The organism is Natronomonas gomsonensis (genome assembly GCF_013391635.1).
GTDB classification, from domain to species: Archaea; Halobacteriota; Halobacteria; order Halobacteriales; family Haloarculaceae; genus Natronomonas; species Natronomonas gomsonensis_A.
In genome coordinates this window covers 269187-376603 of record NZ_JACAWU010000001.1, presented here as the reverse complement: position 1 = coordinate 376603, position 107417 = coordinate 269187, and the positions used below count along the sequence as shown (strand labels likewise).

General features: G+C 63.0%; 128 protein-coding genes, 3 tRNA genes and 1 pseudogene (2 of these 132 cut by a window edge). 67 read left to right on the top strand and 65 right to left on the bottom strand.

Annotation, left to right across the window (positions count from 1 at the left end; all coding sequences use genetic code 11):
- The 6 genes and pseudogenes from HWX69_RS02230 to HWX69_RS02190 form a co-directional block, all read left to right on the top strand.
- Positions 1-18: the 3' end of a copper-translocating P-type ATPase gene (locus HWX69_RS02230; RefSeq protein ID WP_348642968.1), read on the top strand. The gene continues 1998 nt to the left of window position 1, outside the view; the window shows 18 of its 2016 coding nt (coding positions 1999-2016); its start codon lies off the left edge, out of view; it ends in the stop codon at positions 16-18.
- A 174-nt stretch (positions 19-192) separates the two neighbouring features.
- Complete coding sequence (locus tag HWX69_RS02225; RefSeq protein WP_178915437.1) at positions 193-549, top strand: hypothetical protein; 357 nt, start codon at positions 193-195, stop codon at positions 547-549.
- A gap of 54 nt (positions 550-603) precedes the next feature.
- The gene (locus HWX69_RS02220) at positions 604-873 is read left to right on the top strand and encodes a hypothetical protein (protein WP_178915436.1); all 270 of its coding nucleotides are present in this window, start codon (positions 604-606) and stop codon (positions 871-873) included.
- A gap of 43 nt (positions 874-916) precedes the next feature.
- Positions 917-1882 (top strand): annotated as a pseudogene (locus HWX69_RS18455) (ADP-ribosylglycohydrolase family protein).
- Between the two features lie 72 nt (positions 1883-1954).
- Positions 1955-2803 carry a hypothetical protein gene (locus HWX69_RS02195; protein ID WP_178915432.1) on the top strand — a complete coding sequence of 283 codons (849 nt, stop codon included), beginning with the start codon at positions 1955-1957 and terminating at the stop codon, positions 2801-2803.
- 378 nt (positions 2804-3181) lie between these two features.
- Positions 3182-4015, top strand: a complete 834-nt coding sequence (locus HWX69_RS02190) for a type IV toxin-antitoxin system AbiEi family antitoxin domain-containing protein (protein ID WP_178915430.1) — start codon at positions 3182-3184, stop codon at positions 4013-4015.
- A gap of 35 nt (positions 4016-4050) precedes the next feature.
- Here HWX69_RS02190 and HWX69_RS02185 read toward each other — a convergent pair whose 3' ends face one another.
- The 4 genes from HWX69_RS02185 to HWX69_RS02170 form a co-directional block, all read right to left on the bottom strand.
- Positions 4051-5094: an HNH endonuclease gene (locus HWX69_RS02185; RefSeq protein ID WP_178915429.1), complete on the bottom strand. Its 1044-nt coding sequence runs from the start codon at positions 5092-5094 to the stop codon at positions 4051-4053.
- Positions 5095-5144: 50 nt separating this feature from the next.
- Positions 5145-5414 carry a hypothetical protein gene (locus tag HWX69_RS02180; protein WP_178915428.1) on the bottom strand — a complete coding sequence of 90 codons (270 nt, stop codon included), beginning with the start codon at positions 5412-5414 and terminating at the stop codon, positions 5145-5147.
- Between the two features lie 380 nt (positions 5415-5794).
- The gene (locus tag HWX69_RS02175) at positions 5795-6832 is read right to left on the bottom strand and encodes a hypothetical protein (protein ID WP_178915427.1); all 1038 of its coding nucleotides are present in this window, start codon (positions 6830-6832) and stop codon (positions 5795-5797) included.
- Positions 6832-7302 (bottom strand): PDDEXK family nuclease, encoded by a 471-nt coding sequence (locus HWX69_RS02170; RefSeq protein WP_218644653.1) that lies wholly within the window; start codon positions 7300-7302, stop codon positions 6832-6834. The genes HWX69_RS02175 and HWX69_RS02170 overlap by 1 nt, the downstream gene beginning before the upstream one ends.
- Positions 7303-7428: 126 nt before the next feature.
- Between HWX69_RS02170 and HWX69_RS02165 the strand changes: the two genes are divergently transcribed.
- Positions 7429-7770 (top strand): hypothetical protein, encoded by a 342-nt coding sequence (locus HWX69_RS02165; RefSeq protein WP_178915426.1) that lies wholly within the window; start codon positions 7429-7431, stop codon positions 7768-7770.
- A gap of 576 nt (positions 7771-8346) precedes the next feature.
- On the opposite strand, the gene HWX69_RS02160 is transcribed toward HWX69_RS02165, so the two are convergent.
- Together HWX69_RS02160 and HWX69_RS02155 are read right to left on the bottom strand one after the other, a co-directional pair.
- Positions 8347-9135 carry a site-specific integrase gene (locus HWX69_RS02160; RefSeq protein ID WP_246286438.1) on the bottom strand — a complete coding sequence of 263 codons (789 nt, stop codon included), beginning with the start codon at positions 9133-9135 and terminating at the stop codon, positions 8347-8349.
- Between the two features lie 2 nt (positions 9136-9137).
- The gene (locus tag HWX69_RS02155; RefSeq protein ID WP_178915424.1) at positions 9138-9344 is read right to left on the bottom strand and encodes a hypothetical protein; all 207 of its coding nucleotides are present in this window, start codon (positions 9342-9344) and stop codon (positions 9138-9140) included.
- A 239-nt stretch (positions 9345-9583) separates the two neighbouring features.
- Here HWX69_RS02155 and HWX69_RS02150 point away from each other — a divergent pair, with 239 nt between their 5' ends.
- Together HWX69_RS02150 and HWX69_RS02145 are read left to right on the top strand one after the other, a co-directional pair.
- Positions 9584-9985: a hypothetical protein gene (locus HWX69_RS02150; RefSeq protein WP_178915423.1), complete on the top strand. Its 402-nt coding sequence runs from the start codon at positions 9584-9586 to the stop codon at positions 9983-9985.
- Between the two features lie 157 nt (positions 9986-10142).
- A complete protein-coding gene (locus tag HWX69_RS02145; RefSeq protein ID WP_178915422.1) occupies positions 10143-10826 on the top strand; it encodes a tyrosine-type recombinase/integrase in 684 nt (227 codons plus the stop codon).
- 107 nt (positions 10827-10933) lie between these two features.
- On the opposite strand, the gene HWX69_RS02140 is transcribed toward HWX69_RS02145, so the two are convergent.
- From HWX69_RS02140 to HWX69_RS02090, 11 genes are all read right to left on the bottom strand, one after another.
- Positions 10934-12232, bottom strand: a complete 1299-nt coding sequence (locus HWX69_RS02140) for a tyrosine-type recombinase/integrase (protein ID WP_178915421.1) — start codon at positions 12230-12232, stop codon at positions 10934-10936.
- Between the two features lie 63 nt (positions 12233-12295).
- The gene (locus tag HWX69_RS02135) at positions 12296-13231 is read right to left on the bottom strand and encodes a hypothetical protein (protein ID WP_178915420.1); all 936 of its coding nucleotides are present in this window, start codon (positions 13229-13231) and stop codon (positions 12296-12298) included.
- Between the two features lie 91 nt (positions 13232-13322).
- Positions 13323-14096 (bottom strand): ABC transporter ATP-binding protein, encoded by a 774-nt coding sequence (locus HWX69_RS02130; RefSeq protein WP_178915419.1) that lies wholly within the window; start codon positions 14094-14096, stop codon positions 13323-13325.
- A complete protein-coding gene (locus HWX69_RS02125) occupies positions 14093-14881 on the bottom strand; it encodes an ABC transporter ATP-binding protein (protein ID WP_178915418.1) in 789 nt (262 codons plus the stop codon). The genes HWX69_RS02130 and HWX69_RS02125 overlap by 4 nt, the downstream gene beginning before the upstream one ends.
- Positions 14878-16104 carry a branched-chain amino acid ABC transporter permease gene (locus HWX69_RS02120; protein ID WP_178915417.1) on the bottom strand — a complete coding sequence of 409 codons (1227 nt, stop codon included), beginning with the start codon at positions 16102-16104 and terminating at the stop codon, positions 14878-14880. The genes HWX69_RS02125 and HWX69_RS02120 overlap by 4 nt, the downstream gene beginning before the upstream one ends.
- 2 nt (positions 16105-16106) lie before the next feature.
- The gene (locus HWX69_RS02115) at positions 16107-16979 is read right to left on the bottom strand and encodes a branched-chain amino acid ABC transporter permease (RefSeq protein WP_178915416.1); all 873 of its coding nucleotides are present in this window, start codon (positions 16977-16979) and stop codon (positions 16107-16109) included.
- Positions 16979-18439, bottom strand: coding sequence for an ABC transporter substrate-binding protein (locus HWX69_RS02110; RefSeq protein ID WP_178915415.1), 1461 nt, complete (start codon positions 18437-18439; stop codon positions 16979-16981). Before HWX69_RS02110 ends, HWX69_RS02115 begins: the two co-directional genes overlap by 1 nt.
- A 170-nt stretch (positions 18440-18609) precedes the next feature.
- Complete coding sequence (locus HWX69_RS02105; RefSeq protein WP_178915414.1) at positions 18610-19689, bottom strand: PGF-CTERM sorting domain-containing protein; 1080 nt, start codon at positions 19687-19689, stop codon at positions 18610-18612.
- A 129-nt stretch (positions 19690-19818) separates the two neighbouring features.
- Positions 19819-20949, bottom strand: a complete 1131-nt coding sequence (locus HWX69_RS18090) for a PGF-CTERM sorting domain-containing protein (RefSeq protein ID WP_178915413.1) — start codon at positions 20947-20949, stop codon at positions 19819-19821.
- A gap of 119 nt (positions 20950-21068) precedes the next feature.
- On the bottom strand, positions 21069-22166 hold the full coding sequence (locus HWX69_RS18085; protein WP_178915412.1) for a PGF-CTERM sorting domain-containing protein: 1098 nt from the start codon (positions 22164-22166) through the stop codon (positions 21069-21071).
- A 104-nt stretch (positions 22167-22270) separates the two neighbouring features.
- The gene (locus tag HWX69_RS02090; RefSeq protein ID WP_178915411.1) at positions 22271-23365 is read right to left on the bottom strand and encodes a PGF-CTERM sorting domain-containing protein; all 1095 of its coding nucleotides are present in this window, start codon (positions 23363-23365) and stop codon (positions 22271-22273) included.
- Between the two features lie 178 nt (positions 23366-23543).
- On the opposite strand from HWX69_RS02090, the gene HWX69_RS02085 reads away from it, so the two are divergent.
- The 3 genes from HWX69_RS02085 (at position 23544) to HWX69_RS02075 (ending at position 25798) form a co-directional block, all read left to right on the top strand.
- Positions 23544-24338, top strand: a complete 795-nt coding sequence (locus tag HWX69_RS02085) for a hypothetical protein (protein ID WP_178915410.1) — start codon at positions 23544-23546, stop codon at positions 24336-24338.
- Positions 24339-24445: 107 nt separating this feature from the next.
- A complete protein-coding gene (locus HWX69_RS02080) occupies positions 24446-24979 on the top strand; it encodes a 50S ribosomal protein L16 (protein ID WP_178915409.1) in 534 nt (177 codons plus the stop codon).
- 93 nt (positions 24980-25072) lie between these two features.
- Positions 25073-25798, top strand: a complete 726-nt coding sequence (locus tag HWX69_RS02075) for a creatininase family protein (RefSeq protein WP_178915408.1) — start codon at positions 25073-25075, stop codon at positions 25796-25798.
- Here the strand turns inward: HWX69_RS02075 and HWX69_RS02070 are convergent, their stop codons facing one another.
- Both HWX69_RS02070 and HWX69_RS02065 read right to left on the bottom strand, forming a co-directional pair.
- Positions 25799-26212 (bottom strand): DUF5790 family protein, encoded by a 414-nt coding sequence (locus tag HWX69_RS02070; protein ID WP_178915407.1) that lies wholly within the window; start codon positions 26210-26212, stop codon positions 25799-25801.
- 83 nt (positions 26213-26295) lie between these two features.
- Positions 26296-27279: a DUF7544 domain-containing protein gene (locus HWX69_RS02065; RefSeq protein ID WP_178915406.1), complete on the bottom strand. Its 984-nt coding sequence runs from the start codon at positions 27277-27279 to the stop codon at positions 26296-26298.
- A 125-nt stretch (positions 27280-27404) separates the two neighbouring features.
- Between HWX69_RS02065 and HWX69_RS02060 the strand changes: the two genes are divergently transcribed.
- Together HWX69_RS02060 and HWX69_RS02055 are read left to right on the top strand one after the other, a co-directional pair.
- The gene (locus tag HWX69_RS02060) at positions 27405-29633 is read left to right on the top strand and encodes an LVIVD repeat-containing protein (RefSeq protein ID WP_178915405.1); all 2229 of its coding nucleotides are present in this window, start codon (positions 27405-27407) and stop codon (positions 29631-29633) included.
- A 56-nt stretch (positions 29634-29689) separates the two neighbouring features.
- Positions 29690-30772 (top strand): iron transporter, encoded by a 1083-nt coding sequence (locus tag HWX69_RS02055; RefSeq protein ID WP_178915404.1) that lies wholly within the window; start codon positions 29690-29692, stop codon positions 30770-30772.
- Between the two features lie 3 nt (positions 30773-30775).
- Here the strand turns inward: HWX69_RS02055 and HWX69_RS02050 are convergent, their stop codons facing one another.
- Positions 30776-31123 carry a dihydroneopterin aldolase family protein gene (locus HWX69_RS02050; protein WP_178915403.1) on the bottom strand — a complete coding sequence of 116 codons (348 nt, stop codon included), beginning with the start codon at positions 31121-31123 and terminating at the stop codon, positions 30776-30778.
- Positions 31124-31200: 77 nt separating this feature from the next.
- Between HWX69_RS02050 and HWX69_RS02045 the strand changes: the two genes are divergently transcribed.
- The 3 genes from HWX69_RS02045 (at position 31201) to rimI (ending at position 34753) form a co-directional block, all read left to right on the top strand.
- A complete protein-coding gene (locus HWX69_RS02045) occupies positions 31201-31812 on the top strand; it encodes a translation initiation factor IF-2 subunit beta (protein ID WP_178915402.1) in 612 nt (203 codons plus the stop codon).
- Positions 31813-31992: 180 nt separating this feature from the next.
- Positions 31993-33978, top strand: coding sequence for an aconitate hydratase (locus tag HWX69_RS02040; protein ID WP_178915401.1), 1986 nt, complete (start codon positions 31993-31995; stop codon positions 33976-33978).
- Between the two features lie 286 nt (positions 33979-34264).
- Entirely contained in the window at positions 34265-34753 is a 489-nt protein-coding gene (rimI, locus tag HWX69_RS02035) for a ribosomal protein S18-alanine N-acetyltransferase (RefSeq protein ID WP_178915400.1), read from the top strand.
- A gap of 4 nt (positions 34754-34757) precedes the next feature.
- Here rimI and HWX69_RS02030 read toward each other — a convergent pair whose 3' ends face one another.
- Positions 34758-35183 (bottom strand): hypothetical protein, encoded by a 426-nt coding sequence (locus tag HWX69_RS02030; protein WP_178915399.1) that lies wholly within the window; start codon positions 35181-35183, stop codon positions 34758-34760.
- Between the two features lie 79 nt (positions 35184-35262).
- Here HWX69_RS02030 and HWX69_RS02025 point away from each other — a divergent pair, with 79 nt between their 5' ends.
- From HWX69_RS02025 to HWX69_RS02005, 5 genes are read left to right on the top strand one after another with little or no spacing between them, the layout of a single operon-like run.
- Entirely contained in the window at positions 35263-35715 is a 453-nt protein-coding gene (locus HWX69_RS02025) for a DUF5810 domain-containing protein (RefSeq protein WP_178915398.1), read from the top strand.
- A gap of 24 nt (positions 35716-35739) precedes the next feature.
- Positions 35740-36159, top strand: coding sequence for a DUF5809 family protein (locus tag HWX69_RS02020; protein WP_178915397.1), 420 nt, complete (start codon positions 35740-35742; stop codon positions 36157-36159).
- Entirely contained in the window at positions 36147-36575 is a 429-nt protein-coding gene (locus HWX69_RS02015) for a hypothetical protein (protein WP_178915396.1), read from the top strand. Before HWX69_RS02020 ends, HWX69_RS02015 begins: the two co-directional genes overlap by 13 nt.
- Entirely contained in the window at positions 36576-37157 is a 582-nt protein-coding gene (locus HWX69_RS02010; RefSeq protein ID WP_178915395.1) for an NUDIX hydrolase, read from the top strand. It abuts the gene before it with no gap.
- 47 nt (positions 37158-37204) lie between these two features.
- Positions 37205-37573: a rhodanese-like domain-containing protein gene (locus HWX69_RS02005; protein ID WP_178915394.1), complete on the top strand. Its 369-nt coding sequence runs from the start codon at positions 37205-37207 to the stop codon at positions 37571-37573.
- 71 nt (positions 37574-37644) lie between these two features.
- Here HWX69_RS02005 and yciH read toward each other — a convergent pair whose 3' ends face one another.
- Genes yciH through HWX69_RS01985 form a run of 4 tightly spaced genes read right to left on the bottom strand, consistent with a single transcriptional unit; the run spans position 37645 to position 42142 of the window.
- Complete coding sequence (gene yciH / locus HWX69_RS02000) at positions 37645-37938, bottom strand: stress response translation initiation inhibitor YciH (protein ID WP_156710340.1); 294 nt, start codon at positions 37936-37938, stop codon at positions 37645-37647.
- A 35-nt stretch (positions 37939-37973) separates the two neighbouring features.
- Positions 37974-40169 (bottom strand): transglutaminaseTgpA domain-containing protein, encoded by a 2196-nt coding sequence (locus HWX69_RS01995; RefSeq protein WP_178915393.1) that lies wholly within the window; start codon positions 40167-40169, stop codon positions 37974-37976.
- Positions 40166-41161, bottom strand: a complete 996-nt coding sequence (locus HWX69_RS01990) for a DUF58 domain-containing protein (protein WP_178915392.1) — start codon at positions 41159-41161, stop codon at positions 40166-40168. The genes HWX69_RS01995 and HWX69_RS01990 overlap by 4 nt, the downstream gene beginning before the upstream one ends.
- 9 nt (positions 41162-41170) lie before the next feature.
- Entirely contained in the window at positions 41171-42142 is a 972-nt protein-coding gene (locus tag HWX69_RS01985) for an AAA family ATPase (protein WP_178915391.1), read from the bottom strand.
- 464 nt (positions 42143-42606) lie between these two features.
- Here HWX69_RS01985 and HWX69_RS01980 point away from each other — a divergent pair, with 464 nt between their 5' ends.
- From HWX69_RS01980 to HWX69_RS01965, 4 genes are all read left to right on the top strand, one after another.
- A complete protein-coding gene (locus HWX69_RS01980) occupies positions 42607-44142 on the top strand; it encodes an AAA family ATPase (protein WP_178915390.1) in 1536 nt (511 codons plus the stop codon).
- Complete coding sequence (locus HWX69_RS01975) at positions 44135-45481, top strand: hypothetical protein (RefSeq protein WP_178915389.1); 1347 nt, start codon at positions 44135-44137, stop codon at positions 45479-45481. The genes HWX69_RS01980 and HWX69_RS01975 overlap by 8 nt, the downstream gene beginning before the upstream one ends.
- Positions 45482-45545: 64 nt before the next feature.
- Positions 45546-45830 (top strand): ribbon-helix-helix domain-containing protein, encoded by a 285-nt coding sequence (locus tag HWX69_RS01970; protein ID WP_178915388.1) that lies wholly within the window; start codon positions 45546-45548, stop codon positions 45828-45830.
- Positions 45823-46062, top strand: coding sequence for a type II toxin-antitoxin system RelE family toxin (locus tag HWX69_RS01965; protein WP_178915387.1), 240 nt, complete (start codon positions 45823-45825; stop codon positions 46060-46062). Before HWX69_RS01970 ends, HWX69_RS01965 begins: the two co-directional genes overlap by 8 nt.
- Positions 46063-46146: 84 nt before the next feature.
- On the opposite strand, the gene HWX69_RS01960 is transcribed toward HWX69_RS01965, so the two are convergent.
- The 3 genes from HWX69_RS01960 to HWX69_RS01950 all read right to left on the bottom strand — a co-directional run bounded on the left by HWX69_RS01960 (position 46147) and on the right by HWX69_RS01950 (position 47057).
- On the bottom strand, positions 46147-46341 hold the full coding sequence (locus HWX69_RS01960) for a cold-shock protein (RefSeq protein WP_178915386.1): 195 nt from the start codon (positions 46339-46341) through the stop codon (positions 46147-46149).
- 187 nt (positions 46342-46528) lie between these two features.
- Entirely contained in the window at positions 46529-46723 is a 195-nt protein-coding gene (locus HWX69_RS01955) for a cold-shock protein (RefSeq protein WP_178915385.1), read from the bottom strand.
- 64 nt (positions 46724-46787) lie between these two features.
- Positions 46788-47057 (bottom strand): DUF7573 domain-containing protein, encoded by a 270-nt coding sequence (locus tag HWX69_RS01950; RefSeq protein WP_178915384.1) that lies wholly within the window; start codon positions 47055-47057, stop codon positions 46788-46790.
- A gap of 78 nt (positions 47058-47135) precedes the next feature.
- Here HWX69_RS01950 and HWX69_RS01945 point away from each other — a divergent pair, with 78 nt between their 5' ends.
- Complete coding sequence (locus tag HWX69_RS01945) at positions 47136-47360, top strand: hypothetical protein (RefSeq protein WP_178915383.1); 225 nt, start codon at positions 47136-47138, stop codon at positions 47358-47360.
- On the opposite strand, the gene HWX69_RS01940 is transcribed toward HWX69_RS01945, so the two are convergent.
- The 3 genes from HWX69_RS01940 to HWX69_RS01930 all read right to left on the bottom strand — a co-directional run bounded on the left by HWX69_RS01940 (position 47311) and on the right by HWX69_RS01930 (position 49665).
- On the bottom strand, positions 47311-48300 hold the full coding sequence (locus HWX69_RS01940; protein ID WP_178915382.1) for a 5,10-methylenetetrahydromethanopterin reductase: 990 nt from the start codon (positions 48298-48300) through the stop codon (positions 47311-47313). The two genes, HWX69_RS01945 and HWX69_RS01940, sit on opposite strands and share 50 nt — an antisense overlap.
- 45 nt (positions 48301-48345) lie before the next feature.
- Positions 48346-49098 carry a coenzyme F420-0:L-glutamate ligase gene (locus HWX69_RS01935; RefSeq protein WP_178915381.1) on the bottom strand — a complete coding sequence of 251 codons (753 nt, stop codon included), beginning with the start codon at positions 49096-49098 and terminating at the stop codon, positions 48346-48348.
- Between the two features lie 72 nt (positions 49099-49170).
- The gene (locus HWX69_RS01930; RefSeq protein ID WP_178915380.1) at positions 49171-49665 is read right to left on the bottom strand and encodes a metallophosphoesterase family protein; all 495 of its coding nucleotides are present in this window, start codon (positions 49663-49665) and stop codon (positions 49171-49173) included.
- A 52-nt stretch (positions 49666-49717) separates the two neighbouring features.
- Here HWX69_RS01930 and HWX69_RS01925 point away from each other — a divergent pair, with 52 nt between their 5' ends.
- Entirely contained in the window at positions 49718-50956 is a 1239-nt protein-coding gene (locus HWX69_RS01925) for an eIF2B alpha/beta/delta subunit family protein (protein WP_178915379.1), read from the top strand.
- A 7-nt stretch (positions 50957-50963) separates the two neighbouring features.
- On the opposite strand, the gene HWX69_RS01920 is transcribed toward HWX69_RS01925, so the two are convergent.
- Positions 50964-51386: a MoaD/ThiS family protein gene (locus HWX69_RS01920; protein WP_178915378.1), complete on the bottom strand. Its 423-nt coding sequence runs from the start codon at positions 51384-51386 to the stop codon at positions 50964-50966.
- Between the two features lie 103 nt (positions 51387-51489).
- On the opposite strand from HWX69_RS01920, the gene HWX69_RS18245 reads away from it, so the two are divergent.
- Entirely contained in the window at positions 51490-51594 is a 105-nt protein-coding gene (locus HWX69_RS18245) for a zinc ribbon domain-containing protein (RefSeq protein WP_281361533.1), read from the top strand.
- Here the strand turns inward: HWX69_RS18245 and HWX69_RS01915 are convergent.
- Positions 51591-52100: an HPP family protein gene (locus tag HWX69_RS01915; RefSeq protein WP_178915377.1), complete on the bottom strand. Its 510-nt coding sequence runs from the start codon at positions 52098-52100 to the stop codon at positions 51591-51593. The two genes, HWX69_RS18245 and HWX69_RS01915, sit on opposite strands and share 4 nt — an antisense overlap.
- A 251-nt stretch (positions 52101-52351) precedes the next feature.
- Between HWX69_RS01915 and HWX69_RS01910 the strand changes: the two genes are divergently transcribed.
- A complete protein-coding gene (locus tag HWX69_RS01910; RefSeq protein WP_178915376.1) occupies positions 52352-52771 on the top strand; it encodes a hypothetical protein in 420 nt (139 codons plus the stop codon).
- A 284-nt stretch (positions 52772-53055) separates the two neighbouring features.
- Here HWX69_RS01910 and HWX69_RS01905 read toward each other — a convergent pair whose 3' ends face one another.
- Both HWX69_RS01905 and HWX69_RS01900 read right to left on the bottom strand, forming a co-directional pair.
- Positions 53056-53298, bottom strand: a complete 243-nt coding sequence (locus tag HWX69_RS01905) for an amphi-Trp domain-containing protein (protein ID WP_178915375.1) — start codon at positions 53296-53298, stop codon at positions 53056-53058.
- A 103-nt stretch (positions 53299-53401) separates the two neighbouring features.
- Positions 53402-53986 carry a DUF7504 family protein gene (locus HWX69_RS01900; RefSeq protein ID WP_178915374.1) on the bottom strand — a complete coding sequence of 195 codons (585 nt, stop codon included), beginning with the start codon at positions 53984-53986 and terminating at the stop codon, positions 53402-53404.
- A gap of 700 nt (positions 53987-54686) precedes the next feature.
- Here HWX69_RS01900 and HWX69_RS01895 point away from each other — a divergent pair.
- The 4 genes from HWX69_RS01895 (at position 54687) to HWX69_RS01880 (ending at position 58470) form a co-directional block, all read left to right on the top strand.
- Positions 54687-56027, top strand: coding sequence for a ribonuclease J (locus tag HWX69_RS01895; RefSeq protein WP_178915373.1), 1341 nt, complete (start codon positions 54687-54689; stop codon positions 56025-56027).
- Between the two features lie 64 nt (positions 56028-56091).
- A complete protein-coding gene (locus HWX69_RS01890) occupies positions 56092-56607 on the top strand; it encodes a DUF7342 family protein (protein ID WP_218644652.1) in 516 nt (171 codons plus the stop codon).
- A gap of 5 nt (positions 56608-56612) precedes the next feature.
- Positions 56613-57059, top strand: a complete 447-nt coding sequence (locus HWX69_RS01885; protein WP_178915372.1) for a hypothetical protein — start codon at positions 56613-56615, stop codon at positions 57057-57059.
- Between the two features lie 187 nt (positions 57060-57246).
- Positions 57247-58470, top strand: coding sequence for an outer membrane protein assembly factor BamB family protein (locus tag HWX69_RS01880; protein ID WP_178915371.1), 1224 nt, complete (start codon positions 57247-57249; stop codon positions 58468-58470).
- A gap of 432 nt (positions 58471-58902) precedes the next feature.
- Here HWX69_RS01880 and engB read toward each other — a convergent pair whose 3' ends face one another.
- Together engB and HWX69_RS01870 are read right to left on the bottom strand one after the other, a co-directional pair.
- Positions 58903-59523 carry a GTP-binding protein EngB gene (engB, locus tag HWX69_RS01875; protein WP_178915370.1) on the bottom strand — a complete coding sequence of 207 codons (621 nt, stop codon included), beginning with the start codon at positions 59521-59523 and terminating at the stop codon, positions 58903-58905.
- A 45-nt stretch (positions 59524-59568) separates the two neighbouring features.
- Positions 59569-60042: a redoxin domain-containing protein gene (locus HWX69_RS01870; protein WP_178915369.1), complete on the bottom strand. Its 474-nt coding sequence runs from the start codon at positions 60040-60042 to the stop codon at positions 59569-59571.
- 96 nt (positions 60043-60138) lie between these two features.
- Between HWX69_RS01870 and HWX69_RS01865 the strand changes: the two genes are divergently transcribed.
- From HWX69_RS01865 to HWX69_RS01855, 3 genes are all read left to right on the top strand, one after another.
- Positions 60139-61434 (top strand): TIGR00341 family protein, encoded by a 1296-nt coding sequence (locus HWX69_RS01865; RefSeq protein ID WP_178915368.1) that lies wholly within the window; start codon positions 60139-60141, stop codon positions 61432-61434.
- Positions 61435-61498: 64 nt separating this feature from the next.
- The gene (locus tag HWX69_RS01860; RefSeq protein ID WP_178915367.1) at positions 61499-62242 is read left to right on the top strand and encodes an SIMPL domain-containing protein; all 744 of its coding nucleotides are present in this window, start codon (positions 61499-61501) and stop codon (positions 62240-62242) included.
- Between the two features lie 78 nt (positions 62243-62320).
- Positions 62321-62770, top strand: a complete 450-nt coding sequence (locus HWX69_RS01855; protein ID WP_178915366.1) for a hypothetical protein — start codon at positions 62321-62323, stop codon at positions 62768-62770.
- A gap of 155 nt (positions 62771-62925) precedes the next feature.
- Here the strand turns inward: HWX69_RS01855 and HWX69_RS01850 are convergent, their stop codons facing one another.
- On the bottom strand, positions 62926-63903 hold the full coding sequence (locus HWX69_RS01850; RefSeq protein ID WP_178915365.1) for an NOG1 family protein: 978 nt from the start codon (positions 63901-63903) through the stop codon (positions 62926-62928).
- A 113-nt stretch (positions 63904-64016) separates the two neighbouring features.
- Here HWX69_RS01850 and HWX69_RS01845 point away from each other — a divergent pair, with 113 nt between their 5' ends.
- The 3 genes from HWX69_RS01845 to HWX69_RS01835 are packed head-to-tail and all read left to right on the top strand — an operon-like array spanning position 64017 to position 64997.
- Positions 64017-64379, top strand: coding sequence for a DUF5518 domain-containing protein (locus HWX69_RS01845; protein ID WP_178915364.1), 363 nt, complete (start codon positions 64017-64019; stop codon positions 64377-64379).
- 24 nt (positions 64380-64403) lie between these two features.
- Positions 64404-64724 (top strand): ASCH domain-containing protein, encoded by a 321-nt coding sequence (locus HWX69_RS01840; protein ID WP_178915363.1) that lies wholly within the window; start codon positions 64404-64406, stop codon positions 64722-64724.
- Positions 64725-64781: 57 nt separating this feature from the next.
- Positions 64782-64997, top strand: a complete 216-nt coding sequence (locus tag HWX69_RS01835) for a hypothetical protein (protein WP_178915362.1) — start codon at positions 64782-64784, stop codon at positions 64995-64997.
- Here the strand turns inward: HWX69_RS01835 and hisE are convergent.
- Genes hisE through HWX69_RS01815 form a run of 4 tightly spaced genes read right to left on the bottom strand, consistent with a single transcriptional unit; the run spans position 64994 to position 67380 of the window.
- Positions 64994-65287, bottom strand: coding sequence for a phosphoribosyl-ATP diphosphatase (gene hisE / locus HWX69_RS01830; protein WP_178915361.1), 294 nt, complete (start codon positions 65285-65287; stop codon positions 64994-64996). The genes HWX69_RS01835 and hisE overlap by 4 nt on opposite strands.
- A complete protein-coding gene (locus HWX69_RS01825; protein ID WP_178915360.1) occupies positions 65287-65730 on the bottom strand; it encodes a bifunctional nuclease family protein in 444 nt (147 codons plus the stop codon). The genes hisE and HWX69_RS01825 overlap by 1 nt, the downstream gene beginning before the upstream one ends.
- Positions 65731-65789: 59 nt before the next feature.
- Positions 65790-66368, bottom strand: coding sequence for a pyridoxal 5'-phosphate synthase glutaminase subunit PdxT (gene pdxT, locus HWX69_RS01820; protein WP_178915359.1), 579 nt, complete (start codon positions 66366-66368; stop codon positions 65790-65792).
- A 49-nt stretch (positions 66369-66417) separates the two neighbouring features.
- Positions 66418-67380: a cation diffusion facilitator family transporter gene (locus HWX69_RS01815; RefSeq protein WP_178915358.1), complete on the bottom strand. Its 963-nt coding sequence runs from the start codon at positions 67378-67380 to the stop codon at positions 66418-66420.
- A gap of 65 nt (positions 67381-67445) precedes the next feature.
- On the opposite strand from HWX69_RS01815, the gene HWX69_RS01810 reads away from it, so the two are divergent.
- Complete coding sequence (locus HWX69_RS01810; protein ID WP_178915357.1) at positions 67446-67967, top strand: metallophosphoesterase; 522 nt, start codon at positions 67446-67448, stop codon at positions 67965-67967.
- 173 nt (positions 67968-68140) lie between these two features.
- Here HWX69_RS01810 and HWX69_RS01805 read toward each other — a convergent pair whose 3' ends face one another.
- Positions 68141-68998 carry an ArsR/SmtB family transcription factor gene (locus tag HWX69_RS01805; RefSeq protein ID WP_178915356.1) on the bottom strand — a complete coding sequence of 286 codons (858 nt, stop codon included), beginning with the start codon at positions 68996-68998 and terminating at the stop codon, positions 68141-68143.
- A gap of 102 nt (positions 68999-69100) precedes the next feature.
- On the opposite strand from HWX69_RS01805, the gene HWX69_RS01800 reads away from it, so the two are divergent.
- The gene (locus tag HWX69_RS01800) at positions 69101-69244 is read left to right on the top strand and encodes a DUF7859 family protein (RefSeq protein ID WP_178915355.1); all 144 of its coding nucleotides are present in this window, start codon (positions 69101-69103) and stop codon (positions 69242-69244) included.
- 6 nt (positions 69245-69250) lie between these two features.
- Here HWX69_RS01800 and HWX69_RS01795 read toward each other — a convergent pair whose 3' ends face one another.
- Positions 69251-70258 carry a threonine aldolase family protein gene (locus HWX69_RS01795; protein ID WP_178915354.1) on the bottom strand — a complete coding sequence of 336 codons (1008 nt, stop codon included), beginning with the start codon at positions 70256-70258 and terminating at the stop codon, positions 69251-69253.
- 125 nt (positions 70259-70383) lie between these two features.
- Between HWX69_RS01795 and HWX69_RS01790 the strand changes: the two genes are divergently transcribed.
- On the top strand, positions 70384-70863 hold the full coding sequence (locus HWX69_RS01790; protein WP_178915353.1) for an RNA-binding protein: 480 nt from the start codon (positions 70384-70386) through the stop codon (positions 70861-70863).
- On the opposite strand, the gene HWX69_RS01785 is transcribed toward HWX69_RS01790, so the two are convergent.
- Positions 70860-71633: a PHP domain-containing protein gene (locus HWX69_RS01785; RefSeq protein ID WP_348642967.1), complete on the bottom strand. Its 774-nt coding sequence runs from the start codon at positions 71631-71633 to the stop codon at positions 70860-70862. The genes HWX69_RS01790 and HWX69_RS01785 overlap by 4 nt on opposite strands.
- A gap of 54 nt (positions 71634-71687) precedes the next feature.
- Here HWX69_RS01785 and HWX69_RS01780 point away from each other — a divergent pair, with 54 nt between their 5' ends.
- Positions 71688-72599 carry an ABC transporter substrate-binding protein gene (locus HWX69_RS01780; RefSeq protein WP_178915352.1) on the top strand — a complete coding sequence of 304 codons (912 nt, stop codon included), beginning with the start codon at positions 71688-71690 and terminating at the stop codon, positions 72597-72599.
- The gene (locus HWX69_RS01775; RefSeq protein ID WP_178915351.1) at positions 72596-73006 is read left to right on the top strand and encodes a desampylase; all 411 of its coding nucleotides are present in this window, start codon (positions 72596-72598) and stop codon (positions 73004-73006) included. Before HWX69_RS01780 ends, HWX69_RS01775 begins: the two co-directional genes overlap by 4 nt.
- Before the next feature lie 6 nt (positions 73007-73012).
- Here HWX69_RS01775 and ubaA read toward each other — a convergent pair whose 3' ends face one another.
- Positions 73013-73831: an SAMP-activating enzyme E1 gene (gene ubaA / locus HWX69_RS01770; RefSeq protein WP_178915350.1), complete on the bottom strand. Its 819-nt coding sequence runs from the start codon at positions 73829-73831 to the stop codon at positions 73013-73015.
- 168 nt (positions 73832-73999) lie between these two features.
- Between ubaA and HWX69_RS01765 the strand changes: the two genes are divergently transcribed.
- Complete coding sequence (locus HWX69_RS01765; RefSeq protein ID WP_178915349.1) at positions 74000-76984, top strand: S8 family serine peptidase; 2985 nt, start codon at positions 74000-74002, stop codon at positions 76982-76984.
- A 93-nt stretch (positions 76985-77077) separates the two neighbouring features.
- Here HWX69_RS01765 and HWX69_RS01760 read toward each other — a convergent pair whose 3' ends face one another.
- Positions 77078-77848 (bottom strand): halocyanin domain-containing protein, encoded by a 771-nt coding sequence (locus HWX69_RS01760; protein ID WP_178915348.1) that lies wholly within the window; start codon positions 77846-77848, stop codon positions 77078-77080.
- Between the two features lie 62 nt (positions 77849-77910).
- On the bottom strand, positions 77911-78303 hold the full coding sequence (gene msrB / locus HWX69_RS01755) for a peptide-methionine (R)-S-oxide reductase MsrB (protein WP_178915347.1): 393 nt from the start codon (positions 78301-78303) through the stop codon (positions 77911-77913).
- An 89-nt stretch (positions 78304-78392) separates the two neighbouring features.
- Here msrB and HWX69_RS01750 point away from each other — a divergent pair, with 89 nt between their 5' ends.
- From HWX69_RS01750 to HWX69_RS01725, 6 genes are all read left to right on the top strand, one after another.
- The gene (locus HWX69_RS01750) at positions 78393-78572 is read left to right on the top strand and encodes a hypothetical protein (protein ID WP_178915346.1); all 180 of its coding nucleotides are present in this window, start codon (positions 78393-78395) and stop codon (positions 78570-78572) included.
- A 43-nt stretch (positions 78573-78615) separates the two neighbouring features.
- Positions 78616-79032, top strand: a complete 417-nt coding sequence (locus tag HWX69_RS01745; RefSeq protein WP_178915345.1) for a universal stress protein — start codon at positions 78616-78618, stop codon at positions 79030-79032.
- Positions 79033-79041: 9 nt separating this feature from the next.
- Positions 79042-79905, top strand: coding sequence for a universal stress protein (locus HWX69_RS01740; RefSeq protein ID WP_348642966.1), 864 nt, complete (start codon positions 79042-79044; stop codon positions 79903-79905).
- Between the two features lie 78 nt (positions 79906-79983).
- Positions 79984-81450: an APC family permease gene (locus tag HWX69_RS01735; protein WP_178915344.1), complete on the top strand. Its 1467-nt coding sequence runs from the start codon at positions 79984-79986 to the stop codon at positions 81448-81450.
- Between the two features lie 48 nt (positions 81451-81498).
- On the top strand, positions 81499-82026 hold the full coding sequence (gene msrA, locus HWX69_RS01730; protein ID WP_178915343.1) for a peptide-methionine (S)-S-oxide reductase MsrA: 528 nt from the start codon (positions 81499-81501) through the stop codon (positions 82024-82026).
- Positions 82027-82077: 51 nt separating this feature from the next.
- On the top strand, positions 82078-82509 hold the full coding sequence (locus HWX69_RS01725; RefSeq protein ID WP_178915342.1) for a universal stress protein: 432 nt from the start codon (positions 82078-82080) through the stop codon (positions 82507-82509).
- Between the two features lie 2 nt (positions 82510-82511).
- Here the strand turns inward: HWX69_RS01725 and HWX69_RS01720 are convergent, their stop codons facing one another.
- Positions 82512-82769: a hypothetical protein gene (locus HWX69_RS01720; protein WP_178915341.1), complete on the bottom strand. Its 258-nt coding sequence runs from the start codon at positions 82767-82769 to the stop codon at positions 82512-82514.
- 81 nt (positions 82770-82850) lie between these two features.
- On the opposite strand from HWX69_RS01720, the gene HWX69_RS01715 reads away from it, so the two are divergent.
- The 3 genes from HWX69_RS01715 (at position 82851) to azf (ending at position 85520) form a co-directional block, all read left to right on the top strand.
- Positions 82851-83618 (top strand): enoyl-CoA hydratase/isomerase family protein, encoded by a 768-nt coding sequence (locus tag HWX69_RS01715; protein WP_178915340.1) that lies wholly within the window; start codon positions 82851-82853, stop codon positions 83616-83618.
- A 111-nt stretch (positions 83619-83729) separates the two neighbouring features.
- Complete coding sequence (locus tag HWX69_RS01710) at positions 83730-84677, top strand: ferritin family protein (protein ID WP_246286393.1); 948 nt, start codon at positions 83730-83732, stop codon at positions 84675-84677.
- A 69-nt stretch (positions 84678-84746) separates the two neighbouring features.
- The gene (gene azf / locus HWX69_RS01705) at positions 84747-85520 is read left to right on the top strand and encodes an NAD-dependent glucose-6-phosphate dehydrogenase Azf (protein ID WP_178915339.1); all 774 of its coding nucleotides are present in this window, start codon (positions 84747-84749) and stop codon (positions 85518-85520) included.
- A 6-nt stretch (positions 85521-85526) separates the two neighbouring features.
- Here azf and HWX69_RS01700 read toward each other — a convergent pair whose 3' ends face one another.
- The 4 genes from HWX69_RS01700 to HWX69_RS01685 all read right to left on the bottom strand — a co-directional run bounded on the left by HWX69_RS01700 (position 85527) and on the right by HWX69_RS01685 (position 88143).
- Complete coding sequence (locus tag HWX69_RS01700) at positions 85527-86051, bottom strand: nicotinamide-nucleotide adenylyltransferase (protein ID WP_178915338.1); 525 nt, start codon at positions 86049-86051, stop codon at positions 85527-85529.
- A 42-nt stretch (positions 86052-86093) separates the two neighbouring features.
- Positions 86094-86672 (bottom strand): DUF309 domain-containing protein, encoded by a 579-nt coding sequence (locus tag HWX69_RS01695; RefSeq protein WP_178915337.1) that lies wholly within the window; start codon positions 86670-86672, stop codon positions 86094-86096.
- 93 nt (positions 86673-86765) lie between these two features.
- A complete protein-coding gene (locus HWX69_RS01690) occupies positions 86766-88019 on the bottom strand; it encodes an RNA-guided endonuclease TnpB family protein (protein WP_178915336.1) in 1254 nt (417 codons plus the stop codon).
- 51 nt (positions 88020-88070) lie between these two features.
- Positions 88071-88143: transfer RNA gene (locus tag HWX69_RS01685), tRNA-Arg, on the bottom strand.
- Positions 88144-88271: 128 nt separating this feature from the next.
- Here HWX69_RS01685 and HWX69_RS01680 point away from each other — a divergent pair.
- The 4 genes from HWX69_RS01680 to HWX69_RS01665 all read left to right on the top strand — a co-directional run bounded on the left by HWX69_RS01680 (position 88272) and on the right by HWX69_RS01665 (position 91913).
- On the top strand, positions 88272-88904 hold the full coding sequence (locus HWX69_RS01680) for a DUF7504 family protein (protein ID WP_178915335.1): 633 nt from the start codon (positions 88272-88274) through the stop codon (positions 88902-88904).
- A gap of 124 nt (positions 88905-89028) precedes the next feature.
- Positions 89029-90423 carry a single-stranded DNA binding protein gene (locus tag HWX69_RS01675; protein WP_178915334.1) on the top strand — a complete coding sequence of 465 codons (1395 nt, stop codon included), beginning with the start codon at positions 89029-89031 and terminating at the stop codon, positions 90421-90423.
- Positions 90424-90474: 51 nt separating this feature from the next.
- The gene (locus tag HWX69_RS01670; protein ID WP_178915333.1) at positions 90475-90912 is read left to right on the top strand and encodes a histone; all 438 of its coding nucleotides are present in this window, start codon (positions 90475-90477) and stop codon (positions 90910-90912) included.
- Positions 90909-91913: a histone deacetylase family protein gene (locus HWX69_RS01665; RefSeq protein ID WP_178915332.1), complete on the top strand. Its 1005-nt coding sequence runs from the start codon at positions 90909-90911 to the stop codon at positions 91911-91913. Before HWX69_RS01670 ends, HWX69_RS01665 begins: the two co-directional genes overlap by 4 nt.
- Positions 91914-91928: 15 nt before the next feature.
- On the opposite strand, the gene cca is transcribed toward HWX69_RS01665, so the two are convergent.
- Complete coding sequence (cca, locus tag HWX69_RS01660; RefSeq protein ID WP_178915331.1) at positions 91929-93275, bottom strand: CCA tRNA nucleotidyltransferase; 1347 nt, start codon at positions 93273-93275, stop codon at positions 91929-91931.
- A 94-nt stretch (positions 93276-93369) separates the two neighbouring features.
- Between cca and HWX69_RS01655 the strand changes: the two genes are divergently transcribed.
- A tRNA-Asn gene (locus HWX69_RS01655) sits at positions 93370-93442 on the top strand.
- A 44-nt stretch (positions 93443-93486) separates the two neighbouring features.
- On the opposite strand, the gene HWX69_RS01650 is transcribed toward HWX69_RS01655, so the two are convergent.
- Positions 93487-94668 carry an iron-containing alcohol dehydrogenase family protein gene (locus tag HWX69_RS01650; RefSeq protein ID WP_178915330.1) on the bottom strand — a complete coding sequence of 394 codons (1182 nt, stop codon included), beginning with the start codon at positions 94666-94668 and terminating at the stop codon, positions 93487-93489.
- Positions 94669-94764: 96 nt separating this feature from the next.
- Between HWX69_RS01650 and HWX69_RS01645 the strand changes: the two genes are divergently transcribed.
- Positions 94765-94877: transfer RNA gene (locus HWX69_RS01645), tRNA-Ile, on the top strand.
- 114 nt (positions 94878-94991) lie between these two features.
- Here the strand turns inward: HWX69_RS01645 and HWX69_RS18420 are convergent.
- From HWX69_RS18420 to HWX69_RS01630, 4 genes are all read right to left on the bottom strand, one after another.
- On the bottom strand, positions 94992-95069 hold the full coding sequence (locus tag HWX69_RS18420; protein WP_394353431.1) for an integrase core domain-containing protein: 78 nt from the start codon (positions 95067-95069) through the stop codon (positions 94992-94994).
- A gap of 388 nt (positions 95070-95457) precedes the next feature.
- Complete coding sequence (locus tag HWX69_RS01640) at positions 95458-96453, bottom strand: hypothetical protein (protein ID WP_178915329.1); 996 nt, start codon at positions 96451-96453, stop codon at positions 95458-95460.
- Positions 96446-96643, bottom strand: coding sequence for a DUF4177 domain-containing protein (locus HWX69_RS01635; RefSeq protein ID WP_348642965.1), 198 nt, complete (start codon positions 96641-96643; stop codon positions 96446-96448). The genes HWX69_RS01640 and HWX69_RS01635 overlap by 8 nt, the downstream gene beginning before the upstream one ends.
- Positions 96644-97002: 359 nt before the next feature.
- A complete protein-coding gene (locus tag HWX69_RS01630; RefSeq protein ID WP_178915328.1) occupies positions 97003-97521 on the bottom strand; it encodes a glycoside hydrolase family 68 protein in 519 nt (172 codons plus the stop codon).
- Between the two features lie 185 nt (positions 97522-97706).
- Here HWX69_RS01630 and HWX69_RS01625 point away from each other — a divergent pair, with 185 nt between their 5' ends.
- Positions 97707-98063 (top strand): four-helix bundle copper-binding protein, encoded by a 357-nt coding sequence (locus tag HWX69_RS01625; protein WP_178916579.1) that lies wholly within the window; start codon positions 97707-97709, stop codon positions 98061-98063.
- A gap of 151 nt (positions 98064-98214) precedes the next feature.
- Here the strand turns inward: HWX69_RS01625 and HWX69_RS01620 are convergent, their stop codons facing one another.
- The 4 genes from HWX69_RS01620 to HWX69_RS01605 form a co-directional block, all read right to left on the bottom strand.
- Positions 98215-99315 carry a glutamate-cysteine ligase family protein gene (locus HWX69_RS01620; protein WP_178915327.1) on the bottom strand — a complete coding sequence of 367 codons (1101 nt, stop codon included), beginning with the start codon at positions 99313-99315 and terminating at the stop codon, positions 98215-98217.
- A 3-nt stretch (positions 99316-99318) separates the two neighbouring features.
- Positions 99319-99474 carry a hypothetical protein gene (locus tag HWX69_RS01615; protein ID WP_178915326.1) on the bottom strand — a complete coding sequence of 52 codons (156 nt, stop codon included), beginning with the start codon at positions 99472-99474 and terminating at the stop codon, positions 99319-99321.
- A 418-nt stretch (positions 99475-99892) separates the two neighbouring features.
- Positions 99893-100105 (bottom strand): dodecin family protein, encoded by a 213-nt coding sequence (locus tag HWX69_RS01610; RefSeq protein ID WP_178915325.1) that lies wholly within the window; start codon positions 100103-100105, stop codon positions 99893-99895.
- A 237-nt stretch (positions 100106-100342) separates the two neighbouring features.
- Positions 100343-100642: a DUF7130 family rubredoxin-like protein gene (locus tag HWX69_RS01605; RefSeq protein ID WP_178915324.1), complete on the bottom strand. Its 300-nt coding sequence runs from the start codon at positions 100640-100642 to the stop codon at positions 100343-100345.
- Between the two features lie 222 nt (positions 100643-100864).
- On the opposite strand from HWX69_RS01605, the gene HWX69_RS01600 reads away from it, so the two are divergent.
- From HWX69_RS01600 to HWX69_RS01590, 3 genes are all read left to right on the top strand, one after another.
- Entirely contained in the window at positions 100865-101614 is a 750-nt protein-coding gene (locus tag HWX69_RS01600; RefSeq protein WP_178915323.1) for a GNAT family N-acetyltransferase, read from the top strand.
- Between the two features lie 12 nt (positions 101615-101626).
- Positions 101627-102934 carry a zinc metalloprotease gene (locus HWX69_RS01595; RefSeq protein WP_178915322.1) on the top strand — a complete coding sequence of 436 codons (1308 nt, stop codon included), beginning with the start codon at positions 101627-101629 and terminating at the stop codon, positions 102932-102934.
- A 181-nt stretch (positions 102935-103115) separates the two neighbouring features.
- Positions 103116-104114, top strand: a complete 999-nt coding sequence (locus HWX69_RS01590; protein WP_218644651.1) for a hypothetical protein — start codon at positions 103116-103118, stop codon at positions 104112-104114.
- Positions 104115-104186: 72 nt separating this feature from the next.
- Here HWX69_RS01590 and HWX69_RS01585 read toward each other — a convergent pair whose 3' ends face one another.
- The gene (locus HWX69_RS01585; RefSeq protein ID WP_178915321.1) at positions 104187-104720 is read right to left on the bottom strand and encodes a hypothetical protein; all 534 of its coding nucleotides are present in this window, start codon (positions 104718-104720) and stop codon (positions 104187-104189) included.
- 193 nt (positions 104721-104913) lie between these two features.
- Here HWX69_RS01585 and HWX69_RS01580 point away from each other — a divergent pair, with 193 nt between their 5' ends.
- Together HWX69_RS01580 and HWX69_RS01575 are read left to right on the top strand one after the other, a co-directional pair.
- Positions 104914-105267 (top strand): hypothetical protein, encoded by a 354-nt coding sequence (locus tag HWX69_RS01580; RefSeq protein WP_178915320.1) that lies wholly within the window; start codon positions 104914-104916, stop codon positions 105265-105267.
- Positions 105268-105280: 13 nt separating this feature from the next.
- Positions 105281-105457, top strand: a complete 177-nt coding sequence (locus HWX69_RS01575) for a hypothetical protein (RefSeq protein WP_178915319.1) — start codon at positions 105281-105283, stop codon at positions 105455-105457.
- 894 nt (positions 105458-106351) lie between these two features.
- Here HWX69_RS01575 and HWX69_RS01570 read toward each other — a convergent pair.
- Positions 106352-107417 carry the 3' portion of a pyridoxamine 5'-phosphate oxidase family protein gene (locus HWX69_RS01570; protein ID WP_178915318.1) on the bottom strand. Its footprint extends 44 nt past the window's final position, so only the last 1066 of its 1110 coding nucleotides appear in the window; its start codon lies beyond the right edge, outside the window; its stop codon occupies positions 106352-106354.

Genomic DNA, 107417 nt, shown 5'->3' with positions numbered 1-107417 from the left:
ACCCGTCCGACTGGTTGATTTTCCGCGAGTGTCTTTCCCGACCCTAGTCCCGGCGAATACTGTCAATCGGGCTATCTTCTTAATAATCAGTCCGACCACCAAAACCCGTCACCGTGTGCGGGTTTCAACAAAGCCGGATTATGGTACCTACCACAAGATTAATGCGTAATAAGCATATATCTATATGTAATTATGCTCAACGGGCATTTCAAGTCGGCGGGGGCGAGTATCGAGTACGGTGCTGCTGGCTGTCTCTTCCCCGTCGATGAACTGGATGCGACGGTGTTCCAGTACCGAGATGCCCAAGTCGCGCTTGACGACGTCGATGGATCGAACGTCATCGTCGTCGCCCCGACGAGCCTTGCAACCAGTTACTTCCTCACCCAGCACGCGCTCACCGCGATCCGCGTCGACAGTCTCTCCACCGCAGTCCAGACACAGATCGCCGCTGCGCTCGACGCTCGCATCGACACGTTCGAGCTCATTCAAATCGGCAAGTGGAACAGTACCAGCGCGAATCACTCGCTCGCCGAATTCACGGAAGCCTGAGCCCCAACGCTTGGACGTACGGACTCAGAAAACCCCAGCAGGACACGACTACCAATGACCGAGACACTCTCCGATGAGTACCCGGAGGCCGCCCCGTACATCCAGCAAGCCATCGATGAGCACGGTGAAGACTGGGTGCTTGAACACTACTATGAGCAACTCTATCCGCTGGGACGGGTTATGGAGATGCCTGAAAAGGACGAGCTCCCTTTCTACGATCCGGACGAGCACGACACGATGACGGAGGAAGAACGAGTGGAGATGTACCAAGCGTGGGCTGAATACCGGGAGAATCTTCGTACCGGAACGAAACCTGACGAGTAACTACCTCCCTACATTTTTCTCAGCGGTAGTTCTTGAGTGACGTATGGATTTGGATCGGGCGCGTGGTGTCCTCCTTGGGCTAGCGTGCGGGGACGCGCTTGGCTGGCCAGTCGAGTTTGCGTCTACCTCAGCAATCAGTGCTGAACACGGTCGGCTCAACTTCGATGACCTGATGTACGACATCTGGCAGGAGTACCTCGCATGACGATTCGCGCTGAAATCATCGGGAGCGACCTCGCACCCGCGGGATGGGTGGAAGTTGACCCCATCGACTACGAGTACACGGGTGCAGACCCGGACGGCGAGGTCGTAGCCTACCTTGAACGGGTGAAGAACGGCACGCGGTCGTTTGATTGGCCGGTCGAGGACGACGTGAACTACGACGACGAGTATCCACCTGACCTGATTCTCGTCGCCATCAAGTCCGAGATCCAGGCACTCGACCCGGTGTGGTATCTCGACTTGCCGTCAGATTTCGAGGTTACGAGTATCGAGTATGGCGCAGAGTAATCCAGCAATCGAGGCGCTCATCAACGCCCACGGTGAGGGGGCGATTCGTAAGGCGTTCTGGCTGCAACGGAAAATCAAGCGTGATGGCATCGACGGTATCCACTACATGGGGCGCGCCGAGGAGAAGGTCAATCAGATGAGTGGGCGTGGATGAAACAGCGCATTCAGTCCAATATGAGACACGAGTACTGAAATGAATCCCGACGAGATGCTGCAATAACTGGCGATCACCCTCGCCGAGAACCTCACGGTGGCTGGTTTGCTTGAAGATGCGGACACGCCGTTACAGGACGCGCTTGACTACGTCGGTTCGGGCGCGCCTGATGAGCTTGTGACGGCAGTGAATCGCGGCGGTGATACGGACACGATTGGCGCGATTGCGGGCGCAGTCGCTGGGGCGCGGTTCGGGGCCTCACAGCTTCCGGATCGATGGCTGGGTGCTATCGACGAGGTCAACGAGCTCGAAAAACTGGCAACCCAGCTTACCGACGTAGGGTAATTCAGGGGATGTGTGTTGGCCAAGCTTTGGATGTAGTGTGTTTTAATTCGGTCTGTCGCCTACGCTGATGGGATGACTGCCTGTGTCTATTACCATCATCCCGAGGATTCTCAGTATTCTCTCGCGTACGTTACTCAGGACAGGGATGAGATAACGACGTCCGGGCAAGATGCAATTATTGAGCAGTACGATCTGGATGAGGAATTCTTCGTACTGTATACAAATCGCGGGGCGAGCGGTACGGTCGAGGACCTTGATGACGAGTTTGAAGATGTACTCGATGAGATGTCGCCACAGAACCGGACGATTACGGTGCGGTTGCTTCAGATCTTCGAGGAGATCATCGAGGAAAAGGAACTGGAGGAGGAAACGAAGCTCGAAATTTACAAGCAGATCGAATTAGAGCGGATCCCCGACGCTCTCGCACGCGTGGATTGGACCGGTACCGCCATCGATGTCGCAGGGCAGCTTATGTCTACACTCATTCTGAAACACGCGCTGCCCAACGCGAATCACCGGACATCGATCAGTATGGCTCAATGGTACCTGGAGAGTATTGAAACCGGATTCTCCTTCCCTGACTTTGCGACCGAAGAGTACGACTGGAAGACGTGGGTCAACGAGTACATTACCGAGTCGAAGCGGCTTCTCACGGTTCGGCGGAATACGACGGCGTTCTCGTTACTCTCTGAGTGGGGATGTGACACTGTTATGCGGAAGAATGGCATCGAGATCGTTCTGGCAGAGTATGACCTTGATTTCACTCGTTCAGAGGCCTACGCGTACTATGGTGACGTGCATACAGAGCTCTGTACGGACTTCCTCATTGAATCTGTTACCCGTGCTGGACACGATGAGCTCATCACTACCGAGGGTATTGGCAAAGCAGAATTCGTCTCGTTCCTCGATGAGGCAGAATAACCGCGTTAGTCCTGGAGGTCCGCGACAGTACGTCCGAGCTCCCGGGCGTGTTCGCTCTGGCTTACGTCGTACCGCTCTTCGATTGAGCGGAGTCGTTCTTGGAACGTCATTGTTGGGCCTCCAGTTGCGTCTACTGTAAGTAAAGCAGTTACCGCATAAGAACCTTTTCCCAGTCGTTCAAGCGAGAACGAGTCGTCGCTCGGTTGTGTTAAGAAAGAGCGTCCAGAGTCCGCTTCCCCACTCGACGAAGTAGTGGAGGTTGTATTCAGATTTAGATTTTGTGTACGTCCACTGACCTATGACCCGCTTTTCTCAAACTATGTTTCAAGACGTCATTTATTACTGATGCGATTTAGGATCTATGTACGGTAAGCGGCTATGGAGTCAACAAACGGCGTAGAGATTCAACGAAAGAGCTTGTCGACGCGCGAGGCGCAGGCGCTGTCACGGCTCGCAAGCGAGAACCGGGAGATCATCAGCATTAGTGACCTCGCGGATGTTCTGGATATCCCGCGAAAGTCGGCGAAGGATATGGCGTATGCGCTCAAGGAGAAAGGCTGGCTTGAGCGAGTCGCGCACGGGAAGTACCTGATTCTGCCACTTGCTGCGGGCGAGAACGCCGTGTATACAGCGCACGAGTTCGTGATCGCGTCCGCCCTGGTGGAGCCGATGTACGTTGGGTACTGGAGTGCGCTGAACCATCACGGACTGACGGAGCAGGTGCCCCGAACGGTGTACATCGTGACGACAACGCGCGCTCAAGAGCACGAAATCCACGGGGTGACGTATCGACCCGTGACCGTCACTGAGCAGAAATTCTTCGGCTATCAACCGACTGCAGTCGGGTCGAACCAGGCGAACATTTCGAGTATCGAGAAGACCCTGGTCGATTGCGCCGACCACCCGGAGTTCTGCGGCGGTATCAGCGAGCTTGCAAAGGCACTGAAGAACGCTGTCGACACGCAATGTTCGTGGGAACGAGTCGTCGAGTGCCTGCGACGAGTCGGGAATGGAGCCGCAACGAAACGAATCGTCTACCTCGCCGACCAGTTGGACATTACCCTGCCAGAGTACGAGGACCTCGTCGAGAACTTCACGACTGGATATCCACTACTGGATCCGACGCGAGAAACGACAGGGACCAGGGACAGTACGTACCAACTTCGCCTGAACGGGCCTCCCAAATCGGTGCTCCCGGATGAGTTCTCATAATTTCATCCATAGTTACAGAATCGAGTCATACTGTACTAGAGCCACGAGAGCCCGGTGTTCAGTTCCTCCAGGAACGACGGTTGGACTTGTGCGCCGGGTGGGAATGCGAGTTGTTCGCCGTCCCGGTCAAGGATTGTTTCCCGCAGGAACGGGTGCGCTGGATCGAATGACGGGCTGGTACGGATCCGGTAGTCCCTATCGATAGTGAACAGCGCAGCGTCGAACGCGCGGTGGTGCAGTGAGTTCAACACGAAGACGTTCTCTGGGTGTTCTGCGAGATCGGGATGTTGACTCCGTGGGAGGATGTGCGCGAGATCCAGCAACTCGTCTTCTCGAATGCCAGTCAGGGTGCACGCGTGGTCGTAGCGGTCGAGTGTATCTGCACGGAAGGCGTCGCTCACGGTGATTTCGGACGTTTCGTAGCGGCGGATCCGGCCGCTCGAATCGAGGAGTTCGCCGGTCGGCCACTGGGCAACCTCCCCGGTCTGGACCCAGTGTTGCCAGACGTCAGGTGCCGCGCTGTCGTCGTTCTGCTGGGCGCGTTCGTGCAGCCACGTGACGGGGACGGCGTTGGTGTTGAGTATCGAGAAGTGGAACTGGTAGTTCGGGACCTGCGTCCCGTCCTTAGAACGGTACGCGCGGACTTCGAAGTGGTCGGGAACGCAGAGCCCGCAGAACTCGACGACTCCTGATTCGGGTTTGCGGAAAACGAGGACGGGCGGAACGTCCTCGCGCCGCCTAGCCGCGGCGTTGTCGAAGGCGGTCTTGATTTTCTGGTTCTGCGTGGACTCGTCGTAGGGGTTCGATGCCTTTGCGTCGCCCCAGTAGCTGATGTAGCCGGCGTTGACGGCGAGCGTGTCCTCCCACGGGTCGTCGTGCTGGGAGATGCCGCTGTCGTTGGAGACGAGCACGAGCGCTGCAGGCGTATCCGACCGATCAGCACCGAGATCACGGATCCCGCCCGTGTTTTTGATACCGCTGTCAAGTGGGCCGCGGATCCACCGCAGAAACTGGTCCTCCGAGTTGCGGTAACTCCCAGTATCACGATAGTGTTTCCCGACCCGAAACGCGTGTTGCATGATACCACGGCATTACGTCTGTCAGTCCATAAATGCCTACGTGATACGCGCTACTCGTCCGTTTCAGCCTGCGGTTCGAGCGGTTCGAACGTTCTGACCTCGTCACCCAGTTGCTCTCGGAAGTCATCAATTGATGTCACTCGGATGCTTCCTGGCATCGGGCCGTAGTCATCCCAGTCTGGGGTATATCGAACGACGCGCGAGTGAAGCTCTCCGCTTCCGGTTTCGAGGTCGTACTCGTTGAAGACGTGGTGAACGTCGATGACGAGCACCGCTCCGTGTTCGTCGTGTTCGTAGATCGTGTTCCCGGTGACTCTCATCGTTTCTCGTGTTCGGATTGATGCTCTATACCTCTGGATACCAGTAATCAGTTTCCCTGGCCCGAGTCGTATTCGGCTTGACAGCGTTCTATAGAACGCACACCTCGTTTCCGCACTGGGCAACTACTCGGTCCAGCATGCTTCGATTCGTGCGTCGAGACGAGTGAGTACAGCGGCAAGTACGTCCCGCCATTCGTCAAGGTAGTCCTCGTCTTCACCTGGTGTCGGTGTATCCGATGCTGGGCGGGATTGCTCGGGTTGTCAGGCATCGATGTGATCGGGAGTGCGACCAGAGACTGGATGGTCACGCCGCACGGCGTCGAGGAGGGTGCTCTGCGTTCGAGCGTTCCCGTTCGACCCCGTAGGGTCACATCGCCTCTTCAATACGTTGCGTCGAGAATGGTGAGATCCCGTTCCAGTTGCGGTTCGATTTTCGGGCTTCGACAGTCGAGGTCGAGTTGTTCGTGTTGCCAGTGACGACCGTCTTTCCCGTTCCAAACGCCGTAGACGGTGACCTTCGGGAGTTGAATCACACCGAAGATGATTGCGAGATAGTGGAGTAGTTCAGCCGCTTGCGTCCACGATCCCGTAGACTTCCGCGGAATATCGACAGGGTACTTAACGTGGTGTGCCGGCACGCTGGCATCGATGCTCCTTTCGACGAATCCGTAATCGTTGCTGAATAGCAGCGCTTGCTTCCGGCTGGTCTGATTGAATTCCTGGTACGCAGAAATGATCGCCTCATCACCGGTGTCACACTCGATGACATCGACTGTTCGGTCGGTCCGTAGGCGACGATACTCGTAGAGCCCGAGGAACCCTTCCCGATTGGAGCCGGCTGGCTGGTTATCGAGACGAGCGAATTCCTCCCCGAACGCCTCGGTCAGTTCGTGCGTGTTGTACTGCTTGTAATGCCAATCCAGTTCTTCCTTGACGCCGGTGGCGAGTGCGTACCCGTTCGTTGGTCGTCGATTTCGTTCATCAGTGTCGCCTGTCTCACTGTCGATTCCCAGTACTTCTGGTAGCCGCCACGGCATAATATTCGCATCGAGTCCGACGACGACAGGGTCGTTGCCGGCTTCGAGATCTGCATACCCGTACCGCTGAATGAAGTCTTGAACCTCGTCGTGATTAGCGAGCGTTACGTGACCGCTGGCGACGGCCGCGCGGGTGTACGTCTCGGCATCTGGCAGGTCATCGAAGGCAGGTTCACCGTACTTCGCAGGGATCGTATCACGGTTGTCTTGGTACGTCATCGTGCCTTGCGTGAACCTGACCGTGGCTTGCCCATCATCCGCTAAGGAGATCTGCACTAACTCACCGATGTCTGCGCACGGATGCTTCACTGAGATCGATTCGACGCCCTGGTCGTACAGTGCGTTCAACAGCACCACTAATCGGCGGCGTTCAATCTGCATCACAGGATCTCCTTGAAATCGATCAAATCAGTCGCCGTCCGCGGGATTTCGGCATAGTACTGTCCGTAATACCCCCCTGCTTTCCGGTGGAAGTAGAAGACGTGGTCGGCGTTGAATTTGAACCCGGCTTGAAAGGCTATCGCGGACATGAACTTCCGACCCGGGGTCACGTCCACAGCAACCGTGTCTCCCTGATCCCGAGCAGCTTCGATAGTAGACCGGTAAAACCCGATGATACCGTGAAAGTCAGTCTCGTGCTCTAGATCGTGTACCGAGACATCCGCATCCCCGTCATATGCATCGATGATTGTCTCAAACCTGTCTGTGGCCTCGACGACATAATCAGCGACTCCGGGATTCGACAGAATCCAGACCTCGTCCGGCACGTATCCCTGATCGCAGGCAGCCGTCAACGGGTTCAAAATCCCGGGCATCGTGGGGGTCCCGTTAGTCACCCAAATGTTGACCATTACTCTACGCGAGTCACGCTAGTTTCAATAGTGTTCTCCCATTTTAGAGGATACTCTTGATTGTGCTTCCCTCCATCCACCTTAGTCTCTTAACGGTTTTTGGCGTTCAACAATCTAATGACGTGCATGTTCTCGCACGATATCGAACCAGGGTGGACAGTAGAGTGGGCAACACCCTCACCGAACGGTGACGAATATCTCGACAACTTGGTCTTGAGCCGTGACCAAGCCATCGAATACGGCGACGAACTAGTGATGTCGCTTCGGGTGGATGGTAGAATGCTGCGAGAACGTGAACTTGACCCTAGAGAACCGTTCATCTGGAAGATCGAAGACGGGAAGCTATTGACAGAACAGATCTCTCGCAGAATATTCGAAGAGGTAGCTAACAGCGACCGAGATGACGCCCTCTATGCACAACACGTGCTGGTCTCTCGGGCTGAAAAACGGCTGAACCGACCACAGTAACAACCATACACTTCACTCAAAAAGATAACAAATCGCAGCTATTGAAACCACTCTATTATGATGTGTGGCTGACCACTTCCACCGTTGTGTACAAGAGGAAATAATGAATAATTCCGGAGACGGTACTCTCATCGCTGTTCATAATTTGATAATATAGACGAATGCAAAACCAGATTGGCCCGCTCTCGTCGGGCGTTTTTCGTAGATCTCTATATTATCGATGACTGCATAACCACACCGTTTCAGCCACTATCAAGATGTGACAGCTGAATTTCTGTTATTCTATTATTTCATCTTCTACTACGTCATTCGCGTTGGGCTGTGAGTGATCCTGAGTAGAACGCTACTCTTCCTCTTCTATAGAACAGACTGATGGAGACTACTATCAGAGTACATCATTAGGTTGGTAGTGTCGCTCCAGCCGTTCTATTCTTATTTCCAGCAGGTTGGGTCAAAACCTACCGAGGCAAATCTCCCGACGTCTCGTCTTGTTCAGAACTCTACGGCCATTTCTAACCCTATGAATCTCCTCGTCGGTAGTGGGCTGCAGTTGACGTTATCTTCGAAAAGAAGGAGTCACAAGAACTCATCAAACGAGTGATGGTCGTCGCTTTCTCCGGTCTCTGGTTCTTCAGATTCCTGCTCCTCAGTGTCTTCCGCAATGATTCGTTCGAGGGTATCAATACGGTCCCCAAGTTGGTCCATCTTGCTGAGTACTTTCTCGAAGTCGGACTGGTGGTCGGTTTCAATATCGAGGACTCCTTTCTGGGCCAGGTGTCGTTCGATGACGTCATCGAAGTAGGGGTCCAGATACTCTTCTTTCATGTAATCTGGATCTTCCCACCCGCCGAGGGCCGCGATGAATTCGATTTTGACTCGCTCTCTGTAGAATAGATTGGTTGCGAAATATCGCCGGAAGTCGTGGAACGTCACTTCGAGGAAATCATCGTCACCGGTTTTGTCAGCTGCTCGTTCCCGTGCGTCCACGATATCGTTCTGAAGAGTTCCCTTGGACTTCGGATAGAGAGGGGATGAAGGCCTGATGTTCTTCCGTTTGCTGTACCGTTCGAGTTCCTCAAGTAACGAGATGGGAACCCAGGGTTTCCGGGGCTTCTTACTATTCTCTTTCCGTGTTTCCTTCCCCCACACGCGCATAAAGAAAATCTCTACATCGGGGCTTCGAGATTTCTGAATCTTATCGAGGGTTACCTCAAGTACCTCCTTTTTTCTCAGGGAGCATTCCCCACCGAGCCGGAACGCAATCTCCGCTCGATCACGTGATGCGCATTCGAGCATCGTCTCGTATTCGTGCGGCTCCATGAAGACCCGGTAGCCGTCTGAGTTGGAGTGAGGGACCAGACGCATCCTCACCGAACCTCTTCCAACTCCTTGATCCGCTCCAGGTCTTTCGTGATCGATTCTACTGATGCGTCGTCCCCATACTCGACGAATGCTGCTATCGCCAACGCTCGAACGAAGTCGTTGTTGCTGTGTTTGATCAGCCGTTCGAGTTGCTCTTTGTTTTCCCGCACGTACTCCCTCGGCGGGAGATTTCCATCCTCGTATTCGACCATACCCGAATTAGAACAGAGAGGGTAAACTACGCGACTAGAATATAATGACTTCACCAGGGAAAATTATTTATAGACGACTCAGAGTCGCAGCAGATATGTTCTCTAACCTTCGAACTCAACATTATAATCTCACGATATATTCTACCATTTTCCAATAATCATTAGAAGAATATCCCCGGATTTCAGAGTTCCACCCTTGGCTATCTTATTTACCTATGGACCAGGAAAGCTGTCTTGTAATGGACGAAACTGAGTTCGAACGACTACTGAAAAAGAAATACGCACAGATTGTGCTGAATGAGTTGCTGGACGCACCAGAGAATAGTTACGCGTTTACTGCGCTTCGAGAGAAGGTCAATACTATCGTTGCAGACGACTCCGTGGGGGCCAAGGAATTGGGTCGAGATGAAGAGTACTCTCCTGCCACCCTAAGTTTGACACTTTCACAGGCAGAGGAGGCTGGCATCGTCACTCACTACCTCAATGATAACGGGGAGAAACGATGGCGACTGCATCCTACACGACTGTCACAATCTCAGATAGACGAGATCCGATCCAAGAACAGTTCAAACACCATCCACATGGATACACCACACCATGATGGCTACGGACAGCGTCACACCGATTCTACGTTCTCCTAAAGTTCCGTCGCCTGTTGAATAACTTGCTCCTGGCAATCCTCCGGATTTCTGACAAACACCATACGACCGATTGATTTGAGGTATAAATTTTTCGGCGTTGAAGTGGCTTCGCCCACGATTCGCCGATTATCCCCTGGGTCGAACGATGGGATGCGTCATGCTAGAACCGAACGACGACCAGTGGAAGATACTCCGCTGGGAAGACCACATCGTACCGATCCTCGAACATCCGAACATCCACATTCGAGACAAGGCCCTCATCGCCGTGCAGTGGGAGTTGCACGCACGATCATCTGAACTTCACCGGCTCAGCTTCGGTGATTTGGAAGACAGGGGCGACCACATGAACATACTGCTCACTCGTCCAAATGACCGGAAACGATTACTCCCCCTCTGCGGATCGATGCCGTACTTGAAGAAGTGGGTACAAGCAGAACACCCAGTAGCTGAACTGCTCACTGAGGACGCGGACCCGCTGGAGGAAGCTGCCCCGGAGACGCCAATCTGGACAACGATCCATTCGAACAAGGATCTCTCCATGGCTCAGTTACGGTCGATCATAAGGCGAGCCTGCAAGTCCGCTGATGTCCCGAGGGAAATCACGCTGCACGACATCCGCCGATCACGAGCGAAACGCCTGGCCGTCCAACTCGGACTGAGAACTCCCGCCCTTCGGGAGAGATTCGGATGGGAGCCGCATAAGCACAAGCAGTTCGTCGAAACATTCCAAGACGAAGACCTCAACGGAGGCGTTAGACCACGACCACCAATCAAATGTCCAGAGTGTGGGGCGTGGACGCCACCACATCAACCGTGCCTCTGGTGCGGGGCCGATCACTGATACCCCACGCTCTGTAGCGAACCGGCGAACCAACTTCTAATTGCTCCTTTTTTAACAGATGGGAAGCAGTAGGTGATTACTCCAGTACACAGAGGGACCGTCGTCGGTCACTCAGTCGCTTCGACGAACTCCCGAGCTGTATCCATGACCTTTGCATCGCCACCGAGGGTTTCGATCAGCGGTTCGATCTCCTCGACTGCGTCCAACAGCTCCGGGTTCTCCTTCGCAAGCCGGAGTAGCTCTCGCCGTTTCTTGGATTCCTCTTTTTCGAGTTCGTCGACGGCGTCAGGTTCCATCGCCTGGTGACACCAGACGCAGAACGGTTCGTCGCGCGGGGTCTCTTTGTCGCACCGGGGACACGTGACCGGCGTCCGATCTTCCGTTTTCTCCGTCTCCACGTCGAGACCCTGAAGTTCTGCGTACTGGTTGTTCTCGTTCTCGGGGCCGAACGCCGCGATGTACCGTCGCGCGTGGTCGGATGTGGGCTTCCTGCCTTGGCGGTCGTTAATGAACGATTCATTCGCCCCCTGTTTGGCGAGCCAGTACGTGTTCGACTTTCTGAAGTTGGTCGGCGTGACCGGCTTGTCGATGCCAGCTCGCCGTCCTGCTTTCTTGAAGCGACCGAGGAACGTCTGGTAGCTAGCATTGTCGTATGCGTCATCCAGGTTGCACCAGAGGTACGCCTCGTCATCGTCCGGTGCTGGATGCTCGCTGAGCCACTGCTGTAGGTAGGGAACACTGTTGATCAGTGTGACGGAGTGTTCCCCTTGTTTCCCGTCGAGACTGATCTGTATCCCATGATCGGCATCGTTGACTTGTCCCATCCGGACCTCGTGCATTTCCTCTCCTCGGGGTCCGAGCTCGTGGGCGACCGTGATGAGTGCCTTATCACGTTTATTGGTCGTTCCTTCGTCGGCCATCCGTTTGGCCTCCTTCCAGTCCAGCATGTCCGCTCGACTTGGTGAGGGATCGTAGGAGTTGCTCGTGCCCGTTGGGATCCACGCTAGCGAGTCTGGCACCTCGTCGTCAGCCATCTTGAGGACCCGCTTGCCGAACACTCGGAGTGCGACCCGGTAATCCTGGTTCGTCTCTTCGCTGAACTCTGGGGTGTTCCGTTCTCGGTTGATCCACACGACGACCTCTTCGGCGGCGTCTCGACTTTCGAGCGCGTCCGCGAGCCCACCAACTTGCTCTGCCAGGATGACGCAGTGACGGAGGAGCTTGAGATGCCGGTAGTCGGTGTACTTCGAACTGAGAAGGTCGAGTTGTCGGCTGAATTCGAGAAGCACCTCTGCGTCGTCCTCCGAGATCGACGGTGCGTCATCGTCGTCAGGCGGCTCGTCGGACAGACCTGACCGTTTCTTGATGCGTTTTTGGAGGTTCTCGATTTGATCTCTCGTTCCCATCTCTGCTTATATATTTTATCCGCTGGGCTTTAACCCTTAGCCCTAAAGCCGGCCCTTGGCTTTTCATAACCGTCGAGCGCCGAGCGCCGCGAGTGCGATGGAGACGACGGCGACGGCACCGACGACTGCGAGCGGGTCCACGCCGAAGACGGTCGACGCCGACGGCGGGTCACTGTTCGGTCCGCTCTCGGCTTCGGTCGGCGTCGGTGTCCGTGTGGCCTCGGGTGTCGCAGTGTCCGTCGGCTGCGCCGTCGTCGTCGGTTGTGCGGTGGCTGTGGCGGTCGGCTCCGGTGTCGCTGTCGGAGCGGCTGTCGGCTCCGGTGTCGGTGTGTCGGTCGGTTCCGGCGTTGCCGTCGGCGTTGGCTCCGGAGTCGGCGTCGGGTCCGACGGCGCAGGTCCGAGTTCCTGCCGTGCGTCGTCGTCGCTCTCACACCCCTCACAGAGCCCGAAGTAGTGTGACTGGTCGGTGAAACTGACGTTCCGGTCGCCTCGGGATTTCCCCTCCACGAGCACGGCCGACTGGTACCACCCCTCCGAGTCGGCGTTCCCAACACAGCCCTGCAGTTCGAGTTCCAGTTTGTCACCCTGTCCGTAATTCGGTTGGTCTTCGGTGTCGAACTGGAACTCGACGGCGCTGCCGTCCCACGTGGCGTCTTGGACCTCGTACGCCTGGAACTGATAACCGCTCTCCGTCGATTTGTTCACGCCGAGTTCGTAACTTCCTCCTCCGACGAACCCGCCTTCGCAGTCGTTCAGGTTCGCGCCCTCGATTTGGAACACGATTCGGTCGGGGTACGCGAGGGCGGGGGAACTATCGAACTTCTCGGCCAACTCCGCCGACAGTAGATAGCTCGTTCCGTTAGCACTGGGCGTACGGTCGCTCGGCGTCGTGGTGAAATCCGTCGGACTGCCGCCGTGGTTGGCGCCGACGCCGGCGGGCAGCAGCCAGAGGGAACACACGACGACGAGAAGGAGGGTGAGTGTCGTTTCGTGCTTCATTAGCGTACCCTGTCAACGGAACGAATAAAACGTTTCGACAGTTGTCGGTTTATTTTCGCTGGAGCGCTCTCGGCCCGAGCCGAAGGCGGGATTACCCGCCGAGGTAGGACTCGCGGATGTAGTCGTCGCCTTTCAGTTCGCCGGGTGTCCCTTCACGGACCACGTCACCGTTCTCCAGCAGGTAGATGCGGTCGGCGTGTTTCAGCGCGAACGTCACGTTCTGCTCGGTGAGCATGATGGTGACGCCCTGTTCCTGGATGGGGTCGAACGCCTCGGCGATGTCCTTCAGGATGACGGGCGCGAGGCCGAGCGTCGGCTCGTCGAGGATGAGGAGGTCAGGGTCGCCCATCAGTGCTCGTCCGATGGCGAGCATCTGCTGTTCGCCGCCGGACATCGAGCGGGCGTTCTGCTCGCGACGTTCGTCGAGACGCGGGAACAGGTCGTAAACGAACTCCTTGCGCTCTTCGATGACGGCGTCGTCCTGCAGGTAGCCGCCCAACTCGAGGTTGTCCTCGACGTCCATGTACCCGAAGAGGTCCCGTTTCTCGGTGCAGTGAATCATCCCCTGCTCGACCAGCGCGGTCTGGCCGACGTTCGAGACCTCTTGGTCCCGGTAGCGGACGCTACCGTCGTACGGCAGGAATCCGGAGGCAGTGTTGGCGAACGTGGTCTTGCCGGCACCGTTGGGGCCGATGAGCGAGACGATTTCGCCCTCCCGAACGGTGAGGTCCAACCCGCGTAGTGCCTGGACCTTCCCGTAGGACACCGAGAGGTCTTCGGCCTCGAGCACCGGGTCGGGCGTCGGTTGGGTGTCCGTGGCGGGCTGGAATTCGCTTTCGAAGTCGTCCGTGCTATCCGCACTCATATCTCATCACCACCCAGGTAAGCCTCTTGAACCTTCGGGTCGTTCTTGATTTCGTCCGGGTCTCCCTCGGCGATTTTCGACCCGAACTGGATGACGAACGCCCGGTCGATGAGGTTCAGCAGGCCACGCATGTTGTGGTCGACGACGATGAGCGTCATGCCGTGCTGTCGGAGCGACTCCATCACCTCCGAGAGCTCCTGAACCTCCTTCCCGGAGAGACCGGCGAAGGGCTCGTCGACCAACATCACGTCGGGTTGAGTTGCAATCGCCCGACCCAACTCCAATTTCAACATCCCGGCGTGCGGGAGTTCCGAGGGCGTCTGGTCGAGGACGTCACCCAACCCGACGCGTTTTGCGATTTCGGTAGCGAGGGCTTCGCTCTCGCCGCCGACGCCCGCGAGGGTGAACAGTTCGTCGGGCGCGAGTGCCAACTCGATGTTCTTGACGACGGTGCGGTCTTCGAGGGGTGCGAACTCCTGGAACGTTCGGGCCATCCCCTTTTTGACCATCTCGTGGGCGGGGATGCCGGTCACGTCTTCGCCTTTGAAGTAGACGGTGCCGTCGGTCGGCGGATACGTCCCCGTGACGGAGTTGAACGTCGTTGACTTCCCGGCGCCGTTCGGCCCGATGAAGCCGAGGATTTCGCCCTCCTGAACCGCAAAGGAGAGGTCGTCAACGGCGACCAGTCCACCGAACTCCTTCCGCAGGTCGTTGGCGACGAGGATGCCGTCGTCGGGGCCGTACGAGCGGTTTTCGACGTCGGCTCGTTCGCTGTCAGTGCTCATTTGTTATCACGTCCGATGATGTCGTTGATTTCCTCGCGGTACTTCTGGATGGTACTCTGGACGGGTGAGTTCCCGCCGGTCGGTTCCGGTTCGGGAACCTCCTCGCCGCGGTAGCGTGCCCGCATCCGACGGCCGCGCCGAATCGCTTCGGGCACGACACCGTCGGGGAGATACACCAACACCAGCATGGCGAGCAGGAACGTCGGAAGCGGATCCAGCGCGGCGAACTCGATGCCGAGAATCGGAATCGTGAACGTGAGCGCGTTGACGATTTCAGTCGTCAGTGCGAACAACAACGCACCGGCGACCGCGCCGACGATGGTCCCCATGCCGCCGATAATCGCCATGATGATGACCTGGATACTGAGGTCGATTCGGCCGGGGCCGAGCAGGTTCTCGGTGTTCGGGAAGCCGCCGGCGTGGACGAACATCGCGCCGGCGAAGCCGCCCACTGCGCCCGCGAGGACGAACGCGAAGATTTTGAACTTCGCGGGGTTGAGTCCCGAGGAGCGCACCGCGTTCTCGTCTTCACGAATCGCGGTGAACACCGTTCCGGCGGAGGAACGAGTCACGGCGTAACAGACGGACAACACGATGAGGAACGCGGCGAAGGCGGTGTAGTACCGCCCGAGCGCCCACGACATGTTGCCGCTCACTGTCACCATCGCGTCCTGTGCGAAGCCGACGATTTGAGGTGGCTGGGTCGGAAGCCCGCCGGTCCCACCGAGGCCCTGCGGGGCGAACAGCGGCAGGTTCTCGCTGAACAGGATGAACGTCTGGTACAGCAACAGCGGCGCGATGAGTGTGACGAGCGAGAGGTACGGCCCCTCGAGTCGCAGTGCGGGGATGCCGATGAGCAGTCCGCCGAGCGCCGCAACCACGGTCGCCAGCACGATGCCGACGATGACGGGAAGGCCGTGCTGTGTCGTCACCACTGCGCTCCCGTAGCCGCCGATGGCGAAGAAGAACGCGTGACCGAAGCTGAGTTGGCCGGTGTACCCGGAGACGACGTCCCAACTCATCGCGAACATCATGAAGAACAACACGGGTCGGAAGGCGTCGAGTTCCAACGGTGTCAGGAACACCGGGAACAGCCCCAGTAGCACAATCGCGTACACACCGATTCGGTGTCGGAGCGTCAGCTCGCTGAACTGGAGTTTCTCTTTGACCGCCTCGCGACGCCGTTCCTTGGTGTTGCCTTCGAAAGGTGTTTTCGTAGCCATTGTTATTCTCCAGCCTCCCGTCCGAACAGTCCTTCGGGCTTCACGAGCAGGAACACGAGCAGCAAGACGAGCGAGGAGATGCCCGCGAGCTGTGAGCCGCCCGGTGCGAACGTGACGGTGAACGTCTCGAAGAAGCCGATGATGTAGGCGCCGACGACGCTACCCTTGATGGAACCGAGGCCGCCCAAAATGACGATCGCGAACGACAGCACGAGCGGTGCCGGCGGTTCGATGGACATGAGCCACGACCCGCCGCCGAGACTGCCCGCGAGCAACACGCCGGCGTAGCCGGCGAAGGCGCCCGCCAGCACCCACGTAATCAGGTTGATGCGCTCGGAGTCGATGCCGACGAGCGAGGCGCCCTTGTCGCTCATGCTGACCGCGATGATGGCGCGCCCGGTCCGCGTGTAGTTGACGAAGTAGAACAGCGCGCCGATGAGCAGCCACGACGTGGCGAAGATGAACACGTCGTTGGCGAAACTGCTCGAACCGATGACGGGGTCGACCGGAATGTTGAGCGGGTCGATGTTCAGGATCTCACGGCCGAACACCCGGACGAAGTACATCATGAAGAAGCCGATGACGAACGTGAGAATCAGAATCGTCACCGGGCGCGTCCGGACGTAGCGGATGACGCCCATGTACGTCGCGCCGCCGATGGCAGCACCGACGACGGTGCCGGCCAAGAGGCCGACGAAGATGGGTAATCCGAAGTATCCGGAGGCGATGTACGCGCTGAACGCACCGAGCGTGATGAACCCGCCGTGGGCGAAGTTCAGGATGCCGCCGACGCCGAAGATGAGCGTAAAGCCGATGGCGATGACGGCGTACAGTGCGCTGATGAACGTTGCTGCGAGTATCGTGTCGAGAACCATTAGTTACTCACCCATCCTGGAACCGTTTTGTCCGCGCTCTTGTTCTGTGGCGGTGCAAAGGAGTGCATCGTCCCGTAATCCTCGCGGACTTCGGGGTCCATCTGCCACTGCTGGAAGACGGGGACGCCGGTCTCCTCGATTGAGGTCCACTGTGGTTCGTGGGCGTAGGTTGCGTCCGCGGGCGTGAACTGGAACTCGTTGAGAACCGTACTCCCCGAGAACGTGCCGTCTTCGAGGTACGGAATCAGCGTGTCGCTGTCCGGAATCTCTTCGAGTTCTTCGCCCTCGACCGCGGCCGTAATCGCCTGTTCGGCGAGGGTAATCACGTCGTAGGTGAGCGCTCCGCTGTAGATGGGAACTGAGTCCCACTTCTCGCGATAGGCCTCGACGAACGGCTGGGTCTCTTCGGTGTTCGAGGTCTGGGGCGTCATCGCGTTCATGCTGAACACGTGTTCGACGTTGCCGCCAGTGGATTCCCAGTAGCTGAACGCCTGACTGGGGACGTGGATGCCGCCGAACTCGAAGTCGCGTTCTTGCTGGGCCCATTGGTTGACGGCGGTGGTCCCGATGAGCGCCATCCCGACGATTGCCACGTCGCAGTCGTTGTCCTCGATTTCGTTGAACAGCGGCGACCAGTCGCTGACGCCGCCCGGTCGTTCCGAGACCGGAACCTCGATGACGTCACTGAGGCGCTCTTGGAGTCGGTCGGCGTACGGCGTGAACTCGCCGAGGTTCTCGGTCAGAAGCGCGGCCTTCTCCCAACCGTACTCGTCTTTGTTCCCCTCGACGAACTCCAACATCGCGTCGGCGAGGTCGAGCAAGTGCAGCGGTCCGGCGCGGAAGTGGTACTTGAACCGTTCGTACTCGGCTTCCCCGCCCTCGCCGGTGATGTCGTCGTTGGTCTTCGAGACCAACTTCCCGGCGCGGGGGTCGGCCGAGGCGCTGGTGATGTGGATGGTCTCTTGGTTGGCGATAGACGGGAGCGTCTGCAGCAGCGCCGATCCGAGGAAGATGCCACAGGTCATATCGCAGTTCTCCTGTTGGACGAGCCGTCGGTGCTCGGATTGGGCCTTCCCCGGCGACACTTCCGTGTTGCCGAGTTCGACGTTGACCGTGGCACCGAGGATGCCACCGTTGTTGTTCAGTTCCTCCGCCGCCTGTCGGGCACCGTTCCACATCGAGCGCCCGAGCGGGAGGTTCATCGGTGCGAGAACGCCGACGTTCAGGGTCTGTCCCGAGAGAACGCCGTCGCCACCTCCCTCGCCGTTACCGTTGCCATTACCGGGTGGGACATCGTCGCTCTGTCCGCGGAGAGGGAACCCGGGTGCGGGGTTCTCCGGCGACTGACAGCCGGCGAGACCGGCGGTCAGCGCACCGGCCCCTCCGTACTTCAGTATCGAACGCCTGTCGAGCCGCCCGTCTTCTTCATCACTCTGTTCGTTAGCTGGCAGGTCTGCCATGTGTGTCCTCAATATTTAACAGGTGCAAATGTGTGTTGTGCTGGTGTTGTCCGGCCGTTTAAGACGGATACGGCGAATCGACGGTCCATTCATCAGGGAAGAACTGTCAGATTCGGTGGAAAAAGCCGGTACAGACGGTGCGTCCACTCGACTGTAGCTGTCGAACGAAGCTACGTCCGCCTGCTAACGAGGAGTGCGCTGGCAAGCAACGCGAGGACGGCGACGGCGGGGCTGAAGCCGGGGCCGGCACCGGCGGTCGGCGTCATGTTCGTATCGCCGTTGCCCCCACCGCCGGTGTCGGCCTCGGTCGCCGTCGGCGCTGTGGTGTCCTTCGGCGGGGCTGTCGACTGTGGCGTGTCTTCGGGTGGGTCCGTCGGTTCGGGAGTGTCTTCGGACGCTTCGGTGGGCTCGGGGGCGGCGGTGGCGTCGGGGGCCTCCGTCGGCGTTGGCGTGGATTCCGGCGTCGTGGTCGGTTCCGGCGTGGCGGTGTTTTTCGGCTCCTCTCCCGGCGGTGGGCCGAGTTGTTCGCGGGCCTGCTGTTCGTTGTCGCACTCACAGACGTAGAGGTAGTTCGAGTTCACCTTCACGCCCGCGGTGCGTGCGCCCGATGACGGCTGTTCGCCGGGACCGTTGTCGGCGACGGTGCCGTTGAGGAACCCTTGGACCTGATACCAGCCGGGTTCGCTCGTCACCGTCAGGCAGGTACCGTCCTGAGAGCCGGCGCCCTGTGCGGCGACGATGGCGTCTTCGGGGGCCATATACGGCGGGTCACCGGCGAAGTCGCTGAAGTCGTACAGTTCGATGGTGATGCCGTCGTCACGGAAATCGACGTTCTTCTGTCGTTGGACCAAATCCTCGTCGACTTGGGTTCCGTCGTTGTTGCCCCCGCGGTCGATGCCGAACGCCTTCGTGTTCGGGATGTCGCAGTTGGAGTAATCTATCCACTGGGCGTCGATGATGACGTAATCGAGGAAGACGCCCTCCTCGGCGTTGAGTTCCTCGAAGGCCTCCGCGCCCGAGGCGAAGTACTCGATGCTGCCGTTGGCCTCGTTTTGGTCGCCTGGGTAGTGGTCAGTCGCATACGGGAAATTCACCGTGAGATTCGCCTCTCCGTCGAAGTTCGCTGCCTGGTCTTTGGTGTGTTCGTCCGCAGCGGCGGGTCCCGCTGCGACAGTGAGAACCGAAACGCCCGCGAGCGTCCCCGCGATGACGAGGATGGCGAGCGACGTGGCACGTCTCTGTCTACGCATTCGTCGGAACGCTGTATTGACTCGACGCTAACCGTACTGCAGTGTATTCGAGGCAGTTTATATCCCCGCGGCGGGAGAACCGGGCGCTTGACCCGAATATACGGCGCGATAAAACAGGTAATGGTCGGGTTATCGCCGTCGATTCGCGAGTAGCGCGCTGCCGAGAAGTGCGAGGATTGCGACGGCGGGGCCAAAGCCGGGGCCTTCGCCGGATGTGGGCGTCATACCGGTGTTGCCACCGCCGCCGTCGTTGCCACCGCCGCCGCCGTTGTTGGACTGGGTTGCAGTGGGTGCTGTCGTCTCCTCGGGCGGATCTGTGGGCTGTGGCGTATCGTCCGGTGGGTCGGTTGGTTCGGGTGTAGATTCCGGTGGTTCGGTCGGTTCGGGTGTTGCGGTGTTGTCGGGGGCCTCTGTGGGCGTCGGCGTCGAGTCGCTGCTCTCCGTCGGGGTCGGCGTCGAGTCGCTGCTCTCCGTCGGGGTCGGCGTCGGGTCGGGGTCCTCGTTCGGCGGCGGGCCGAGCTGTTCGCGGGCTTCCTCTTCGTTGTCACACTCACAGACGTAGAGGTAGTTCGACTGCAGCCGGAGTCCCTTCTCCTCGGCGTCCTCGGAGGGTTCCTCGTCGGGGCCGTTGTCGGCGACGGTGCCGTTGAGGAACGCCTGCAGGCGGTACCAGCCGGGTTCGCTGGTCATCGTCAGGCAGGTGCCGTCCTGTGAGCCGGCGCCCTGTGCAGCGACGACCTGGTCTTCGGGGGCCATGTACGGCGGGTCACCGGAGAAGTCGCTGAAGTCGTAGAACTTGATTTCGATGCCGTCGTCGAGGAAGTTCGTGTTCCGCTGTTTCTGAACGAGGTCCTCGTCGAATTGGGTACCACTCAGACTGCTGTCCCGGTCGATGCCGAAGGCCTTCGTGTTCGGGATGTCGCAGGCCGAGTAGTCGATCCACTGGGCGTCGATGATGATATAGTTGAACCAGACGCCCTCCTCGGCACCGACCTCGTTGAACGCCTCCGAGCCGACGGCGTAGTACTCGATACTACCGTTTTCTTCGTTCTGGTCGCCGGGGTAGTGGTCGGTCGCGAAGGGGAGATTGACCGTGAAGTTCGCGGCATCCGTCTTGTCCGGTGCCTCGTCTCTCGTGACGCTGTCCTGTGCCGCAGCCGGCCCGGCGGCCGCGGCCAATAGCGTGACCCCGGCGACCATCGACGTAATCAGTGCGATGGACAACAGGGTCGCGATTCGTTGTCGATTAGCGGGTCCCATCGAAGGCAACGGCGGACACTACTTTCTTATCCCTAATGCCAGCTATATTCGGGTGTTTATACCACGCACGACAGTAGTGAACGAACTGCTTAATAAACAGAAGAAAACGGATAGAGGAGTTATCGCTGCCGATTAGCGAGCAGCGCGCTGGCGAGCAACGCGAGGATAGCGACGGCCGGTCCGAAGCCGGGGCCACCGCCGGAGGTCGGCGTCATGCCGGTGTTTCCACCGCCGCCACTGTTGCCGCCACCGCCTCCGCCGCCGTTGTTGGCCTGGGTTGCGGTGGGTGCAGTGGTGCTTTCGGGCGGGTCAGTGGGCTGTGGCGTATCGTCCGGTGGGTCGGTTGGTTCCGGGGTGTCCTCAGGTGGGTCAGTGGGCTGTGGCGTGTCGCCGGGAGCCTCGGTTGGGTCGGGGGTGGATTCGGGCGTCGCGGTCGGTTCCGGCGTCGGCGTGGGTTCGGAACCGCCCGGCGGCGGGCCGAGCTGTTCTTCGGCTTCGGCGCGGCTGTCACACTCACAGACGTAGACGTAGTTCGAGTTGACGTTCACACCGACGAACTCCTTGTCTTCTGGCTCACAGTCGGGATTGCCTTCTTCATTACAGCCGGTCGCGATACTGCCGTTGGTGAACGCTTGAATCTGATACCAGCCGGGTTCGTTGGTGACGGTGAGACACGGGCCGGAGTTCGACCCGGCACCCTGTGCCGCGACGACGGCGTCCTCGGGGGCGAGATACGGTGGGTCGTTCGCGAACTCACTCCAGTCGTACATATCGATGGTGATGCCATCGTCCCGGAAGTCGGTCTTTATTTGGTGTTCGACGAGGTCCTCGTCGATGTTCGTCCCCGTGTTGTTGTTGCCACGGTCGATACCGAAGGCCTTCGTGTTATCCGTCGTACACGCGGAGTAGTCGATCCAGTCGGCGTCGACGATGACGTAGTCCACCCAGATGCCCTCCTCTGCGCCTTGGTCGTTGAACGCGTCAGCACCGGCGGCGAAGTACTCGATGCTGCCGTTTTCGGTGTTCTGGTCGCCGGGGTAATGGTCGGTCTTGAACGGGAGGTTCACCGTAAAGTTCATTTCCTCGTCGAAGTTCGGTGATTCATCTCTGGTGTGTCCGTCGGCGGCGACGGCGCCGGCGGTCGCACCGATTGCGACCATCGACACGACGACGAACGTCGCCAGCACCGTCGCGGCTGTCTGCCTTGCGCTGTGCATGTAGGTACGACTGCAGAATCACCGCTCCTAACGCTGTTGCTGGCTATTCGCTGGGGTTTATAATAATTGTTAACGCCCGGTAGGAACCGGAAAACGAGTGGCGTTTATCTGCGGCGGATGACGACGAGGGCGCTGGCGAGCAGTGCGAGGATGGCGACGGCGGGGCCGAAGCCGGGACCTTCGCCGGCGGTCGGCGTCATGCCCGACGAGTCGTCGTCCGACTGGGCCTCGGTGGTCTGTGGCGCGTCGGTGGACTGCGGCGTGTTCTCGGGTGCGTCGGTCGGTTCGGGTGTGTCTTCAGCGTCCGAAGTATCGTCAGGCGTCGGTGTTGGCTCGGGCGTCGCGGTCGGTTCCGGCGTCGCCGTCGATTCGGTCGTGTCCTCGGGCGTCGGCGTAGGTTCCGGGGTTGCGGTCGGTTCCGGCGTGGCGGTGGACTGAGTGTCCTCGTTCGGCGGCGGGCCGAGTTGTTCGCGGGCTTCTTCCTCGTTGTCACACTCACAGACGTAGAGGTAGTTCGAGTTCAGTCTGAAGCCGGCCTCCTCGGCGTTCTCGGAGGGCTCTTCGTCGGGGCCGTTGTCGGCGACGGTGCCGTTGAGGAACCCTTGGACCTGATACCAGCCGGGTTCGCTGGTGACGGTGAGACAGGGGCCGTCCTGGGAGCCGGCACCTTGAGCGGCGACGATGGCGTCTTCGGGAGCCATGTAGGGCGGGTCGTTCGAGAAATCACTGAAGTCGTATATTTCGATGGTGATGCCGTCGTCCCGGAAGTCGACGTTCTTCTGCCGCTGGACGAGGTCCTCGTCGGTCTGTGTGCCTTCGTTGTTGTTGCCGCGGTCGATTCCGAAGGATTTCGTGTTCGGCGTACTGCACTCGGAGTAGTCGATCCAGGGTGCATCGATGATGACGAAGTCGGGATACAGTCCCTCCGCGGCACCGACCTCTTCGAAGGCGTCGGCGCCGGAGGCGAAGTACTCGATGCTGCCGTTGGCTTCGTTCTGGTCACCCGGATAGTGGTCGGTCGGCGCCGGGAGCACGACCTCGAAGTCGGACTGTTCGGTGAGGTCTTCGGCTTCGTCTTTCGTGTGGTCGCTCGCAGCAGCCGGCGCGACGGCCGCGCCGAACAGCACGACGCCTCCGACCATCGTCGCGACGACTGCGATGGAGAGTAACGTCGCACTCAGTTGTCGTCTCTGGCTCATCGTGTGACGTTCTCGTGAGCCAACATATACAGTTGGCGATATGAGCCACTCATGTGTGGTCTCTTATACCGTGACTCGCTCTGTCACGGCCCCGGGTACCCGCTGGTCGAACCGATTCGAACGAGGTGGATGAGAAGAGTTAGTAACGCCTATACGCGGGGCTTTCGTCCCTCCGCGTATGCAACGACGATGGGCGGCGATATACATCGCCTTCTTCCTCGTCATGGCCGCCAGCTCCTATTCGGTGATGGCGGTGGCCGAGGAACCGACTATCGATGTCGAAGGGGACACCTTCCAGCAGGGAGACACCGTCGAATTTGGCGGCACGACCTACACGTTCACCGAAGTGTCGAACGGGAGTGCGACCGCCGAATACAACCAAACGAACCAACAGGAGACGACGTTCGGCAACAACACCGTCGTCGAGTACGACGGCGACGAGTACAACGTCACGACGGCCGCGGGCGAGCAGTCGTTCACGCTCGTCGAGGAGTTCGACGTGCCGACGCTGCTCGAAAACGACCCCGAGGTGGACAACAGCACCTACACGGACGACGACGGCACCGAGTTCGTCCGCTACCGCAACGGGACGACCCAGCCGGTCGACGAGTACCTCCCCGAACCGAACCGCGAGAGCTTCGCCGTTGGCGACACGATACAACACGACAACACGTCGAAAACCGTCGACAACGTCACCGCCTCGGAGGCGGTCCTCACGTGGGAGGAGACGTCCACGGAGTCGATCGAGTTCGCCGAGGGCGACACCACGGAACTCGATGGAACGCAGTACGTCTCGACGTTCGACGGCGGTGACACGCTCGTGTTGTCGACCGACGTCGAGGGGTACGAGGCCGGCCTCGACAACCAGGACTACTTCCAGGAGCGCATGTCGAGTCTCACGTACATCATCGTTTACGCGCTCGGCGCCGCGTTCCTCCTCGGTGCGGTCGCGTTCCTCCCGCATCGCGGCTGACTGACGACACCCGTTTTCGCCGCTCGTCCGTATCACTACGACACACCGTCCCACGTCGGGTCGGCTTCGAAGCCTTTATCCACGGACTCAACCACATCTGACGTACTATGAGTGACAAGCCCGCCTCTATGTACCGGGACATCGACAAGCCCGCGTACACGCGACGGGAGTACATCACGGGCATCCCGGGGTCGAAGGTCGCCCAGTACAAGATGGGTCGAATCGACGCCGAGCCCGACGACTACCCGGTCCAGATTAGCCTCCTCGTCGACGAGGAAGTTCAGATTCGACACGGCTCGCTCGAGGCCGCGCGCCTCTCGGCGAACCGCCGAATGCTGAAGGAACTCGGTGAGGGCGGCGACTACAAGATGATTCTCCGGAAGTTCCCCCACCAGGTCATCCGGGAGAACAAGCAGGCGACCGGCGCCGGCGCGGACCGTGTTTCCGACGGGATGCGACAGGCGTTCGGGAAAATCGTCGGCACGGCCGCCCGGATTCCGAAGGGCGAACGGCTCTTCACCGTCTGGTGTAACGCCGAAGACGCCGCCGTGGCGAAGGACGCCTTCCGTCGCGCGTACAACAAGATCTCCCCGCCGTGCACCATCCGAGTCGAGCGCGGCGAGGAACTCCTCATCGCGTAAGGCGGGCTTTCTTACGTTCTCCCTCCTCGGCGAGCGACCGCGTTTTCCCAGTCAAACCACCGCTTACAAGCGCCAGCGCCGCTTTGGGTCGGTATGAACCTCCCCGAATCGACGTGGACCGATATCCGGGACGCAGACACCGACCTCGCGGTGCTCCCGGTCGGAAGCACCGAACAGCACGGCCCTCACGCACCGCTAGGCGTCGATTACATGACTGCCGAAGCGATTGCGGAGGCGGGCGTCGAGCGCTACGTCGCCGACTTCGACGGCGAGGCCGTCGTCGGGCCGACCATCCCCGTCGGCATCGCCGAGGAGCACCGCGATTTCGACGGCACGCTGTGGGTCAGCGAGGACACCTTCCGCGCGTACGTCCGCGAGACGATGGAGAGCCTCGCTCACCACGGCTTCGACCGAATCGTCGTCGTCAACGGCCACGGCGGCAACGTCGACGCCTTACGGGAGTGCTGCGGCCGAATCAGCCGCGACGGCGACGCCTACGCGGTGGCCTACACGTGGTTCGACGCCGTCGACACGGAGGAGTTGGGCCACGGCGGCCCCGCGGAAACGTCGTTCATGCGGCACCTGCGGCCAGAGTTGGTACACGAAGGGCGAACCGAGGAGGCTGCCGAGGGCGCCGCCGAGCAGTGGGGCGAGTGGCTCAACGGGACGAACCTCGCTTATGACTCCGCTGAGTTCACCCAATCGGGCGTCGTCGGCGACCCCCGGAACGGTTCCGAGGAACTGGGCGAGGAACTGCTCGAAGAAGCCGCAGGGGCGCTTTCGGAGTTGCTCGATGCGGTCGCGATGCGAGCGGTCTGATTACTCGTCGTCTTCGTCGTCTTCGCTTTCGGCGTCTTCGAGCGCGCCGCGGAGTTCCGGCACCGTTGAGGCGAGTTCGCTCACCTGCTCGTGAGCCGTGACGATGTCTTCGAGGAGTTCCTCCAGTTCCGCGATGTTGGCTTCGAGGTCGTCGGCATCCTCGAAGGCGTCGGCCTTCTTGCCCATCGCGAACCACTTCTTGGCGTCCCGGAGGTGGTCTTCGGCGTCGCCGGTGTCGAGTGCGCCTTTCAAGGCGTTCAATACGCCGAGGGTGTTGTCGGCGTCGGTGTCCCAGACGGCGTCGGCTTCGGGGAGCGCCTCGCGGGCCTCGGCGAGACTGGATTCCACGTCCTCGCGCATCTCGCTCGCCGCCTCGTCGAACAGTTCGTCGTCGTCGAGCGTTGCCTGACTCATACGTCACCTTTCGCCCCGTGTGGGTTAAAAACACGCCGCAAAGCGAAAGTGAAACACGCGAGCAGACGGCGTGACGCCTTCGATTATTCCGATGGCGCGGCCGTCTCAGCGTCGGTCCCGTCGAGGGCCGCCCGCCGGTCGGCCAGAACGTCAAGTTCGTGGTCCACCGCCCCCAACACGAACAGGGCGTAGTATCGGAGGAACACCTGTAGAATCGCGTAGACGACTGCTCCGACGAGTATCGCACCGAGTGCGCCGACGGCCAACGCGACGAGCACGCCGGAGACGCCGACCGCGCTCGCCGCCACGGCGAATCCGACGAGGCCACCGACGATAGCCGCCGCGATGAACCCGACCACCGCCGCGATGGAGACGAGGATGCCACCGACGGTCGCGAGCAGCGCGACGCCGACCGCGTACGCGAGGAACTGTTTGGGTGCGTCCGAAAGCGTCGACCAGAAGCGTCGCCACCCGCCGAGGACGCCGCAGTCGGTCAGCAGCATCGTCGGGACGACGAACGCCGTCGTGAACGCGGCGACGATGCCGGTCGGAATCCCGACCAGTGAGAGGACGATTCCGTACTCGCTCACCGCGAAGAGGTAGTCCGTCAGGGTCGGGTCCGCCCCCGTCGCGGTCGTGATTAACGCGCCGAGGGCGGCAAACCCCACCAGCGAGAGGACGACCCTGAACGCCGCGAGCCCGAGCGCCTGCTTCCAGTGGGTGGCCATCCCCGCTATCGTCGCTCGCTCGCCGTCTCGGAGCCACCGGAGGAATGGAAACTCCAGGAGCGCGCCGAGAACGACGAAGCCGAGCCAGACGACGGCGAGTACGGCGACTGCGAGCGGCACCCACTCGGGGAGCGTCGCCGGGAGTGCCTCCTCGATTGCGCCGCGCTGTTCGGGCGTCACACCGCCGCCACCGGTTCCGCCGGTCGGGATGCTGATGCCCGGAGTGGCGACGAGTGCGGCGACGACGGTCACCCAGACCCACTCGAATAGGCCGCGTGGCCGGAACCGTCGCGTGGCGGTCAGTGCGTTGTCTATCGCGTCGAGGGCGTGGAGGGCCATGGGGATGGATCCACGCGACTGGAGATTAAATACCTGGGTGCGTTGTCCTCCGACGGCACGCGTCTCGACGTTTGGACGGATTTGTCAGAACTCTTCTTAGGACGGATTTGACACTGTGTGGTATAATGAGACGCAACATCGACGAACTCGGCGCGACGACGAGGCGGTCGGTGCTGAAGGCCATCGGCGCGACGCTCGGCGTCGGTGCGATGGGACAGGCGGCGGGCCACCGTTGGGGCGGGTCGAACACCACCACCGAGGGACCGCAGGCTGACACCACCGACGACGGGATTCCGGAGAACGTGGGACTATCGAAGAACAGCGAGGTGTTCGGCTATCACAGCCTCGGCGACGAGGGACCGGCCGGAACGGGCGGCCGTGCCCGGTCGCCGCACTTCGGCGGCATCACCGAAATCGACGTTCGCGGCGACTACGCCTACGTGAGCATGTTCTCCGCGCGGGGCTCCAGCAGCGGTCGGGGCCTCGCAGTCGTCAACATCGCGCAGTTCAACCGGGCGAAGACCTCCGAGGAACTCGACCAGGCCGAACTCGTCGTCGAGTCGTTCTTCCGCAACCAGAACCCGGCGACGGCGATGATGGACGTGAAGACCGACGACACGGGCGATTACGTCTTCGTCGGCACCCAACCCATCACCGCGCTGTTCGGCGAACTGGGCCAAAACCAGGAACTGAACGACCGGGATTCCTCGTCAAGCGGTCCGAACACCGGCAGCCTGCTCGCAATCGACGTTTCCGACAAGCGCCGTCCCGAAATCGTCGACGTGGCGGAGGGGTTCTCGACGGGCATCCACAACTGCTTCCACCACCGCATCGACGGACAGGACTACGTCTTCGCCTGCAAGGACATCAACGAGGGCGAGGCCGGCCTGTACGTCTTCCGCTTCGACCGGCAGGAACTCGGGTTGACGCTCGTCAATCGCTGGACGCCGTCGGGCGACGACGCCCAGGGCGACACCGGCTTCGGCGGACTCAACTTCTACTGTCACGACGTTCACGTCCAGAACGACCCGAAGAACGGCACCCCGACGATTTACCTCTCCTATTGGGACGGCGGCACCGTCATCCTCGATGGTTCGGACCCGATGGACCTCGAACAGATAGGCATCTTCCCGATGCTGCAGGGCCACTACGCGGTGCCGGCTCCCGATACGGTCACCGTCGACGGCGAGGAGCGACGCGTTGCCTTCGCCAGCCACGAGGAACCGAGCGTCGACGCCGAAACCCCCCGCGATGGCAAGCCCAACCCCGGCAGCACGGGGACCATCTACCTCGTCGACACCGACGACATCTACGAGGCCGACGGCGTCGTCGAGTGCGGGGAACTCGCCAACTACACGTGGCAGGACGAGGTGACCTTCGAGGGCTTCGAGCTGAGCCCGCACAACTCCGACCCCGCGTTCCACGACGGCGAGTTGTGGCTCCACGTCGGTCACTACCACGGCGGAACGCGCTTCCTCAAAGTGACTCCGGGCTCCGACCGCGGAACGACCATCAGCGACGACCCAGAACTCGGCGCCGGCGTCTACGTCGGGACCAACGGCCGCGGCAACACCGCCGGAGCCACGGCACCCGAGAGCGCCGGGTCGTGGCAGGTCATCGACGGTGTTCCGACCGACCGCGCTAACGACGCCACCGACTGGGACCTCTCGGAGCCGAACGGCGCGGACTTCGCCCGTCCCGTCGAGGACGTCCCCGAGGAGTCGAAGATGACGGGCCTTTCCAGCGCCCAACCGAACGTCTGGGGTGCCATCAGCCATCGGGGTATCACGTACTCGGCGGATATCAATCAGGGCGTCTTCGCCATCAAACACGACGACATCGGCGCACGGGGAGCCATCCCCTTCGTCGACATCGAGCGCGACGCCGACCGGTCCGTCTACACCGCCGACCAGGCCGGCCGCATCCGCCTCACCGTCGCCGACGCCGACGAGGACGTCTACATTCGCGACCGCATCCCCAGCGGGTGGGAGGTCGTGGCGGGCGACGACAGCGAGACGTACGCCCTCGGCGGACAGGTGGCTGTCGAGTTCGAGGCGACGGCCGCGCCCGGTGATACGGTGGCGTACTTCGCGGAGTCGCCCGACGACGGCGTCGACGACACGGGAACGCAAATCTTCGGCCCCGTCGAGTTCAGCGACGACGGCGGCGAGACGTGGCAGGCCCTCTCCGGGACGATGAGTTCGCCGGTGCTGGCGGGTATCGACCAGAACGACCCGACCGCAGCAGTCAGCGGGCTGACGGCCGGCACCGCGGCCGGTCTCACCGGGTTCACCTACGCCCAACGCGAACGGCTCCGGGAGCGCACCGCGGAGTTCTTCGACCGCGAGGAGTAATCGCCGTCGTCGACTGAACCAGAACCCACATCTCGGATGTATTCGAATCTCGACCGATGAACCGGCGGACGTTCCTGACGGCCAGCGCCGCCGTCTTCGGGTCGTTGGCGGGCTGTGCCGGTGGTAAGTCGCCGCCGGAGTCGACGCCTCGGCAGACACCGTCGCCGCGGCCGACCGGGACGCCGCCGTACTACGAGGGCGTCGACCTCCCCCACGGCGTGTACGTCCAGCCCTTCGAGAACGCGATGTCGATGCAGGGGCGGGCCGAAGCGGGGCCGTATCGCGTCGCGCTGATGTACGCCGCCCCGCATCGCTTCTGGCTCGTCGAGGGCGACCGCGCCAGCGAGCGGCCCATCCGCCCGGCCGACGACCTCCATCTCATGGCCGCCGTCTGGGATCCCGAAACCGGCGTGGTGGTCCCCGAGACGGGACTGTCGGTCGAGATATCACGAGACGGCGAGACGGTCAGCGAGGAAGTCATCTATCCGATGCTCTCCCAGAGCATGGGCTTTCACTACGGCGGGAACTTCATCCTCGACGGCGACGGCACCTACGAGGTCGAGGTGACCGTCGGCGGCCTCCCGATTCGGGCGACGGGCGCGTTCGAGGGGCGGTTCGAGTCGCCGCAGTCGGCCACCCTTCCGCTATCTTTCACCGAGGCTGAACGAGAGGCCGTCGCCGTCGAGCGTCTGGAGGAGTACGGCGAGCGCGGCGCGGCGTCCCCTTCGCGGATGGACGCCCTTCCCTCCCCGTTGACCGTCGAGGACGTTCCGGGCGAGGGACTCGGAACCGCCTCGACGCACGACGCCGAGGTCGTCCCGACGATACTCGATGGCGACGCCGCGCCGGTCGGGGACCAGTATCTCGCCGCGTACCTCCGGACGCCGTACAATCGGATGGCGATTCCCGGGGCAGCGTGGTCGGCGACGGTTCGCCGCGGCGGTGAGATGTTCACAGAACTGGACCTCCGGCGGACGTTCGACCCCGAGGTGGGGTATCACTACGGCGCCGAACTGTCGACGGCGTTGCGGGCGGGCGACGAGATCGTTCTCACGCCGGTGACGCCGCCGCAGGTCGCCCGCCACGAGGGCTACGAGCGGGCGTTTATGGAAGTCGAGCCGGTGTCGTTCGTCGTCTGAGACTCACGACTCGACACTGTCTACGCGCATGCGCGGGTAGTCGCCGTCCATCGCCATCGACGCGCGGACGCGACAGCCCTCGTAGTCGATGTCCATCTCGACGTCCATGAACCGGCCGGTCAGTTCCGTGTAGTCGGCCGATTGTCCGTCGAGTTCGGCCGCCAGCGCGTCGTCGAGGATGTCGACGGTGACCGACGCACAGAACGGCTGGTTCTCGATTGCCTCCTCGATTGCGGTTTCGAGGCTCGCGCTGCTGGTCGGCGAGACGGGCGTGCCCGCGAACTGGTGATACAGCGTGCCGAACTTGATACCGGCCTCGAAGCAGGCCTCCTGTGGTGTCGTCGGGTCCATGTTTCGGGGTCGTCGGGCGGCGAAAAGAGCGTTTCCCGTCTCGGAACCCATTTAGGTCGGCACCGCTTCGAAAGGGTATGGAGTACGAAGCCAGCCTCGACCGAGCGCTGGACGCCGTCCCCGACATCCAGTCGGGTGGCGACCGGCTCTCGGTCCCCGACCCCCAGGCGCAAGCCGACGGCGCCTTCACCCGGTTCAACAACCTCGATGCGGTCGCCGACGCGCTGGCCCGCGAGACGGACCACCTCCACCGGTTCGTCCAGCGCGCCCTCGCGACCTCCGGCAAACTGGAGGAGGGCGTCGGCCGCTACAACGGCAACTTCGACGAACGGGACTTCGAGGCCGCCGTCGAGGACTACACCGAAGAGTACGTCCGCTGTAGCGAGTGTGGCCTCCCCGACACCCGACTCGTCCAGGAGGATCGGACGATGATGCTTCGCTGTGACGCCTGCGGTGCGTTCCGACCGGTGAAGAAGGGCGGCGGCTCTTCGAACACCCGACAGCAGCGCGACGAGGTAAAGACCGGCGAGACGTACACGGTCGAAGTGACCGACACCGGCCGGAAGGGCGACGGCGTCGCCCACCGCGGCGATTACACGATTTTCGTCCCCGGCGCCAGCGAGGGCGACGTGGTCGAGGTGTACATCGAGAACACGAGCGGCAATCTCGCCTTCTCCCGAATCGCCTGACAGGTCGACTTTTCTCCCCGCGACGGCGCCCGAATCAATCGTTCGTCAAAAAACGTTAACGAATATTAGTCGAAAAGCCACAACTGTTAGGTGCGAATATTGCCAAATCGGCCGATGGCGGCCGCAATACGTGGCGAACACGCCGGATTTATATCTTGTGAGGGACCACCTACGGACGTTATGGGACAGACGATTGCAGAAAAAATCCTCGACGACCACCTCGTCGAGGGCGAACTCGAGACCGGTGAGGAAATCGGAATCGAGATCGACCAGGTTCTGACACAGGACACGACGGGTACGTTCGTGTGGCTGCAGTTCGAGGCGCTCGGAATGGACGAAGTCCAGACGGAACTCGCCGCGCAGTACTGCGACCACCAGACGTATCAGTTCGACTTCAAGAACACGGACGACCACCGCTTCCTTCGCTCGGCGGCCGGCAAGTACGGCGCGTACTTCAGCCGCCCCGGCAACGGCATTTGTCACAACGTCCACAAGGAGAACTTCGCCGCGCCCGGCAAGACGCTCCTCGGTTCGGACAGCCACACGCCGACGCCCGGCGGGCTCGGCCAGCTCGCCATCGGTGCCGGCGGTATCGACATCTCCGTCGCCATGGGTGGCGGCGCCTACTACATCGAGATGCCCGAAGTCGTCAACGTTCGCCTCGAGGGCGAACTCCCCGAGTGGGCGACCGCAAAGGACATCGCGCTGCACCTGCTCGGCGAGCTGTCCGTGAAAGGCGGCGTCGGCAAAATCTTCGAGTACACCGGCCCCGGTGTCGAGAACCTCACCGTCCCCGAGCGGACGACGATTACGAACCTCGGGACGGAACTCGGCGCGACCACGTCCATCTTCCCGACCGACGAGAAGACCAAGGAGTGGCTCTCGCTGTTCGGCCGCGAAGACGAGTACGTCGACCTCGAACCCGACGACGACGCCGAGTACGCCGACCAGATTACGGTCGACCTCTCGGAGCTCGAACCGCTCATCGCGTGTCCGAGCATGCCCGACAAGGTCGTGCCCGTCCGCGAGGTCGCCGGCACGGACGTCGACCAGGTCATCATCGGCTCCTGTACGAACGGTGCCTACGAGGACATCCTCCCCGGCGCGAAGATGCTCGAAGGCCGCACCACGGACAAGAAGACCGAGATGATCGTCGCGCCCGGTTCGAAGCAGGCCTCCGAGATGCTCGCCCGTGAAGGCTGGACCGCGGAGATGATGGCGGCCGGCGTCAACTTCTCCGAGGCGACGTGTGGTGCCTGTATCGGCATCGGCCACGTTCCCGCTTCCGACTCCGTCTCGCTGCGGACGTTCAACCGCAACTTCGAGGGTCGCTCCGGCATCGAGAACGACAACGTCTACCTCTGCTCGCCGGAGGTCGCCACCGCGGCCGCCATCGCCGGCGAAATCGTCGACCCGCGTGACCTCGCCGACGAACTCGGCGACCTCGAGGACCCCGGCTTCGAGATGGGCGACAAGTACGGCCCCGGCATGGCCCAGGACGACCCCGACCTCATCGCGCCCGACGAGGCCGTCGACGACGAGCTCATCAAGGGCCCCAACATCGGCGACGTGCCGCTGAAGGACGAACTCGACGCCGAACTGAAGGGTCCGGCCCTCCTCAAGATGGAGGACAACATCACGACCGACCACATCATCCCTGCGACGCAGGACATCCTGATGTACCGGTCGAACATCCCGAAGCTCTCGGAGTTCACGCTCTCGCGTGTCGACGACACGTTCGCACAGCGTGCTCTCGACAGCGACGGCGGCTTCCTCGTCGCCGGCGAGAACTACGGACAGGGCTCCTCGCGTGAGCACGCGGCGCTGTGTCCGATGTACCTCGGCATCGAGGGCGTCCTCGCACAGAGCTTCGCCCGCATCCACAAGGCGAACCTGTTCAACTTCGGTCTCATCCCGCTGGAAATCGACGCGGCCGACTACGAGAACATCGAGCAGGGCGACGACATCGAAATCGTCGACGACGTCGCAGAGGCCGTCCGCTCCGGTCAGGAAGAGTTCACGGTCCGCGTCAACGACGACTGGGAACTCACCGCGACGCTGGACGCCTCCGAGCGCGAGCGCGAAATCCTCGCCAACGGCGGCAAGCTCCCCCACGTCAAGAAACAGCACGACGAGAGCTCCGGCGCCGCGCCCGCGGACGACTGAAGCCTCGGTTCACAACACTCGTTCATTTTTTCGACGCTACACGGCCAGCCGCAGCTCCGAGCCGCTGGCTCGCTTACAGCGACCGACATAAACCGAACTGGACAGTGCAGCGGCTATCTGTCGTGTAAAAGCGGGGTGGGGGGTGGGGATGCACCCAAACGGGTGCATCCGACTCTAACTCCCGAGGGTAAATGAATCTTCTGGCCAGCCCTTAGATTCCAAGCACTGTATTTATATATGGTGTCGCGGCCGGTAGGCATATGCCGCCGTCCACGTAAGTGAAAACGTGACTACGACGGCGCCGCGCGCCGACGTGGGGGTTCGGCAGGCCACTCGTGGGGACCTCCTGTCGGTGTTCCGCATCGAGAAGCGGTCGTTCCCGCAGGCGTGGCCCTACGCGGCGTTCGAGCGATTTCTGGACGAACCCGGGTTTCTGGTCGCGGAGGCGGATGGGGGAGCCGACGACGTGGAGGCGGGCGAAATCGTCGGCTACGTCGTCGCCGACAGCATTCCGAACCACGGCGTCTCCATCGGCCACGTCAAGGACCTCGCGGTCGCCCCCGAGCGTCGCGGCGAGGGCATCGGCGGACTGCTGCTCTCGCGTGCGCTCGCAACGCTTGCGACTCAGAGTGTCGGCCGCGTGAAACTGGAGGTCCGAGAGAGTAACGACGCGGCGCTGTCGCTGTATCGGGAGTTCGGCTTCGAAATTCACCACGCCGTGCCGGGGTATTACGACGACGGCGAGGACGCGTACGTGATGGTTCGAGAGCTGTGACCTGTCACCCCGCCGAGTCGTAGACCCGCCGAACGATAGCGAGGCCTCGCTCGAGGAGACACGTCACCGAGAGGAGCACGCCGAGGAGCATCGGTGGCAAACCGGCGAAGAACACCCCGCCGCTGGCCTGGTTCAACACCAGAACCGCATACCCAGCCGTGAACACGACGAGCGATGCGAGGGCCACTTTCGCGAGCTGGGGAATTCCCACGGAGCCGCTCCGCCGGTAACTGCCGACGGCGACTGCGAGGACGACGGCCGCGAGCGGCACCGGGTACAGCGACATCGGTGGCAGCGTCGTGGGGCCGAGTTCCCACCAGGAGGGAAGCAGGTTCGTTTCGAGACTCACGACCGTCGACAGGAGTGCGGCCGCGGCCAGCGGGGGTTCGAACCGCTGGAGTCGTTCGTCGCGACCGGGAGGGGCGGTCATAGCCGAGTATCTCCCCGGCGGGAAATAAAACGTCGACCGTAGGCGCAGGCGTTTTGCCGCTGGAACGCCGATTCGGGGTATGGGATACGCCTGCCCCGTCTGTTCGGACCCACAAGCCGACGCGGGTCACCTCGCGAACCACCTCGCCTTCACCGCCATCCTCGGCGACGCCGACCACGAGACGTGGCTCGACGAGCACGTTCCCGACTGGAACGAGATGGGTGAGTCGGAGCTCGCGGAGGTCGTCACCGACGACGTCGAGGAGACGGAGTTCCCGCAGGTGTTCGAGGACACCGTCGGCTCACCCGAAGACCCGGATGACCCACTCGAAGAACGGTCCGGGGCGCTGTTCGAGGAGTCGGGCCACGGTCACGACCACGACCACGGCCACGGCGCCCACGGCGACCCCGCCGCCAGCACCTCGGAGCCAGCCGACGCCGAGACCGAAGCCATTCTCGAAGAGGCACGGGAGATGACCCGCGAGATGCTGCGGGATGGCGATGCCGGCGACGAAGAAGCCGAAAACGAGTAACGGCAGCGGCTCTTTTCTGCCGGTATGGACACCGAAGGGACGTTCGCCCCGGAGTCGTGGGCCGACGCCCGGAACCGGTACGAGGCGCTCGGACCGACGGCACAGACCGTCGTTCGCGAGGTCACCAAAGCGATGGCGTTCGACCGCGAGGAGTACGACGACCGCGTGACCAGCGAGGTCGTCGAGACGGCCCGGCAGGCCACGTTCGCCGAGACGCTTGCGGTCACCGTCGGGTCCACTGAGGAGTTCGACGCCTGGCGGGAGAGCTTCGACGGCGACGTACACGTCGTCGGCAGCGACAACGTCGAGCGGGTGGCCTGGCACGCCGGCCCCGATGGTGCCGCCGTCGCGGCGACGTTCCAGAACGAACCCGAGGCGGCGGTTGCGACGCTCCGACGGGTCGCGTTCAACCGCATCTACCGGGAGGAGCTATGCGACGGATAACGCGCAACCTCGTCGTCTTCCTGTTGGCGCTGGTGGTCGTCCTGCTGGCGTTGGGTGCCCTTCCCAGTTACATCCAGACCGGCGACCCATACTACGTCGAGGCGACGGCCGTCGAGGAACCGGGGCCGACGGTCGACGCGAACAACCTCACCGACCGGCGGTTCCCCTACAGCGTCGCCGCGATAGAGGCCGCCGAAGCCGGCGAGACGCCGGCCCGGTCGGAGGCCTACTACACCGGCCCGGTCGGGTTCAAAGAGGCGTTCACCCACACGCCATTCGACGAGTTCGGCGAGTTCCGGACCAGAAACGCGACTGCGGTCGAACGTGGTGCCGAGTCGCCGGTCGGTGATACGGCGTACGTCGAGTTGGGTGGCCAGCGCTACCGCCTCGAAATCGTCCGCGTGGGGGCCGAGTAGATGGCCGACCCGAGTCCATCCGACCACGACTGGCACGTCGTCGAGTCCGTCACCGAGTACGAGACGGGGTGGTACACCGGCGGCTACGACCTCGTCGAGTTACCGGACGGCCGCGAGAAGCGCTACTACTGGGCGGAGTTGCCACCGGCGGTCGTCATCGTCGCAATCGTCGACGACCCGGCATCGCTTGGGCTTCCCGGTGAGGGCCGGTCGGTCGCGATGGTCGAGCAGTTCCGACCCACTATCCGGGAACTGTGTTACGAACTCCCCGCGGGCATCGTCGAGGACGGCGAAAGCTACGCCGAGGCAGGCGCCCGAGAACTGGAAGAGGAGGTCGGTCTTATCGCGGAGTCGGTCGAACTCATCGAGGACTTCTGGTGTTCGACGGGCGTGTTGCGCCACGAACGCGGCATCGCGTGGGCCGAGGGGTTCTCGGTCGGCGCCCGGGAACTCGACGGCAACGAGTTCCTCGACGTGAGGACGGTCCCCGTCGAATCCGCACTCGACCTCGCGCGGTCGGGGCCGGCAAACGACGCCACCATCGAAGGCCTGCTGTTGGCCGAGGCCGACGGGCTGTTGTGAGGGCGTCCAGTCCTGCCGTTTAATACGTTCGTCGCCTACCCACCAGTATGGACGGCGAGATTTCTGCGGCAGAACTGCAGGCGCTACTCGACGACGGCGAGGACGTTCGCATCGTCGACATTCGGTCACCCACCGCCTTCACCCGCGGGCACATCCCCGGCAGCGAGAACGTCCCGTTTGGGGAACTGACGACGCGAATCGAGGAGTTCGCCGACGCCGACCGCGTCGTGACGGTGTGTCCCCACGGGCAGGCGAGCCAGCAGGCTGCCCGACTCATCGGGTCCTTCGAGGGGTTCTCGGGGCGAGTCGACTCGCTCGCGCCCGGAATCGAGGGCTGGGAGTACGAACTGGCGTCTGGCGAGGAGACGGAGTCGGGAATCGCGGCCGGCGACGACGGCCCGGACGCGCCGTTCTGAAGGGCACTCCGTGGCTGCCGCTGGTGGAGTGGGCGCTCGAAAAACGGACTCGACGTGCGGTTCAGAGGGTGTTACGCAACGTTGAACCCTTTCTCCTGAAGGAAATCCTCGATGCGTCCGAGGTGATTACCCTGTAGTTCGATGACGCCGTCCTCGACGGTGCCGCCGCAAGCGAACTTCGATTTCAGGTCGCTCGACAGCGAGTCGAGATCGACGTCTCGGGGGTCGAACCCCTCGATGACCGTTACCTCCTTACCGTATCGGCGCTCGTCGATGCGGATGTTGATCTCCTGGGACTCCTTGGCGACGTCTTCACAGACGCAGAGTTCCTCGGGGAGACCGCACGTCGAGCAGACTTCCGACATTACAATCCGGGTGTACACGACGGCCGTATTAAACACTATCGGGACCGTGTATTCCGCTTTTCGACCAGATGGGGGAGCCGAGACCGTTCTTCGAGCAGTTCAGCGAGGTCGGCTCTGGCCGCCGCAGCGTCGGAAGCATCGACGCCGTGGCCGTAGCGGGCCTGCTCGTACAGTCGGCCGACGCGCTCGATTCGATCGTCGCCGACGAGGTACTGCCGGGGGGTCTCGCCGGGGGCTTTCCGGCGCCCGTCGCGCTCTTCGAGGTGGACGACGCGGTGATAGACGCCGGCGACGACGGCCTCGGGGTCGTCGGCCGGGAGGCGTCTGAGCCACAACTCCCGGTAGAGGCGTCGGTCGGTGCCGGTGCGTCTGAGGCCGGCGACGACGCCGGCGAAGATGAGCAACCCGAAGCCGGCCTGTTCGGGCGTCGGAATCGGTATCGTCGGCAGCGAGAACCCGCCGTCACCGTCGGTTCCCGGCGGACCGTCGGTGGGCGTCGTCTCGGTGCCGTTCGGTTCGGTGGCCGTCCCGTTCGGCCCCTCGGGTGTCGTCGGGTCGGGCGTCCCTTGGTCGAAATCGGAGTCGAGTGAGTCGTTGGTGTCGATGTCGCTGTCGTTGTCCGAGCGTGCGTCGGCGAGGATCTCTCGCTCCTCGGCGATGCGGGGGTCCGAGGGCGTGGGGTCGAACTTCACCCAGCCGTGTTCGGGGAAGTACACCTCGACCCAGGCGTGGGAGTTGTACCCTCTGACGACCCACTCGCCGTCCTCGACCTGTTGGCCGGGGGTGTAGCCGACGACGAACCGCGCCGGGATATCCTGGGTGCGGAGCATCGTCACCATCGTCGTCGCGAAGTACGTACAGTAGCCCGCGTCCATCTCGAAGAGGAACTCGTCGGCGACGTTCCCGCGTGGCCGTTCGACGTCCAGCGAGTAGTCGTAGTTGTTCTGGAGCCACTGTTCGAGGACGCGAGCGGTGTCGTAGGGGTTCTCGGCGTTGGCAGTGAGTCGGTCAGTCCGCTCGGTCACGCGGGCGGGCGTACTGGACGGCAACTGGGTGTACCGCTCGGTGACGGCGTCGGGGTAGTCGGTCCCGGCGGTCCGGAGGTCCGCCGGCGGGGCGACGGGTACCTCGCTCGTGGCGGTGTAGGACTCGCCGGCCTGCAGCGGGCTGGCGGGCTGGAACGCGCCGCTGTCGGTCACTTGGACGGGAACGGGAACGTCGTCGATGTCGACGGGCGTGTTCGCCGCCGGGAGCGTTGCGATGTCGGTTTCGGCGGTGTAACGCTGTTCGAGCGTCCGTGTCTCGCCGGGCGGCGGCGGCAGCGACCCGCCGTAGTTGCGCATCTCGCCGCTTTGGACCCATCCCCCGCCGGTGTAGCGGTCGTAGGTACCGACCCGCCAGTACGCCTCGGCGTCGGCTTCGACGGTGTAGCGCACCTCCGGGGAGAGTTCGACGGGGCCGGTGACGGCGAGGCTGTCGCCGGCGTGGACGAGACTCGACTCCATCGTCGAGGTCTGGGTGCCGACGCCCTCCGAGGAGATGAACGACCCGGCGGCGCCGGGGACGACGCCGACGAACAGCGTCAACACGACCATCGTCGCCAGCAAGACGACGACGCCGTCGGCGTTTCTGAGTGACTCGCCGCGGCGGTCGCAGTCGCCGAAGGCCAACGCGAGGGTGACGCCGACGACGCCGACGAGCGTGGTCGGCGTGGTCGCGTCGCCGGTCAACACGACCACGCCGAGGGCGCCGCCGGCGACGGCGCTGGCGGCGACGTAGTTGCGACGCAACGCGAGGTAGGTAGCCAGGAAAACCGGCCCCGGGGCGGCCGAAAGCGCCCACACGTCGGCGTTGACGATACGGAGCACCGAGAGACCGCCCATCAGCGCGAACACGTCGCTCAGCATCGGCCCAACCAACACCAGGAAGCCGAACCCGCCGGGGAGCGACTGGATGTAGAGGTAGGTCCCGACGACGACGGCCGCCGCGCCGATTCCGATGGCGGTTCGCGGGCGGATGAGCCACGCCAGTACGCCGCCGGCGAGTGCGGCCCCACCGACGACGTAGTACAGGAGCGTCGCGTCGCCGGTGATAACGAGTATCTGATAGAGGACGTAACAGAACGCGCCGAGGGTGGTCGCAACGCCGCCGAGCGCGAGAAGTCGGGCTGGGTCGACCGGGGCCTCGATGGCGCCGAGCGCGTCGCGAACCGACCGGTCGGTCGTGCTCACGCCAGCACCTCCCGACTCCGGTGGGCACCCGACAGTCCTTCGAAGTCGACTTCGCGGTTCGCGAACGTGACGGTCGCGCTGCCCCCCTTTCCGAGGACGGACACGTCGGCGCTCCGCCGGCGTTCGGGGTCGACCCACCCGTCGCCGGTGCGTGCGAGCAGCCGAAGCACCGAGATGACGTCGCCGGGGTGGGCGACGGTACTCCCGTCGGGGACCGTCACGGCGACGGTGACGCCGAGATCGTGGAGGTGGGCCACGAGGGAGGCGACGCTCTCGGCCATCGCGTCGGCGCTGCCCAGCGCCGACTCCCCGACCACGTCGAGTTGGGTCGCCTCCGAACGACTCTCGTATTCGGCGACGACGAACTCCTCGTCCGTTCGCTTCGCGCTCGCCCGCCAGTGGATGTCCCGCATCGTGTCGCCGGGGCCGTACTCACGGAGGCGGTCGAACGACGAGCGGTCGTCGCCGAGGACGCGACTGGTGAGCGACCCCAGCGTGTCGTCTTCGAGGCCGTACACGTCGGGATAAACGAGCGCCGTCGTCGTCCCTTCCGTCTCCACGTCGGTTCTGAACAGGCCGAGTGAGTCGGTCACTCGGCAGGTCGCCGGCCCGAGGGCGTGTTCGCCGCGGCGGCGCAACTCGATGTCGTACTCGAAGGTCCCGCCGTGTCCGACGGTCGCCTCGGTCGTCTCGGCGTCGAGGCCATCCCCGAGCGACTCGGTGACCGTACAGGGAACGTCGGCGTCGACGCTGAGGGTGACGGTTCGAGACTCGCCGGGAAAGCCTGCCTCGGGTGTCGAGCGCTCGACGGTCGGCGGGTCGGCTCGGAGGAGTTGGACGGCACCCGCGAAGAGGCCGACCAAGGCGGGGACGACGACGGCGTTCAGCGACCGCGCGCCCGCGCCGGCGCCCAAGAGGAACGCCAACAGCGCCACCGTGAGGATGGCGTAGCCCCGACGCGTCGGCCGCAGGTTTCGGACGTTCGTGAGCATCGCCCGCTCTCACTCCTCGACGGCGACCGATTCCAGCGCCGCCTCGACGACGGCCTCGCTATCATCGTCGCCGGGGCTGGTCCGCATCCGGTGAGGAAAGACGACCGGAGCGGCGGCCTGTACGTCGTCGGGAATCACGTAGTCGCGGGAGTCGAGTACGGCACGGCCCTGTGCGGCCCGAACCAGGGCGATAGAGCCGCGGGGGCTGACGCCCAACTCCGCGTGCTCGCGTGTGTAGTTCGCCAGCCGCGTGACGTACTGCCGGAGCGGGTCCCGAACCTCGACGTTCCCGGTCACTTCGCGGGCCTCCCGGAGCGCTTCGTCGGTCGCGACCGCCGAGATGTCGTCGATGGCGTGGCCGCCGACGGCGCGGTCGATGACCTCCGACTCGTCGTCGGGGTCGGGGTAGCCGAGATGCAACTTCAGCATGAAACGGTCCAACTCCGCGGCCGGCAGCTCGTAGGTGCGCTCGCGCTCGATAGAGTTCTGCGTGGCGATGACGACGAAGGGGTCCGGTACCGGATGGCTCTCGCCGTCGACGGTTACCTGTCCCTCCTCCATCGCTTCGAGCAGGGCGGCCTGTGTCTTCGGCGGCGCGCGGTTGATTTCGTCCCCCAAGACGACGTTGGCGAAGACGGGCCCCGCGCGGAACTCGAAGGTACTCGTCTGTTGGTTGTAGACGTTCGCGCCGGTGATGTCGGCCGGCAGGAGGTCCGGGGTGAACTGGACGCGCTTGAACGAGCAGTCGAAGGATTCGGCGACCGCACGCGCGAGCATCGTCTTGCCGACGCCGGGGACGTCCTCTAGGAGGACGTGGCCGCCGCCCAACAGCGCGGTGACCAGATGCTCGATGCTGTCGTCGTTGCCGACGATGACCCGCTGGACGTTGTCGATGACGTCCCGGGCGGTCTCGCCGGCACGCTGTACGTCGACCGCCCGCTCGGCCGGCGGCGCGGCCGATGACTCGGTCGTGTCAGTCATGGAGGGCGTACCGGATACCCGGAGAAACACGCCATACGTCTTGTGGTCGCGGTACGACTGTCATTACCTGTCGATGGGGCCGAAGCGACGTAAGCACTATGGAGGTTGGGGTATGGACCGCACAGGAGATTTCTTCGAGTATGGACGACCGAGGAGGATTCAGTAGAGTACCGTTCCAAGGCGCTCGGCCTGACGGTGTGCTTCGTCGGGCCCGCTCACTGAAGAGCGGTCGATTCGACCGGGCGTGAACTCCCGTCCACAGCCCTCTGGACGTACACAGTCGTAGTTAATCTTCCATCCCGTCGCTTCCGCTTTGAGGCCGTACCACAGCGTTGATCCACACCTCGGACAACGAGCGTCGGGGTGTTTTCGAAGAAGCATGCGATTCATCGGCCTGTTATCGTTCATAAACGCTTGCCGACCGCTCGCATACTTTTATTTCGACGACGGAACACAGACGGACGATGACGTACGATGGGCCGGAGGTATTTCTCGCTCCCTACGGCAACGCCGCCGCCCAAGAGAACTTCCAACGAACCGCTCTCGACGGCCTTTCCGAAGCACAAATCGCCGAACACTCCGAGAAGTACCCCTCCAGCAGTCCAGTTCGGCTGTGGGGTACCAAGGAATCCGTCGAGGGGAGTTGGAAGCACATTGAGGCCGGGGATTACCTCTTCTTCTATCAGAACGGTAGCTACGACCACGTCGCTCGGGTTCTCGGGACCGAAAAGAACGAACCGCTCGGACGGGCCGTCTGGCCGAACCACGAGAAGGACAGTCCGTGGGTCTGTATCATTTACCTCGAAGAGCCGGTCGAGACGGACATAGACTCTGCGGAGATTCACGACCTCGCCGGCTACGACATCACGTATCCGATGGGATTCAGCCCGCTCAACGAGATGGGACTCGGCGGTATCAGAGGCCGGTACGGCTCCATCGAGAACCTCGTCTACGGTGAACGCTCCGAAGAGACGACGACGCCGAACGTGACTGACGTTCCTGCGGTCGATATCCCGGATTCAGTTCTCGACGACCTACACTTTCCGGACGGTCAGGCGACCGAAATTCTCGACCAAGTCAACGCTGCGCTGAACGCAGGAAAACACCTCATCTTCACCGGTCCACCGGGGACCGGAAAGACGGAAATCGCCCGACTGCTCTGTGAGTATCTAACCAACTCGTATCCTGACATTTACACCGGCCACCAACTCACCACGGCGACAGCAGACTGGTCGACGTTCGAAACCGTCGGCGGCTATATGCCCGACGAGACCGACGGCGACGACCTGACGTTCGAACCCGGACAGGTTCTCCGACGGTTCAAGCGAAACGACACACAGCGGAACGAACTGCTGGTCATCGACGAAATCAACCGCGCAGATATCGACAAGTCGTTCGGCCAGTTGTTCACACTGCTTTCGGGACAGGCAGTCCAGTTGCCCTACAAGCGTGGTGGCGAGGAAATCGAGATTCTTCCCGCGGATGACTTCGATGGCGACTTACTTGCCCACAGATACGTCGTCCCGTCATCGTGGCGCATCTTCGCGACGATGAACAGTTACGACAAAACGTCGCTGTACGAACTCTCGTATGCGTTCATGCGCCGGTTCGCGTTCGTCCACGTCGGCGCACCGACGGTTCCGGAGGCTCCCGACGAACAGGCTGACCTCGTCGAGTCGTACGCCGACGTGTGGAACATCGATGCCGACGAGGAGACGCTACGGGATGTCGGTGACCTGTGGTTCAGGATTAACGCACTGGACGACGGCCGTGAAATCGGTCCTGCCATCATCAAGGACATCCTCTCACACGTCACGGCCCACGACATCGACCGGCAGGTCGCGTTGACGCAAGCGGTGTCGAACTACGTGTTCCCGCAGTTGGAGGGCGTTCCGAACCGGAAGCGAATCGTCTCTCGAATCGCCGCCTCGGACGCTATCGACCGGTCTCGTCTCGACCGCTTGGCGGCCGATGTGCTGGGAGTAACTGCCGATGGATAGGGAGGCGCTCGTCTCGGGGCTGTCACAGGACATCCTCACCTACGTGATGCACGGGACGTTCCCCGAAGCACACATCGCACGGGAACTGAAACCGACGGGCCTCGACGAGCGTTTCGACGACTACGAGTCGCTCGTCCGACTCCACTTCCTGTTGAAACCGGAGGTCGTCCAGTTCGTCGAACGACTTCCCGAGCGACTTCGGAACGTCAAAACCCAAACCGAGAACGTCAGGACGGTCTCCCGAGGAGAGGTCGGCGGTCGAATCAACTGGCCAGCGACGGTGAAGAAGCGGTATTCGACGAACCCGCGTGACGCGTCACTGTTCGTCTGTGACAATCGCTCGGAGAGCTACGACATCGCCGAGAACGTCGTTCTCAAGCGTCTGCTGGCGATACTCTACGAGACGCTTCAGGACTGCTCGAAGTACCTTCGCGCCGACTACGAGTGGGTGACCGAGCGGTGGCGGGAGAACCTCGAACTCGTCGACGTGATGGAACGCGTCTTCGAGCGGAACGTCCACGTCACCCGTATCCGCGACCCTGAGGAGTACGAACCGACCGAGCGAATGCTCCAGCGGGCCGAAGAGGCACGAACCCCGGTTTACACCGAAGCGGCGGGTCTGCTTCGCTCGTATCGAGCCAGTCTCGACGGTGATACTGATGCGATTGCGGACCTCCTCGAAGAAACCGCCATCACTCCGGATGACGAAGAGACGCTGCTGGAGTTGTACGTCCTCTTTCGATACGTCTCGACCATCGAATCGCTCCGGGGGGAGTCGTTCACGCTGTCGACCATCGAAACGGACTCCCAAGAAGTCGCCCGAATGGAGGACGGTGACACCGAAATCGCGCTGTATCACGACAACTCCGCGTCCGGACGCGGCCTGTCGTTCGTCCCGGAGAACTTCGAGAAGGCCCGTGAAAAGCTCACCCGAACGGAGATGATACAGCGGGAAACACGGGAGGTGATGTCGACGTACTTCCGAGAGGAGGAGTTCAGGCAAACGACCGGTCGGCCGGACGTTATCGTCCTCGAAGTCGACACCGAAGAGCGACACGAGTACCTCATCACAGAAATCAAGAACTCGACGCGCCCGGATACGGTTCGTACGGGCATCAAGGAGACAATCGAGTATCTCGCCTTCCTGCGACGGGAAGACGAATTCGTCTACGAGAGCGACACCGAGTACGTCGGCTCAGGATGGAACGGGTTGCTGGTCGTACAGGACATCGAAGAGACGGACACTGCTCCATTGAATGAACAGCGGTCGATTCGCATCCTACAGGCGTCGGAAGTCGAAGCGAAGTTGCAAGACGTACTGGAGAGCGTGATTCTCTGATACGCTACATCGTTCACCCATTCGCCCGATAGCTTTTGTATATACAAACGTAAAGCAGACGTATATGTCAGATGGTGAAGACCCGAACGACGAGGACCCGAAGATGGTTCAGATTAACCTCCGATTGAGCGAGTCGTTCCTCGAAGATATCGACGCGACGTGGCGCGAACAGGGGTTCAACTCCCGGAGCGAGTTTCTGCGGTACGTGGCCCGTGATGCGGTGAAAAACCCCGATTTCTCGCGGGCTGGCTGGAAACAGATTGCCGCGGGTGAACACGGACTGCGGAGCGGCGACGAGGCGTTGGTCTCACGCGAGGAGGTGCTGGCGATGATGGGTGACGATGAGTGAGGGGTGGACGTGGGCGTTCACCGAACGCGCGGCCGGACAGTTCGAGAATCTCGACGAAGTGGTTGGTTCGGAGTGGCGCGAGCCGGCGGCGTTTCTCGAACCCTTGACCGGTGGACCGTTCTCGAAGCTCCGAATCGGTCAGTATCGCCTCGCCTGTACGCTGGACAACGAGGAGGCAGTGTTCGAATCGTATCGAACACCGAAGCGGGGCTACACGGCGGACGACGATTGAGTGACGGAGATAGCAGTAGCTGTCTATCGAAAAATACGGAAAAGTCAGTTCAGTCGCTCGAAGCGAGTGTGGAAAGCGGGAGCCTTACAGGCGCGTGACGTTCGTCGCGCGCGGGCCCTTCTCGGCTTCCTCGATATCGAATTCGATTTCCTGACCCTCTTCGAGGTCGGGGCCGCCAACGTCCTCCATGTGGAAGAAAACGTCCTCGTCCGCGTCGTCAGTCTCGATAAATCCGTAGCCGCCAGTGTCGTTGAAGAAGTCAACCTTACCGTTTGCCATTGCGAATACAGAGAGATGGTGGGCACGTATAAGCCTCTCGTATTCGTTTTCTTCGTGACAACTCAGACACGCGAGAATTTTCCCCCTCCGTTTCCGGTCGAGAGCACTACCGAAACGCGTCGCTGTCCGGTGAAAAATACTCGATATTGTGGTAGTTCCGTCGCTCGTTGCGACGTATCGCTCGGATTTACAGTCGGGTCAGGTTCGTCGCGCGGGGGCCCTTCTCGGCCTCCTCGATGTCGAACTCGACCTCCTGCCCCTCTTCGAGGTCGTCGCCGCCGACGTCTTCCATGTGGAAGAACACGTCCTCGTCTGCGTCGTCAGTTTCGATGAATCCGTAGCCGCCAGTGTCGTTGAAGAAGTCAACCGTGCCAGTCGCCATTACGAATGAACTGAACGGACAATCGGGGATAAGGGTTCCGACCGAGCGTCCCCCTCGTGAGCGTTCACCACGCTTTGCAGTCGAAACAGACGAGTTCGCCGTCGCCGTCGTCGCTTCCGTCCCGCCAGCGGCGCTCGACGACGGCGTCACAGCTCGCACACGTCGCGCCCGTCGGGGTCCAGTCGTACGTCGAAACGGCGGGGCTGACGCTGCCCGAGGCGTCCGTGTCCGGGTCGGTGTCGGCGTCGTTGGCTGCGTCGTCGTCGACATCGCCGCCGGCGTCGGTCTCACTGTCGTCGCCCTCGAGAAAATCCTCCAGCGAGCTATCGCGCATACGTTCCGTGGGGACGCGGCGGGCTTATACTCGGCGGCGGACGGACACACACAAGTAGGAGGCGTCGAACGGTAGTGTATGGTTGACATTCAGACCGGTGTATCGGACAACACGGTCGGTCTCATCGAACGGTTCGCAGAGGTCGCCGCGACGGACCCCCTTGTCGCCGCGATGATGCTGTCAGGCGCCGTCTTCGTCACTCTCGCTGCGGGCGTCTTCGGCGTGTTGACGCTCGGTGGGGTTCTCGCCTCTATCAAGCGTCTGCTTCCGAGCGGTCAAGGACCGCCCCGGCAAGCTCGATAGCGTCTTCGAGGTCCGGGCCGAGCGGCGCCCCCGCAACGAAACTGTCGGCGTACTCCAACACGCCCGCGATTTTCTCCTCGACGGATTCCGGTCGCCCAGCGATGCAGAAGGCGTCTATCATCTCCTCGCTCACCGCCTCGAACGCCTCGGTGAACTCCCCCGCCGAGATGCGAGTGCCGATGCGGTCGGCGCGGTCGCCGTCGAGACCGTGACGGTCCAACACCGGCGGCGCCGCCCCGGCGGCGATGAACGCCACCGGCGGCCGTGCGGCCTCGCGTGCGGCCTCGGCGTCTTCGGACACCGACACCGCGGCGTAGGCGGCGAAATCGAACCCGCCGCGCTCGGCCGGCCGCTCGTCGAGTCCCTGTTCGACCTGCTCGGCCGCCCACGCGAAGTCCCGCGGGTGTGAGCCGTTCAACAGGACGCCGTCGGCGTGTTTCGCGGCCATCCGAATCATGTGGGGCCCCTGTGCGCCGACGTAGGTCGGAACCTCGCCGACGGCATCGGCGTAGTTGAGACCGGCGTCTTTCGCGAGGAACGTGCCGTCGTGGTCGACGCGCTCGCCGGCGTAGAGGTCGCTGGCGACTTTGAACGTCTCCAGAACGCGCCGGAGCGGACGGTCGCGGTCGTAGCCGAGGTTCGACAGCGTCGATTTGTCGCCCGCGCCGACGCCGAAGACGGCCCGGCCGCCGGAGGCTTCATCGAGCGTCGCCACGCGGGAGGCGAGCGTCACCGGATGCGTCTCGTAGGGGTTGGCGACGCCGGGACCGATTCGGACCGATTCGGTGCGACGGGCGATTCTATCCAGCGCGACGAAGGGGTCGCGGTTGTTGTAGTGACACGTCGTGAAGACGGTGCCGAAGCCGTTGGCTTCGGCCGCTTCGCCGAGGTCGGCGATGCGGCTGACTGGGTGTTCGGGGGTGAGTTCGATTCCTATCATGGTTCGAAGTCGGTCGCGGGGGACTGTTCGACGGCGAACATCGCGCTATCGCTCGAACTCCCACTCGCGAAGGGCGTCTCGGACGAGGTCGTCCTCGTCTGCTCGAAACAGTTCGTCGCTGCCGGCGTGGTCGCCGAACTCCCAGCCGCGGATTACGACTGCGGGTGTGCCGCCGCCGCCCTCGCCGGCGACGAGGTTCGCTGCGGCGGCGAGTTCGTCGACGACGGCCTGGACGGTCACGTCGAGTTCCCGGCCGTCGCGGTCGGATTCGCCGCGCCAGTCGCGGGCGGCGGGGAGTCCGGCCCATCCGATGGCGACGCCGCGTTGGCCGTAGCGGAACGGCCGCCCCGAGGTGTCGGTGACGACGACGGGGACGCCGAGCGCTTCCGAAAGCCGTTCGGCCGATGCGGTGGGGTCTTCGGGCAACAGCAGCAACTCCGCGCCGGGGACGTTCGAGCGGTCGATGCCGGCGTTGACCGTCACGTGGCCGAAGCGGGTGACGGCGAGGAGAAACGGCGCCTCGATGACCAGCTCCTCGCTTTCCGCCAAGACGGCCTGCGCGAAGCGGGGGTCTTTCGTCTCGCCAGTGACGGATTCGAGGCGCTCGGCGATGGCCTCTGCACGGCTACTCGCGGGGAAATCCGCGAGGTCGGCCTTCCGGCCTTCGGCCTTCGAGACGACCGTGCTGGCGAGACACAGCACGTCGCCCGCCTCGAAGTCGACGTGCTCGTCGATGAGCGTGGCGAGGTCGTCGCCCGCGCGTATCTCCGGCAATCCCTCGACGGCGAAGGCCTCCATACCTCCGAATGGACCCGTCCGGACAAAAAGGGGCGAGATACCGGAGATGTCCGCCACCCCATCGCCGTCGTCTCACTCCCGTCGGAGGTCGACCGAACAATCGCCGCCGTCTACCTCGGCGACCATCAGGGTCGCCTCCTGTGCGGGAAAGGCACCGGTCGCACTCCCGGGGTTCAGCAGGCGATAGCCGTCGACTTCCTCGTCGACGACGCGGTGGGTGTGTCCCGAAACGCCGAGGGTCGGGACGCCCTCTGAGGCGTTGTCCTCGACGACGTCGAGTACGCGCTCGCGGTAGCCGTCGTCGGGGCCAGTCCCGTGGGTGACGACGAACCGGACGCCGCCCAATTCGACGGTCGCCACCTCGGGCAACCCCAGCGCGCGGTCCATGTTGCCCGCGACGGCGGTCAACTCGTCGGCGAGGTCGGCTACCTCCTCGTATGCCGGCCGGGAGTCGAAGTCGCCGGCGTGGATAGTGTGCTCGGCACTCCGGAGCGTCGATTTCACCCACTCCGGAAGCGCAGCAGCGCGGGACTTGACGTGCGTATCGCTCATCAGGACGACGCGCATATCGGGGCTACTCCGACCGGACGTATAAGCACTCGGCGACCGATTGGTCGGTATGGACGAACGGTCCGTCGTCACCTGTTTTCTGCGCCACGGCACCGAAATCCTCCTCGTCCGCCGGAGCGATTCGGTCGGGACCTACGCTGGTCGGTGGGGCGGCGTCTCCGGGTACGCCGAAGGGACGCCCGACGACGCCGCACGGTGGGAAATCGACGAGGAGACCGGCCTGCTCGAATCCACCACGCTCGTCCGAAGCACCGACCCCGTCGCCGTCGTAGACGACGACCACGGGGTTCGGTGGCTCGTTCACCCGTATCTCTTCGATTGTGAATCGACCGACGTGACGCCGAACGAGGAACTCGCCGACTACGAGTGGGTCCAACCGCCGGCCATTCTCGACCGCGAGACGGTGCCGAAGTTGTGGGAGACGTATGCGGCCGTCGCGCCGACGGTCGACTCCGTCGCGGCGGATACCGACCACGGGGCGGCGTACATCTCGGTTCGCGCACTCGAAGCCCTTCGTGACCGAGCGGCCGTCGCGGCCCAGAACGGCGACGGATACGAGTCGGTCGCTGACGTGGCCCGACGACTGCGAGACGCTCGCCCGAGCATGGGCGTCGTGTCGAATCGCATCAATCGCGTGATGGCGACGGCAGGTCCCTCCGCCGCCGCGGTTCGCGACCGAGCCATCGAGGGCTGTCGGTCGGCCGTCGACGCCGACGCCGGGGCGGCCGTCGAGGCGTCGGACCTGCTCGGCGACCGAGTGCTCACGCTATCACGGTCCGGAACCGTCCTCGATACGCTGCTGACGGCGACTCCGGAGGCGGTGTTCGTCGCCGAATCCCGTCCGACCCGTGAGGGCGTCGGCGTCGCCGAACGGCTGGCAGACGCAGGTATCGACGCGACGCTGTGTGTCGACGCCGCCATCGGGGACGTTGTGTCTCGGGACATCGATACGGTGTTGGTCGGTGCGGATTCGGTGTTGGCCGACGGAACCGTCGTCAACAAAATCGGAACGCGACTGGCGGCGCTGGCGGCGGTGGACGCCGACGCCGACTGTTATGCGGTCTGTGCCCGCGACAAAATCGTACCGGGGACGGATGTCGACACCGCTGTCGGTTCCTCCGACGCGGTTTACGACGGCGAGGCCGATGTCTCCGTGTACAATCCGACCTTCGAGGCGACGCCCGGCGGCCTGTTCACCGCCGCCGTCACCGAATCCGGCGTCCTCGAGACGACCGACATCGAACGGGTCGCCGCCGAACACGCAGACCTCGCGGCGTGGGACGACTGACCCCGAGTTAACAGCAGAACATGAACGGGTACATCAGCGAGACCCGGTCGTCGTCCTCGAGTTCCGTGTCGAGACCGTCGAGGTGTTCGTTGAAACGGCCGTTGACCGCGACCCGGGCGAACGCGCGGGTCTGTTCGCCCTCGGGGTTCTTCTCCCACGACCCCGGCGGGTCGCCGTCCGAGCGCACCCACCCGTGGGCCGCGGCCTCGTCTTCGGTCTCGGCGATGAGCAACTCCGCCACGTCGTACTCCTCGAAGAACGACTCGAGGAACGCACGGAGCGTCGACCCCTCGAAGGTGTACTCCAACTTCGGCTGCCCGACGGCGCCGCGGACGTGTCCCGTACAGTGAACTCTGACGGTCGTCGTCTCCGATTGCTCGGTCGTACTCGTCTCCGACTCCTCGCCCGTGAGGACCCCTGTATCGCTCATGTCCGAATGTAGGGGCTCCGTACCCAAACGAGCGGTCCCGAACATGTTCGGAACAACCGACGCCGCCCCGAGGGCTTATTCCGCGTCCGTTCTACATCGGGACATGGGCGATAGAGCCTGCAAGCGCCGATTCTGTCCCGCCTGTGACGCGCCGGCGACGGACCTCGACGAGGAGTGTCCGGAGTGTGGCGAACCGCTGGACGGTTAGCGGTAGGTGGGGTGGCTCTCGCCGACGACGCGCTCGAAGAGCCACAGTACCGACAGGTGGACGGCAACCAACCCGACGACGCTCGCGACGATGATGGTCGCCTGCAACGGCGTCGACAGTAGTCCGAGCGAGACGATGAGCGTCGTCGCACACGCCGGCGCGTGATTGGTGTCTGTCGCTATCATCGCCCAACTGGTCGCGACGATGGAGACGACGCCGCTTGCCGCCAGTCGCAAGCCGTCGGCCGACAGCGCGGGCGGCAGCGCCGTCAGCGTGACGCCCGGCGCGACGAGCCAGTACGCGCCCAACCCCGCGACGGCACCGATGACGTGGCTCCCGACGACGCGATAGGCGTGGGTCCGCTCGCCGCGACGGTCGAAGGCGAGAATGTACGCCGAGGGGCCGAGACTCGGGAAGACGAACGGCTGGCCGCTCGCCCACGCGACGGCACCCAACACCGTAAACAGCAGTCCGGCGTAGAGGCTCGTCCCGACTCGGCGTCTCATACCTCGCCGTCCGTCGCCGAGGTTCAAAACCCTACGATTATCGCCCGGAAAACTGCCCGATTCTGAACATCGACTGCTGTACTCTTCGGTCGGGCCTTCTCGACGACGCCATCGTCCGGTCGGTACTGGAGGCGACGGCAGGGTATCCCCGGTCTGGTGGGGTGTGGACCAGTGGCGCGGATTCGGTTTCGATCGCACAATCCCATTGACAAATTTTATGAATGATGCGTGGAAGGATGCACAGTGTACGCATGACGCGCGCACTCAATGGCTCCGGGTTTCTGGGGCTCGCAGTGATGATGGCGGTGGGGTTGCATCAGTTCGTAATTCTGTCAGGTGGGGACGCCGTCCCGGGGTGGATGATTGGCGGCCACGCACACCTCGGTGTGCTCTCCATTCTGGCGATCGTGATGGGGTTCGCCGTCCCTGCACTCGGGGTTACTGGAAACCTCCGGACGGCCGTAACTGGACTGTTCATCGCAGGACAGTGGGGTATCCCCGGCATCGTCTGGCTGGGTGAGGGCTTCGGACTCACGTTCCTCATGCCGACGGGGTTCATCTGGGGCGGTGCGCTCATCGTCTCGATGCTCATCATGCTTTACAAATCCGTCACACAGCCCGGTGACTTCGCGGGTGGTGGGGCGTCGAGTGTGACTCCCTCGGACGACTGACGGCGCTCGGAGAGTGGTCTCCGACGCCAACACCGACCGCGCCGTTCTTCGACTCGTTGTTCGTGGCCGGTAGAGACACCTCTACACCGGAGACACATCGGTGGTATCGATTTTCCCACCGAGGTAGACGAGACTCGCCACCAGCAGCGCGACGCCGAGGGGGAGCAGCCACGCGAATAGCGACACGAGCAGGCCGCTGGCTTGACTCCCTACGGAGTTCGACCAGTCCTTCAAGCCCAACCATCGAAACCTCTGAAAATGGGGTTCGATTAGTAGAGTACAGCCTACTTCGTCCACCGAATCTCGTATTCGAGTTCGTACCGTTCCTCTCCGGTCTCCGAATCGGTGAGTCGCTCGAGTTCGACTTCGAGTCGAGGCGTCTCGGGGACGGCAACGTCCTGTGTTTCCGTGTCACTCTCTAACTGGACGGTCCCGGATTCGATTTGTTCGGCCGCTGAAACGAGCGCCTCGGCGATTTCCGACCGCGTATGCTGCTGCTCGGTTTTGAATAGTACTTCTTCTGGCATCAGCTATCGGTTTGTTCCCGATTCGCATATAATCTCGAGTCGAGTATCACGGTCCGGGAACCGACACCCTCATTCATACCAAACTCGCTCTCGGCTCGTTCGTCTAACACCCGATTGGGTCCGTTTGGTTCGTCCCTTCGTACGTAAATCGAACTCCATCTTCATCCTGTTCGACCCACACGACACCATCTGCAACTGCGTTCAATCTGTCTAACGTCTCTCCATCGTGGTCGGCGTAGTCTATGCTCAGAAAGACTTGCCCGGAGATGCTGCCTTCTCGCTTTGCCGTCTGACCGAAAAGTTTGAGAACGCGTTCGAGGTTCGTGTCGTCCAGGATATCCGACACGGAGTGGACGAGCAGGTGAACGGGACGATGGCCCTCGGATAGCTGATCGCTTAGCTCCACGAGCGCCATCCCAGTTCGCTCCAAATCAGTTGGTGCCGGCGTGAACGCCGTCGGAACCGCGCCATAGGTGGCGGGGAGATTCTGTTCCGTCGAGGTCGTATCGATGATCGCAATATCGGGTTTTTGCGAACCATCGACCGCTGCGTAGTCCTCGATCGTCGTTTTTGCGTCTGGTCTGGTCGTCACCACGACGGCACCATCACCAACGGCACCGTATCGAACGAGGAGTTGCAGACCAACTCGGTCCAGTGCGGTCCTATCGGTTCCAGCGATGAGGGTCACACCGTTTTGGGGGCGGGTTTCGGGAAGCGATTCGATAGCGCCGCGGGGTTTCAATTCAGGCATCGTCGTTACTCGGCTGGAGGGTCGTCTTCGGCGTTGTCCGCGCATTTCGCTGCTGTGTGTGGCGACTGGTAGTCGTGGGAATCGTCGAGGGGAGGTCAGTGTCGTGTGTCATAGTCAGTAAACGGGCGCGCACGGCTCTCATCGGTGCTATCCACCGACTGCCGGGAGGCGAGAGGAGTTCTCTTCACCCACCAACAAACAATCCGGCGAACGGCTCGAAGTGAGAATGGACGGGGCGAAGCCCAGTTACGCTACCTTTTGTACTCAACTGATAAAAGAATTCTGATAAATTGTCGAAGGGGTCAGTGGCTATTCTGTAGCGGAGAACTCTCAGCTCGTTCGTTGTACGGCGTTCGCCTCCGATGCTTCGACAAACGAATCGCTAGAGCAACTCGGCGTGGACAGAGACGAATCGGGTGTCCGGTGTCTCCGTTTCGGCTCTGTTACGTGCTCGGATAGAGATTCAGCGTCATCAGCGGGTATTTACCGCTCGGGCCGAAAGTACCTACTAACCGAAATACGCGCTGTCCATTTAGGGGAGTCGTCGATCTGGATTTGTCGAGACGACGCGATGCGGTACCTCTCTCCTGATTTCTCGGTTCTCTCGGGATTCGGGCTGCTATGATCGGATCGAATAATGGAAATTGAAATTGCTACTATCGGCGGCTACGAGGAAGTCGGACGACAGATGACTGCGGTTCGGGCGGGCGAGGACATCGTCATCTTCGATATGGGACTGAACCTGTCGAAGGTGCTCATCCACGACAACGTTCGAACCGAGAAGATGCACAGCCTCGACCTCATCGATATGGGGGCGATTCCCGACGACCGCGTGATGAGCGACCTCGATGGAGACGTACAGGCCATCGTCCCGACGCACGGCCACCTCGACCACATCGGCGCCATCTCGAAGCTCGCCCACCGCTACGACGCACCCATCGTCGCCACGCCGTTCACGATTGAACTGGTCCGAGAGGAAATCCGCGATGACGACAAGTTCGACGTTCAGAACGAACTCGTGAAGATGGACCCCGGCGGCACGATGTCTATCGGTGACGACTGTGAGTTGGAGTTCGTCAACGTCACGCACTCGATTATCGACGCCATCAACCCCGTCCTCCACACGCCGGAGGGCGCCGTCGTTTACGGCCTCGACAAGCGAATCGACCACACGCCGGTCATCGGTGACCCCATCGACATGAAGCGGTTCCGGGAAATCGGTCGCGAGGGCGTCCTCTGCTACATCGAGGATTGTACCAACGCGAACAAGAAGGGCAAAACGCCCTCCGAATCCGTGGCTCGAGCCCAACTGAAAGACGTGATGCACTCCCTGGAGGACTACGACGGTGGAATCGTCGCAACGACGTTCTCCAGCCACATCGCCCGCGTGAGTTCGCTCGTCGAGTTCGCCGAGGACATCGGTCGACAGCCGATTCTGCTGGGCCGCTCGATGGAGCAGTACAGCGGCACCGCCGACCGACTGGGTATCACCGACTACCCGGACGACTTGGAGATGTACGGCCGCCGTAACGGGATTGACAATGCGTTCAAGCGTATCATGAACGAGGGCAAGGAGAACTACCTTCCCGTCGTCACCGGCCATCAAGGTGAACCCCGGGCGATGCTCACCCGCATGGGGCGCGGCGAAACGTCGTACGAACTCGACGAGGGCGACAAGGTTCTCTTCTCGGCTCGGGTTATCCCCGAACCCACGAACGAGGGCCAGCGATACCAGGCTGAAACGCTGTTGAAGATGCAAGGTGCTCGTATCTACGATGATATCCACGTCTCCGGGCACCTCTCTCAGGAAGGCCACTACCAGATGCTGGACGCCCTCCAGCCGGAGCACCTCATCCCCGCCCACCAGAACCTGAAGGGCCTCTCCGGATACGTCGAGCTAGCGAGTAGCGAGGGCTACAAAATCGGTCGTGACCTCCACCCGACCGCCAACGGCAACACGATTCAGCTCGTGGAGTGATACTCGGGCTGTAAATATATTTTAGTACCTTGGATATATGTTCCAGCAGCGTGTATTCGTGAGTATGACCACTGACGCAACTGACAATGCTCGCGGGTCGATGACCCGTGGCGAACGGATTCGGGCCGCGGCCCGAACGCTTCGGAGTCCGCGAACTGCTTCCTGGGTCGCCGATGAAACCGAGGTGTCGGTAAAAACCGCCCAGAAGTACCTCGACCAGCTCGTCGAAGACAACGTCCTCCGACGCATCGAGCAGGGTGGACAAACCCTCTACTGCGTCGACCAGTTGATGGCAACCTACCGGGAGATAGCGACCCTCCAGCGGGAACACGACCGCGAATCACTCACCGATGCACTCGAATCGATGCGCGGCAAAATCACGGAACGGAAGGCCACTTACGGCGTCGAGACACCGGGAGAACTTCGCGGCAGTATCGCCGACCTCGAAGATGCCGACGAGATTGCAGAACGGCGGGAGATAGCCAGCGAGTGGGAACATCTCGCCGACCGCATTCCCGTCGTGCAGGCGGCCCTCAACGAATACGACTGGGTCGACGAACGCGATAGCCTCCTCGCCTAACGTAAATGGGCCTTTCAGGAACGACCGACAGTTCGGTCTACGAAGGGCTTCGAGATGTGCTGAAACGACATCCGGTCACCACGAACGTCGTCTACCAACCGGATAGTATCGTCAAACGGTACTTGCAGGCCGAAATCGACCCCGACCGTGTCGTTCCGCCAACCGGGCCTGAGACACCGACGCTGGATGTCGAATGGCGATTCCGTGATGATGAGTCGTTCTATCGGATTCACTACGCCGACCCGAATACGGGGTTCAATTGTGGGTGGCACCGAGACGACGACCACCCCGAACTCGGCCCGCTCCATTTCCAATACGAGATTCCAGAGCGTGGTGAAGACGGCTACGAACGGGCGCGATTCAGCAAGATGGTGCCGACTGAAATCCTCTGGACGGCACTCGAGAGGCTGTTCGAGGAGCGGATTCCAACCCTTGCCGCCGATGAATCCTAAGTAAATAGGACGGGGGCTGGTTCAAATAACTCAGAATACCACCCCCGCGACGACCTCTGACGAAATCGAACGTCTCTACGCCTGAAAGTGCAGTATTGGGTGCTATTCGGGCATATATCAGCGACTATCAATAGGTAGAACAGCGAAGACCCAAACATTAAATTAGGTGACAAGACTCTGAACGTTCATGCCGTCGGTCACTCGCCGACAGTTCGTCCTTGGGGCGACAGTTGGCTCCACAGTGGGACAGCAGCACTCGCTCGGTCTCTCGTCGGACGGCGACACCACCAACTCGTGGAGCTTTGAGGACGATATCGAGTTCACAACCGTGCCCAGTGTAGGCAGTGAGTTGGTGTACGGTGCAAGCAGGCAGGGGGCAGACTCCGCTAGCGAGCTCTATGCGCTCGATGTTGACACCGGTAGCGAACGCTGGCGTTTCACCCCAGAGGAGTTCATTACGTCACCAGCGACCGAAGCGTCAGAGTTCGTTTATGTCGGCGGGATGAGTGGCCTATACGCAGTTGATAGTGAGAGCGGCGAAGAGCAGTGGCACTTCGAAATTGAACGGATTCGCTCGATTCCAACAGTCGCCAATGGCATGGTCTATGCGGGAACCGATGATGGCAAACTGTACGCACTTGATGCCGAAAGTGGTGACGAGCAGTGGAACTTTGAGGTCGGTAGTGACGTCTATACGCAGGTCGTCTCGAACGGACGACTCTATGTCGCAGGGAAGAACAACGTGTACTCGCTTGATGCCGAAACCGGTGACCAGCGGTGGCACAACGGCGATGTCGGCACGGAAGTCCCGCTAACAGTCCACGAGAACTGGATTTACGTACAACAGGATGACGAGTCTATCACCGCGCTCGATGACTCGGGTGACGAGCAGTGGCAGTTCGCCCCACCTGAGCAATTGAGTACTGACGCCCCAGCGATACTGGGAGGAGTGGCTTATATCGGGACGGCAGAGGTCGTCGATAACTTCGTGTACGGTGTCGATGCGAAGACGGGTGAGGAGGTGTGGCGGTACACACCGCAAGATGGGAGCAATTTGTACGTGGCTGCGGGGTCTGATAGCCTGTTTGTCGCCGGAGAGAAATTGTATGCGGTCAATCCGACCCGTCGCCGAGAGCGCTGGGTCTTTCATCCGGAGTTTCGCACTAGGGCACTGCCAGTTATCGGCACAGAACGGGTGTATCTCCTAACAGGGAGATGGGAGCCGACAACACTTCATGCGAGAAGTATTGCGGATGGAGGCAGCGGAATCGGTAGACAACTCCGGAGAGGCGCTGAATCAGCAGTGCTCGGGATTTTAGGGATTGCTCCGGCACTCCTGCTTGCGCTGTTGGCGTGGAATCGGTACCGTCGCAATCAAAACTCGAAGTCAGAAATGGACGAATGGCGGTGAACCGTGGGTTTCGAAGGTAAGCTCGGGAGCCAGCCACTGGAGCGCAAACCCCGGGTATTCAAACCGCTCGGGCCCGAAAACACGACCCGGTGGCGGTGACGAAAGTTACCCCCTCTGAGCCCCTTGTGATGAGGGACTTTCTCTGAGCCACCGTTCCAGTTCTGGGTGGGTACTTCGCCAGTCTACGAACTGTTAGCATCCGACGAGCGGGGCGTTCGGAGAACGCCTCCGAGGCGGTTCGCCGGACGCGAACGGAGTGAGCGTCCGGTAGCGCCGACCGACTAACGCGGCGCGACCGTAGGGAGCGCCGCGGCTGGAGGGAGCGGGTTGCGGGCGGAGCCCGCAACCGCATGGTCGTGGCGGCGAAGCCGAAACGCAACCGGTGTCGCGCCCCGTAGCGGGCGCTACCCGCGTTCTCGTGCAAAAAGTGGATTAGAAAAACTTGAACAAATCGTCCCGCTGCTGTTCGTGGAGATGGTGGCGAACGGCGTCTTTGAGCGCTTCGATGTTGCCGCGCTTCGCGGAGATGGGCGCGAGGATGTCGTCGAACTGCTGCCAGGGGGTGTAGAGGCCGAGGCGTTCGGCGAGGTCGTCGAGTCGCTGGTCTCGGTCGTCGACTTTGTCCATCTTGTTGACGGCGACGACCGTCGGGATGCCGAGTTCCTGCAGGAAGCCGAACATCTCGACGTCGTGGGGAATCTCGTCGGGGCCGGAGTGGCGGTCGATGATGTCGACGACGGCTTTTCCGTCGACGACCAACACGGCGACGAGAATGTTGTCGGCGTACTCTTCGACGTACTGGACCACGTCGCGTTTGATGTCCTCGCGGACTTCCTCGGGGACGCCGGACATGAAGCCGAAGCCGGGCAGGTCGGTGATGACGAAGTCCTCGGCGGCCCAGTCGTAGTGGTTGGGCTTCTTGGTGACGCCGGGGCTGCCGCCGGTGGCGAACTTCGAGTGGCCGGTGAGTTCCCGCATCAACGTCGACTTCCCGACGTTGGAGCGCCCGACGAGGACGACCTCGGACTCGCGGCTCGGGCGTGTATCGAACATACCGACGATTGACGGTTCGACCGGATAAGGAGCGCGGTCCTGGGTTCAGGCCGACTCGACGGCGTCGAGGACTTCCCTGTAGTCCGGTTCGTTCGTGGGGTCCTCGGCGACCCACTCGTAGACGACCGTTCCGTCACCGTTGAGGACGAAGACGGCGCGGTTGGCGATGTCGAACAGTCCGAGGTCGGGGATGTCGATTTCGAGGCCGTAGGCGCCGATGGCGTCGCCGGCCATGTCGCTGATGAGGTCGAACTCGATGCCGTGTTCCTCGCGGAACGCGCCCTGTGAGAACGGCGAGTCGGCGCTGACGCCGTACACCGTCGCACCGGCGTCCTCGAAGTGTTCGAGTCGTTCCTGGAACGCCACCATCTCGTTGGTACACGGCGGAGTGAACGCCCCCGGGAAGAACGCCAACACGACGGGGCCCTCGCCGATGTGGTCGGCCAAATCGAACGATTCGTGGTCGCTGGTTCCGAGTGTCGCGGTGAACGCCGGTGCGGAATCGCCTGTCGATACCATAGCTGTTGTACGGTTGGATGGCGGATAAACCTCGTCCCGTTCGTGTTCGGCCCGCTTGTTCGGTAGCGTTAACGCCCCTCGCTTCGACGGCCGCCTGTGCGACTCGTTCAGGTGACCATCCCCGCCGGGAAACGACAGGCCGTCCTCCGAGTCCTTGACGATGAGGGTATCGACTACGTCGTCACCGAGGAGACGAGCGGCCGCGAGTACACCGCAGTCGCGTACTTCCCGCTCCCAACGAACGCGGTCGAGCCCATCCTCGAAGAACTCCGAGAGGTCGGTCTCGACCGCGAGGCGTACACGGTTGTGTTGAGCGCCGAAACGGTCGTCTCCGAACGGTTCGAACAACTGAAGGAGAGCTACGCCGAGAAGGAGGAGAGCGAAGAGCGCATCGCCAGACAGGAACTCGAAGCGCGCGCGGAGGAACTGGCGTCGTCGCTGCCGACCTACGTGGTGATGACAGTCGTCTCGGCGATTATCGCCACTGCGGGACTGCTGCTCGACTCCCCGGCGACCGTCGTGGGGTCGATGGTTATCGCCCCGCTCATCGGGCCCGCGATGGCTGCGGCGGTCGGCAGCGTCATCGACGATACCGACCTGTTCAGACGCGGCGCAGTGCTGCAGTTGCTCGGCGTCGTCCTCTCGATCGTCGCGGCGACGGCGTTTGCCATCTTCGTCCAGACGACGAACCTCGTTCCGCCGGGGTTGGACCCGCTTGCGCTCTCTGAGGTCGAAGAGCGACTCTCGCCGAACTTCCTGTCGCTTGCGGTCGCCATCGGCGCCGGCGTCGCCGGCGCGGTGAGTCTGATGACCGGCATCTCGGCGGCGCTGGTCGGGGTCATGATTGCCGTCGCGCTCATCCCGCCGGCGGCGACGGTCGGCATCGGTATCGCCTACGGCGAACCGTCGCTGGCACTCGGCTCGGCCGTCCTCGTCGCCGTCAACGTCCTCTCTATCAACCTCGCGGCGCTCGTCGTGCTGTGGTACTCCGGCTACCGCCCCCAGCGGTTCTTCCAGCGCGACCAGGCCCGCGTGGCGACGCTCAAGCGCGTCGTCTTTCTGGTCGGCGCTATCGCCGTCCTCTCGCTGTTCCTCGGCGGCGTCACCTTCGACTCCTATCAGACCGCAACCACCGAACAGGACATCCGTGCCGGCGTCGACACCGAACTCGAAGACCCGGCCTACGACGGCTACGAACTCGTCGAACTCGAGGTGGGGACGGCCAGCGAGTACGTCCTCTTCCAGCGCCCCTCGGAGGTCGTCGTGACCGTCGGCGTCCCGCCCGACGCGCCGCGGCCGGGGCTTGCGGCCGCTATCGACCAGCGACTGGCCGCCGAGTACGGGCTCGACGTGGACGTTCAGGTCCGGTACCTCGAAATCGAGGAGAGCTGATGGCTCAAAGGCCTCTTTGAGCTACCGCCGTTTATACGCTGTCTCCCGCCGACTACCCTCGTGTATGTCCCCGAATAAACTCTCGGCGCTCGTCGTGGCGACGGCCCTCCTCGCAGCGGGGCTGGTCGGCGCCGCGATGATGATGCCGACCGGTGCACAGAACGCCGACGAAACCGCGGATCGAACGATTACCGTCGACGCGACGGGCGAGGCCGACGCCGCCCCGAACCAGGCCGTCCTCCGAATCGCCGTGACCGCAGAGGGTGACGACCCCCAGACGGTTCGCGACGACCTCTCGGCCGGCGCCGCGGACCTCCGTGAGAACCTCGCCGAGGCGAACGTCTCCGAGGAGCAATACGAGACCAGCGAGTACCGCATCCGACAGGACCGCCGGCCGCCGCGTGAGGAACAGTCCAGCGACGCCCCCGAGTACCGTGGCGCCCACCAGTTCGAGGTGACGCTCGATGACCCCGAGCGCGTCGGTGCGGTCATCGACGCCACCGCGGACGCCGGCGCCGAGGTCAACCACGTCTCCTTTACGCTCTCCGATGAGCGTCGTGACGAACTCCGCGAGGACGCTATCGCCGACGCGATGACCGATGCGCGACTGCAGGCCGACACCATCGCGAACAACGGCGACCTCAGTGTCACCAGTGTCGCCCGAGTCGACGCCTCCGAGCGGAACTACTCTCCCGTCCGTTTCGAGGCCGCCGCCGCGGACGCGGCCGCCGACGGCACCTCGGTGTCACCCGGCGACGTCACAGTCTCGTACAACGTCCGCGTGACCTACAACGCGACGACGAACTGACGACCCACGCGGCTACCCGCGTCACCTGCTGTCCCTCGACAGCCCGCTTTTTATATCCGCTCCGACCGTACTGAAGGTATGGACGAGACGACCGTCGACCGTTGGGGTGAGGCGATTCCGTTGGCGCGAGCCCTCGGCTACGACGGTTCGGTTCGGGTCTCGAAGGTCGACGAACCCACGCTCCCGGCCGACCTCGACGTGGTCTCCTCGAACTTCCCGTGGTCGGTCCACAAGGGCGCCCTTGCCGTCTATCGGGAACGCGAACGCGGTGACCACCTCCAGATACGCGAGTACCCGACGTTCTGGGTCGTCTCCATGGACCACTACAACCCCCACTTCCGCCCGGTCGAACACGCCACCGTCGACATTCCGGTTCACATGATTCTCGCCCTCGGTGCGCTGACCCCCGTTCGCGGCTACCGCTGGGTGTTCGGCGACCGACTCCCCTCTCCCACTGCCGCGGTCGCCTTCTCGACGTCGACCATCGGGATGCTTCCGCGATTCGGCCGGAAGTTGCTGTTCAGTTAGGCAAATTCGGTTCCGGTACGAGGTCGCCTGCGGCGACCTCGCTACTCACGGGTCGTCGCTCCGCTCTTCCCCGTTCGTCTTCGTGGTTCTCACTCCCTACAGTCGCTCACGGGTCGCTTCGCTCCCCGTTCGTCAGCGGAACCTTCGGTCCCGCTCTACCCCTCGAAGGGCAACTCGGCTTCGTACCCGACCGCATCGATCATCGCGTCGACGACTTCCTCGACGCCCTCGCCCGTCTCGACGCTCATGTAGTGGTCGGCCTCGACGTCCGTCGAGCGGTCGGCCTTGTTGCAGACGACCACCACTGGCGCGTCGAACTGCGATTCGATGTCGGCGAGCAACTCCAGTTGGTCCTCGAGCGGGTAGCCACAGGCACCGCTGGCGTCGACCATCACCAACACCGCGTCGGCGAGATGCGTCAGCGCCGAAACCGCCTGGGCCTCGATGGCGTTGCGCTCCTCGGCGGGCCTGTCGAGCAGTCCCGGCGTATCGACCAACTGATATCGGATTCGGTCGCGTTCGAGGTGGCCGACGTTGATGCCCGTCGTCGTGTAGGGGTACGTCGCCGTCTCGTTGCGCGCGTTGGTCACGCTGTTGACGAAGGAGGACTTGCCGACGTTGGGGTAACCAGCGACGACGATGGCCGGTTCGTCGGCCCGGATGTCGGGGAGGATTTTCAGCGCGTCCCGTGCTTCGCTGATGGCCAACAGGTCGTCTTCGACCTGTTCGGTCACGTCGGCGAGTCGGGCGAACGCCTGCTTGCGGAGCTTTCGTGCGGTCTCGAGGTCGGAGTTACGGATGCGACTGTGGTACTCCTCGCGAATTTTGTCACACTGCCGGCTGGCCCACATGACCTCCGAGAGCCGCTGGCGGAGTTCGTCGATTCCCTCGACGTCGGTGTCCGCCAGCGTCGCGTCGGCGAGTTCGTAGTAGAAGGGGTCGACCGTCTCGAAGTCGGGCCACGATGTGACGACGTTTCCGAGGTTGTCCGAGAGGATGTTCGAGGCAGTCTGAAGCATCGACTCTTGGGCCTCGAACCCGGATTTCGCTCGCCCCGCGCGTGCCGCCCGCGAGAACGCCTTGTCGACCAACTCCTCCGACCGGGGCGTGGTCGGAAGGTCTTCGAAGTGCATACCCTCGTTTGTACGTCCGGCCGTATAAGGGCCGTGTATCGGCGTTCCGCGCTGTCGGGCCGTAGGAGGAGTCGGCCAGCAACGATTTGCGTTCCGCCGCCCTACCTCAGTCCATGACCAACTGGCGTGCGGTCCTCATTGGCTTTCTCGTCGGCGTCGTCGCGAGTCTCTTCGCGTTCGCGCTTCCGGTCGTCGGCCACCTCGGGGCGGGGTTCGTCGCCGGTGTCGTCGCGGGCGTCGTCGCCGGCGGCGGCCTCGCGAGCGGTGCGTGGCACGGCCTCCTGGCCGGCGCGTTCGGCGGCCTCGTCGCGGCCGTGGCGCTGGCGGTCTTCGTCACGCTCGTCGGCGCGACCGTCGGTGGCCCAGGTGGCGTCCTCGCCGGCTTCGGCGTCTTCACCATCGGTGCGCTCGTCGCCGTCGTCTTCGCTATCGACAGCGCCATCGGCGGCGCGATTGGCGGGTTCCTCGCCGATTAAGTTCGTGGCGACCCAACGGCCGGTATGGCATCCATCGACGCCGACGCCCTGCTGCCGAACGACCGCGTGAAACAGGCCGTCCTCGCGGGTGACGTGACGCAACTCAGCCGCGGCGCCTCGAACCGCTATGCGACCGAAGGCGACACCTTCGCCATCGAGGAGACGACCTTCGAGGTGTCCAGCGTCGAGGAGCGTACGCTCGGTGATTTGACCGACGAGGACGCACAGCGGGAAGGCTCTGACTCACTGGAGGCGTACAAGGAACGGATGAAGATGGTCCACGGCGGGAACTTCGAGTGGGACCCGACGAGCGAGATAGTCACCTACCGGTTCGAACGCCAGTAGCCGTCACGGACCGGTTCGGCGGACCGTTTTTTTATCGCCGTGTTCGTATCCGTAGGTATGATTGCCCCCGCAGAAGCCGTCCGCGAAGCCCTCTTGGACGTTTTCGAGGAGCGATACGAGGGCGTGGTGGTCTACGCCGATGCCGATGATGGGGAGACGGTTCTCCACGAAGGGTCCGTCCGAATCAAAGCCAACGGCTGGCTCGAACTCCCGAGCGGGCGACTCCTCTCTCCCGAAGCAGTCCACCACGTCGACCGCGTCCCGACCGATTAGCGCCGCTCCCGCAGTTCCGCCCGCAGGTCCTCGAGGTCCATCTCTTTCATCGACAGCAACACGAGCATGTGATAGACGATGTCGGCGGCTTCGTGGGCCAACTCCTCGCTGTCATCGTCTTTCGCCGCCAGAATCAGTTCGGTCGTCTCCTCGCCCAATTTCTCCAACACCGCGTTCTCGCCTTTCTCGTGAGTGAACAGCGAGGTGGTGTAGGAGTCCTCCGGCAGTTCCTCTTTGCGGGACTCGATGACGTCGAACAGTTCGTCGAGTACGTCGTCTGCGTCGTCCATCAGGCCATCACCTCCCGAATGTCGTCGAGTTCGCCGTACTCGTCGAGGGGTTCCCGGTTGGCATCGAAGACCGCGTCTTCGACTTCGATGTCGGCGTTCGTTCGGGCCGCAAGCGCCAGCGAGTCGCTCGGGCGGGCGTCGACGACCGCCTCGTCGCGTGGGGTCTCGACGTGGAGGTCCGCGACGTAGGTGCCGTCGTCGAGGCCGGAGACGACGACGCGTTCGACGCGCCCCCCGAGTTCCTCCATCACGTCCAACAGGAGGTCGTGGGTGAGCGGCCGGCCGATGTCGGTGGCATCGAGTCCACGAGCGATGCTCGTGGCCTCCTCGACGCCGATGAAGATGGGCAACACCTCGTCGTCGCCCTCTACGCCGAGCGTCACGACCGCCGCGAGTCCCGAGGCGGTCTCGGCGACGCGGACCCCCTCGATGTGTGCGTTCATACAGTTGGGAGGTGACGGCGGTTCAAAAAGCCACTCGCTTGCGGGCGGTGGCGATGTCGCTATCGGAAAAACGCCAGGCCGTGGATACGTGAGTCGTCGGTCAACTCCGGATGGAACGCCGTCCCGACGACGTTGTCTTCCCGGACGGCGACCGGTCGCCCGTCGAACGTGGCGAGTACGTCGATTTGGTCGCCGACCTCGTCGATGGCCGGCGCGCGGATGAACACGGCGGGAAACGGCTCCTCGAGGCCGGTCACGTCGAGGGCCGCCTCGAAACTGTCCTTCTGTCGACCGAAGGCGTTGCGGTCGACACTCACGTCGAGGATGTCGAGCGTCGTCACGCGGTCGTCTTTGGCGTCGCGGCTGGCGACGATGAGGCCGGCACAGGTGACCAACATCGGCTTGCCGGCCTCGGCGTGGGCGCGAATCTCCTCGTCGATGCCTTCCTCCCGGAGCAGCCGCGAAATCGTCGTCGACTCTCCGCCGGGCATGAGCAGCAGGTCACACTCCGGGACGACGCCGGCGGTCCGAATCTCCTCGACGGTGACCGACTCGCCGTGGCGTTCTGCGGCCCGACGAATGGCCGCCGCGTGTTCGGCCACGTCGCCCTGTACCGCGATGACGCCCGCTGTGAGCATACGCGAGGTACTCTCCAGCGGTGGAAAAAGGACTCGAAACGGGCGGCCGCTACAGTTCGGGCTCGATGTAGATGGTCTTCACGCGGTCGTCGCGTTCCCGCATCGCCACCTCCATCTCGCTGATGCCGGTGTTGACCTCCTCGGTCGTCAGCCCCGAATCGAAGCTCACGTCGGCGGTGACGAGGACCTGACCCGGTCCGATGAACATCGTCCGGAAGTCGTCGACGTGGGCGACGCTCTCTTGGGATTCGACGATTCTCCGGAGGTCGCTTTCGACGTCGCTCGCGAGGCTTTCGCCGAGGATGAGCCGCTTGTTCTCGATGGCCAACAGCACCGCAAAGCCCATCAGCAACACGCCGATGACGACCGCGCTGAGCGCGTCGTAAATGGGGTTCTCGGTGATGCGGGTGGCGACGATACCGAACAGCGCGACGACCAACCCCGCGAGGGCGACGGTGTCCTCGGTGAACGCCGTCAGCGTCGTCAGGTCGCTCGTCCGGTCGAAGGCCTCCCGGTACCCCGACCAGCCGTAGGTCTCCATCTGCCGTCGGAGTTCGGCGTTGGCCTTCACGAACGCGTAGGTCTCGAAGGCGATGCCGCCGAAGAGGATGGCGACGACGATCCAGAAGGGGTCGACCGGCGGCGTGATGTCGATGGTGTAGCCGAGGAACTCCGCGGGGCCGGCTTCCGTTTCGTGACCGCCCGCTCTGACCTCGCTGATGCCGTGTTTCAGGCTCTCCCAGCCGGCGATGCCGAACAGCAGTACCGAGACGAGAAAGGCATAGAAGAACTGCGCTTTCCCGTAACCGAACGGGTGTCTCCTGCTCGCGTCCTGTTGGCTGTACTTGATGCCGACCAACAGCAGCACCTGGTTGCCGGTGTCGGAGATGGAGTGATACGTCTCGGCCAGCATCGAGGGGCTTCCGGTCAACAGGAAGCCGATGAACTTCAGGACGGCGATACCGCCGTTGGCGAACATCGCGGCGATGACGACGCCCGTACTACCTGCCATGTGGGTGTCGTCCACGGGGACACACTAAGCGTTGGTGTCATGCGGCCGGGGGTTCTACCGCGGGTATGCTCGTCGTCCTCTCCGACACCCACGGCCGTGATTCGACGCGACTCGAGGGCCGGACCGCCGAGGCCGTCGACGCGGCTGACCTCGTCATCCACGCCGGCGACTACATGACCGAGACGGTCCTCGACGCCTTCGAGACCCGCTGTGACCTCCGCGGCGTCTACGGCAACAACGACCCGCCGGCGGTTCGGGAGCGCGTCCCCGCCGAGGAACTCGTCGAGTGGGCGGGGCTCCGAATCGCGGTCGTCCACGGCCACGAACACACCGACACGGCGCTGTCGATGCTCGGCCGGCAGGCCAACGCCGACCTCCTCGTGTTCGGCCACTCCCACGCCCCCGAGTTCCGTGAGGGCCCCGTCCCGATGTTGAATCCGGGGAGTCACGCCGACCCGCGGTGGAACCGACCCGCCCACGCGGAGTTGGAGTTCGACGACGCGGCCGGTCGCGCCGAGGGGCGGCTACTCGAGCCCTCCGGTGCGGTTTTCGAGCGGTTCGTCGTCGAACCGCGGCCGCTGGAGTAGCCGTCGCTCGGTGGGTTATGAAGGAGGAACGCGCCGAACGCCGGGCGGGGGTGTCGGAGGGTCGTCAGCGGGAATGGAGGGCCGAAGCGTTCAGCGCGTTTGATGCGTCTACCGGTGATAATAAGGCACCAACGGAAGGTCAAACGGCGATTTAACGTACCGAAACGCTGGACTCACCGGCCGCGGAGGTACGTCAGCGCCACGACGACGGTCAGCACCGTCGCCCCGCCGAGGAAGAACGCGACGCCCGGTTCCAGCCCCGCACCGAACAGCGCGTCGAACAGCGGGTCGAGAAAGTCGACGGCGCCATCGGCCGGCGTCGCGGCTTCTTCGGCGGTGGGCGTCGGCGTGGCGGCACCCTCGGTCGCGGCGGGCGTGTCCATCTGTTCGCCGACCGGCGTGTCGGTTGCGGCCTCGGTCGCCTCCGGTGCCGGCGTCTCCGTCGCGTCGAACGCACCCACGTCGTTGCTCTCGGTCGCCGTCGCGGTCGGTTGCGGTGTCTGCTCTGGCGTCGGGGTCTGCGTCGCCTCCGCAGCCCCGCCGTTTCCATCACCTCCACCGTTGCCACCACCGCCGCCGGCGGGTGCGGCGCCTTCCGGGACGCCACCGAACAGTTCCTGGACGGCGAAGGCGCCGACGGCGAGGGCGAGAAAGCCGCCGAACAGCCGCGACAGCGCCGCTCGAAGCCCCGAGGCGCGTTCCTTCTCGCCGGCGAAGATGACCAGCGGGCTGTCGGCGGGGCCGTAGACGCGCATCTCCCGACCCTTCTCGGAGTAGGCCGTGCCGACGACTTCGATTGCGCCGGCGTCTTCGAGTTTCTCGAGGTGATACTGGGCGTTCTGCAGAGACGTGTCGGCCCGGTCGGCGAGTTCGCCGGGCGGCGCCGGCTCCTCGTGGAGTTCGGCGAGGAGCCGACGGGCCGTCGTCGAGGAGAGCGCGGCCATCAGGTCGTCGGCCTCCTCGCTGTCGAGGCCGACGACCCGCGGCTCGCCGTCGGGAGAGACGTCCGGGCTGGAGGGCAGGAGGCTCATTGTCGTTCGTTTTTAACTGGGGGGCTAAGAACTTTGTTCCGCGAGGTTTCGGCGAGCGGCCGCCCCCGAAACGATTTTGCGGTGGCGCGGCAACCGGCGAGTATGTTCCCCCTGCAGCTGCCCGAGGTCGACCCCGTCCTCGTCGGCATCATCCTGGTGCTGCTGCTCATCGTCTTCGCCTTCTTCCTACTAATCCGGCGGACGCTGCTCAGTTTCTCCGAAGGGATGCGCGAAGGCCGGAAGTAGCCGCGTTCAGGCCACTCGCTCGATTCGCCGAACCGCGGCGTCGATGTCGTCAGTATCGACATCGAGGTGGGTACAGAACCGCACGACGTGCTCTCCGAACGGGACACCCAACACGTCCTCGCGCTCACAGCGTTCGAGGAACGCCTCGGCGGGGTCTGCAGTTTCGACCAACACGATGTTCGTCTCCGGTTCTCGTGCCGACAGTCCCTCTATCGCTTCCAACCCTTCGGCCAGTCGTCGGGCGTTTTCGTGGTCCTCGGCCAGTCGCTCGCGGTTCTCCAACGCGAGGAGTCCGGGCGCGGCAATCATCCCGGCCTGTCGCATCCCGCCGCCGAACAGTTTTCGAACCCGGCGGGCCGACTCGACGAACGCCTCGCTGCCGGCGAGCATCGACCCGACGGGCGCGCCGAGTCCCTTCGAGAGACAGCACATCACCGAATCGACCTCGCGAGCGAGTCGGGCCGCGTCGACCTCCAGCGCCGCTGCGGCGTTGAACAGACGCGCCCCGTCGAGGTGGACCGAGACGCCGTGGTCGTGGGCTGTCTCGCAGGCAGCGTCGATTCGCTCCGCCGCGATGGCCGTCCCGCCCTTGCTGTTGTGGGTGTTCTCTAGACACAGCAACCCGGTTCCGGGGCGGTGGTCGTCTTCCTCGACGTACCCCTCTTGAACCGCGTCGGGCGTCACGACGCCGCGGTCGCCGCCGTCTATCGTCCGCGCCTGCAGGCCGGCGTGCTGTGCGAGGCCGCCCAACTCCCACTTGTACACGTGGCTCTCGCGTTCGACGAGTACCTCTTGGCCTGCTTCGGTGTGGACCTTCGCGGCGATTTGGTTACCCATCGTCCCCGAGGGGACGAACAGTGCGCCCTCCTTGTCGACCAACTCGGCGAACGTCGATTCGAGGTCGTTTATCGTCGGGTCTTCGCCGTAGACATCGTCGCCGACTTCGGCGTCGGCGGCGGCCTCCCGCATCGTGGGCGAGGGTTTCGTCACCGTGTCGCTGCGTAAATCTATCATACTGGATTACTGGGCGCTCCCGTCTTAGCGGTGGTGGGTCCGTAGATGACTCGCGAGCCCTGACAGCCCTCGTCGCGCGACCGCCGGACCGGCGGTTTTTAGCCGATGACGACTGACTCTCGGGTATGGACGTGAAGTCACGCCACCACCTCCGGTCGGACGAAATCAGCGAACTGGAGGCCGACCTCGCCGACCACCTCGGCGTCGACCTCGACGGCGACAGCTACGAACGCGTCGAGTTCACCGACGTCGACCGCGAGGTCGTTCTCGTCGACGGGGAACCACTCGTCGCCTCCTTCGACGGCGACCTCTTTCTCACCGTGCGCGGCGCCAACGAGTATCCGCCACAGAACCACGTCGTCACCGTCGATTCGGGGGCCATCTCCTTCGTCTCCGACGGCGCGAACGTGATGCGACCGGGCATCACCGAGGCGACCGACGACATCGAACCCGGCGACCTCGTCGTCATCGTCGAGGAGACCCACAGCAAGGCCCTCGCCATCGGCCGCGCCGAGGCCGACGGCGACGACATGGTCGGCGACAGCGGGAAAGTCGTCGAGTCGCTGCACCACGTCGGCGACGACCTCTACGAGTTCCACGTCTAGAGCGACAACTCGGAAGTGTTCAAGCCGTGTGCCGCGACGAATTTCTCTAACTCCTCTTTCCGTTCACCCATCTCGGTTGGGTCGTGGCTGTCGGTGCCGGGGACGAACTCGACGCCGTATTCCGCCAGTACGTCGAGAAAGCCGGGGTTGGGGTGGAACTCGCCGTAGTCGGCGAGGATTCGGCCGGCGTTGAGTTCGAGTTTCGTCCGGGAGTCCGCGGCGGCCTCCGCGACCGCCCGGTAGTGGTCTTCGGTCGCGTACCCCCGGAGGGTGGGGTTGCGCTCGACCAAATCGACGTGGGCCGCGATGTCGAACAACTCCGATTCCAGCAGCGCGACCGCCTCCTCGTAGAAGGTATCGACCAACGCCGAGCGCTCGTCGTCGGTCTTCTTCGCGAAGTACGGTTCGATGTGGACGTTCATCCCGTCGAGGTGGTGGACGCTGCCGATGGCGTACTCGAAGTCGGCTTCGTCCAGAAACGCCGCAATCGCCTCCTCGTCTCGGGCGTCGTAGTCCATCTCGACGCCGTCGTACACGTCGATATCGAAGCGGTCGTCGACGGTCTCGATGGCGTCGCGGCGGCGCTCGTAGGTCACGTCGAGATTGAACCCGAGTGCCTTCTTCGCGCGCTTCTGGGCCGCCCGCGAGGAGACGTTACAGTGGTCGGCAAAGCCGATGGCGTCGAGACCGGCGTCTTCGGCGGCGCCGCACATCGACCACATAAAGCGGCCGTCGGAGTACGTCGAGTGGGTGTGGTAGTCGACCCGCACGACTGTCCTCTCGTCGCGGGGTTCCTTTAACCCGCTGGCGTCCCTACAGTGGGTATGCGCGTCGTCTCACTGCTCCCTTCGGCGACCGAAATCGTCTACGCCCTCGGCGTCGAACCTGTCGGAACTTCCCACGAGTGCGATTACCCGCCGGAGGCGGCCGAGGTACCGTCCGTCGTCGAATCTAGAATCGATGCCTCGGCGTCCAGCGCCGACATCGACAGCCAAGTCCAACAGGCCGAATCCGACGGCGGCGTCTACGCCATCGACCGCGAGGCGCTCGCCGCGGCCGACCCCGACCTCGTCATCTCACAGGGCATCTGTGAGGTGTGTGCCGTCGACACCGTCGTCGTCGAGGAAGCCATCGCTGACCTCGGACTGGACTGTGAGTTGCTGACGACCGACCCCCACAGCCTCGGTGACATCTTCGACGACATCGAGCGAATCGGTGCGGCGCTGGGCCGCGAGCAGCGCGCCGAGAGCCTGCTCTCCGACCTCCAGAGTCGCGTCGAAGCGGTCGAACGGCGAGTGAGCGACACGGACGACCGACCGGAAGTGGCCATCCTCGATTGGCTCGACCCGGCGATGGTCGCCGGCCACTGGGTGCCCGAGTTGGTCGAGTTGGCCGGCGGCCGCTACGGACTCGCCAACCCTGGGGACGCCTCGACGCCACGGGAGTGGGCCGAAATCCGCGAGTACGACTCCGACGTACTCGTCGCGGCGCCGTGTGGGTTCGAGTTGGAACAGACGTTCGAGAACCTCACCGATTTGACGGACCGACCCGGCTTCGAGCATCTACGGGCGGTCGAGACCAACCGCGCCTACGCGATGGATGGCCACCACCTGATGAACCGGCCCGGCCCGCGAGTCGTCGACACGCTGGAGACGCTGGCGGCGCTGGTGCATCCCGACGTCTTCGAGGCGCCCGAGGAGTGGGCGGCACGACCGCTCGCCCGGACGACCGCATGACACTCTCGCTGCCGTCGGAACTCAGAGCGGAGATACTCGCCCACGCCCGTGAGGGCGCCCCCGAGGAGGTCGTCGGCGTGTTGGCCGGCGACCACGGCGAGGGCCGCTCGACCGTCGAACGCTGCTATCGGGCCGACAACGCCGCGGCGACGCCGCGGACGCGCTACGAAATCGAACCGACCGAGGAACTCGACCTGTTGGAGCGAATCGACGCAGCGGGACTGGACGTGGTCGGCTTCTATCACTCTCACCCGCGGGGACCGGCCGAACCGAGCGACACCGACGCCCGACTGGCGGCGTGGCCCGACCACTCCTACGTCATCGTCTCGCTGGCCGGCGACGCCGAACTCGGCAGTTGGCGCTGGCGCGGCGAGCGATTCGAACACGAGGAGATACGTGCCCCCTGAGACCGCTCAGATAGCGCAGGTTTCGGTGTACTCCACGTCGTGTATCGACTCGATTCGCTCTTCGCCGTCGCCACACACCGGACAGTCGGGGCGCTGCTCGATGGCGATTTCCTCGAAGGTCATGTCGCCGGCGTCGTAGAACAGCATCCGGCCGTCGAGGGTCTCGCCGTACCCGAGAACGAGTTTGACGGCTTCGGTCGCCTGAATGCAGCCGACCGTTCCGGGGAGGACGCCGAGGACACCGGCCGTCGCACAGTCGGGGACGGTACCCGCCGGCGGCGCTTCGGGGAACAGACACCGATAGCAGGGGCCGTCTTCGTTCGCCTCGAACGTCGTTATCTGCCCCTCGAAGCGGAGAATCGCGCCGTGGGCGAACGGGACGCCCGCGAGCGTACACGCGTCGTTGACGAGATACCGCGTCGCGAAGTTGTCCGACCCGTCGACGACCACGTCGTAGGACTCGAGCAGTCCCTCGATGTTGTCGGCGGTGACGCGCGTCTCGTGGGTCTCGACGGTCACGTCGGGGTTCTGTCGCTCGACGAACTCCCGGGCGGAGTCGACTTTCGGCCGCCCCACGTCGGGGTCGCCGTGGATGACCTGTCGCTGGAGGTTCGACCGCTCGACGACGTCGTCGTCGGCGATGCCGAGCGTACCGACGCCCGCGGCGGCGAGATACTGGATAATCGGTGAGCCGAGACCGCCCGCACCGATACACAGCACGTTCGAATCGAGGAGCTTCTTCTGTCCCTCCGGCCCCACGCCGTCCATGATGATGTGTCGGGAGTAGCGGTCGAGTTGCTCGGCGTCCAACGAGAGGTCGGTCATGTCTCGCCGTAATGGCCGGAAATATAAATCCCCGAGGGTGGATGTGTTCGGCGCTCGCAGAGCAGGTTCTTATCGGCGGAATTTGCTGGTAGAGGTGTGCTAAGACACCTTTGGACGGTTTTGCCAGAACCCCTTTTGAGTGGGTTTCTGTAGGCTGACTCACATCCCATGAGTGGACAGCAGAACGACGACGACAGCACGGATTTCTCCCGCCGGACGTTCATGAAAGTCTCCGGTGTGGCCGCCGCGGCGGGCGTTCTCGGTGCCTCGGCGAGTGGCACCGCCGCCGCCGACCACACCATCGACTCGGTTTTTCAGAACATCCGCGTCCGTGAGGCCCAGAAAGCGTGGCGACGCGGCTACCGCGGGCGTGCGGACCGCTCGCTGGCGCTGACGGACTCCGGGGCCGACGGCCGACACGCCGACCTCGGCCCGTGGAACGGCGTCTCCGCGACCACGAACAGCGACGACGAACTCGTCCTCGAACGCAACGTCGGCACCGAAGAGACGGAACTGCCGGTGTTCGAAAACACGGTCCGACAGACCGAGGAGTACTCGGGACAGAACGCCGGTGCCGGCGCGCTCGGCTTCTCGGAGACGTTCGGGCCAGCCCAAATCGACACCGGCGAGTTCGAAACGGACGACGACAGCCGCGTTCAACTGCGAGGCACCGTCGATTGGGAACCCGGCACGCCCGAGGGGACCGAAGAACCCGGCGAGTGTGAACTCCAAATCCTGAAGAACGGAACGCAGGTCGCCTCCACCGGCGGCGGTCTCGTGGTCAACACCGAGAGTACGAAGACCGTCGTCGTCGAGGACCCCATCGAACTGAACGCCGAGGACGACTACACCTTCGAGGTCGTCACGTGGCGGAGCGTCAACACCTACACGGTCACCGCCGAGTTCGAGGAGTTGGTCGACACCGGCGAGACCGAAACTCGGGAGGTCACCGTCACGGAGGACGTCTCTATCGACAGCGACACCCTGCTGCCGGGGAAAGACGACACGCCGGAACTCGTCGCCTGGCACAATCAGGACACTTCCTACGGGAACTTCGACGCGCCGCGGGACGCGAACGGCCACGGCACGCACGTCTCCGGTATCATGACGGGGTCGGGTCGCGGGGCGACCGTCGCGGATTCGACGACGGACTCGCCGAACGCGATTCTCGTCGCTGGCGATTTCCTCGAATACGAGGTCGATGCCGAGGCTGGCACGGGCGTCTTCGGCGCCGCCACCGGCGACGGGGTCGAGGTCGTTATCGAAGGCCCCGAAGGTCGGCAACTCGCCCGCTCGGTCGGCGCCAACAGCACCTCCGAAATCTCGCTTGAGGCGAACATCACTCAGACGCCGACCAACCACGACAGCGGAACGGAGACGTACACCGTCTACGTTCGGACGACGGAAGGCGAGGCCGTCGCTCCCGGCCGCGTCGAGGAGGTCGCCGTCGGCGCCTTCGAATCCTTCGAGGACACCAACGGCGAGGCGAACGAGGACGACGACTACGCCATCCACGCCGGCATCGCGCCGGGCAACAGCCTCGTCGCGATCTCCGGACTCGGTGGGGGGACGAACAACCTCGCTCGCGCGGCCGGCGACTTCACCGAGGCGTTCAACGTCCGCGCGGTCAACATGTCGTGGGGTGCCGTCGGCGGCGTTCCGTTCGGCATTTTGGGCGGCGTCGTCGATACGACGCCCGGCGACGTCGAGTCGATCACCGACGGCGGCATCCTGACGGTCGCTGCCGCGGGCAACGCCGCGACGCCGGCCAACGGTAACTCCTCGCCGGCGGTCGTCGAGGAGGCCATCTCGGTCGTCGCGACCGGCCCCCGAGACGGCATCGCGTCGTACTCCTCGGGTGGTGTCGGCGGCGTCGACGAGGACGGCACGCCGCACGCCAAACCCGACGTGACCGCACCGGGCGGCCAGCTCACCCAGCTCGACTGGGCGTCGAAGGCCGGCGACCCGAACTCCGATGCGGAGTTCGGCGACGTGCGCGACTACACCGGCAAAGGCGGCACCTCGATGGCGTCGCCGTCGGTGTGTGGAACCGCTGGACTAGTCGCACAGGCGATGGAGGAGGACGCTCCCGATGGCATTTCGCTGCCCGCGCCCGTCGACACCGACCGCGAGGACGTGATGCGGTTGAAGCAGGTCCTGTTGGCGACGGCTTCGACGACGGCCTTCACCGCGGCGCCGTATCACCGAGGGAAGGCCCCCGTCTACACTCACGCCGAGCGGGACCCCTACGAGGGGTTCGGTCGGGTGAACATCGACGCAGCCATCGACGCCGTGACGCGTGAGTTGCTTCCGGGTTCCGACGAGGGGTCGACTTCGGCGAGTTACGAGGAGACCGTCGGCCTCGACGTTCCCGAGGATTCCCGTGCGGTCGGCGGCTACGTCACCGCCCGCGGCGGCACCCTCGACGCGTCCATCTCCTTCAGCCGCTATGCCGGCGGCAACGCCGGAATGGCGAAGGGAGATCCCCACATCGACCTGTTCGTCTACGATGCGGAGACGCCGGCCGCCAACGGCGAACCCAACGTCGTCGCCAGCGTCGAAGGCATCGACGGCACCGGGTCGGTTTCCGTCGACGTGCCGACCGCCGACGCCGGCGCCGACGAATCCACCGAGCGAACGTACTACGTCGTCGCGAAACTCGTCAACGTGCCCGGCGTCGTCAACGGCTACGACGTGCAGGCGTACTTCGACCTCGAACTCGACTTCGAAGCCGGCGAGATTCCTCAGGAGACGTTCACTGCTGACGGCTCCCGGACAGTCGACTCACAGGTCACGCCCGGTGGTCGCGCGAATCGGGTCCGTCTGACCGTCTCGGATCTCGACGACGACGCGGTCGTCTACGACCGGATCCCGGAGAACTGGGACCTACTGGAGTCGTTCGGTCAGGGGACCGAGACGACTCGTGACGGCGAGCGTGTCGTCGAGTTCCGCGAGATCTCGACGACAGAACTCGAGGAAGACGGCCCCGTGACGTTCACGTACTTCGTCGAATCGCCGGATGCCCCCGAAGAAACGAACCGCTACACCTTCGGTCCGGCCATCGCCGATATCGTCGACGCCTCGGAGTACGCCAACGAGGCGGCCGATTTCGCAGGCACCGACGAGACCGTCGCTGTCGGCGCCAGTCTCTAATCCACTCTCAATCCACAGTTTTTGCTCTCCACTGCGGTCGCCTCTCCACTCGGCTTTGCTTCGAAAACGAACGCTCACCGCCGGTGAGACCGTTCAGTACTCGGGTTCGTCCTGACCCTGACGGAGCATCAACACGACGAGCGCAATCGGCGAGAGGAACGCGAGAACGAGCGCGATACCGTACAGCGCCAACACGTCGTTGTCGGGGAGTCCGCTCCCGTCGCCGCCGCTCCCGTCGCCGCCGCTCCCGTCGCCGCCGCTCCCGTCGCCGCCGCTCCCGTCGCCGCTTTCACCATCGCTACCGCCGTTTTCGCCGTCCCCGCCACCGCCGTCACTGCCGTCGCCGCTGCCGTCGCCACCGTCGGCCATTCCCATCTCGCCTTCGGTGATGTCGGGCGTTCCCTCGCCGCTGCCGACGGCGACGGCGCCTTTCATGCCCTGCGTTTCGTGCGGTTCACAGACGTACGTCGAGATGCCGTCGCTCTCGTAGGTGACCGTGTAGGTCGTTCCCGTGGTGTCGGCGAGTTCGCTGCCGTATCGCTCGCCGGATTCTTTCTCGACGACGTTGTGGAACCCCTGGTCCCACTCGAAGACGACGGTCGTCCCGGGGTCGACGTGAATCGCCGGCGGGTCGAAGACGAGGTCGCCACCGGGGCCGACGATGACGCGGACCTCGTCCTCGCCGGTTCGGTCGACGGTACCCTCGAAGTTCGGCACGCCCTCGAACCAGCCGCCGTAGTCGAACTCCTCCTGTGCGTACGCGGTCGTCGCCGAGGTCGACGCGGCGGCGGCCGCGGCCGTCGCGCCAGCGGTGACCCGGACGAAGTCCCGTCGGCTCACACCACCGGTGTCGTTCGTGGACATCCTTGTCGCCGCTTGTCGGGCGCGTTATATGAGGATTATCACTTCGATTCCCGGCGTGGGAGTTACCCCGATTCGAAATCCAACGCCGCGGAGTTGATGCAGAACCGCTTGCCGGTCGGCTCGGGGCCGTCCTCGAAGACGTGTCCGAGGTGGCCCTCACAGCGAGCACAGACGACTTCGGTGCGGACCATCCCGTGGCTGCGGTCCTCGCGCAACTCGACGGAATTCTCTTCGGCGTCGTAGAAGGAGGGCCACCCCGAGTTCGAGTCGAACTTCGTCTCCGAGTCGAACAGGACGGCGCCACAGCCGGCACAGCAGTAGTTGCCGTCGTCGTCCTTGCCGAGGTACTCGCCGGTGAACTTCGGTTCGGTGGCCTGCTCGCGGAGGATTCGGTACTCCTCGTCGGTCAGCACCTCGCGCCACTCCTCGTCGGTTTGGGGAATCTCGTCGGTCATACCTGGTGTTGGGGGGCCAGCGGCTTCCGACTTCCGGCGGCGCGCTCGACGCCGCAAGGACAAAGAGGGCTCCGGCGGTGTCTCGAGGTATGCGAGACGAAGCGGCGATTCGAGAGCGAATCGCGGAACTGGAGGCCCAGTACGACGACTACGACCCGCCGTCCTCGGAGTTCGAGGACACCGCCGAGGTTGCCATCCTCCGTGCAATCGAGGAACTAGAGTGGGTTCTCGAGGAATACGACGGGTCGGCGGGATTCACTACCTCCTGACCGCGAGGGAAGGCTTAACGGACGGCCCAGCGTACCGTCGAGTATGACTCTCCTACAGCGGGTGGTTGTCCCGGTTGCGACCGAAGACGACGCGGCCGAGACGTGTGCGGCGCTTTCGCCGTATCTCGACGAGATCGAGCAGGTCATCGCGGTCCACGTCATCGAGAAGGCCGGCGGTGGTATCGACAAAGCACCGCTGGCAAAGCGGCAGGAGGACGCCCAGACGATTCTCGACGTGGTCGAAGACACTCTCGGCGACGACGTGTCCGTCGAACGAGATACGGCGTACGGAACCGACGTCGTCGAGACGCTGTTGGCGGAGGCGAACGGACACGACGCGACGGCTATCGCCTTCGTCGCCCGCGACGGGAGCCGACTCGTTCGGCTGCTGTCTGGCGATACGTCGATTCGACTCGTCACCGAGGCGACGCTGCCGGTCGTCGCGCTACCGAGCGAGTGAGGCCTCGCAGTGACCTCGACCGACGAGCGGGCGAACGGCTCGGAGGGACCGACGGTGATGGTCGCGCTGTCGAATCCGCGAACCGAGTCGGCGCTGGTCTCGCTTGCGGCGGCGTGGGCGAACCACTGCGACGGGACCGTCCTCGCGATACACATCGTGCAGGTACCGGACCAGACGGCCCTGTCGGTCGCCGCCGAGAACCGCGAGCGAATCGACGCCGAATCCGCTGAGTTGCTCGGGGCGGCGAAGGCCGACGCCGAGGCCGCCGGCGTCCCCGTCGAGACGAAGACGGTGCTCTCCCACCGCGGCCTCGCGGAGGTGTTCGACGCCGCGCGAACCAACGCCGCCGACGCCGTGGTGATGGGGTACAGCGGCGCCCGCTTCGGCGGCCGGGCCGAAGGCGTCGTCGAGGAGTTGGCCCACGACCTCCCGTGTGATTTCCTCGTCTTCGACGGCGAGGCGTTCGACCCCTCGCGGGTGTTGGTTCCGACGGCCGGCGGCTACTCCTCGGAGCTGTCGGCGGCCATCGCCCGCGCACTCCGGGAGACGGTCGGCGCCGAGGTGTCCCTTCTGTACGTCGCAGAGGATGGCGACGAGGAGGCCGGGCGAGCGTTCCTCGCCGAGTGGGCTACCGACCACGGCCTCGCCGACGCCGAGTTGCTCGTCGACACCGGGGACGTTGAGGCCGCAATCGAAACGGCGGCGGCCTCCCGGACGCTCGTCGTCGTCGGTGCGACCGAACGGGGGTTGCTGTCGCGGGTCGTCGGCGGGTCGCTCGCGCTGTCGGTGCTCGAAGACATCGAGACGCCGGTGCTGCTCGCCGAGCGACCGTCCTCGCGGACGCTTCGCGAACGGCTGTTTCGGCGCCGGTAGCGGTTGCCCCTGATAAACGGCGGCCGAAAATCGGAGATACACTAAAGACGATTGCGTGGTACGGTCCGGCACACCACGATGTCAGCCGACGAATACAAACTGATAGACGAACAGGTCGGACTCTGGGGCGCGGTCGCACTCTTGGTCGGGACGGCGCTGGGCATGAGCATCTTCATCGTCCCGACGCAGATGGCCGCCGCGGCCGGCCCGAGTATCACTGTCGCGATTCTCGTCTCGATTGTCCCGATGGTGCTCGGGGTACTGTTGCTGTTACAACTCGGCGGGGCGATTCCCGTCGCCGGCGGCATCTACGTCTACGGCTCGCGGCTGGTCGGTCCCTTCTGGGGGATGCTCGGCGTCTCGGTGCCCGTCCTCGCCGTCTGGTCGTATCTCCTCTTTGCCGCCGTCGGCTTTTCGGATTACCTCAACGGCTTGCTGGACACCTTAGGTATGGGGTCGGTCCCCACCGTCGCCGCGGTGTGGGGGCTGCTCGGCCTGTTTCTCGTGTTGAACTACGTCGGCGTCCAGATCGTCACGAAGGTCCAGATCGCGTTCGTCATCGCGCTCATCCTCGGGATGGTCGCCTTCGTCGTCAGCGGGATTCCGCACGTCGACACCGCGAACTACACGCCGCTGTTCCCCGCCGGTGAGGGCCAACCGTTCGCCGACAGTTTCGCCCCCTTCCTGTTGGCCGTGGTCACGCTGTACATCCCCTTCCAGGGGTTCGGCATGATAATCGAAATCGGCGAGGAACTCGAAAACCCCGTCGAGAACATCCCTCGGGTCCTCGCCATCGGGATGGCCATCGTGACGGTGCTCTCGATAGCCATCGTGTTCACGCTCATCGGCGCGATTCCGCTGGAGAACATGACCGTCTCGGGGCAACTCGGCGGTGAACCAGTCGAGGGCGGCCTCGCCGCGGTCGCGACGGGTGTCCTCCCGACGCCGATACTGCTGGTCGTCGGCGTCTCGGCGCTCATCGCCGCCGCGACGACCGTCAACACGCTGTTTACCTCCTACTCCCGGACCGTGATGCGGGCTGCCCGCGACGAGGTCGTCCCCGACGTGTTCGCGTCGGTCCACGACGACTACAACACGCCGCACCGTGCCATCCTGCTGTTCGGCATTCCGCCACTGCTCGCGGCGCCGTTCGTCGGCCAACTCGACGCCATCACGCCGCCGGACGTGCTCGATTGGCTCGTCGTCGTCGTGGTCACCGGCATCTTCATCGCCTTCGCCATCGGCGGCGTCGCGCTGTGGAACCTCCCGAAGGTGTTCCCCCAGCGCTACGAGTACTCCATCTACAAGCTGCCGATGCCCGTCCTCCGAATCGTCGCCGTCGGCAACGTCGTCGTCTCGGTGGCTTTCACCGTCCTCGTCGTCTCCAGTGCGCCCTCGGCGTTCGCCGTCGTCCTCGCGTGGATGGTGCTGTCGGCCGCGCTGTACTTCTACCGCATCCGCGCCTACGACAAGAAGGGCATCGACCTCAAAGAGCGGATGGCGCTGTTGCACAAACACGAACAGGTCGGGGGGTCGGACGACTGAATCCCCGCCGACCACCAATTGAAGCATCTCGAACCCCTATCGAGAACTATGACAGAGACCGCGACGCTCGCAGGCGGCTGTTTCTGGTGCATCGAGGCCGCGCTGAAGGAACTCGACGGGGTGGAGTCGGTCGTCTCCGGCTACGCCGGCGGCCACGTCGAGGACCCCTCCTACGAGGCCGTCTGTCGGGAGGAGACGGGTCACGCCGAGGCAGTCCAGGTCGAGTTCGACCCCGAAACAATCTCTTATCGGGACTTACTGGAGGTGTTCTTCACCATCCACGACCCCACCTCGCTGAACCGACAGGGCCCCGACATCGGCACGCAGTACCGGTCGGCGGTGTTCTACCACGACGACGCACAACGCGACACCGTCGAGGCTGTCATCGAGGACCTCGAGCCGCTGTACGACGACGACATCGTCACGGAGGTCGAACCGCTGGAGGCGTTCTATCGCGCCGAGGAGTACCATCAGGACTACTTCGAAAAGAACCCCAACAGCACCTACTGCGTCGTCAACATCAACCCGAAACTGAAGAAGATACGGGAGAAACACGCGGCGCTGTTGGCCGATTGAAGACGGCGGCCGCCCCGCATCTCTTTGTACCCCGGGGGCGACACTCCGCTCATGTACGACCGGATTCTGCTTCCGACCGACGGCAGCGACGCGAGCAACCGTGCAGTCGAGGAGGCCATCGGACTCGCCGAAGCGACGGGCGCGGAACTGCACGTCCTGTTCGTCGTCGAGGACATCCCCTACGCACCGGAGATGATGGACGACGAGGTCGAAGCACGGATTCGGAAAATCGGCGAGGACGCCCTCGAAGAGATTCGTGCCCGCGCCGACGAAGCGGGCGTCACGGTGGTCACCGACCTCGAAGAGGGCGCGCCGCATACGGCTATCCTCGGGTACGCCGACGAGGCCGACATCGACGCCATCGTGATGGGCACACACGGCCGCAGCGGGCTGGACCGCTACCTGCTCGGAAGCGTCACCGAACGCATCGTTCGCACCGCGGACGTGCCGGTGTTGACCGTCCGGATGTCCTCGGAGGGGTAGTCTCAGCGCAGGCCAAAGGAGCGAAGCGAGCCGTAGGCGGCCAGCGCCGACAGCGCCACGGCGCCGGCCGCGACGAGGCCGAAAAGCGGGTCGGTCCGCACGCCGTACACCGCCGCCTGCAGCGCGCCGAAGCCGGACATCGCCGACAGCCACAGCAACGCGAGCCCGCCCAACGCGCCGCGGACGGTGACCCAGCCGTCGCCCGGCCCCTCGCTCGGGGCGTCGGTGTCGACCTCGGCGTCGTCCGTCCGGGATTCCATACCAACACGAGGGGCGTCGCGCCGATAAGCCCTCTCCCTCGCGATACACAGAGTAAAGTCACTGGCCTCGGGGGAACGTCTATGAGCGTCGAGTTGACCCGCGACGGTGCCGTCGCGACCATCACGATATCGAACCCTGAACGAAAGAACGCAGTCGACGCCCCGGCGTCGAAGGAGATGGCCGAACACATCCACGACGCCGCCTACGACGACTCGGTTCGCTGTGTCGTCGTCACTGGCGAGGGTGACGCCTTCTGTTCCGGCCTCGATTTGGCCGGCGACATGGGCGGTGGCAGTCCCGCCGCCGAACTCGAACACGGACTCAACGCCATCGCCAGTGGCCTGATCCGGATGGAGAAACCGACCGTCGCGAAGGTTCCCGGGCCGGCGGTGGGCGCCGGCGGGTCGATTGCGGCGGCCTGTGACTTCGTCTACGCCGCCGACGATGCCTTCTTCGAGTGGGGATTCACCAACATCGGCCTCGCGCCCGACACGGGTGCGACGTACGTCCTGCCGCGCCTCGTCGGCGTCCGGAAGGCCCTCGAGTTAGTCATCACTGGCGACCGCATCGACGCCGAGGAGGCCGTCGAGTTGGGCGTCGCCAACGACACCGTGTCGGCCGAGGACCTCGACTCGTTCGTTGCCGAGCGCGTCGAGACGCTCGCAGGCCGGCCGACGATGGCCGTCGGTGCCGCCAAGCGACTCGTCTACCGGAGCCACCAGCGCTCTCTAGAGGAGACACTTCGAGAGGAGGCGCTGGCCCAGGAGACGATGATAGACAGCGACGACTTCGCCGAGGGCGTCGCGGCGTTCATGGAGAATCGGGACCCAGAGTTCGAGGGACAGTAGCGTCTTCTCCGGGTTCGACGCATGGATTGGTCCGTGTCGACCAATAACATAAACCACCCCGCATTCGAGGCAACAGGACGATTCTGTAGTAGTCGGTAGGTGTGTCCGTCCATGACACAGATTCGCGACGACAGCCGAGAGATGCGCATCAGCGAGGACACCGTCGGTGGCGGCTACTTCCGACACGCCGTCTACAACCACTGGGACCCCTACGAGGACATCTCACAGGACCTCATCGAACAGGACCGAAAGCGGGCCATCGAGATGGACGCCACCGAACAGGAGTTCTTCGAGACGATGCAGTATCTCGCGCTGTTCGGTGCAGGCGAGGAGGCGGTTACCGAGGACCTCGCACCGCTGATGATTGCGCTGGGAGACATCAACGACCAGATGTTCGTCTCCAGCCAAATCTACGAGGAGGCCAAACACACCCAGTTCTTCGACCGCTACTGGCGGGAGGTCATCTATCCGGTCGCCGAGGAGCGTGGCTGGGAGAAAATCGCCCCCACCGACCAGCGGTTTTTCCCAAAGGGTTACATCGAGCTCTTCGACCGCACCGAGGAAGCCATGGAGACACTTCTGACCGACGACACGCCCGAAAACCGCGTCCGGGCATACTGTCACTACCACCTCGTCGTCGAGAGCATTCTCGCCCAGACCGGCTACTTCGGCATCACGTCGGCGATGGGCCCCGAGGACGACGACCCGCTGACGCCGCCGGACCGCGACACGCCGCACCTCGAAGGACTCGTGAAGGGTATCAACTACATCCGCTCCGACGAGGGCCGACACGTCGGCTTCGGGATGCAGAAAGTCCAGAAACACCTCGCCGAGGATGGCGTCGACGAAGCGGTCGTCCAGGACACGCTGATGGAGTTGATGCCGATGGTCGCCGAAACCGTCTCGGTCGGCGACAGTATCATCGACCCGATGCCGCTGGTCAACTACGCTCGCGACAAACTCACCCGCCGCATCGACATCATCACCGATGCACAGGCCGAAATTCCCGATGTCGAGGAACTCGTCAAGCTCGACGACGGGCCGGCTGCCGCTGACTGATTCGGGCCGACCACCTGGCGACGAACGAACCGCACGTTTCTTGTCCGCCTCACGCCTTCCATCTCGTAAATGGACGACACCGTGTTGCTCACCGGAGCCAAGGGCGCAGTCGGGACGGCCATCCGGGAAGGCCTCGGCGACGACTACGACTGGCGCTACCTGTTTCACAACCCGCCGCCGTTCGACCCCGACCACCCGTATCTCGTCGGCGACGTGACCGACGAGGAACTGATGGCCGAGGCCTGCGAGGGGGTCAGTGCCGTCGTCCACCTCGCCGGCGACCCCCGACGCGACGCGCCGTGGGACTCCGTTCTCGACAACAACATCCACGGCACGAAGGTGCTGTACGACGCCGCAATCGACGCCGGCGTCGAGAAGTTCGTCTTCGCCTCTTCGAACCACGCCGTCGGCCACTACGAAACCGACCGCAAACCCGACCTCTACCGGACCGACGACGAGTTCCGCCTCGACGGGACGGAACTGCCCCGCCCCGGGAACTTCTACGGCATCTCGAAGGCCACCGGCGAGACCATCGGTCGCTACTACCACGACGAACACGGCATCTCGGTGTGCAACATCCGCATCGGCAACCTCACCCGGAACCACCCGCCGAAGGAGTACGAACGCGGGCAGGCGATGTGGCTCTCCTATCGGGACTGTGCGCACATCCACGACTGTGCCTTGCAGGCCGACTACGACTACGAAATCGTCTACGGTATCTCCGACAACGACCGGAAGTACTACTCCCTCGAGCGCGCCAAGGAGGTACTCGGCTACGAACCGCGGGACAACTCCGCGGAGTTCACCTTCGAGGGCGAACCGAAAGACGACACCGGCAACTGACTGCCCCTACCCCTCACGTTCCGCCGGGTCGTCCGTCGACTCGATTTTCCGCAACCGCTCGATGCCGTCTATCTCTTCGATACCCGCGACGACCGGGTCGGGAACGAGGTGGGTCCACTCCTCGCCGGTCAGTATTCGTCGTCGAATCTCCGACCCACAGAACTCCTCGCGGTTGTGCAGTGGCGTCCCCCGGACTTCGTAGCCGTCCTCCCCGAAGAGTCGTTCGACGAAGGGATTGTTCGTGTACGCCACCTCGAAGCGGGGACACAGCGTCTCGATGTGTTTCACCCAGACGGCGTTTCGCTCCACGTCGGCGATGGGGATGAGGTAGGTCTTGGCGTCGACCTCATCGAGGACGTTCTGGACCATCTGGACGCGCTCGCCGGAGGTAAACGGGTTGCGTTTCGTGTGCGACTGGCCGGCGCTCCCGATGCCGACGACGACTTCCTCGACATCGTCGGCGATTTCTTCGACCAACCGACGGTGCCCCTCGTGGAACGGCTGAAACCGGCCGATGACTAATCCTCGCATGGCTACGCTCTCGGCGGCCGAACGGTTAGATTACGGGGTCAGTCACTCGAAGAGCCCGTCCACGTCGGCCTCCCGAGCCTGCCGCCGTTCGACGTGCTGGACGAGACGCTTTCGGGCCGTCGGTGACCCACCGCGTAAGTAATCCAGCGTCAGCGTCACGAACGGACTCGTTTCGTTGCCGTCGGCGATGTCCGCCTCGGCGTAGCCGACCCCCCGCTCGACGAGTTCGTCGCCGCGTGTTTCCGCGAGCGCCTCGGCGGCGATGCCGGCGGCGGGGAACTGTAAATCGCCCACCGTGACGACTTCGCCGTCGACGTGGATTCGGGGCGGCCGCTCGCGCTCGCCCAACTCGGGGTCGGCGGCGAGGCCGCGAAGCCACGCCCGTACCCCGTCGTGGCCACAGCCCTCGAGGTACTCGACGGCGCTTTCGGCCAACCCGACCGCCCCCGACCAGTTGCCGGTTCGGGCCTTGTGCGTCGCCGCTGTCGCCTGTACGAGCCCCTGCAGACAGTCGTCGCGCTCGCCAGCGGGTGCCTCCAGCCACCGGTGTTCCCACGGCTCGTGAGCGGCGAGATAGTGGCCGGCGTTGAACAACGCCGCGCCGGCACGGAGGTGGTCCATACGTTGACTTGGAGACGGGTCGGCAAAACTCCAGCGTGAACGCTCGCGGTGTAGCGTCGACAGAAACGTCCGGACGGAGATACCAACTGTCGACTACGAACAACGCGACTTGTCGGTGTCCTCTGCCTCAATCCCCGCAGAAGGGGTGTAGGGTGTGAATCCTTCATTCGGCGTCACAGTCCCCGACTTCAGGGCCAGTTGGCCGTGGCCCGTCCGCTGTGGCGGCTGTTGACCACAACGGACAGCGGCAAGTCCGACATTCTTGGCTGCGTTATAGTCTGCGTTTGCTTTCGACCCGCAGTTCTGACAGTGGAAGTGCTGGCGTGTCTTCCGGTTCTTGGCTGCCTCGTGACCGCATTCACTACACTGACGACTCGTGTAGGCGGGGTCGACAAAGACGACAGAAATTCCTTCCTCGTTGGCTTTGTATTCAATGAACTCAACGAGCTTCCTGTGTGCCCATTGGTGGAACTCCTTTCCACTCGGCAAGCTCTCGCGGATGTACTCTAAGTCCTCGAGTGCGATGCAGTTACATCCGTACGACGACGCTTCCTCCACTATCGCTCTCGAAATCTTGTGGAGTTCGTCTCGAGTGTAACGTTTTTCTCTTCGCTCGCGCTGTTCGAGAGTGAGATGGGCGGAACGAGTTCCTGTTCGTTGGATATCGCCACGTATTCGCTCGAATTGACGGTGTTTCGCTCGAAGCCGATTGCCACTTTCGAAGTGAGCCGTCGATGTCACCGCGATGTTTTCTATGCCAAGGTCGACTCCGAGAACTGTCCTGTTCTCGGGAGTCGGTTCCTCTGAACTCTCATCTATTGGCTTTCGGAACCCGAGGTGTAAGTAGTACTCTCCGCCTCTGGGTTTGAGTGTCGATGTAGCGAGTTCCCACTCGTCGCTGTTCAGGAATTTCTGCTGATACCCATCCGTTTCTGATGGCAGTCTCAGTTTGCAACGGACACGGTTACTCACCGTGGACAGAGACACTTCACCGTCGTCGAAAACAGTCATTGTTCGCTCGTCAAACTGCATCGAACGTGAACTGAACACCGGCTTCGACACTTCGTGTCCGCTCTCACGCCGCTCGGCGACGCTGGAAAGTGCATCAGCTGCCTGATGTACGCCGAGAATCGCATGCTGGCTCTTCAAATCGGTGTTCTCACGAATTTCATCGTAGGCAATGGACTGTAAATCTGACTTCGAGCGAACCTCGTTTCTCCAGCCGATATCAGCAGCCAGTTGGCAACCTTTCAGCCACTCCGCTATCGTCTCACTGAGTAGAGTAGACTGTTTCGCCGAGACGTCAAGCCGAGTTATTGCCGTCCGACGTTGGTAGTCGGTTGCCACGGCGATACTGGCCGCTCATTGGTTTATAAAAATTGGGTGAAACGTGAAGAACGTCCGGACGGCGATTTGAACGCCGGTCCCTGGCTCCGCAAGCCAAGAGGATAGTCCACTACCCTACCCGGACTCATCTGTTCTTACCCCGGTTCGACGTATAGGGGTTACGATTCGACAGCCACGTACTATCCGACGACCAGTCGGTTCTCCGTCATCTACCCGTATATTTATTACAACAGAATTATAAGTAGGAATATAATGTCGGCCGGCGACGCAGTGGGGAACTCCTCGGGGGAGGATATCGTGATGGACCTCGACGGGGTGTCGAACCTCTTGGTGCTTGCACCGACGATGAGCAGCGCTGCTCGCCGGTCGTACTACGAGGGGCTGTTGCCGGAGCGGCCGTCAGCGTTGGAGGTGTTGGCCGTCGAGTACCGGCGCTCGCCGGACCAGTGGCTCGACGAGTGGCAGCAGTACGTCGGCGACCGCCCCCGGCAGTGTACCATCGTCAGCACCGACGAGACGACGCGGTCGGCGGCCGCGGCGAGCGGCGGTTCGGTCACCTACGGTCCAAACACCGCCGCCTGCGTCGAGAACCCGAGCGATTTGACGGGATTGGGTATCACGGTCAGCGAGTATCTCTCCAAGCACGGCGGGTCGAACACGGTCGTCACGTTCGACTCGCTGACCGCGCTACTGCAGTACGTCGAACTCCAGCGAGCCTTCCGGTTCCTCCACGTCCTGACGAACCGCGTAAAGACGGCCGAGTCAGTCGCACACTTCCATATGGACCCCGCGGCCCACGACGCCCGCGAGGTGGCGACGCTGTCGTCGCTGTTCGACGCCGTCGCGGAGTTCGAGGACGGCGAGTGGTCGCTCCGACGCCGGTAGCGACCGACCGAGGGTTTTTGACCGAAGCCGCGGCCAGCGACGCTATGTCGAAACGACGCCGTAGCGGCCGGTCGCACCGACAACGACAACGCTTTTCGGGTGGCCGTACTTGCCCTCCATAGCAATGGGCGCCATCGACGATATTTATGCGGAACTCGACGCAGACGTCGAGAAAGAGGAGTTCCGCGAGGCCGTCGAACAGAAGGTCGAACAAATGGGGGGATTGGCGGACGAGGAGACCGCCGCGATGCTCATCGCCCACGACCTCGACGGCGGCGAAGTCGAAACTATCGCGGACATCGAGCCCGGGATGGAGGAGGCGAAGTTCCTCGCGAAAGTGACGAGCGTCGGCGACCTCCGGACGTTCGAACGCGACGGCGAGGACGAGGACGGCAACGTGCTCAACATCGACGTGGCCGACGAGTCGGGGTCGGTTCGCGTGGCGCTGTGGGGCGAGGACGCCGTCGCGGGCGAGGAGGAACTCGAACCGGGGCAGGTGTTGCGCGTGAAAGGTCGGCCGAAGGACGGCTACAACGGCCTCGAAGTGAGCGCCGACAGAGTCGAGGGCGAACCCGACGCGGATGTCGACGTGGAAGTCGGCGGCGAAGTGACCGCCGACTCGCTGACTATCGGCCAATCGGACGTGAACCTCCGGGGGGTCGTCCTCGACACCGACTCGATTCGGACCTTCGACCGCGACGACGGTTCGGAGGGTCGGGTGTCGAACCTGACGCTGGGTGACGAGACGGGTCGGGTGCGAGTGACGCTGTGGGACGAGCAAGCCGACCGCGCCGAGGAACTCGAAGCCGGCCAGAGCGTCGAGGTCGTCGACGGCTACGTCCGGGAGCGCGACGGGTCGCTGGAACTGCACGTCGGCGACCGCGGTGCCGTCGATGAACTCGAAGAGACCGTCGAGTTCGTTCCCGAAGCGACCGACATAGACGCCCTCGAACTCGACGAGACGGCCGACATCGCGGGCGTGGTTCGCTCGGCTGACCCGAAGCGGACCTTCGACCGCGACGACGGCTCGGAGGGACAGGTCCGCAACATTCGCGTTCAAGACCAGACCGGCGACATCCGCGTGGCGCTGTGGGGCGACAAAGCCGACCTCGACCTCGGCCCCGGCGACGAGGTGTTCTGTGCCGAGGTGGAGATACAGGAGGGCTGGCAGGACGACCTCGAAGCCTCCGCCGGGTGGCGCTCGACGGTGACGGTCATCGACGGTGCGGAACCGGACCGCGGCGGGGACTCCGCCGGCCTCGACGAGTTCGCCAACGGCTCGAAGCCCACATCGAGTGGCGAATCCGAGGAGGCCGATGCCGACGACGGCGAAGAAACCGACGATAGCGACGAGGAGACGTTCACCGGAACCGTCGTCCAGCCGGGTGACCCGGTCATCCTCGACAGCGGCGAGGAGACGTTACACGTCGAGACCGACGCCGACGTACATCTCGGACAGGAAGTGACGGTTCGGGGTCGACGCGACGGCGAACGGTTCGTCGCCGACGACGTATTCTGAGGTCGCGCCGCCTGCGTTACAGTTAAGGCCGACTCGGCCCGCGTGTGGGGTATGAGCGTCGAGCTACCGTTCGCTCCGGTCGATACCGTCATTCGCCGGAACGCGGGGAACCTGCGGGTCAGCGCCGAAGCCGCCGAGGAGCTCGCGCGTCGGGTTCAGTCCCGCGGCGCCGAGTTGGCGGTCGAGGCGGCCGAACAGGCGACGGAGGACGGTCGAAAGACGCTGATGGCCGAGGACTTCGATGCCCCGGTCGTCGACAAGGACACCCTGGAGTTGCCGGTCGCGCCAATCGACCGCATCGCGCGCCTCGACATCGACGACCGGTATCGGGTGTCGATGGACGCACGAATCGCACTCGCCGGCATCCTCGAATCGTACGCCGACACCGTCGCCGCCGCGGCCGCCATCCTCGCGCGCCACGCAGACCGTCGAACCATCAAGGCCGAGGACGTCGAGACCTACTACGAACTCCAGCCCTACTTCGAATGAGGTTCGGCTACCGCGACCGCTGCCTCGACCACGACACCGGTTCACGACACCCAGAGACCGCCGACCGGCTTCGGGCCATCCGTCGCGGGCTGAAGCGACGCCACGGTGTGGAGTACGACGACGGCAGTTTCGCGGAGCGAGCGGCGCTGGAAGCCGTCCACGACCCCGACTACGTTGCGGACGTCGAGGAGTTCTGTGCCGACGGTGGCGGAACGTGGGACGCCGACACCGTCGCCGTCGAAGCGACGTGGGACGCCGCGCGGGCGTCTGCCGGACTGGCCTGTTGGGCCGCCGAGGAGGCGCTGGACGGCGCCGACGGCCGACAGACCCCCTTCTCCATCGGCCGACCGCCGGGCCACCACGCGGAAACCGACGAGGCGATGGGGTTCTGTTTCTTCAACAACGCCGCCATCGCGGCCAACCAAGCACTGGAGCGCGACGGCGTCGACCGCGTCGCCATCTTCGACTGGGACGTCCACCACGGCAACGGCACCCAGGACATCTGCTACGACGACCCGAACGTGTTCTACGCGTCGTTTCACGAACGCGGGCTGTTCCCGGGGACGGGCGACATCCTGGAGACGGGCGGCCCGAACGCCCGGAAGACGGTTCTCAACGCGCCGCTGCCTGGCGGTTGTGGCGACGTGGAGTACACCACCGCAGTCGACGACCTACTCGCGCCCGCGCTCGAACGGTTCGACCCGGACCTGTTCCTCATCAGTGCGGGGTTCGACGCCCACCAACACGACCCCATCTCGCGGATGCGCGTCTCGACGGAGGGGTACGGCGTCCTCACCGACCGCGTGCGGAGTATCGCGGAGGACAGCGACGCCGCGTTGGCGTTCATCCTCGAAGGCGGCTACGGTCTCGATGCGCTGTCCGACTCGGTGGGCATGGTCCACGAGACGTTCGACGGCCGCCAACCCGTCGAACCCGAGGGGGAAATCCTCTCGAAGGCCAAGCGAGTGCTCGCCGACGTTCGTGACGCCCACGACCTGTAGCACGCCGACGCGCCGTCAGGGCCGCGGGTCGAAGTACGTCGCCAACTCGGTGCCGAACTCCTCGGCCAGTGCCGCGATTTCTCGGCCGGCCAGCAGGTCGTAGTCGCTTTTCAGCGCCGACTCGACGTGCGGCCCCAGCGACACCTCGAACAGTTTCGAGTCGACGAGTTCGGCAGGCGTTCGAGCGTCTCGGGGGCGTTCGACGACGTACCGTCCGTCATCGTCGATGAACGGGCCGGCAACGCTCTCGTCGTCGGCGTAGGCGTCGTGAAAGCCCTCGGCGTGAGAGCGGACGCCGACCGGTGGGCCATCGTGGCGCTCGATGGCCGGCAACTCGGCGACGCCGCATTCGACGAGGAGCACAGCCGTCTCGTCGGCGAACCGGGCGCTTCGGAGCGGTGCGAAGTCCGCCCGTTCGAGGGCGCCTTCGATGCCCGATAACGACTTGTCGAGTTGGGGGTACAGTTGGTCCTCGACGATATCCGGGGTCTCGAAGCGAACGGCGATGGGCACCGTTCCGCGGTCGGCGACGTGGTCTCGGATGTCGTCTGCCGAGAGGGGCTCGGGGTCTCGCCAGTCGAACAGTTCGATTCGGGGGTCGGCAAGCATCTCGCGGGCGTAGTGAATCAGTCGGCCGACGTTGCGGGCCGAACAGACCGCCGCGACGTTGCGCTCGGGGTCGGTTGGGTCGATGACGACCAGCGGGTCGTCGAAGGATTTCGTCCCGTGGGCCTCGGGGTCGAGGTGAATCGGAGGGTGCCAGTCGGCGGCCGCTTCGAGCAGCTCCCGAAAGCCGCCGTACTCGACGACGAGCAGTTCGGTCAGAAAGCCCGAAAACCCCTTGGTTCGGAGGTCACTGCCGTAGGCGCCAACCGACCCGAGAAACGCCTTTGCCAGCCGAACGTCGTCGGCCAGCGAATCGATTCGGCCCTCGAGATACGCGGTATGGAACGGCGTCCTGTCGACGGCCGAGCGGATGTTCGCGGCGTCCTCGACGGCATAGCAGGGCACACAGTCCACGTCGAAACCGCGGTACTCGCCTTTGACGTAGGGGTGTTCGGCGAACTCCTCGTGGCCCTCCGGAACGACTTCGTGGCCGACTGCCAGCCCGTAGCGTTCGAGGTCCTCACGCGGGAGGTCGGGCGGAAACCGGACGAAGAGGTCGATGTCGCGGTCGCCGGCGAGCCACGTTCCCCGGGCGGTCGAGCCGACCAGCCGCGTGTCCGCCTCGACGGGGAGGTCCTCGATGGCGGCCTCGGCGCGAGCGGTGAGGTCGGCGACGACCCTCTCCAGGGCCTCGCGTTCCTCGGCTCGGGGGACGACCCGGTCGCGGACCTCGGAGACGACCGACTCGAATGTCATACTCGCGGTTGCGCCGTCGGCTGGTAAAGCGTGTCGATGCCGGGGCGAAGCGAAAGCCCTATTTGTCGTATCCGGGTATGAACGACTGCAACGTGCCGCCGTAGCTCAGTTGGTAGAGCACCTGGTTGTTACCCAGGTTGTCCCAGGTTCGAGACCTGGCGGCGGCGTGGTTCTCTCCGAAAACGTGTCCCAATAGCGTTCTCTCGATTCCTCACCACGCCTCCCGTAGCACCGCTTCTAGCTCTCCGACCGTCGGGTCAAATCCCTCGGGACAGTACGGCATCAGCCCATCAGTGTGTACGTCCTCGGCGATGTCCGGGAGGTCGGACTCGCTCATATCGTCGATTTCTCGCAGGTGAGTCGGCAGTCCGAGGCCGTCGCGTATCGCTTCGACTTCTTCGACGACGGCCTCGGCGGTCGCCTCGGGCGTTTCGGCTTCGACGCCGAAGCCCTCCGCCAGCAGGTCGCGGCCGCCATCGACTTTCGCGAACAGATACCGGAGGGCGTGGGGGGCGATGATGCCGTGAGCGCCGCCCTGCTGGATGTCGTACCCTCGGGCGAGGCCGTGCCCGAAGGCGTGAATCAACGACAGCGTCAGCCCGTCCGAACGCGAACAGCCGTACTGGGCCAGCACCGTCCCGACGACAGCGTCGTGGAGTGTCTCGTCGTCGCGGTCGCCCGCCCCGAGTGCCGGCAGACCACGGGAAAGCAATCGCAAGGCACGAACTGCTGTCCCGTCGGTTATCGGCGTCGCGGTGTTGGCGTACACCGTCTCGACGGCCTTGTCGAAGCCGTTCATCGCCGAGGCACACAACACGCCGTCCGGCGTCGTCCGGAACAACTCGGGGTCGTAACACAGCGCCGCGGGCATCAATCGCTCGTCGTAGACGCCGCCGCGAACCAACTCGCCGTCGGCGCGGGTGGTGATGCCGCCGATCATCGAGAGGTCCGCTCCCGCGAGCGTCGTCGGCACCGCAACGACCGGCCGGAGGTCGCCCTCGGGGGCCGGAATCGACCCACTCGACTCGAAGGTCTCCCGGAGTTCCTCGTGGGACACCTCGGCGTCGGCGATGACGGCGATGATTTTGGCGATGTCGAGGCTACTGCCACCGCCGACCGCCACGAGGGCGTCGGCGTCGCACTCGGCGACGCGGTCGGCGCCCGCGAAGGCCGTCTCCAGACGCTTTTCCGGCGTCGTCTCCGCGAACTCGTCGACGAGTCGGTCGCCGAGTCCCTCCCGAACGGGGTCCATGACCTCCGGTGTCGTCCCGACGGTTGTCCCCGTGACGACGAGCGCTCGCTCGACACCCCGTGCGTCTAGTTCTTCGCCAAGGTGGTCAACGCAGTTTTCGCCGTAGCGGATGGTCCCTGGGTCGTACTCAAATCTGAACATACTGGTCCGTCGGGTGACAGGGGTTTGGGTGTTGGTGTGCAGACGACGATCATTCCCGGCAAACTAAAGAGGGCCGAGTGAAAATCACCGTATACAGGGCCTTTAGCTAAGTCTGGTTACAGCACCCGGCTCATATTTCCGATTGTTGACATTTCGTCCATCGGAATGGGACACCGGGCGATTCGCCGGTTCAAATCCGGCAGGGCCCATCGATATTGTGCACGGTTTGAATCTAATCTATTGGCACGTCTGAGGGTTTGTACTCTTCTTTCTCCAGCTCATGATGCTCCATCGGTGTGTTTTCTGTTCGGACACCGCCTAGTTTAGTACCCGTCAGCTGGCGTCAGATTACCAAGCGATTGATGCGGTCTCTGGCCGTTATAATAATGCTCGACAACCACAAACTATTGATAATTTTCCTCCTCTTGTGAATACGTTATATTACGCATGACATACCCGTTTGAGATAAACAAATATCTACAAGAGCTCAGGCATAGCTTCGTAAGCCTTAACGCTTGTATTGAAATCCTAATACTGGGTCGCATACGTTCTTCGGAGAGTTTTGCTGAATACAGTCGCAGGATATTCCAACCGTCGAACGTAGTAGCCACGGGTTTCATTGTGATCCGGTCCCAAGGAGCTCGTATGGCGTTACTCAGACGATTGTGGCGCGTCATTCGCGTCGCCGACGATATCCGGAGCGTGCTTCGTGCGTTCGAACTCCTGGGAAAACTCCTTCGCGGACTACGTGGGCGACCTACGTAGTACGCGTTTGAACCCGACAGGAGGCTAGCTAAGCATGAGCGGCCCCATCGAGAGGGTCTGTTTGGCGAGCGTCGCGAGCCGCAGGATGTAGGACGTGAACAGGAGAAACGGCAGCGCTGAGATGGCAAACGCCGCGCTAACGACCCAGAGGACGCTCTCGATGCCGAGGAACGTACCGGGGAACGTCGTCGGGTCGACGAAGACGACCATCCCCCCAGCGACGGTGAGTGCAATTACTGCGGCGTACAGGATACCTCGTGAGAGTTTCACCAGCGCCCACTGGATGTAGAGGTCCTTGATGTACTCGCGGACCACCCCGTACATCGTGAGTACCTCGAGCAACTCTCTGAACGCGCTTCGTTCCTCGTCGGTGAGAGAGTCTTCGTACTCCAACCCGAGCCGGCGAACGTCGTGCATCTTCCGATCGTAGTTGTAATCGAGTGCGGGCGATACGACGTCGAAGGTGCCGAAATCCGTGTCTTCGAGCTGGTTGCGTGCGTGGTCGGCGTTCTCCAACAGGTCGTCGACGTACTCGTCTACCTTCCTGTAGAGATCCTGGTTTTCAGTCTCCGAGAGTGTGTCTCGCAGTGTCTTCGCTCGCTGTTCGCTCGTTTCGATAAGCGCATCGAGGTAGGCCACCGGGTCGGCGGGCGTCGTCATTCCGAGGAGGCTGTCGGTGTTCTGGCGGAAGTCCATCGTCACGTCCATCCGACTACGCTGGCTTCCGAGCGAGCCGATTTCCTGGGAGAGGACGAGCTGATTGATCGTGACGACGAGCGTCGTTCCCGTGATGATCGCACCGACGAGACCGGCGAATACCGTCTCGACCATGTCGCTCGACTGCATGGTCGAGTGCAGCGACACCGGCTTCATCACGCCCCAGAGCATGAACACGAGGAAGATCAGAACGGCGAGCCCACCGGCGACGACCCACCGGTTGGCTCCAAACAGCAACCAGAACCAGTACTCGTTGATGTCCGTTCGCTCACGTAGCGTGTTGTCCGTCGAGCGCTCACTCATGAGCGATTGGGCGTTTGAACAGCAGTAGTTTCGTGCCGCCACCGTCGTAGCTGATCGTCTCTGTGAGTTCCCAGCCCGCTGCACCGAGGCGATTGAGTTCGTCCGTTGGGTCGACTGTCTCTCGCTTGGTCAATCCCTTTGGCGGTTCGAGTGTCTTGTACTCCCATTGCTGGTGCATTTCGGTACCCATGCGTTGATATCGGCTTTCAAGGTCATGACTCTGGTGACAGGCTGATTCCCGCCGTGTGATGATCGAGAACGGAGCGGTTCGTTCGTACATTGTCTATCACAATCGTGGTTCTCAGGTGGCCCCGAGTACGACTCTCGGCTGGTTCGGAAATCCATGTTCAGTTCCCCTGACTGCGCTCGATTCGGTCCGGACTGAGCAAATACGGTGCCTGGAAGGACCGCTCAGCGAGCCTCAGATTCGCCGTACAGTCGTCGGAAGTCGCATTTCGGACCGGTCATACGTACGCTTCTAGCTGGCGGTGTTCGAGTTCTCCGTCGGCACGTGTGCTCTATCTGTACGGACCATTTGACTATTTGCATCTACATCGTGTTGATTGGCGGGTTCGAGTTCTCCGAGGGGAGGAAGCCAGCGTCAAGCGTGTCGACGATTTCCGAGGAAGTTCCGTCCAACTCAACTACGAGCGTCGGGGCGAACGTCCCGCCGAATTTGGCCATCTGATCCTCCCGCGGGAGGCTTCCGACGTCGGTGAGTGTGCCGTCGCCGAGGTCGTGGTAGTTGTAGTAGCTCAACACCGCAATCTGGTTGTCGTTGTACGGAACGGGCATCCAAGAGTACGTCTGGAACGGCTGATTAGCGGGATTCGCGAGGACGAGTCCACTTCCGTTGAGCGGTTCGTAGTCGCCCTGGAGCGAATCCGCGACGAACCCGTACATCCCGTCCGGACCGTCGAGCCCTGACGGGAACGTGAATTTGTGACTGTCACAGAAGAGATAGTAGCGGTCATCCATGACGACGATGTTGCCGCGTTCTAGTTGCTGATTGACACAGATCGCTTCTCGGTACAGCGGACTCTCGTACGTTATACAGGGAGCACTCACGGCGAACGACATTCGCAAGAAGTTCACCGCGAATCGGTAGTGCCGACTGTCTCTCTCCCTCTCCTTGAGGAGTCCTTGAAGCGATTAGCCGGGTTAGAACCCAGTCCCAGTAGAGAATGAAGCCTCCGATCGCTGCGGATGTTGGTGTTCCCTTTATGCAGATGGAGAACGAATACCACGACGCGATGTCTCTTACAGAAACAGTCGACAGAATCGAGGGGCTGAGCGATGAAGGGCGCGAGTGCATCGAGGTCTGCAACGAAGCCGCCGAGGTGTGTGAGTGGTGCGCCGACGAGTGTCTTGGCGACTCCGACATGGAAGAGTGCGCCCGTCTCTGTCGGGACGTCGCCGATCTCACGTCGCTACACGCCCGATTCATCGCCCGTAACTCGGAGTACAGTTCCATGCTCGCAGAGGCCTGTGCAGAGGCGTGCGAGGCCTGTGCGGACGAGTGCAGCAAGCACGACGCCAACCACTGTCAGGTCTGTGCTGACGTCCTACCGGAGTGCGCCGAAAGCTGTCGGCAGATGGCGAACGCATAAGCGGGAATCCGCTCGGGAACTCGTCTCCATTTTTGCCTCCCACACTCAGTTAGTCCGGAAATTCGAGTCAGAGACACGGATTGCCCAGACGACGATTCCACATCTGGGACGCCGTAACCGCGACGAATCCGTCGTCGCGACGACTGCCAGGTCAGACTGGGAACATCGTATGCCGTGTTCGCTCGCGGGTCAGCCTCTGGATATCCGCCTGCAGTCGATCGGCCTGTTGCAACCGCCGCGTTCGTGCCTCCGCGTCACTGAGCCGTTGTGGTCCGTCCAGCCGCGGCGAGAGTGGTTCGTACGCCGAGAGATCGAAGCCCAAATCGCGGAGGTAGGACCTAACGTCCAGGGATTCGAGGCCGGATTCGATCGCTTGGTAACTCAACTCACGGAGTGTCTCGAACTCGGGGAGTCGGATGCGGTCCGCGCCGACTTCCGTGGTTCCGTACTCGACGTGAGCCGTTCGCGTGTGCGAGATCAGGTTCTCGACGTCGGTGGCGAGTTGGACGACCTGGCTGGGGAGGGTAGCGTCCGGCGCCCGCCACTCGACGGTCGGCTGACACTCCCGAAGCCGGACGGGGTTCAACACCGTGTCCTCGGGTTCGAACAGCGCCTCGATGGTCTCGCGGGCCACCCCCCGATCGGCAGCCAGCCGCTTGAACCGAGCGTACTTTTCGTCGACGCGCTCGCGCCATCTCGCGAGGCTGTCCACGTAGTTCCACAGTTCGGTGAAACAGCGGAATCCGTCCCCACACCCCGTCCGATACGCGAGTGCACGCGAGGAGCTCGCGCCACGCGTGCCGGTGTAGTAGGGTGAGGAACTCACCAGCGCAAGCGCCGGGTCGAGTGCGGTCAGGAGATTGAGCTGGTCTATGGTCTCGTCCTGCTCGAAGTGGATGTGCGTCCCGGCACAGTTCTTCGCGCTCTGGACACCGCTGCCGTAGACCGTCTCGAAGGCGCGTCCGCGCTCGCAGTTCGCCTCCGCGTTCGACGCGGTCAACGGCGTCCCCAGTGGAACGAGACGCTTACCGGCGGCCTCTGCCGTTCGGATTCCCGTCCGAAGCGTCGACTGAAGATCGCGTCGCAGGTCGCGTTCGCTCGTGTGTGGTGCCGTCTTCACTTCGATGAGCGGGTCGATGAATTCGGGATCTATCCGTCGGTGTGCCTCGGTGATGTTCGTCCCATCACATAGGCGTCCCGCTTCGTCGACAACCCACAGCTCGAGTTCGACGCCGACTCTGTGTGTGTACATAATTCAGGTCCCCATCGTGTCGGTTGGCTCGACGAACTGATTCTCGGTGTCGTACTTGACGACCCCGGCCGACGCGATCTTCGGTAGGTGGTGGTACGACGACACGCGGAGCCAGTCCACCCAGAACGCCAGCACCGTTACCTCTGGCTGAAAACCCATGACATAGTGGGATGGTCTTGGGTTATTTAAGCCAACTGCCCACTTGGCGAGCGGTATGTACCACATTGTTACCGGAAGGGTCGCCGCCGAGCGCCCGTTGGGGCGGTGTTGTACTGCCGTAAGCCAGTCGCGTATCTCCCTCACTGGTGTGTACCGGATCAACGCACATCGGGTGCCGAATCGTGTGTCGATAGAGGACGACAGCCTGGAACACGGTCGGCGTGGCGTGGACTGTGCCAGTGGACGTTACGGGTTCCAGTCGCCCGGTCTGTCACGGTCGTACATCTCGCCGGGAATCCCGACGACGCTGGCTGTCGCGAGCGGACCCTCATCCGTCGAGAAGACTGCGAGCACTCCCCACCCCACGAGCAGGACCGTCTGGAGCGGACTCCTCCAGCCGCGGGATTCTCATTTCGGCCTATTGAGTTCCGTCCCGAACGGGGAACGCCACTTCGACGGTGGCCTTGTATTCGGTAATCGAGCCATCTTCGACGTTTGCCGTGTGGTCCTGGATCTCGACGCCCGTGATGTTATCGACGCTCTTGCTCGCCTCACTGACCGCTTCGCGAGCCGCGTCCTCCCACGATTCGGTCGAGGTGCCCAGCACTTTGATGATCTTGACTGCTGTCATGTAGTTCGTATTCGTCCCCGTGACGCGTTCTATTAAGTATAAATCTGCTACTGAACTTCAGGGAAGGTTACCACGAATAAGAAGGCTCTACTGTGCGGTCACGCCGATGAGGACTCCCCGCACGGTAATCGACAGCTCCTGCCCAAATGGCTCTCGTGGCACCCGCTTCAGCGCGGAAATCGGATGCGGCACGCTCTCCGGCGGTCATCTCCGGCGAGTTCGTGGGTGGGTTCTCGTTTAATCCTCTTCGACGGCAGAGATCGCTTCCTGTGGAGCACCACAGTTCGGGCACGATTCCGGCAATCCCTCGTCGAGTTCGTCCATCTCCCCGCATTCGGCACACCGCCACATCAGGAATCCCTCGCCGAACTCCTGGCCCGGCAACTCCTCGAGTTCGCTCTCGTCGGGTGTTATCTCTTCGGCCTCGAATCCGTCGTCGGTGAGGCCGCTCACGCGCCCCACCGGTCGCCTGTCGCTGTCGTACACTAGTTCTCCCGGTTCGATCGACGTACTGTGGACTTGGTCCTGATTGTCCATGCTATGGCAATTGGTTCGCACGTGTATTCAATTTGGCGGGGACGAGAGACGCAGAATCGCCTCGGCGTGACAGTTCCAGCACCGAGAGTCACCTGAGCGGGTAACGCCGGTACCGGACTCTACCGACCCGTCTTCTGCTGGTCTCCCTTTCGAGTACGGTATTTCCGACGGGACGATGTAAGCCGGCGGACGATTTATGACCGTTCAGCGACAATGAGTTGCATGGATGTTCGCCCTGCCGAGTCTGACGACCGGGAACGGATCAGAGCGATTACGCGGGACTCGCTGCAAGCGTCGTACTCGCTCAGCCCACAGCAGATCGAGACGATACTCGAAGAGGAGTTCGACGATACCTCGCTTGCCGACCTGCTCGACGATGGGGACACGACGGTGCTCGTCGTCGACGGGACGGCCGACGGCGCCGAGGGGGTCCTCGGAGTCATCATCGTCGAAAGCGGAACGAAAGCGACGATTCAGTGGCTTCACGTCGACCCAGAAGCCCGTGGCAGGGGCATCGCCACGGCGCTGCTCGACCACGTTCGCGAAGAGTTCGACGAGAAGCCGATTGCGGCGTGTGTCCTCGAGGAGGCCGTCGAGGGCGGCGAGTTCCTCAAAGGGTTCGGCCTCAAGGAGAGTGACCACGACCTGATAATGGTCGGCGGGGAGGAGTTCGGGGTTACCATGTTCACCGAGGGCGAAGGAACGACGACGTCGAACGAACCGACCGTCCCGGTCCCCGAATCCGTCACCGTCGACGGGGTCGACCGACCCGTCGACCGCGACGAGAGCGTTCCCGGCAGAGAGGCCCCGTTCTTCACGGTGTACGCTGCGGAGGACGAGGAGGACGCCTACGGGTACTTCTGTTCACAGTGCGGCAGTACCAACGTCTCCGCCGACGGACAGGACAGACTCGAATGCGGGAACTGTGGCAACACGCACTTGGCCGACGAGTGGGACGATGCGTATCTCTGAGACCGCTCCGTGATGGACGACTCTCAGGCGATGAATTCTAGGCACTCCGGAGTCGACGGGGACCCTTCAGGCGGTGCAGTAACTGACGGTGATGAAGCGGTGCGGACCGACCCGTCGAATGCGGATGACTGGAGTACCGACGAGGCTGCGCCACGGATCGACGTGGGAGTCCTCGTTGCTCACTCACCGGGCGAGGATGCCGGGCCGCTGCAATCGTTCGCCGAGCGGATGGCCCGCGACGGTGTCGATGAGTTGGCGGCAGCCACGGACGCGGCCTGGCGGGTCCACTGTGCCGAACCGGACCCACTCGCCGACCGCGCTCCCCGACGGCCATCCGAGTTCCTCGACGAAGCCGCACATCACATGGTGAAACGCCCCTACGACCTGGTCGTCGTCGTGACCGACGTGCCCCTGACCACGCGGGACGAGCGATTCGTCGAGGGACTTGCCTCCCCCCTCGCTCGCGTCGTCGTCGTCTCGACGCGGCGACTCCTGCGGACCCCCGGCCAAGACACGGTCCGGGAACTCGATTCGGCGGCCGTCCGCTGGAACGCTGCGACCCTTCTCGTCCATCTCCTGGGACACGTGTTTCGTGCGGATCACGATGACGGCGGCGTAATGGCTCCGTTCTCGTTCGACCCCTCACGGCGGAGCGTCCCGCCGTTCGACGCGAACATCACGAAACATCTCAAGGGAATCGTCACCTCCATCCCGGAAGCGGACATCTCGCGAGGGCGGCTTCGACGGCTGGCGTTTCACGCCGTGAGCCTCGTGCGGAATCCGGGTATCGTCGTCGCGACGCTGCTGGGGAGTCGCGCACCGCTGCTCCCCTTCTCACTGCCGCGCCTCTCGACGGCCGCGGTGACGCCGACGCTTATTCTCGTGTTCAGTGCCGAGGCATGGGACGTGGGGCTGAACCTGACCAACCGCACCACTGCCCTGTTCGCCATCGGGAGTATCATCGCTGCCGCTATCCATCTGCTGTACGTCCAGCGGCTGTCGTTCCCGCGCGAACGCAGTCAGGTGGTCACCGAACACATGGCGCTGGTGAACGTGACGGTGTTCTTCATCCTCGTCGTGGCGATGATGGGGCTGTTCGTCCTCGTCGGGTCGATCATGCTCCTGATCGAACTCGCCGTCTTCCCGCCGAACCTGATGACGAACTGGCCAAGCCTCGAAGACCCCACTGTCGGGCTTGTCGACCTCGTCCGTGTCGGGGGCTTCATCAGCACGCTCGGTGTGCTGTCGGGCGCCCTCGCGGGCGGAATCGAGAACCGGATGGCACTTCGGCATCTCGCGCTCTTCCGTGACAAGCCGTAGGCCGACCCACGCCGCCGCGTGAACCGACGGTTCGGGTCTGCGACGCTCCAATATCACTTTCGGGACGGGCCCACCCGATACTGCTCACCACAGGGTTTTTTCGCTGTGGCTCTTCTATCGGAACCATGAGCGTTCGATCACGAGCGGAATTCCCCAGTGCTACCGCTCGGGGAACCGTCCCATGAGTATCATCCCGAAATTCAGCCGGTGGCGGGACTGGTTCCCCGTCCCGAACTGGTCCACTGGGTTCGGCCTGAAACGGTGGGTGTTGCTCGATGCCGACCGGCTGGCAGTGACGGGTGCGCTGCTCACAGTGGTGTTCGCGACCTTCATGGTCATCTCGACGTTCTGGACCTTCGAGATGCAGACGCTACTGACGGACACCTCGACGATCCAGACGATTCTCAATACGCTCCTGAGCGGGATGATTCTCCTGGTCTCTATCGTCGTCTCGATCAACTCGATAGTGCTCTCACACGATATCACCTCCGTCAAAACCCAAGAGAATCGGATTCATGCGGCGACACAATTCCGCCGAGATCTCGGCGAACTGACCGAGCCCGGAGAGAACCCGTCCGACCCCTCGTCGTTTCTTAAGGTCATGTCTCGAATCATCAGTGCTCGCGCGCAGGCGCTCACGAACGATTTGGACGGCGTCGAACAGGATATCGCCGAGGATATCGACGAGTACGCGGTCTCGGTCTCGGATGCCGCCGAACAGCTCGGGGAAGTCGATGAGACCACCGGCGCGGAGTTTGCCGTCCTCTGGAAGGGAATCGGGTTCGACTACGGTTCCCACATCGAGCGGTCACGAACGCTTGGTTCGTCCCATGACACCTCGTCCGAATCCTTCGACGACCTCATCAAAGCGTTCGAACTGTTCGCCATCGGGAAGGAGTATTTCAAAACGCTGTATTATACGAGAGAAGTGTCAAAGCTGTCCCAGACGCTGCTGGTCGTCGCGCTCCCGGCCATCCTGTTCAACGCCTCGGCGATTATCGCAATCAATGGCGAAGTCCTCCCCGACGGCGCGATTCTGGGTATCCCGCCGCTACAGACGTTTGTGGCCGTCGCATTCACGGTCTCGATTGCACCCTATCTCGTGTTGACCGCCTACATGCTCCGGCTCTCGACTGTCGCGCGGTTGACCGCGTCGGGCGGGATTTTCTCGCTGAAGTAGCGGATATCGAGTCGACTTCGTCGCGGATAGATTCTCTCCACCGGCATCTCGGAGTCCGAACATCGACCCACGCTACCGGATGATGGACCCGAGGTAGTTGTAGAGGTCATCTATCGCGTGTGCGACCTGTCGCCGCCGACGCGACCTGGTTTCGACCGCTATGCCGTGACTCTCGATCCAACGGCGCATTGCGCTACTACCGGCTTTCCGCTCGATACCGACCTGCCGGACGTGTTTGATCGGGTGTCGCAGCCAGTTGTACTCCTCGTGGGCGAAAACGTCGATATACTCCGGCGAGTGGGCGATGAGGATCGTGTGTATCTGTCTGTCGGCCAGCAAGGTCCGTTGATACGTCCAGCTGCCATCCGGTTCCGACCCAACTGGCGGCAGGTGATACCACGCCAGCGGGTCCCACTCGAACCCGTGTTCCTGGAGGGTCTCCGTGAACTCGTCTATCGGCCGCTGGACGGTACCGACATACTCGGTATCCCGAAGGTGGTACTCGGGCTGTCCGAACGTTTGTGCGAGTCGGGTGATCAATGGCCCGAGTCGCTGTCTCACGCGGTAGGAAACGTCCGGTTGGAGCGTCTCGTCTATGGTCCGCATGTGGTGCTCTTGGGTTTCCAGTGGTTCAAATGTATTGCTGTCTCGGCGAACGGCCAGCGAAGTGACCATCGTCAGCCGCCAAAGAGAATCGGTCAACGCTGCACACGAGACAAGCGATAGTGAGTGCACGAAACTGCTTCCACCAGATTCACGGTGCCGAAATCTTCTTCATGACAGTTACCGAAGAGTAGGTATGGTAACAGCACTTGTAGGGTCGGTAATCGCATTCATCGTTGCTCTCCTAGTCGGGGGGCTCGCAATCTACATCAGCGCTCGCGTGATCGCGGGTGTCGACGACTATAGTCACGCCGTCATCACCGCACTGATCGGTGCCATCGCGTGGGCGCTGACGTCCTGGATTCCGCTCATCGGGCCTGTCATCGCCCTGATCGTGTGGATTGCCGTCATCAACTGGCGGTATCCGGGTGACTGGATCAAAGCCGTGCTCATCGGTTTGGTGGCCTGGCTGTCCGCGCTCGCCATCCTCTTCGTCCTGAACACGGTCCTCGGGCTCGGCATCGGAGCCTTCGGAGTTCCTGGCGTCTGATGGTGCTACAATAGTGGCACTCTTCCAACGCCTCACGACTGCATGGATGGTCTGGACGGTGGCGACGAAGCGGGTCGGCCCGGTTGGCGGTCTCGTCGTCACCGCCATCGTCGTTGGTGGCCTCGTCTATCTCAAGCCGTGGCTGGCTGAGAACGCCCCCGTAGTGGGACGACTCGTCGGGGACACATAGCGCCGGCGTCCCTCTAGGGCGGAGAGCTGTCGGGACCTGACTGCACCCCGGGCCGTAGTAGCGTTGGCCCTAGCGGAAATACGTCGTGCCACTAACAGTTCATCGAGGGGGTGCCGGTGCCGACCGAAGTAGTAACCGCTGGAGAGAGGCAAGCGGTCTCCGACACGAGCCCCTCGGTTTGTTAGCTGGTTCCATATCGCTGTAAGCACAGCGTACTCTCGTCCGTGGTCGGTGCTGTCAGCCGAGGAATGCCAGTCGCTGTAGGCTCCGACTACAACACCGCTATGGTCCCGCGAAGTAACGCGTCTATTCGCAAGCATGTGCGGCGTCGTTATGACAAACCATCGGATGGTCCGGTAAATATGAATCAGCGGGAGAGGGACCGGACTGGTTCGGTCTTCAATATCTGGCTGGGGGGTAGTCGGTAAGCCGACCGCTCCAGTGATTATATTTAGATTACCGACGAACACTCTCTCACACTCGGTTCAACCACGCAGCGCCCATCGCCGCCGGTTCGGTATCGGGTAGCTCGTGTGGTGACGAATCACGCCCGTACGCTCGTATCAATCGAGCCCCTCGATTTCCGGTCGAGCTTGGAGAGATGCCGCTCGTGACCGGATGCACACGACGGGGGGTCTGCGGGGCAGGGTGTTATACATAACAAAATTAGCTATGTTATGAAATACATGCTATCAGTTTCAGACGAACGCCATCGGAACGGAGTGTGAAATTCCAGCAGTTCCGGAAACGGTTAAATACGAGTTTCACAATATGAAACGCATATGTACACAAGCGTATCTGGCTAGAAGATGCATATGATAGATACAGCTGTCTGGGCGTTCTGGATGGCCTCTGTCAGCCCCCGTCGGTATTCGCTCCGTTACGACTCGACACTCACAGCGAACCGGCGCCCTGTCGCCCGGTGATGTCGGTCGGGGTGAGGGCGTACCACTCGAAGGAGATTTCGGAGGGTTTGGGGCTGAACACGTCGACTGAGGCGAGTTTGCTGTCGGCGAAGACGCTGAGTACGTCCCGGTCTCGAACCTCGTCAGCCGAGAGGCGCTCAAGTTGCCCGTCGACGACGACACTCCGCCAGCGGTCGGGACGTTCGTATCGGGTGACGACCAGCGACACCGCCGTCGACTCTTCCAGTCGAGTCTGCTTTTCGCTCCCCTCGAACGACGACATGTGGAGGTACAGTTCCCGCCGTGCGGCGTCGTACCCGTAGGACATCGGGACGGCGTACGGCCCTTCACTCCCGAACGCGAGGACGCCGTAGCCGGCGGAACCGAGGAACGCATCGATTTCCGCGTCGGTCATCGCTGCGGTCGTCGCCGTCGTCGTGTCTGTCGACTCCGCTTCCGAGGTGTCTGCGGTGGCCTCCGGTTTCGGTTCGGTCGCCGCCGTAGCTGTCGTTTCGCCGGACTCCCCCGGTTCGATGACCTGCGCGAACAGGGATTTCAGCATGTGGAGCGTCTGCTCGTCGGTCGCCGTCGGGTGGAGGTGTGCGTGGACGTCAGCGCCCGCTCCTTGCAGCGTCGCGAGGACGGTGTTGAGAAACCGGTAGACGAGGTCGTCGTCGTGATACGGCAGAAGCGACTCGATGTCTCGGAGACAGATTCTCACTGTCCCCTCGGTTTCGTCCCATTTCTCGATGAGTCGGGAGAAGGCGACCGAAATCCCCGTCAGGTCGTGTGGGTTGACCTGGAAGCCGTACAGCGGCGTCCCCGCTCCGACTTCGGAGGTCGTCGCTTCCTCGTCGGCCTGTGGGGTGGTGATGATGACCGCCGCCTCCGAGGGGTCGTGGAGCCGCTCCAACTGGACGTCCAGCGCCTCTCGGAGCGACTCGAATGACTGCGCCGCGGTGAACTGGACGACTCGGTACTCCCCGCTGGCGTCGTCGAACACGTCTGTACAGAACGCCTCGTCGGCATCGAGCGGCGTCGATTCGAGATACAGG

What these genes read in the sequence shown, in the direction of transcription:
- HWX69_RS02225 (WP_178915437.1), top strand. Translation starts at nt 193, where the DNA reads ATGCTCAACGGGCATTTCAAGTCGGCGGGGGCGAGTATCGAGTACGGT.
- HWX69_RS02220 (WP_178915436.1), top strand. Translation starts at nt 604, where the DNA reads ATGACCGAGACACTCTCCGATGAGTACCCGGAGGCCGCCCCGTACATC.
- HWX69_RS02195 (WP_178915432.1), top strand. Translation starts at nt 1,955, where the DNA reads ATGACTGCCTGTGTCTATTACCATCATCCCGAGGATTCTCAGTATTCT.
- HWX69_RS02190 (WP_178915430.1), top strand. Translation starts at nt 3,182, where the DNA reads ATGGAGTCAACAAACGGCGTAGAGATTCAACGAAAGAGCTTGTCGACG.
- HWX69_RS02185 (WP_178915429.1), bottom strand. Translation starts at nt 5,094, where the DNA reads ATGCAACACGCGTTTCGGGTCGGGAAACACTATCGTGATACTGGGAGT.
- HWX69_RS02180 (WP_178915428.1), bottom strand. Translation starts at nt 5,414, where the DNA reads ATGAGAGTCACCGGGAACACGATCTACGAACACGACGAACACGGAGCG.
- HWX69_RS02175 (WP_178915427.1), bottom strand. Translation starts at nt 6,832, where the DNA reads ATGCAGATTGAACGCCGCCGATTAGTGGTGCTGTTGAACGCACTGTAC.
- HWX69_RS02170 (WP_218644653.1), bottom strand. Translation starts at nt 7,302, where the DNA reads ATGGTCAACATTTGGGTGACTAACGGGACCCCCACGATGCCCGGGATT.
- HWX69_RS02165 (WP_178915426.1), top strand. Translation starts at nt 7,429, where the DNA reads ATGTTCTCGCACGATATCGAACCAGGGTGGACAGTAGAGTGGGCAACA.
- HWX69_RS02160 (WP_246286438.1), bottom strand. Translation starts at nt 9,135, where the DNA reads ATGCGTCTGGTCCCTCACTCCAACTCAGACGGCTACCGGGTCTTCATG.
- HWX69_RS02155 (WP_178915424.1), bottom strand. Translation starts at nt 9,344, where the DNA reads ATGGTCGAATACGAGGATGGAAATCTCCCGCCGAGGGAGTACGTGCGG.
- HWX69_RS02150 (WP_178915423.1), top strand. Translation starts at nt 9,584, where the DNA reads ATGGACGAAACTGAGTTCGAACGACTACTGAAAAAGAAATACGCACAG.
- HWX69_RS02145 (WP_178915422.1), top strand. Translation starts at nt 10,143, where the DNA reads ATGCTAGAACCGAACGACGACCAGTGGAAGATACTCCGCTGGGAAGAC.
- HWX69_RS02140 (WP_178915421.1), bottom strand. Translation starts at nt 12,232, where the DNA reads ATGGGAACGAGAGATCAAATCGAGAACCTCCAAAAACGCATCAAGAAA.
- HWX69_RS02135 (WP_178915420.1), bottom strand. Translation starts at nt 13,231, where the DNA reads ATGAAGCACGAAACGACACTCACCCTCCTTCTCGTCGTCGTGTGTTCC.
- HWX69_RS02130 (WP_178915419.1), bottom strand. Translation starts at nt 14,096, where the DNA reads ATGAGTGCGGATAGCACGGACGACTTCGAAAGCGAATTCCAGCCCGCC.
- HWX69_RS02125 (WP_178915418.1), bottom strand. Translation starts at nt 14,881, where the DNA reads ATGAGCACTGACAGCGAACGAGCCGACGTCGAAAACCGCTCGTACGGC.
- HWX69_RS02120 (WP_178915417.1), bottom strand. Translation starts at nt 16,104, where the DNA reads ATGGCTACGAAAACACCTTTCGAAGGCAACACCAAGGAACGGCGTCGC.
- HWX69_RS02115 (WP_178915416.1), bottom strand. Translation starts at nt 16,979, where the DNA reads ATGGTTCTCGACACGATACTCGCAGCAACGTTCATCAGCGCACTGTAC.
- HWX69_RS02110 (WP_178915415.1), bottom strand. Translation starts at nt 18,439, where the DNA reads ATGGCAGACCTGCCAGCTAACGAACAGAGTGATGAAGAAGACGGGCGG.
- HWX69_RS02105 (WP_178915414.1), bottom strand. Translation starts at nt 19,689, where the DNA reads ATGCGTAGACAGAGACGTGCCACGTCGCTCGCCATCCTCGTCATCGCG.
- HWX69_RS18090 (WP_178915413.1), bottom strand. Translation starts at nt 20,949, where the DNA reads ATGGGACCCGCTAATCGACAACGAATCGCGACCCTGTTGTCCATCGCA.
- HWX69_RS18085 (WP_178915412.1), bottom strand. Translation starts at nt 22,166, where the DNA reads ATGCACAGCGCAAGGCAGACAGCCGCGACGGTGCTGGCGACGTTCGTC.
- HWX69_RS02090 (WP_178915411.1), bottom strand. Translation starts at nt 23,365, where the DNA reads ATGAGCCAGAGACGACAACTGAGTGCGACGTTACTCTCCATCGCAGTC.
- HWX69_RS02085 (WP_178915410.1), top strand. Translation starts at nt 23,544, where the DNA reads ATGCAACGACGATGGGCGGCGATATACATCGCCTTCTTCCTCGTCATG.
- HWX69_RS02080 (WP_178915409.1), top strand. Translation starts at nt 24,446, where the DNA reads ATGAGTGACAAGCCCGCCTCTATGTACCGGGACATCGACAAGCCCGCG.
- HWX69_RS02075 (WP_178915408.1), top strand. Translation starts at nt 25,073, where the DNA reads ATGAACCTCCCCGAATCGACGTGGACCGATATCCGGGACGCAGACACC.
- HWX69_RS02070 (WP_178915407.1), bottom strand. Translation starts at nt 26,212, where the DNA reads ATGAGTCAGGCAACGCTCGACGACGACGAACTGTTCGACGAGGCGGCG.
- HWX69_RS02065 (WP_178915406.1), bottom strand. Translation starts at nt 27,279, where the DNA reads ATGGCCCTCCACGCCCTCGACGCGATAGACAACGCACTGACCGCCACG.
- HWX69_RS02060 (WP_178915405.1), top strand. Translation starts at nt 27,405, where the DNA reads ATGAGACGCAACATCGACGAACTCGGCGCGACGACGAGGCGGTCGGTG.
- HWX69_RS02055 (WP_178915404.1), top strand. Translation starts at nt 29,690, where the DNA reads ATGAACCGGCGGACGTTCCTGACGGCCAGCGCCGCCGTCTTCGGGTCG.
- HWX69_RS02050 (WP_178915403.1), bottom strand. Translation starts at nt 31,123, where the DNA reads ATGGACCCGACGACACCACAGGAGGCCTGCTTCGAGGCCGGTATCAAG.
- HWX69_RS02045 (WP_178915402.1), top strand. Translation starts at nt 31,201, where the DNA reads ATGGAGTACGAAGCCAGCCTCGACCGAGCGCTGGACGCCGTCCCCGAC.
- HWX69_RS02040 (WP_178915401.1), top strand. Translation starts at nt 31,993, where the DNA reads ATGGGACAGACGATTGCAGAAAAAATCCTCGACGACCACCTCGTCGAG.
- HWX69_RS02030 (WP_178915399.1), bottom strand. Translation starts at nt 35,183, where the DNA reads ATGACCGCCCCTCCCGGTCGCGACGAACGACTCCAGCGGTTCGAACCC.
- HWX69_RS02025 (WP_178915398.1), top strand. Translation starts at nt 35,263, where the DNA reads ATGGGATACGCCTGCCCCGTCTGTTCGGACCCACAAGCCGACGCGGGT.
- HWX69_RS02020 (WP_178915397.1), top strand. Translation starts at nt 35,740, where the DNA reads ATGGACACCGAAGGGACGTTCGCCCCGGAGTCGTGGGCCGACGCCCGG.
- HWX69_RS02015 (WP_178915396.1), top strand. Translation starts at nt 36,147, where the DNA reads ATGCGACGGATAACGCGCAACCTCGTCGTCTTCCTGTTGGCGCTGGTG.
- HWX69_RS02010 (WP_178915395.1), top strand. Translation starts at nt 36,576, where the DNA reads ATGGCCGACCCGAGTCCATCCGACCACGACTGGCACGTCGTCGAGTCC.
- HWX69_RS02005 (WP_178915394.1), top strand. Translation starts at nt 37,205, where the DNA reads ATGGACGGCGAGATTTCTGCGGCAGAACTGCAGGCGCTACTCGACGAC.
- yciH (WP_156710340.1), bottom strand. Translation starts at nt 37,938, where the DNA reads ATGTCGGAAGTCTGCTCGACGTGCGGTCTCCCCGAGGAACTCTGCGTC.
- HWX69_RS01990 (WP_178915392.1), bottom strand. Translation starts at nt 41,161, where the DNA reads ATGCTCACGAACGTCCGAAACCTGCGGCCGACGCGTCGGGGCTACGCC.
- HWX69_RS01985 (WP_178915391.1), bottom strand. Translation starts at nt 42,142, where the DNA reads ATGACTGACACGACCGAGTCATCGGCCGCGCCGCCGGCCGAGCGGGCG.
- HWX69_RS01980 (WP_178915390.1), top strand. Translation starts at nt 42,607, where the DNA reads ATGACGTACGATGGGCCGGAGGTATTTCTCGCTCCCTACGGCAACGCC.
- HWX69_RS01975 (WP_178915389.1), top strand. Translation starts at nt 44,135, where the DNA reads ATGGATAGGGAGGCGCTCGTCTCGGGGCTGTCACAGGACATCCTCACC.
- HWX69_RS01970 (WP_178915388.1), top strand. Translation starts at nt 45,546, where the DNA reads ATGTCAGATGGTGAAGACCCGAACGACGAGGACCCGAAGATGGTTCAG.
- HWX69_RS01965 (WP_178915387.1), top strand. Translation starts at nt 45,823, where the DNA reads ATGAGTGAGGGGTGGACGTGGGCGTTCACCGAACGCGCGGCCGGACAG.
- HWX69_RS01960 (WP_178915386.1), bottom strand. Translation starts at nt 46,341, where the DNA reads ATGGCAAACGGTAAGGTTGACTTCTTCAACGACACTGGCGGCTACGGA.
- HWX69_RS01955 (WP_178915385.1), bottom strand. Translation starts at nt 46,723, where the DNA reads ATGGCGACTGGCACGGTTGACTTCTTCAACGACACTGGCGGCTACGGA.
- HWX69_RS01950 (WP_178915384.1), bottom strand. Translation starts at nt 47,057, where the DNA reads ATGCGCGATAGCTCGCTGGAGGATTTTCTCGAGGGCGACGACAGTGAG.
- HWX69_RS01945 (WP_178915383.1), top strand. Translation starts at nt 47,136, where the DNA reads ATGGTTGACATTCAGACCGGTGTATCGGACAACACGGTCGGTCTCATC.
- HWX69_RS01940 (WP_178915382.1), bottom strand. Translation starts at nt 48,300, where the DNA reads ATGATAGGAATCGAACTCACCCCCGAACACCCAGTCAGCCGCATCGCC.
- HWX69_RS01935 (WP_178915381.1), bottom strand. Translation starts at nt 49,098, where the DNA reads ATGGAGGCCTTCGCCGTCGAGGGATTGCCGGAGATACGCGCGGGCGAC.
- HWX69_RS01930 (WP_178915380.1), bottom strand. Translation starts at nt 49,665, where the DNA reads ATGCGCGTCGTCCTGATGAGCGATACGCACGTCAAGTCCCGCGCTGCT.
- HWX69_RS01925 (WP_178915379.1), top strand. Translation starts at nt 49,718, where the DNA reads ATGGACGAACGGTCCGTCGTCACCTGTTTTCTGCGCCACGGCACCGAA.
- HWX69_RS01920 (WP_178915378.1), bottom strand. Translation starts at nt 51,386, where the DNA reads ATGAGCGATACAGGGGTCCTCACGGGCGAGGAGTCGGAGACGAGTACG.
- HWX69_RS18245 (WP_281361533.1), top strand. Translation starts at nt 51,490, where the DNA reads ATGGGCGATAGAGCCTGCAAGCGCCGATTCTGTCCCGCCTGTGACGCG.
- HWX69_RS01915 (WP_178915377.1), bottom strand. Translation starts at nt 52,100, where the DNA reads ATGAGACGCCGAGTCGGGACGAGCCTCTACGCCGGACTGCTGTTTACG.
- HWX69_RS01910 (WP_178915376.1), top strand. Translation starts at nt 52,352, where the DNA reads ATGACGCGCGCACTCAATGGCTCCGGGTTTCTGGGGCTCGCAGTGATG.
- HWX69_RS01905 (WP_178915375.1), bottom strand. Translation starts at nt 53,298, where the DNA reads ATGCCAGAAGAAGTACTATTCAAAACCGAGCAGCAGCATACGCGGTCG.
- HWX69_RS01895 (WP_178915373.1), top strand. Translation starts at nt 54,687, where the DNA reads ATGGAAATTGAAATTGCTACTATCGGCGGCTACGAGGAAGTCGGACGA.
- HWX69_RS01890 (WP_218644652.1), top strand. Translation starts at nt 56,092, where the DNA reads ATGACCACTGACGCAACTGACAATGCTCGCGGGTCGATGACCCGTGGC.
- HWX69_RS01885 (WP_178915372.1), top strand. Translation starts at nt 56,613, where the DNA reads ATGGGCCTTTCAGGAACGACCGACAGTTCGGTCTACGAAGGGCTTCGA.
- HWX69_RS01880 (WP_178915371.1), top strand. Translation starts at nt 57,247, where the DNA reads ATGCCGTCGGTCACTCGCCGACAGTTCGTCCTTGGGGCGACAGTTGGC.
- engB (WP_178915370.1), bottom strand. Translation starts at nt 59,523, where the DNA reads ATGTTCGATACACGCCCGAGCCGCGAGTCCGAGGTCGTCCTCGTCGGG.
- HWX69_RS01870 (WP_178915369.1), bottom strand. Translation starts at nt 60,042, where the DNA reads ATGGTATCGACAGGCGATTCCGCACCGGCGTTCACCGCGACACTCGGA.
- HWX69_RS01860 (WP_178915367.1), top strand. Translation starts at nt 61,499, where the DNA reads ATGTCCCCGAATAAACTCTCGGCGCTCGTCGTGGCGACGGCCCTCCTC.
- HWX69_RS01855 (WP_178915366.1), top strand. Translation starts at nt 62,321, where the DNA reads ATGGACGAGACGACCGTCGACCGTTGGGGTGAGGCGATTCCGTTGGCG.
- HWX69_RS01850 (WP_178915365.1), bottom strand. Translation starts at nt 63,903, where the DNA reads ATGCACTTCGAAGACCTTCCGACCACGCCCCGGTCGGAGGAGTTGGTC.
- HWX69_RS01845 (WP_178915364.1), top strand. Translation starts at nt 64,017, where the DNA reads ATGACCAACTGGCGTGCGGTCCTCATTGGCTTTCTCGTCGGCGTCGTC.
- HWX69_RS01840 (WP_178915363.1), top strand. Translation starts at nt 64,404, where the DNA reads ATGGCATCCATCGACGCCGACGCCCTGCTGCCGAACGACCGCGTGAAA.
- HWX69_RS01835 (WP_178915362.1), top strand. Translation starts at nt 64,782, where the DNA reads ATGATTGCCCCCGCAGAAGCCGTCCGCGAAGCCCTCTTGGACGTTTTC.
- hisE (WP_178915361.1), bottom strand. Translation starts at nt 65,287, where the DNA reads ATGGACGACGCAGACGACGTACTCGACGAACTGTTCGACGTCATCGAG.
- HWX69_RS01825 (WP_178915360.1), bottom strand. Translation starts at nt 65,730, where the DNA reads ATGAACGCACACATCGAGGGGGTCCGCGTCGCCGAGACCGCCTCGGGA.
- pdxT (WP_178915359.1), bottom strand. Translation starts at nt 66,368, where the DNA reads ATGCTCACAGCGGGCGTCATCGCGGTACAGGGCGACGTGGCCGAACAC.
- HWX69_RS01815 (WP_178915358.1), bottom strand. Translation starts at nt 67,380, where the DNA reads ATGGCAGGTAGTACGGGCGTCGTCATCGCCGCGATGTTCGCCAACGGC.
- HWX69_RS01810 (WP_178915357.1), top strand. Translation starts at nt 67,446, where the DNA reads ATGCTCGTCGTCCTCTCCGACACCCACGGCCGTGATTCGACGCGACTC.
- HWX69_RS01805 (WP_178915356.1), bottom strand. Translation starts at nt 68,998, where the DNA reads ATGAGCCTCCTGCCCTCCAGCCCGGACGTCTCTCCCGACGGCGAGCCG.
- HWX69_RS01800 (WP_178915355.1), top strand. Translation starts at nt 69,101, where the DNA reads ATGTTCCCCCTGCAGCTGCCCGAGGTCGACCCCGTCCTCGTCGGCATC.
- HWX69_RS01795 (WP_178915354.1), bottom strand. Translation starts at nt 70,258, where the DNA reads ATGATAGATTTACGCAGCGACACGGTGACGAAACCCTCGCCCACGATG.
- HWX69_RS01790 (WP_178915353.1), top strand. Translation starts at nt 70,384, where the DNA reads ATGGACGTGAAGTCACGCCACCACCTCCGGTCGGACGAAATCAGCGAA.
- HWX69_RS01780 (WP_178915352.1), top strand. Translation starts at nt 71,688, where the DNA reads ATGCGCGTCGTCTCACTGCTCCCTTCGGCGACCGAAATCGTCTACGCC.
- HWX69_RS01775 (WP_178915351.1), top strand. Translation starts at nt 72,596, where the DNA reads ATGACACTCTCGCTGCCGTCGGAACTCAGAGCGGAGATACTCGCCCAC.
- ubaA (WP_178915350.1), bottom strand. Translation starts at nt 73,831, where the DNA reads ATGACCGACCTCTCGTTGGACGCCGAGCAACTCGACCGCTACTCCCGA.
- HWX69_RS01765 (WP_178915349.1), top strand. Translation starts at nt 74,000, where the DNA reads ATGAGTGGACAGCAGAACGACGACGACAGCACGGATTTCTCCCGCCGG.
- HWX69_RS01760 (WP_178915348.1), bottom strand. Translation starts at nt 77,848, where the DNA reads ATGTCCACGAACGACACCGGTGGTGTGAGCCGACGGGACTTCGTCCGG.
- msrB (WP_178915347.1), bottom strand. Translation starts at nt 78,303, where the DNA reads ATGACCGACGAGATTCCCCAAACCGACGAGGAGTGGCGCGAGGTGCTG.
- HWX69_RS01750 (WP_178915346.1), top strand. Translation starts at nt 78,393, where the DNA reads ATGCGAGACGAAGCGGCGATTCGAGAGCGAATCGCGGAACTGGAGGCC.
- HWX69_RS01745 (WP_178915345.1), top strand. Translation starts at nt 78,616, where the DNA reads ATGACTCTCCTACAGCGGGTGGTTGTCCCGGTTGCGACCGAAGACGAC.
- HWX69_RS01735 (WP_178915344.1), top strand. Translation starts at nt 79,984, where the DNA reads ATGTCAGCCGACGAATACAAACTGATAGACGAACAGGTCGGACTCTGG.
- msrA (WP_178915343.1), top strand. Translation starts at nt 81,499, where the DNA reads ATGACAGAGACCGCGACGCTCGCAGGCGGCTGTTTCTGGTGCATCGAG.
- HWX69_RS01725 (WP_178915342.1), top strand. Translation starts at nt 82,078, where the DNA reads ATGTACGACCGGATTCTGCTTCCGACCGACGGCAGCGACGCGAGCAAC.
- HWX69_RS01720 (WP_178915341.1), bottom strand. Translation starts at nt 82,769, where the DNA reads ATGGAATCCCGGACGGACGACGCCGAGGTCGACACCGACGCCCCGAGC.
- HWX69_RS01715 (WP_178915340.1), top strand. Translation starts at nt 82,851, where the DNA reads ATGAGCGTCGAGTTGACCCGCGACGGTGCCGTCGCGACCATCACGATA.
- HWX69_RS01710 (WP_246286393.1), top strand. Translation starts at nt 83,730, where the DNA reads ATGACACAGATTCGCGACGACAGCCGAGAGATGCGCATCAGCGAGGAC.
- azf (WP_178915339.1), top strand. Translation starts at nt 84,747, where the DNA reads ATGGACGACACCGTGTTGCTCACCGGAGCCAAGGGCGCAGTCGGGACG.
- HWX69_RS01700 (WP_178915338.1), bottom strand. Translation starts at nt 86,051, where the DNA reads ATGCGAGGATTAGTCATCGGCCGGTTTCAGCCGTTCCACGAGGGGCAC.
- HWX69_RS01695 (WP_178915337.1), bottom strand. Translation starts at nt 86,672, where the DNA reads ATGGACCACCTCCGTGCCGGCGCGGCGTTGTTCAACGCCGGCCACTAT.
- HWX69_RS01680 (WP_178915335.1), top strand. Translation starts at nt 88,272, where the DNA reads ATGTCGGCCGGCGACGCAGTGGGGAACTCCTCGGGGGAGGATATCGTG.
- HWX69_RS01675 (WP_178915334.1), top strand. Translation starts at nt 89,029, where the DNA reads ATGGGCGCCATCGACGATATTTATGCGGAACTCGACGCAGACGTCGAG.
- HWX69_RS01670 (WP_178915333.1), top strand. Translation starts at nt 90,475, where the DNA reads ATGAGCGTCGAGCTACCGTTCGCTCCGGTCGATACCGTCATTCGCCGG.
- HWX69_RS01665 (WP_178915332.1), top strand. Translation starts at nt 90,909, where the DNA reads ATGAGGTTCGGCTACCGCGACCGCTGCCTCGACCACGACACCGGTTCA.
- cca (WP_178915331.1), bottom strand. Translation starts at nt 93,275, where the DNA reads ATGACATTCGAGTCGGTCGTCTCCGAGGTCCGCGACCGGGTCGTCCCC.
- HWX69_RS01650 (WP_178915330.1), bottom strand. Translation starts at nt 94,668, where the DNA reads ATGTTCAGATTTGAGTACGACCCAGGGACCATCCGCTACGGCGAAAAC.
- HWX69_RS01640 (WP_178915329.1), bottom strand. Translation starts at nt 96,453, where the DNA reads ATGAGTGAGCGCTCGACGGACAACACGCTACGTGAGCGAACGGACATC.
- HWX69_RS01635 (WP_348642965.1), bottom strand. Translation starts at nt 96,643, where the DNA reads ATGGGTACCGAAATGCACCAGCAATGGGAGTACAAGACACTCGAACCG.
- HWX69_RS01625 (WP_178916579.1), top strand. Translation starts at nt 97,707, where the DNA reads ATGTCTCTTACAGAAACAGTCGACAGAATCGAGGGGCTGAGCGATGAA.
- HWX69_RS01620 (WP_178915327.1), bottom strand. Translation starts at nt 99,315, where the DNA reads ATGTACACACACAGAGTCGGCGTCGAACTCGAGCTGTGGGTTGTCGAC.
- HWX69_RS01615 (WP_178915326.1), bottom strand. Translation starts at nt 99,474, where the DNA reads ATGGGTTTTCAGCCAGAGGTAACGGTGCTGGCGTTCTGGGTGGACTGG.
- HWX69_RS01610 (WP_178915325.1), bottom strand. Translation starts at nt 100,105, where the DNA reads ATGACAGCAGTCAAGATCATCAAAGTGCTGGGCACCTCGACCGAATCG.
- HWX69_RS01605 (WP_178915324.1), bottom strand. Translation starts at nt 100,642, where the DNA reads ATGGACAATCAGGACCAAGTCCACAGTACGTCGATCGAACCGGGAGAA.
- HWX69_RS01600 (WP_178915323.1), top strand. Translation starts at nt 100,865, where the DNA reads ATGGATGTTCGCCCTGCCGAGTCTGACGACCGGGAACGGATCAGAGCG.
- HWX69_RS01595 (WP_178915322.1), top strand. Translation starts at nt 101,627, where the DNA reads ATGGACGACTCTCAGGCGATGAATTCTAGGCACTCCGGAGTCGACGGG.
- HWX69_RS01590 (WP_218644651.1), top strand. Translation starts at nt 103,116, where the DNA reads ATGAGTATCATCCCGAAATTCAGCCGGTGGCGGGACTGGTTCCCCGTC.
- HWX69_RS01585 (WP_178915321.1), bottom strand. Translation starts at nt 104,720, where the DNA reads ATGCGGACCATAGACGAGACGCTCCAACCGGACGTTTCCTACCGCGTG.
- HWX69_RS01580 (WP_178915320.1), top strand. Translation starts at nt 104,914, where the DNA reads ATGGTAACAGCACTTGTAGGGTCGGTAATCGCATTCATCGTTGCTCTC.